This window comes from Streptococcus thalassemiae, from assembly GCF_903645285.1.
In the GTDB taxonomy this organism is placed as follows: Bacteria; Bacillota; Bacilli; order Lactobacillales; family Streptococcaceae; genus Streptococcus; species Streptococcus thalassemiae.
In genome coordinates this window covers 415,567-530,909 of sequence record NZ_CAHJXN010000002.1, presented here as the reverse complement: position 1 = coordinate 530,909, position 115,343 = coordinate 415,567, and the positions used below count along the sequence as shown (strand labels likewise).

Annotated in this window: 99 protein-coding genes, 6 tRNA genes, 3 rRNA genes, 1 other RNA gene, 7 pseudogenes and 1 riboswitch (2 of these 117 only partly in view); of the genes and pseudogenes, 57 read left to right on the top strand and 59 right to left on the bottom strand. The window is 38.8% G+C overall.

What is annotated here, in order from left to right; all coding sequences use genetic code 11:
• The 5 genes from HWX15_RS05055 to HWX15_RS05035 all read right to left on the bottom strand — a co-directional run.
• On the bottom strand, window positions 1-146 hold the 5' end (the start) of the coding sequence (locus tag HWX15_RS05055; protein WP_175880448.1) for an N-acetylmuramoyl-L-alanine amidase family protein. 1,024 nt of this gene lie to the left of the window's left edge; the window shows 146 of its 1,170 coding nt (coding positions 1-146); the start codon lies at window positions 144-146; the stop codon falls past the left edge of the window.
• 447 nt (window positions 147-593) lie between these two features.
• Window positions 594-827 (bottom strand): acyl carrier protein, encoded by a 234-nt coding sequence (locus HWX15_RS05050; RefSeq protein WP_049523700.1) that lies wholly within the window; start codon window positions 825-827, stop codon window positions 594-596.
• Between the two features lie 5 nt (window positions 828-832).
• Complete coding sequence (gene plsX, locus HWX15_RS05045; protein WP_175880447.1) at window positions 833-1,825, bottom strand: phosphate acyltransferase PlsX; 993 nt, start codon at window positions 1,823-1,825, stop codon at window positions 833-835.
• Window positions 1,822-2,592, bottom strand: a complete 771-nt coding sequence (gene recO, locus HWX15_RS05040) for a DNA repair protein RecO (protein ID WP_175880446.1) — start codon at window positions 2,590-2,592, stop codon at window positions 1,822-1,824. The genes plsX and recO overlap by 4 nt, the downstream gene beginning before the upstream one ends.
• Entirely contained in the window at window positions 2,589-3,758 is a 1,170-nt protein-coding gene (locus HWX15_RS05035) for a pyridoxal phosphate-dependent aminotransferase (RefSeq protein ID WP_175880445.1), read from the bottom strand. The genes recO and HWX15_RS05035 overlap by 4 nt, the downstream gene beginning before the upstream one ends.
• A gap of 148 nt (window positions 3,759-3,906) precedes the next feature.
• On the opposite strand from HWX15_RS05035, the gene HWX15_RS05030 reads away from it, so the two are divergent.
• A complete protein-coding gene (locus tag HWX15_RS05030) occupies window positions 3,907-4,917 on the top strand; it encodes a YeiH family protein (RefSeq protein WP_164226457.1) in 1,011 nt (336 codons plus the stop codon).
• A gap of 220 nt (window positions 4,918-5,137) precedes the next feature.
• Here HWX15_RS05030 and HWX15_RS05025 read toward each other — a convergent pair whose 3' ends face one another.
• Entirely contained in the window at window positions 5,138-5,575 is a 438-nt protein-coding gene (locus tag HWX15_RS05025; protein WP_175880444.1) for a CoA-binding protein, read from the bottom strand.
• Window positions 5,576-5,659: 84 nt separating this feature from the next.
• On the bottom strand, window positions 5,660-8,293 hold the full coding sequence (gene polA / locus HWX15_RS05020) for a DNA polymerase I (RefSeq protein WP_175880443.1): 2,634 nt from the start codon (window positions 8,291-8,293) through the stop codon (window positions 5,660-5,662).
• 147 nt (window positions 8,294-8,440) lie between these two features.
• Here polA and HWX15_RS05015 point away from each other — a divergent pair, with 147 nt between their 5' ends.
• Complete coding sequence (locus tag HWX15_RS05015) at window positions 8,441-9,376, top strand: Rpn family recombination-promoting nuclease/putative transposase (protein WP_175880442.1); 936 nt, start codon at window positions 8,441-8,443, stop codon at window positions 9,374-9,376.
• A 151-nt stretch (window positions 9,377-9,527) separates the two neighbouring features.
• Here HWX15_RS05015 and HWX15_RS05010 read toward each other — a convergent pair whose 3' ends face one another.
• The 20 genes and pseudogenes from HWX15_RS05010 to HWX15_RS04910 form a co-directional block, all read right to left on the bottom strand.
• Window positions 9,528-11,282, bottom strand: a complete 1,755-nt coding sequence (locus tag HWX15_RS05010) for an LPXTG cell wall anchor domain-containing protein (RefSeq protein ID WP_175880441.1) — start codon at window positions 11,280-11,282, stop codon at window positions 9,528-9,530.
• A 128-nt stretch (window positions 11,283-11,410) separates the two neighbouring features.
• The gene (locus tag HWX15_RS05005; RefSeq protein WP_175880440.1) at window positions 11,411-12,775 is read right to left on the bottom strand and encodes a nucleoside triphosphate hydrolase; all 1,365 of its coding nucleotides are present in this window, start codon (window positions 12,773-12,775) and stop codon (window positions 11,411-11,413) included.
• A 35-nt stretch (window positions 12,776-12,810) separates the two neighbouring features.
• Window positions 12,811-13,791, bottom strand: coding sequence for an N-acetylmuramoyl-L-alanine amidase family protein (locus HWX15_RS10165; RefSeq protein ID WP_175880439.1), 981 nt, complete (start codon window positions 13,789-13,791; stop codon window positions 12,811-12,813).
• A 100-nt stretch (window positions 13,792-13,891) separates the two neighbouring features.
• A pseudogene (locus HWX15_RS10245) lies at window positions 13,892-14,191 on the bottom strand (hypothetical protein); the annotation flags it as partial.
• Between the two features lie 1,072 nt (window positions 14,192-15,263).
• Window positions 15,264-16,235, bottom strand: coding sequence for an Rpn family recombination-promoting nuclease/putative transposase (locus tag HWX15_RS04990; RefSeq protein ID WP_175880437.1), 972 nt, complete (start codon window positions 16,233-16,235; stop codon window positions 15,264-15,266).
• 183 nt (window positions 16,236-16,418) lie between these two features.
• Window positions 16,419-16,595, bottom strand: a complete 177-nt coding sequence (locus tag HWX15_RS04985; RefSeq protein ID WP_175880436.1) for a hypothetical protein — start codon at window positions 16,593-16,595, stop codon at window positions 16,419-16,421.
• A 94-nt stretch (window positions 16,596-16,689) separates the two neighbouring features.
• A complete protein-coding gene (locus HWX15_RS04980; protein ID WP_175880435.1) occupies window positions 16,690-17,688 on the bottom strand; it encodes an Abi family protein in 999 nt (332 codons plus the stop codon).
• A gap of 122 nt (window positions 17,689-17,810) precedes the next feature.
• Window positions 17,811-18,212: pseudogene (locus HWX15_RS04975) on the bottom strand (flagellar assembly protein H domain protein); the annotation flags it as partial.
• Window positions 18,213-19,223 (bottom strand): Rpn family recombination-promoting nuclease/putative transposase, encoded by a 1,011-nt coding sequence (locus HWX15_RS04965; protein ID WP_175880432.1) that lies wholly within the window; start codon window positions 19,221-19,223, stop codon window positions 18,213-18,215.
• Between the two features lie 116 nt (window positions 19,224-19,339).
• Window positions 19,340-20,308 (bottom strand): ribose-phosphate diphosphokinase, encoded by a 969-nt coding sequence (locus HWX15_RS04960; RefSeq protein WP_000010159.1) that lies wholly within the window; start codon window positions 20,306-20,308, stop codon window positions 19,340-19,342.
• Between the two features lie 145 nt (window positions 20,309-20,453).
• Window positions 20,454-21,269, bottom strand: a complete 816-nt coding sequence (locus tag HWX15_RS04955) for a PrsW family intramembrane metalloprotease (protein WP_175880431.1) — start codon at window positions 21,267-21,269, stop codon at window positions 20,454-20,456.
• Window positions 21,270-21,293: 24 nt separating this feature from the next.
• A complete protein-coding gene (locus HWX15_RS04950; RefSeq protein WP_004237611.1) occupies window positions 21,294-21,791 on the bottom strand; it encodes a beta-class carbonic anhydrase in 498 nt (165 codons plus the stop codon).
• A 72-nt stretch (window positions 21,792-21,863) separates the two neighbouring features.
• The gene (gene radA / locus HWX15_RS04945) at window positions 21,864-23,225 is read right to left on the bottom strand and encodes a DNA repair protein RadA (protein WP_077804517.1); all 1,362 of its coding nucleotides are present in this window, start codon (window positions 23,223-23,225) and stop codon (window positions 21,864-21,866) included.
• 13 nt (window positions 23,226-23,238) lie between these two features.
• Window positions 23,239-23,805 (bottom strand): histidine phosphatase family protein, encoded by a 567-nt coding sequence (locus tag HWX15_RS04940; protein WP_175880430.1) that lies wholly within the window; start codon window positions 23,803-23,805, stop codon window positions 23,239-23,241.
• Window positions 23,756-24,199: a dUTP diphosphatase gene (locus tag HWX15_RS04935; RefSeq protein WP_049511693.1), complete on the bottom strand. Its 444-nt coding sequence runs from the start codon at window positions 24,197-24,199 to the stop codon at window positions 23,756-23,758. Before HWX15_RS04935 ends, HWX15_RS04940 begins: the two co-directional genes overlap by 50 nt.
• A 56-nt stretch (window positions 24,200-24,255) precedes the next feature.
• Window positions 24,256-24,353, bottom strand: an RNA gene (ffs, locus tag HWX15_RS04930) — signal recognition particle sRNA small type.
• Between the two features lie 32 nt (window positions 24,354-24,385).
• Window positions 24,386-24,853: a tRNA adenosine(34) deaminase TadA gene (gene tadA / locus HWX15_RS04925; protein WP_001110112.1), complete on the bottom strand. Its 468-nt coding sequence runs from the start codon at window positions 24,851-24,853 to the stop codon at window positions 24,386-24,388.
• Between the two features lie 199 nt (window positions 24,854-25,052).
• Entirely contained in the window at window positions 25,053-26,339 is a 1,287-nt protein-coding gene (locus HWX15_RS04920) for an adenylosuccinate synthase (protein WP_050208768.1), read from the bottom strand.
• A 230-nt stretch (window positions 26,340-26,569) separates the two neighbouring features.
• Window positions 26,570-26,806, bottom strand: a complete 237-nt coding sequence (gene comW, locus HWX15_RS04915) for a sigma(X)-activator ComW (protein ID WP_175880429.1) — start codon at window positions 26,804-26,806, stop codon at window positions 26,570-26,572.
• A gap of 537 nt (window positions 26,807-27,343) precedes the next feature.
• Window positions 27,344-28,496 (bottom strand): annotated as a pseudogene (locus HWX15_RS04910) (IS30 family transposase).
• 117 nt (window positions 28,497-28,613) lie between these two features.
• On the opposite strand from HWX15_RS04910, the pseudogene HWX15_RS04905 reads away from it, so the two are divergent.
• Window positions 28,614-28,800, top strand: a pseudogene (locus tag HWX15_RS04905) (transposase); the annotation flags it as partial.
• A gap of 127 nt (window positions 28,801-28,927) precedes the next feature.
• Window positions 28,928-29,137, top strand: a pseudogene (locus tag HWX15_RS04900) (transposase family protein); the annotation flags it as partial.
• Between the two features lie 86 nt (window positions 29,138-29,223).
• Here HWX15_RS04900 and HWX15_RS04895 read toward each other — a convergent pair.
• The 22 genes from HWX15_RS04895 to htrA form a co-directional block, all read right to left on the bottom strand.
• Window positions 29,224-29,297 (bottom strand) — tRNA-Asn (locus HWX15_RS04895).
• A gap of 5 nt (window positions 29,298-29,302) precedes the next feature.
• Window positions 29,303-29,418: ribosomal RNA gene (rrf, locus tag HWX15_RS04890) — 5S ribosomal RNA — on the bottom strand.
• A gap of 76 nt (window positions 29,419-29,494) precedes the next feature.
• Window positions 29,495-32,396, bottom strand: a 23S ribosomal RNA gene (locus HWX15_RS04885).
• A 125-nt stretch (window positions 32,397-32,521) separates the two neighbouring features.
• Window positions 32,522-32,594, bottom strand: a tRNA-Ala gene (locus HWX15_RS04880).
• A 51-nt stretch (window positions 32,595-32,645) separates the two neighbouring features.
• Window positions 32,646-34,191, bottom strand: a 16S ribosomal RNA gene (locus HWX15_RS04875).
• Together the 16S, 23S and 5S rRNA genes with 3 tRNA genes alongside form the textbook arrangement of a ribosomal RNA operon.
• A gap of 242 nt (window positions 34,192-34,433) precedes the next feature.
• Window positions 34,434-34,505 (bottom strand) — tRNA-Glu (locus HWX15_RS04870).
• Window positions 34,506-34,597: 92 nt separating this feature from the next.
• On the bottom strand, window positions 34,598-35,077 hold the full coding sequence (locus HWX15_RS04865) for a sigma-70 family RNA polymerase sigma factor (protein ID WP_175880428.1): 480 nt from the start codon (window positions 35,075-35,077) through the stop codon (window positions 34,598-34,600).
• 120 nt (window positions 35,078-35,197) lie between these two features.
• Window positions 35,198-37,156: an ATP-dependent zinc metalloprotease FtsH gene (gene ftsH, locus HWX15_RS04860; protein WP_175880427.1), complete on the bottom strand. Its 1,959-nt coding sequence runs from the start codon at window positions 37,154-37,156 to the stop codon at window positions 35,198-35,200.
• Between the two features lie 15 nt (window positions 37,157-37,171).
• A complete protein-coding gene (gene hpt, locus HWX15_RS04855) occupies window positions 37,172-37,714 on the bottom strand; it encodes a hypoxanthine phosphoribosyltransferase (RefSeq protein WP_000892171.1) in 543 nt (180 codons plus the stop codon).
• 4 nt (window positions 37,715-37,718) lie between these two features.
• Complete coding sequence (tilS, locus tag HWX15_RS04850; protein ID WP_175880426.1) at window positions 37,719-38,996, bottom strand: tRNA lysidine(34) synthetase TilS; 1,278 nt, start codon at window positions 38,994-38,996, stop codon at window positions 37,719-37,721.
• Window positions 38,993-40,261: a serine hydrolase gene (locus tag HWX15_RS04845; RefSeq protein ID WP_175880425.1), complete on the bottom strand. Its 1,269-nt coding sequence runs from the start codon at window positions 40,259-40,261 to the stop codon at window positions 38,993-38,995. Before HWX15_RS04845 ends, tilS begins: the two co-directional genes overlap by 4 nt.
• On the bottom strand, window positions 40,254-40,376 hold the full coding sequence (locus HWX15_RS09905; protein ID WP_000429334.1) for an SP_0009 family protein: 123 nt from the start codon (window positions 40,374-40,376) through the stop codon (window positions 40,254-40,256). Before HWX15_RS09905 ends, HWX15_RS04845 begins: the two co-directional genes overlap by 8 nt.
• Before the next feature lie 4 nt (window positions 40,377-40,380).
• Complete coding sequence (locus HWX15_RS04840) at window positions 40,381-40,749, bottom strand: septum formation initiator family protein (RefSeq protein ID WP_000041903.1); 369 nt, start codon at window positions 40,747-40,749, stop codon at window positions 40,381-40,383.
• Window positions 40,742-41,008: an RNA-binding S4 domain-containing protein gene (locus tag HWX15_RS04835; RefSeq protein ID WP_050242873.1), complete on the bottom strand. Its 267-nt coding sequence runs from the start codon at window positions 41,006-41,008 to the stop codon at window positions 40,742-40,744. The genes HWX15_RS04840 and HWX15_RS04835 overlap by 8 nt, the downstream gene beginning before the upstream one ends.
• Window positions 41,009-41,065: 57 nt before the next feature.
• A complete protein-coding gene (gene mfd, locus HWX15_RS04830) occupies window positions 41,066-44,569 on the bottom strand; it encodes a transcription-repair coupling factor (protein WP_175880424.1) in 3,504 nt (1,167 codons plus the stop codon).
• Entirely contained in the window at window positions 44,570-45,139 is a 570-nt protein-coding gene (gene pth, locus HWX15_RS04825; RefSeq protein WP_175880423.1) for an aminoacyl-tRNA hydrolase, read from the bottom strand.
• Window positions 45,140-45,210: 71 nt separating this feature from the next.
• Entirely contained in the window at window positions 45,211-46,326 is a 1,116-nt protein-coding gene (gene ychF, locus HWX15_RS04820; protein ID WP_175880422.1) for a redox-regulated ATPase YchF, read from the bottom strand.
• 83 nt (window positions 46,327-46,409) lie between these two features.
• Window positions 46,410-46,604, bottom strand: a complete 195-nt coding sequence (locus tag HWX15_RS04815; RefSeq protein WP_000285186.1) for a DUF951 domain-containing protein — start codon at window positions 46,602-46,604, stop codon at window positions 46,410-46,412.
• A gap of 64 nt (window positions 46,605-46,668) precedes the next feature.
• Window positions 46,669-47,805, bottom strand: coding sequence for a DNA polymerase III subunit beta (gene dnaN, locus HWX15_RS04810; RefSeq protein WP_175880421.1), 1,137 nt, complete (start codon window positions 47,803-47,805; stop codon window positions 46,669-46,671).
• A gap of 158 nt (window positions 47,806-47,963) precedes the next feature.
• Entirely contained in the window at window positions 47,964-49,325 is a 1,362-nt protein-coding gene (gene dnaA, locus HWX15_RS04805) for a chromosomal replication initiator protein DnaA (protein ID WP_175880420.1), read from the bottom strand.
• A gap of 212 nt (window positions 49,326-49,537) precedes the next feature.
• A complete protein-coding gene (locus HWX15_RS04800) occupies window positions 49,538-50,296 on the bottom strand; it encodes a ParB/RepB/Spo0J family partition protein (RefSeq protein ID WP_175880419.1) in 759 nt (252 codons plus the stop codon).
• Window positions 50,297-50,353: 57 nt separating this feature from the next.
• The gene (htrA, locus tag HWX15_RS04795) at window positions 50,354-51,535 is read right to left on the bottom strand and encodes a serine protease HtrA (protein WP_000681584.1); all 1,182 of its coding nucleotides are present in this window, start codon (window positions 51,533-51,535) and stop codon (window positions 50,354-50,356) included.
• A 184-nt stretch (window positions 51,536-51,719) separates the two neighbouring features.
• On the opposite strand from htrA, the gene rlmH reads away from it, so the two are divergent.
• The 7 genes from rlmH to HWX15_RS04760 all read left to right on the top strand — a co-directional run bounded on the left by rlmH (window position 51,720) and on the right by HWX15_RS04760 (window position 54,903).
• On the top strand, window positions 51,720-52,199 hold the full coding sequence (gene rlmH / locus HWX15_RS04790) for a 23S rRNA (pseudouridine(1915)-N(3))-methyltransferase RlmH (protein ID WP_175880418.1): 480 nt from the start codon (window positions 51,720-51,722) through the stop codon (window positions 52,197-52,199).
• Window positions 52,200-52,242: 43 nt separating this feature from the next.
• Window positions 52,243-52,316: transfer RNA gene (locus HWX15_RS04785), tRNA-Arg, on the top strand.
• A 164-nt stretch (window positions 52,317-52,480) separates the two neighbouring features.
• Window positions 52,481-52,606: a competence-stimulating peptide ComC gene (comC, locus tag HWX15_RS04780; RefSeq protein ID WP_175880417.1), complete on the top strand. Its 126-nt coding sequence runs from the start codon at window positions 52,481-52,483 to the stop codon at window positions 52,604-52,606.
• Between the two features lie 20 nt (window positions 52,607-52,626).
• Entirely contained in the window at window positions 52,627-53,952 is a 1,326-nt protein-coding gene (gene comD / locus HWX15_RS04775; RefSeq protein ID WP_175880416.1) for a competence system sensor histidine kinase ComD, read from the top strand.
• The gene (comE, locus tag HWX15_RS04770; protein WP_000866065.1) at window positions 53,949-54,701 is read left to right on the top strand and encodes a competence system response regulator transcription factor ComE; all 753 of its coding nucleotides are present in this window, start codon (window positions 53,949-53,951) and stop codon (window positions 54,699-54,701) included. The genes comD and comE overlap by 4 nt, the downstream gene beginning before the upstream one ends.
• Before the next feature lie 51 nt (window positions 54,702-54,752).
• Window positions 54,753-54,824 (top strand) — tRNA-Glu (locus HWX15_RS04765).
• 5 nt (window positions 54,825-54,829) lie between these two features.
• Window positions 54,830-54,903: transfer RNA gene (locus tag HWX15_RS04760), tRNA-Asn, on the top strand.
• Window positions 54,904-54,943: 40 nt separating this feature from the next.
• On the opposite strand, the gene HWX15_RS04755 is transcribed toward HWX15_RS04760, so the two are convergent.
• Entirely contained in the window at window positions 54,944-55,486 is a 543-nt protein-coding gene (locus HWX15_RS04755) for a TetR/AcrR family transcriptional regulator (protein ID WP_001158275.1), read from the bottom strand.
• Window positions 55,487-55,613: 127 nt separating this feature from the next.
• Here HWX15_RS04755 and HWX15_RS04750 point away from each other — a divergent pair, with 127 nt between their 5' ends.
• Complete coding sequence (locus HWX15_RS04750; protein WP_175880415.1) at window positions 55,614-58,256, top strand: YhgE/Pip domain-containing protein; 2,643 nt, start codon at window positions 55,614-55,616, stop codon at window positions 58,254-58,256.
• Between the two features lie 28 nt (window positions 58,257-58,284).
• Here the strand turns inward: HWX15_RS04750 and HWX15_RS04745 are convergent, their stop codons facing one another.
• Both HWX15_RS04745 and HWX15_RS04740 read right to left on the bottom strand, forming a co-directional pair.
• Window positions 58,285-60,828 (bottom strand): YfhO family protein, encoded by a 2,544-nt coding sequence (locus HWX15_RS04745; RefSeq protein ID WP_175880414.1) that lies wholly within the window; start codon window positions 60,826-60,828, stop codon window positions 58,285-58,287.
• 61 nt (window positions 60,829-60,889) lie between these two features.
• Window positions 60,890-62,512 carry an ATP-binding cassette domain-containing protein gene (locus HWX15_RS04740; RefSeq protein ID WP_000958774.1) on the bottom strand — a complete coding sequence of 541 codons (1,623 nt, stop codon included), beginning with the start codon at window positions 62,510-62,512 and terminating at the stop codon, window positions 60,890-60,892.
• Between the two features lie 205 nt (window positions 62,513-62,717).
• Here HWX15_RS04740 and trpS point away from each other — a divergent pair, with 205 nt between their 5' ends.
• Window positions 62,718-63,743: a tryptophan--tRNA ligase gene (trpS, locus tag HWX15_RS04735; protein ID WP_175880413.1), complete on the top strand. Its 1,026-nt coding sequence runs from the start codon at window positions 62,718-62,720 to the stop codon at window positions 63,741-63,743.
• Between the two features lie 103 nt (window positions 63,744-63,846).
• Complete coding sequence (gene guaB / locus HWX15_RS04730) at window positions 63,847-65,325, top strand: IMP dehydrogenase (protein WP_000073402.1); 1,479 nt, start codon at window positions 63,847-63,849, stop codon at window positions 65,323-65,325.
• Between the two features lie 57 nt (window positions 65,326-65,382).
• Here the strand turns inward: guaB and recF are convergent, their stop codons facing one another.
• Together recF and yaaA are read right to left on the bottom strand one after the other, a co-directional pair.
• On the bottom strand, window positions 65,383-66,474 hold the full coding sequence (gene recF, locus HWX15_RS04725; protein WP_175880412.1) for a DNA replication/repair protein RecF: 1,092 nt from the start codon (window positions 66,472-66,474) through the stop codon (window positions 65,383-65,385).
• 2 nt (window positions 66,475-66,476) lie between these two features.
• Complete coding sequence (gene yaaA / locus HWX15_RS04720) at window positions 66,477-66,845, bottom strand: S4 domain-containing protein YaaA (protein ID WP_175880411.1); 369 nt, start codon at window positions 66,843-66,845, stop codon at window positions 66,477-66,479.
• Between the two features lie 158 nt (window positions 66,846-67,003).
• On the opposite strand from yaaA, the gene yfmF reads away from it, so the two are divergent.
• The 13 genes from yfmF (at window position 67,004) to tsf (ending at window position 79,593) form a co-directional block, all read left to right on the top strand.
• Complete coding sequence (gene yfmF, locus HWX15_RS04715) at window positions 67,004-68,254, top strand: EF-P 5-aminopentanol modification-associated protein YfmF (protein ID WP_175880410.1); 1,251 nt, start codon at window positions 67,004-67,006, stop codon at window positions 68,252-68,254.
• On the top strand, window positions 68,251-69,534 hold the full coding sequence (gene yfmH, locus HWX15_RS04710; RefSeq protein WP_175880409.1) for an EF-P 5-aminopentanol modification-associated protein YfmH: 1,284 nt from the start codon (window positions 68,251-68,253) through the stop codon (window positions 69,532-69,534). Before yfmF ends, yfmH begins: the two co-directional genes overlap by 4 nt.
• Window positions 69,535-69,575: 41 nt before the next feature.
• Window positions 69,576-70,409 carry a cytoskeleton protein RodZ gene (rodZ, locus tag HWX15_RS04705; RefSeq protein WP_001227964.1) on the top strand — a complete coding sequence of 278 codons (834 nt, stop codon included), beginning with the start codon at window positions 69,576-69,578 and terminating at the stop codon, window positions 70,407-70,409.
• 10 nt (window positions 70,410-70,419) lie between these two features.
• Window positions 70,420-70,965 carry a CDP-diacylglycerol--glycerol-3-phosphate 3-phosphatidyltransferase gene (gene pgsA, locus HWX15_RS04700; protein ID WP_000712139.1) on the top strand — a complete coding sequence of 182 codons (546 nt, stop codon included), beginning with the start codon at window positions 70,420-70,422 and terminating at the stop codon, window positions 70,963-70,965.
• A complete protein-coding gene (locus HWX15_RS04695; protein WP_000835727.1) occupies window positions 70,962-71,789 on the top strand; it encodes an energy-coupling factor ABC transporter ATP-binding protein in 828 nt (275 codons plus the stop codon). The genes pgsA and HWX15_RS04695 overlap by 4 nt, the downstream gene beginning before the upstream one ends.
• Window positions 71,774-72,613 carry an energy-coupling factor transporter ATPase gene (locus tag HWX15_RS04690; RefSeq protein WP_175880408.1) on the top strand — a complete coding sequence of 280 codons (840 nt, stop codon included), beginning with the start codon at window positions 71,774-71,776 and terminating at the stop codon, window positions 72,611-72,613. The genes HWX15_RS04695 and HWX15_RS04690 overlap by 16 nt, the downstream gene beginning before the upstream one ends.
• Entirely contained in the window at window positions 72,606-73,400 is a 795-nt protein-coding gene (locus HWX15_RS04685; RefSeq protein WP_020902295.1) for an energy-coupling factor transporter transmembrane component T family protein, read from the top strand. Before HWX15_RS04690 ends, HWX15_RS04685 begins: the two co-directional genes overlap by 8 nt.
• Window positions 73,401-73,458: 58 nt before the next feature.
• Window positions 73,459-74,277, top strand: coding sequence for a rod shape-determining protein MreC (gene mreC / locus HWX15_RS04680; RefSeq protein WP_061654451.1), 819 nt, complete (start codon window positions 73,459-73,461; stop codon window positions 74,275-74,277).
• The gene (mreD, locus tag HWX15_RS04675) at window positions 74,277-74,771 is read left to right on the top strand and encodes a rod shape-determining protein MreD (RefSeq protein ID WP_061654453.1); all 495 of its coding nucleotides are present in this window, start codon (window positions 74,277-74,279) and stop codon (window positions 74,769-74,771) included. Before mreC ends, mreD begins: the two co-directional genes overlap by 1 nt.
• A gap of 94 nt (window positions 74,772-74,865) precedes the next feature.
• Window positions 74,866-76,044 carry a peptidoglycan hydrolase PcsB gene (pcsB, locus tag HWX15_RS04670; RefSeq protein WP_112445445.1) on the top strand — a complete coding sequence of 393 codons (1,179 nt, stop codon included), beginning with the start codon at window positions 74,866-74,868 and terminating at the stop codon, window positions 76,042-76,044.
• A gap of 159 nt (window positions 76,045-76,203) precedes the next feature.
• The gene (locus HWX15_RS04665) at window positions 76,204-77,460 is read left to right on the top strand and encodes an ISL3 family transposase (RefSeq protein ID WP_050213065.1); all 1,257 of its coding nucleotides are present in this window, start codon (window positions 76,204-76,206) and stop codon (window positions 77,458-77,460) included.
• Between the two features lie 233 nt (window positions 77,461-77,693).
• On the top strand, window positions 77,694-78,473 hold the full coding sequence (rpsB, locus tag HWX15_RS04660; RefSeq protein WP_000268470.1) for a 30S ribosomal protein S2: 780 nt from the start codon (window positions 77,694-77,696) through the stop codon (window positions 78,471-78,473).
• A gap of 79 nt (window positions 78,474-78,552) precedes the next feature.
• Complete coding sequence (gene tsf / locus HWX15_RS04655) at window positions 78,553-79,593, top strand: translation elongation factor Ts (RefSeq protein ID WP_000808091.1); 1,041 nt, start codon at window positions 78,553-78,555, stop codon at window positions 79,591-79,593.
• A 121-nt stretch (window positions 79,594-79,714) separates the two neighbouring features.
• On the opposite strand, the gene cysK is transcribed toward tsf, so the two are convergent.
• The 3 genes and pseudogenes from cysK to HWX15_RS04645 form a co-directional block, all read right to left on the bottom strand.
• Window positions 79,715-80,641 carry a cysteine synthase A gene (cysK, locus tag HWX15_RS04650; protein ID WP_175880407.1) on the bottom strand — a complete coding sequence of 309 codons (927 nt, stop codon included), beginning with the start codon at window positions 80,639-80,641 and terminating at the stop codon, window positions 79,715-79,717.
• 96 nt (window positions 80,642-80,737) lie between these two features.
• Window positions 80,738-80,833: pseudogene (locus HWX15_RS10310) on the bottom strand (PH domain-containing protein); the annotation flags it as partial.
• A gap of 93 nt (window positions 80,834-80,926) precedes the next feature.
• Window positions 80,927-81,562: a YigZ family protein gene (locus tag HWX15_RS04645; protein WP_112444668.1), complete on the bottom strand. Its 636-nt coding sequence runs from the start codon at window positions 81,560-81,562 to the stop codon at window positions 80,927-80,929.
• Between the two features lie 56 nt (window positions 81,563-81,618).
• Here HWX15_RS04645 and HWX15_RS04640 point away from each other — a divergent pair, with 56 nt between their 5' ends.
• From HWX15_RS04640 to HWX15_RS04505, 29 genes and pseudogenes are all read left to right on the top strand, one after another.
• On the top strand, window positions 81,619-82,917 hold the full coding sequence (locus tag HWX15_RS04640) for an ATP-dependent helicase ComFA (protein WP_175880406.1): 1,299 nt from the start codon (window positions 81,619-81,621) through the stop codon (window positions 82,915-82,917).
• Complete coding sequence (locus HWX15_RS04635) at window positions 82,914-83,576, top strand: ComF family protein (RefSeq protein WP_175880405.1); 663 nt, start codon at window positions 82,914-82,916, stop codon at window positions 83,574-83,576. The genes HWX15_RS04640 and HWX15_RS04635 overlap by 4 nt, the downstream gene beginning before the upstream one ends.
• A gap of 79 nt (window positions 83,577-83,655) precedes the next feature.
• Window positions 83,656-84,204, top strand: a complete 549-nt coding sequence (gene hpf / locus HWX15_RS04630; RefSeq protein WP_050073478.1) for a ribosome hibernation-promoting factor, HPF/YfiA family — start codon at window positions 83,656-83,658, stop codon at window positions 84,202-84,204.
• Between the two features lie 524 nt (window positions 84,205-84,728).
• Complete coding sequence (fadE, locus tag HWX15_RS04625) at window positions 84,729-85,937, top strand: acyl-CoA dehydrogenase FadE (protein ID WP_050242834.1); 1,209 nt, start codon at window positions 84,729-84,731, stop codon at window positions 85,935-85,937.
• A gap of 81 nt (window positions 85,938-86,018) precedes the next feature.
• Entirely contained in the window at window positions 86,019-86,864 is an 846-nt protein-coding gene (locus HWX15_RS04620) for a 3-hydroxybutyryl-CoA dehydrogenase (protein ID WP_050242833.1), read from the top strand.
• Window positions 86,865-86,881: 17 nt separating this feature from the next.
• The gene (locus HWX15_RS04615) at window positions 86,882-88,060 is read left to right on the top strand and encodes an acetyl-CoA C-acetyltransferase (RefSeq protein ID WP_050242832.1); all 1,179 of its coding nucleotides are present in this window, start codon (window positions 86,882-86,884) and stop codon (window positions 88,058-88,060) included.
• Window positions 88,061-88,669: 609 nt separating this feature from the next.
• The gene (locus tag HWX15_RS04610; protein WP_175880404.1) at window positions 88,670-89,449 is read left to right on the top strand and encodes an enoyl-CoA hydratase/isomerase family protein; all 780 of its coding nucleotides are present in this window, start codon (window positions 88,670-88,672) and stop codon (window positions 89,447-89,449) included.
• 16 nt (window positions 89,450-89,465) lie between these two features.
• Window positions 89,466-90,188, top strand: a complete 723-nt coding sequence (locus tag HWX15_RS04605; protein ID WP_050242830.1) for a CoA transferase subunit A — start codon at window positions 89,466-89,468, stop codon at window positions 90,186-90,188.
• A gap of 1 nt (window position 90,189) precedes the next feature.
• Window positions 90,190-90,843 carry a 3-oxoacid CoA-transferase subunit B gene (locus HWX15_RS04600; protein ID WP_050242829.1) on the top strand — a complete coding sequence of 218 codons (654 nt, stop codon included), beginning with the start codon at window positions 90,190-90,192 and terminating at the stop codon, window positions 90,841-90,843.
• A gap of 297 nt (window positions 90,844-91,140) precedes the next feature.
• On the top strand, window positions 91,141-92,049 hold the full coding sequence (locus tag HWX15_RS04595) for a LysR family transcriptional regulator (protein ID WP_173274900.1): 909 nt from the start codon (window positions 91,141-91,143) through the stop codon (window positions 92,047-92,049).
• Window positions 92,050-92,064: 15 nt separating this feature from the next.
• Window positions 92,065-93,177 (top strand): acyl-CoA dehydrogenase family protein, encoded by a 1,113-nt coding sequence (locus tag HWX15_RS04590; protein WP_175880403.1) that lies wholly within the window; start codon window positions 92,065-92,067, stop codon window positions 93,175-93,177.
• A 3-nt stretch (window positions 93,178-93,180) separates the two neighbouring features.
• Entirely contained in the window at window positions 93,181-94,098 is a 918-nt protein-coding gene (locus tag HWX15_RS04585) for an MBL fold metallo-hydrolase (protein WP_050242826.1), read from the top strand.
• Window positions 94,099-94,203: 105 nt separating this feature from the next.
• A complete protein-coding gene (locus tag HWX15_RS04580) occupies window positions 94,204-95,142 on the top strand; it encodes a DUF561 domain-containing protein (protein ID WP_050242825.1) in 939 nt (312 codons plus the stop codon).
• A 203-nt stretch (window positions 95,143-95,345) separates the two neighbouring features.
• Complete coding sequence (locus HWX15_RS04575; protein WP_175880402.1) at window positions 95,346-97,319, top strand: DHH family phosphoesterase; 1,974 nt, start codon at window positions 95,346-95,348, stop codon at window positions 97,317-97,319.
• Complete coding sequence (gene rplI / locus HWX15_RS04570) at window positions 97,316-97,768, top strand: 50S ribosomal protein L9 (protein WP_000864214.1); 453 nt, start codon at window positions 97,316-97,318, stop codon at window positions 97,766-97,768. The genes HWX15_RS04575 and rplI overlap by 4 nt, the downstream gene beginning before the upstream one ends.
• A gap of 43 nt (window positions 97,769-97,811) precedes the next feature.
• Entirely contained in the window at window positions 97,812-99,164 is a 1,353-nt protein-coding gene (gene dnaB, locus HWX15_RS04565) for a replicative DNA helicase (RefSeq protein WP_175880401.1), read from the top strand.
• A 1-nt stretch (window position 99,165) separates the two neighbouring features.
• Window positions 99,166-99,432 carry a Veg family protein gene (locus HWX15_RS04560; protein WP_000128619.1) on the top strand — a complete coding sequence of 89 codons (267 nt, stop codon included), beginning with the start codon at window positions 99,166-99,168 and terminating at the stop codon, window positions 99,430-99,432.
• 88 nt (window positions 99,433-99,520) lie between these two features.
• Complete coding sequence (gene cbpD / locus HWX15_RS04555) at window positions 99,521-100,867, top strand: choline binding-anchored murein hydrolase CbpD (protein ID WP_175880400.1); 1,347 nt, start codon at window positions 99,521-99,523, stop codon at window positions 100,865-100,867.
• Window positions 100,868-100,949: 82 nt separating this feature from the next.
• A riboswitch (TPP riboswitch) is annotated at window positions 100,950-101,052 on the top strand.
• Window positions 101,053-101,120: 68 nt separating this feature from the next.
• The gene (locus HWX15_RS04550; RefSeq protein ID WP_000647658.1) at window positions 101,121-101,411 is read left to right on the top strand and encodes a thiamine-binding protein; all 291 of its coding nucleotides are present in this window, start codon (window positions 101,121-101,123) and stop codon (window positions 101,409-101,411) included.
• On the top strand, window positions 101,374-102,132 hold the full coding sequence (locus HWX15_RS04545; protein WP_175880399.1) for an ABC transporter permease: 759 nt from the start codon (window positions 101,374-101,376) through the stop codon (window positions 102,130-102,132). The genes HWX15_RS04550 and HWX15_RS04545 overlap by 38 nt, the downstream gene beginning before the upstream one ends.
• 39 nt (window positions 102,133-102,171) lie before the next feature.
• Entirely contained in the window at window positions 102,172-103,179 is a 1,008-nt protein-coding gene (locus HWX15_RS04540; RefSeq protein WP_023941185.1) for an ABC transporter substrate-binding protein, read from the top strand.
• A complete protein-coding gene (locus HWX15_RS04535; protein ID WP_000136219.1) occupies window positions 103,179-103,907 on the top strand; it encodes an ABC transporter ATP-binding protein in 729 nt (242 codons plus the stop codon). The genes HWX15_RS04540 and HWX15_RS04535 overlap by 1 nt, the downstream gene beginning before the upstream one ends.
• A gap of 118 nt (window positions 103,908-104,025) precedes the next feature.
• Window positions 104,026-104,484, top strand: coding sequence for a CtsR family transcriptional regulator (locus HWX15_RS04530; RefSeq protein WP_049524434.1), 459 nt, complete (start codon window positions 104,026-104,028; stop codon window positions 104,482-104,484).
• A 1-nt stretch (window position 104,485) separates the two neighbouring features.
• Window positions 104,486-106,918, top strand: a complete 2,433-nt coding sequence (locus HWX15_RS04525; protein ID WP_175880398.1) for an ATP-dependent Clp protease ATP-binding subunit — start codon at window positions 104,486-104,488, stop codon at window positions 106,916-106,918.
• 527 nt (window positions 106,919-107,445) lie between these two features.
• On the top strand, window positions 107,446-108,099 hold the full coding sequence (gene rr06, locus HWX15_RS04520; protein ID WP_050112022.1) for a two-component system response regulator RR06: 654 nt from the start codon (window positions 107,446-107,448) through the stop codon (window positions 108,097-108,099).
• Window positions 108,096-109,439 (top strand): HAMP domain-containing sensor histidine kinase, encoded by a 1,344-nt coding sequence (locus HWX15_RS04515; RefSeq protein WP_175880397.1) that lies wholly within the window; start codon window positions 108,096-108,098, stop codon window positions 109,437-109,439. Before rr06 ends, HWX15_RS04515 begins: the two co-directional genes overlap by 4 nt.
• Before the next feature lie 167 nt (window positions 109,440-109,606).
• Window positions 109,607-110,134: an isoprenylcysteine carboxyl methyltransferase family protein gene (locus tag HWX15_RS04510; protein WP_050112024.1), complete on the top strand. Its 528-nt coding sequence runs from the start codon at window positions 109,607-109,609 to the stop codon at window positions 110,132-110,134.
• Between the two features lie 76 nt (window positions 110,135-110,210).
• Window positions 110,211-110,318: pseudogene (locus HWX15_RS10305) on the top strand (YSIRK-type signal peptide-containing protein); the annotation flags it as partial.
• A 30-nt stretch (window positions 110,319-110,348) separates the two neighbouring features.
• Window positions 110,349-112,757 (top strand): RICH domain-containing protein, encoded by a 2,409-nt coding sequence (locus HWX15_RS04505; protein WP_420012140.1) that lies wholly within the window; start codon window positions 110,349-110,351, stop codon window positions 112,755-112,757.
• A gap of 75 nt (window positions 112,758-112,832) precedes the next feature.
• Here the strand turns inward: HWX15_RS04505 and dusB are convergent, their stop codons facing one another.
• Together dusB and hslO are read right to left on the bottom strand one after the other, a co-directional pair.
• Entirely contained in the window at window positions 112,833-113,813 is a 981-nt protein-coding gene (gene dusB, locus HWX15_RS04500; protein ID WP_033678731.1) for a tRNA dihydrouridine synthase DusB, read from the bottom strand.
• Window positions 113,800-114,672: an Hsp33 family molecular chaperone HslO gene (hslO, locus tag HWX15_RS04495; protein WP_050087534.1), complete on the bottom strand. Its 873-nt coding sequence runs from the start codon at window positions 114,670-114,672 to the stop codon at window positions 113,800-113,802. The genes dusB and hslO overlap by 14 nt, the downstream gene beginning before the upstream one ends.
• A 164-nt stretch (window positions 114,673-114,836) precedes the next feature.
• Here hslO and HWX15_RS04490 point away from each other — a divergent pair, with 164 nt between their 5' ends.
• Window positions 114,837-115,343, top strand: the start of a protein-coding gene (locus HWX15_RS04490; RefSeq protein ID WP_175880396.1) for an AcpB/EbpR/MafR family transcriptional regulator. It continues 921 nt past the right edge of the window; the window shows 507 of its 1,428 coding nt (coding positions 1-507); the start codon lies at window positions 114,837-114,839; its stop codon lies beyond the right edge, outside the window.

Genomic DNA, 115,343 nt, shown 5'->3' with positions numbered 1-115,343 from the left:
TTATCCTTAGCTAGGCTGCCATCTTGAGAAAGATTCCAGTCAGCACCATTTTTAACCCAAGTATCTGCAGCCTGTGCTTGGTTGATAGACAAAAGCAGACCAGCACCTGCAAGCAAACCAAGAGTAAGTAATTTAGATTTTTTCATAGCCATTTCCTCCTTTATTGAATAGCTATAAGAAGGTTTCCCCTCTTTATTTAGCTATATTCTAATACTTTTCATTGTCAAAGTCAATAATATTGTGAAAAATTAGACAATATCACCAATATCTACGAATTGTATTTTGAGTAATACCGTATTGATATAACTCTATAAAAATCCTTTCTTTTTTCTCCTTTTTGGAGATTGATTTTTTCTGACTCTATTATATCCCTTATTTGTCCTCAGATTTCTACTGTCCCTAGAAAGACTAAATCTGTTCCTAAACGGTCACTTATACTCAATGAAAATCAAATAGCAAACTAGGAAGCTAGCCGCAGGTTGCTCAAAACACTGTTTTGAGGTGCAGATAGAGCTGACGTGGTTTGAAGAGATTTTCGAATAGTATTAAGCCAAATAAAAAATTCCAAAGCAAATGCCTTGGAATTCCGATTTCTATTTTGCTTGAATAATCTTAACCACATCTCCTACACTTTGGAGTTGGTCAATTTCCTCATCGCTGATTTCGATATTAAATTCATCTTCCAGTGTCAAGATAAACTCCATCAAGTCAACTGAGTCAGCATCCAAATCGTCTTTCAGACTCAAAGCTTCTGTCACGACAAAGTCTTCTCCCTGTCGTTCTTGGATAATAGTCACAATACGGTCAAAAATTTCTTTTTCTGTCATCTCTTTTATTCTCCTGAAAATTCACGCGCAGTCTGGGCAACTACGTCTGTTTTTAACATAGTACGAATCTGGCGAATCGTACTATAAACAGCCTTGGCATCGCTTGAGCCATGAGTCTTAACAACCGGTGCCTTAACACCAAACAAGACCGCTCCACCAACATCTGAGTAGTTGAGCTGTTTTTTCAAACCTCTGAGGCTGTCCTTGAGAAGGAGGGCACCTAGTTTCGCTCGAAGACCACCACCTGTAATAGCGGTCTTGAGCAAGCCCATAATTCCCATGGCTGTCCCTTCGATGGATTTAAGTACAGCGTTTCCCGTGAAACCATCTGCCACAACAACATCCGCAACGCCATCCATCAAATCACGCGCTTCCACGTTTCCGATAAAGTTCAAACTTTCATCAGCCGCCAGCAATTCATAGGTTTCCTTACGAAGCGGGTCGCCCTTACTACTCTCTGTTCCGTTGTTGAGCAAGCCAACACGTGGTTGCGCAATGCCACGGACATTTTTAGCATAGAAAGAACCTAGAACCGCATATTGATGGAGGTGCTGGGCTGTATTTTCCGCATTAGCACCAAGGTCAAGCATGTCAAAACCTTTCCCATCTACAGTCGGCAAGGTCGACATAAGCCCAGGACGGTCAATGTTCTTGATACGACCCACGATGAAAAATCCTGCTGCCAACAAAGCACCTGTATTCCCAGCTGAGAGGACAGCGTCTGCTTCACCCTCTTTGACAGCCTTGGCTGCCAATACCATACTGGCATTTTTCTTCTTCCGAATAGCTCTCGTAGGTTCATCGTCTGAATCAATCTTCTCATCCGTATGGATAATGCTAACACGCTCTGTCGCTGTCAGATATTGCTTGATTTTAGCTTCATCTCCGTAGAGTTGAACCTCGATATCTGAAAAGTCAGCTAGGGCTTGATTGACACCCTCAACGATGGCCTGAGGTGCGTAATCGCCCCCCATGGCATCTACTGCGATTTTTTTCATTTCTTTTCCTCTTTTAGTAATTGTCCCCAGTCTGCTAGGGAATCAATAAATTTCTTTGATTTTAGGTGAATCCCAACGTACTCTTCGTAGAGTTGATCCATAAATTGGCGTAGCTCTTGCTTGATTTCAGGCTTGAGCGAAATGGTCTCCAAAGTCTCAAAATCAATAGCTTGAAATTGATTGAGCAGATAAGGGATATTGGGATTGAGATGGCAACGTCTCTCATCTTCATGATAATGCTCTGGACAGAGGCAGGCTCCATATTTGAAAGAAAAGTCAAAAGCCTGACCGACCCGATGACAAAAGACACACTCATTAAAATTGAGGCTGATCCCAAATCTTGTCAAGATTTGAATTTCAAAAATATTGGTCAAAACCTGATAATCCAAACCCTCTTCCATCAACTCCAAAGTCTTTTGTAAAAAAGCAAACAAGGGAGCATCCTGCTGATTGTCCTGCAAACTAGCATCGGCAAGAGCTGCCACATAGGTCGCATAGCCCATGACAAAGAGGTCACTATTGATCTTGGGAAAAGTCATCACCTCATGATAGTCTTCAATGTAGCTAAGCCCGTCATCATTGATTCGCAAGAGAAATCGTGCCAGCACCAAGGGCTGAATAACAGGAGCCAGTTTGGACTGGCCAGCATGTTTGACGAAAAACATCCGCTTACCAGCCTGCTCAGTAAAAATCTTGACTAGCTTATCATCCTCACGAAAATTGCGATTGTAGAGCACCAAGCCTTGACTCGTGATAGACTGAATCATGCTTCTCTCATATACTCCTCAAGTCGTTTCATGGCTTCTTTGATAGTCTCCATGCTCGCTGCATAAGACAGACGCACATAGCCTTCTCCGTAACGCCCAAAGGCCGCACCAGGGATAAAGGCAACAGCCTTCTTCTGAGCAAAATCCTTCAGAAAAGCAAAAGAATCTTGATTGTAGTCCGCTGGAATCTTAGCAAAGATATAGAAGGCACCGTCTGGTTTGATAATCTCAAAACCAAGAGCAGCCATCTTTTCGATGATATAGTCCCGACGCTGGATGTATTCCTTTTTCATGGGCTCCGCATCGTTTTTACCAGCTGTCAAGGCTTCCACCGCAGCATGTTGAGCCATGGTATTTGCGGCAGTAACCAAGTACTGGTGACTCTTGATTAACTGAGCTGTGAAGACCGCAGGAGCGAAAATCAGACCCAAACGCCAACCGGTCATAGCATGTGATTTAGACAAACCATTGATAATAATAGCCTGATCTCTCAACATAGTCCCTAGAGACACATGAGCTTCCCCTGTATAGGTCAATTCTGAGTAAACCTCATCACAGACAACGAAAATCTCGTACTTGCGTAAAACAGCTGCCAAGGCTTCCAACTGCTCCCGACTATAGGTAATTCCTGTCGGATTTGCTGGATAGTTAAGAATCACCGCCTTGAGCTTGTCACCTTGCTCCAAAATAGCCTTCTCCAACATCTCAGGAGTCAATACAAAACCATTTTCAGTCGTGTCAATCTCGACAACCTCTGCCCCAACTAGATTGACAATTGGTTCATAACCCGGATAAGCAGGAGCTGGCAAGAGCACCTTGTCTCCCTCTTCCAAAATAGCTGTCAAAGTAGCAGATAAAGCCTCTGTCGCCCCAATTGTAACCAAGATTTCATTTTCAGGAGCATAGTCCAGTTGGTACTTTTCCTTAACAAAGTCACTGGCCGCCTGACGTAGAGTCAGCAGGCCACTCATCCCTGTATAGTAGGATTGGTTCTGATCAATCGCTCGCTTGGCCGCCTCCTTGACATGATTTGGCGTTGTAAAATCAGGTTCCCCCAAGGTCAAACGCAAGACCCCAGGAATCTCAGAAATAGCCTGGTCAAACTGACGAATCAACGAAACTTGAATCTTATCTAACTGTTTATTAAAGCGCTTAGTTAAGTCCATAGATACCTCCTACTTTCGAAACGTATCTCTATTATACTACAAAAGACCCCCGACCGCAAAAATACATGATAGAATAGCTTTCCACTTTCTATTTGACTTTTCCTGTTTTTATGTCCATAATGGTAATAGATTTTATTTGGAGGTTTTTATGTCATTTCTATCAAAAAATGGAGCAGGTATCTTGGCCTGCCTTCTCATTTCAATCGTATCTTGGTACTTAGGAGGGTTCTTCCCTGTTATTGGCGCGCCTGTCTTTGCAATTTTTATGGGCATGCTTCTCCATCCCTTTCTCTCGTCCTATAAACAACTGGATGCTGGGTTGACCTTTAGTTCTAAAAAATTGCTCCAATATGCCGTTGTCTTGCTTGGTTTTGGTCTCAATATCTCGCAGGTCTTCGCAGTTGGCCAATCTTCGCTCCCTGTCATCCTGTCCACTATCTCAATAGCTCTGATTATTGCCTATTTCTTCCAGCGCTTCTTTGCACTGGATACAAAACTGGCTACCTTGGTTGGAGTAGGTTCTTCAATCTGTGGTGGTTCTGCCATTGCAGCAACAGCGCCTGTTATTCACGCCAAGGAAAAGGAAGTAGCCCAAGCCATCTCCGTTATCTTTTTCTTCAATGTCTTGGCTGCGCTCATCTTTCCAACGCTAGGTACCTGGCTTCATCTATCAAATGACGGCTTCGCCCTCTTTGCAGGGACTGCGGTCAATGACACTTCCTCTGTAACCGCCACAGCTAGCGCCTGGGATAGTCTCTACCAGACCAATACCCTCGAATCCGCAACCATTGTCAAACTTACGCGGACTCTGGCTATCATCCCCATCACTCTCTTTCTCTCCTACTGGCAAAGTCGCGAGCAAAAAAATAAGCAAGGCTTACAACTGAAAAAAGTCTTCCCACTTTTTATCCTTTACTTTATCCTTGCCTCTCTCCTAACCACCCTACTGACCTCTCTCGGGGTATCCAGTAGTTTCTTTACCCCTCTCAAACAACTCTCCAAATTCCTCATTATCATGGCCATGAGTGCTATCGGTCTCAAAACTAATCTGGTCGCTATGGTCAAATCCAGCGGAAAATCCATTGTTCTCGGAGCCATCTGCTGGATTGCCATCATCCTCACTAGTCTTGGTATGCAGACCCTTATCGGCATTTTCTAATACTCTTCGAAAATCTCTTCAAACTACGTCAACGTCGCCTTGCTGTAGGTATGGTTACTGACTTCGTCAGTTCTATCCACAACCTCAAAACAGTGTTTTGAGCTGACTTCGTCAGTTCTATCCACAACCTCAAAACAGTGTTTTGAGCAGCCTGCGGCTAGTTTGCTCTTTGATTTTCATTGAGTATAACACAAAAGGTAGCCCACCAGCTACCTTTTTCTTATGCTTCCTTAATCAAGCGAGTATGTTCTCTCTTGATACAGCGATTCATCACAATGTCATCGCATCCACCAGCGCGCAAGATTTCTTCCGCCTCTAGACTTTCAAGTCCTAGCTGTGCCCAAAAAATCTTAGCATCAGCCTTGAGAAAATCACGCGCCACATCTGGCAAAAATTCACTGCGACGGTAAACATTAACAATATCTACAGGAAAAGGAATCTCTGCTAGGCTAGCATAAGCCTTTTCACCCAAGATTTCGCCACCTGCCACCTTGGGATTGACTGGGATGATTTTATAACCCCGAGCCTGCATTTCCTTGGTCACTCGATTGCTGGTTGTTTCCTCACGATCTGACAGGCCCACCACAGCAAGGGTTTTACTCGTTGCGAGATACTGACGAATCACACCATCACTTGGATTGATAAATTCTTGACTCATAGAAATCCTCCTTTTTCTTCAGTATAGCACAATTTGAAAAGGCTTGCAGAATTCTACTACAAAAAAGGAGGACTAGCCCCCTTTTTATTTGGCCTCGTACCAAGTTGCCCCTTCATTTTCATCTGCGATGAGGGGAACACTGAGTTGAATGGCTTCTTCCATAGTTTGTTTGACCAATTTTTTCATCTCTGCCAATTCAGATTTAGGAACTTCAAGGACGATTTCATCGTGCACTTGTAACAGCATCTTAGTCTGACAACCACCTGCAACCAAGGCTTTATCCAGCTGAATCATAGCAATCTTGAGAATATCTGCCGCCGACCCCTGAATAGGAGAGTTGATAGCTGTCCGCTCCGCAAAACCACGAATATTGAAGTTGCGAGAATTGATATCTGGCAACTCACGACGACGCTTGAAAAGTGTCTCTACATAGCCCTTATCACGCGCCTCACGCACCACTTCATCCATATAGTTTTTGATGCCTGGGAAGCGTTCAAAGTAGGTATCAATGTAGGCTTTGGCTTCCTTACGGCTAATGCCCAGGTTATTAGACAAACCAAAGTCTGAAATCCCGTAAACAACTCCAAAGTTGACCGCCTTGGCATTGCGACGGTCGTTTGCAGTCACATCCTCAGGACACTCAAGGCCAAAGACCCGCATGGCTGTCGAAGTATGGATATCTGCCCCCTCTTGGAAAGCCTTAATCAAGTGCTCGTCTTTAGAAATATGCGCCAAAACGCGCAATTCAATCTGTGAATAGTCCGAACTGAGAAGGACACTATTCTCCCACTCAGGCACAAAAGCCTTACGAATGAGACGGCCCTGCTCCAAACGCACAGGAATATTTTGCAAGTTTGGATCCACACTAGACAAACGCCCAGTCTGGGTCAAATCCTGCACATAACGGGTATGAATCTTACCATCAGCCAAAATCCAGTCTTGCAAGCCAATCACATAAGTCGATTGAATCTTAGCAATCTGACGGTAGTCAAGAATTTTCTTAACAATCGGAGCAATAGGAGCCAGGCGCTCCAAGACATCCACCGCTGTCGAATAACCTGTCTTGGTTTTCTTAGTGTATTCCAGAGGAAGTCCCAATTTTTCAAAGAGAAGCACGCCCAACTGCTTAGGCGAGTTGATATTAAACTCCTCACCAGCCAGTTCGTAAATCTCCTGAGTGAGTTTTTCAATGACAAGCTCATTTTCAGCCTGCATCTCAAGCAAGGTTTCTTTTTTAACCTTAATCCCAGCTATTTCCATCTTAGCAAGGACAAAAGCCAGAGGTTGCTCTATATCATAAAGAAGCTCTAATTGCCCATTTTCGCTGAGTTTTTCAAGTAAAACAGGCTCTGTTTCAACCAAAACAGCAAGCTTACGAGCCAAGTGTTCCAAGAATTTCTCGCGTTCAGGAATGGCCTTCTTGACTCCCTTACCATAGAAAGTCTCATCATCAACCAAATAAGTCTGACCATAAAGACTAGCGATGGTCGCAATTTCATTGTCCTCCACAGTCGAAAGGAGGTATTTAGCCAAACGGCTATCAAAAGCAGGCGCCTGCAAATCCAGACCAAAACGATGCAAGAGAACTTTAGCCTTCTTGAAGTCATAAACTCTCAGAGGTGTTTTTTCTAAAAAGTCCTTGAAAATAGGCTCTTGCAAAAGTTCAAGTTTATCTGTAGCATAGAGCTTATCGCCACAAGACCAGGCAAAACCAACCAAATCATCCGTATGGTAATTCTCACCAAAAAGCTCAAAATGGAAGATAGACTCTTCACTCAGCATATCTTGACTGACTTGCTCAACAATAGTAAAGTCCAAACTTTCAGCAACATCAGCTGACGACACATTTAAAGCCTGCTTGAGCTGTTTGAAGCCCATCTCATCGTAGAATTTCCCAAGATTTTCCACATCTGGACCACTATAGACCAAATCCTCCAAACCAATCTCAATCGGTGCCTTGGTATCAATGGTCGCCAGTGTTTTAGACAAAAAGGCCTGTTCCTTATCATTGATAAGATTTTCCTTCATCTTAGAAGCCTTCATCCCATCGATATTTTCATAAATCCCCTCAAGCGAATCATGCTCCAGCAAAAGCTTGATACCCGTCTTTTCACCGATTTTGGTCACCCCAGGAATATTATCCGACTTATCTCCCATAAGCGCCTTGAGATCGATAAACTGCGTCGGTGTGAGGCTCATTTTTTCCATGAGGTAATCTGGTGTAAAGGCCTCAAACTCAGCCACACCTTTCTTGGAAATCTCAACCACCGTATGCTCATCCGTCAGCTGAATCAAGTCCTTGTCCCCACTGACAATGGTAATATCAAAACCATCCTGCTCTGCTAGCTTATCCAGCGTCCCAATGATGTCATCCGCCTCATACTGAGCCAACTCATAGTGACGAATTCCCATATGATCCAGCAACTCACGAATGAAGGGAAATTGCTCACGAAACTCATCAGGAGTCTTAGCTCGACCACCCTTATAGTCCGCATACATCTCTGTACGGAAGGTTGTCTTTCCCGCATCAAAAGCCACCAAAATATGACTCGGCTCCACCCGCTCCAACAAATGGCTCAACATCAACTGGAAGCCATAAATGGCATTGGTATGTAAACCAGCCGCATTCTTAAAACGGTCCAACTGCTGATAAAGCGCAAAAAACGCCCGAAAAGCAACAGAAGACCCATCAATCAATAATAATTTTTTCTTATCCATACACCCATTATAAAGGAAAGCACCAAAAAATACCATTGGGAAGAGCTAGAACAAGTATTTTTCAAACTTTTTCCGAATAAATAGATAGAGCCAGAGAATCTAGTAAACCTAGATTTAAAAATGTGCTATAATGAAAGGAGAAAGAATATGACCTTACGTCATCCGGGCATTAGCCCAACCAATGACTTGGTTGCTAAGAAAATCTTTAGCAATCCAGAGATCACTTGTCAATTTATCCGCGATATGCTGGATTTACCAGCCAAAAATGTAACGATTTTAGAGGGAAGTAATATTCACATCTTGCCTTCCATGCCGTACTCAGCGCAGGATTTTTACACTAGTATAGATGTTTTAGCTGAACTAGATAATGGAACCCAAGTAATCATTGAAATTCAAGTTCATCATCAGAATTTTTTCATCAATCGCCTGTGGGCTTACCTGTGTAGTCAGGTCAATCAAAATCTTGAAAAAATCCGCCAGCGTGAAGGTGATACTCACCAAAGCTACAAGCATATCGCACCTGTTTACGCAATAGCTATTGTGGATAGTAATTATTTCCAAGATGATCTAGCTTTCCACAGTTTTAGCATGCGAGAAGATACGACGGGTGAAGTCTTAACTATCACAAACAATGGACAAGAAAACCATCTAGTCAAGATGGCATTCTTGGAATTAAAAAAATATAGAGAAACCAGCAAAGACGAGGTTCGCAAGCCGTGGTTGGAGTTTTTCGGCAACAAGCCCTTTACCCAAGAACCAGAGCGAGCCATCAGCCAAGCAGATCAACTGCTGGACTACAAGAGCTGGTCCGAGGAGGACAGGAAAATGTTTAGTCAACTACGTATGCGTGAAGAACAAGCCTTGTTAGCGCATGACTATGCCTTGGAACAAGCGGAGGAAAAAGGCTTAGAGCGTGGGCGTGCGGAGGGCATTGAACAGGGACTGGAGCGTGGGAAAGTTGAAGGAAGGGAAGAAGGGAAACTTTTTGCCTTCTTAGACATGGTTCGCCAACATGTTCTAACTTCCGAATTTGCGAGTGAGCAATTAGGCATGTCAGTCGCGGAGTTTGAGGCACTGTTATAAGATTATACAATCACTAATAACATAAAAGCGAACAAGAATGAAATATTGTCTTGTTCACTTTTTATTTTCTACTGTCCAACAAAACCTTCACGCAATTATATACCACAAAAAGAGAAGGCATCAAGTCCTTCTCTTTCATATTTTTAACTAATTAGTTTTTGCGTTTAACAAATGGAAGGGCACCAAGGAGTAATCCTAGGAATCCTAATGATGCAATTGCAACATTATCTTTTCCACCAGTATTTGGAAGTTCTTTCTTATCATCTGCTTTTGCAGCTGGGGCTTGATAAGTGTTATCTTGGCTAGTACCTGCTACTGCTGGAGCTGCCGTTGCTGGGGCTTCAGCTGCTGGTGTTGCAGGTGTCTCATTTGCTGGTGTAGACGGTGTTGTTGAACCTGGTGTAGGGCGATTGCCTTGTCTTGGTTCTCCATCACCTTGGTGACCTGGATTGCTATTATCAGCAGGAACACCATTGAAACCATAATTTGAGTTACCTGAATTAGAACCAGTTGCCTTATAGATATGTCTTAAAATACCATCTTTTGTATATGAAACTCCTGTATAAGTGTATCCAGGGATATTTCTAGGTGCATGTGTACCTAATTCACCTTCTGCAATTGGGTTTTCTCCCGTTTCGTCAAAGAAACCAGTTACTGGACCTTCGTATGGGTTAACTTCATTTACCGCTGGTTCTACACCATATAATAAAAGATTAAGTTCGTTTTCAGCTTTTTCTAATTCAGCTTTCTTAGCTTCTAGTTTTTCTTTAGCTGCAGTAACGTAGTCAACTGCATCTGGATTATTTTCATTGTCAGCTACTAATTTTTCTAATTCAGCTACTTCTTTTTCCAAGTCAGCTACTTTGCTTTGAAGTGCTTCGATTGCAGCATCTTCAACTTCTTCAGCTTCTTTTTCTTTAGCAGCTTCTACTTCTTTAAGAGCAGCATTATACTCGTCAACAAGTTTGTTAGCTTCTTCAATTCTAGCGTCAGCAGATTCTTTAGCAGCTGTAGCTTCTGCTTCTTGTTCTTGAGCTTTAGCTTCTAATGCTTTTTGAGCATCTTCTAAGTTTTTAATAACATCAGGTGATTCCTGATTTTCCTTAGCAGTTTTAACAGCTTCTTTAGTTTCTTTTAATACTGCGTTAGTTTTTTCTAATGCAGCAGCTTGTTCTGCAGCTGTTTTAGCATCAGCGTCAGCTTGTTTTTTAAGTTTATCTGCTTTTTCAGCTAAATCATCAGCTTTTTCTTGAGCTTTTTCTGATTCTGGACGAGCAACTTCAGCTTTTTTAGCTTCTTCAATTTTTTCATTCTCTTCAGGAGTGAATGGTTTGTCTGTATTTTCTTTTCCAGCATCTGCTGGGTTTTTACCAGCTTCTTCTAAGAATTTTTCAGCATCAGCTGCAGTAGCACCATTTTTGAATGCTTCTTCGATTTCAGCTTTGTTTGCAGCAGCTTCTTCTTTTAACTTAGCAATAACAGCCTCTTTTGCAGCAGCTTCTTCTGGACTAGCAGTTGTAGCTTTTTCTAATTCTGCAACAGTATCAGCTAATGCTTTATCATAGTTAGATAAGAATTCTTCTTTAGCAGCGGCTTCTTCTTTAGCAGCTTCTTCTTTAGCAGCTTCTTCTTTAGCAGCTTCTTCTTTAGCTTTTGCTAATGCTTCATCAGCAGCGAGTTTATCTGCTTTTGCTTTTTCAACTGCTGCGGCAGCAGCAGCAGCTTCTTGCTTCTCAGATTGAGCTTTAGCTTCAGCATCTTTTAAAGCTTGATCTTTAGCTTCAGCCTCTTTTTGTAATTCTTCAACAGTTGCAGCTTTCACAACTGATGGGTTTGAAGCAAGGAAACCTGCTCCTAAAACGGCAACGCTAGCCAAGCTAGCAGTGAAAAGTTTTTTCTTGTCCATAAAGTATTTACCACCTTTAATATCCTTTTTGCTGTCATTATAGCATTTTCTTTCGGAAAAATCAAGAAATAATCTCCTTATTGACAAAAAAATAAGAGGAATTTCCCCTTATTTCTTTATTATATTCCTTACACCCACTCACCATTGGCATTTACTGTGTAACCATCGATAGTTGTGTTCACCGCCAAAGCTCCTGATGGGTATGAATAGTACCATTTACCGCCAACTTGGTACCAACCTGTCTTCATTGCACCTGAGCCAGCAAGATAATACCATGTACCACCTTGCTTGAGCCAACCTGTTTGCATAGCACCTGAGCTGTTGAGGTAGTACCATGTGCCACCTTGGTTCAACCAACCTGTCTGCATAGCACCTGAACCATTGAGATAATACCATACCCCATCAATTTTTTGCCAACCTGTCTTCATTACACCAGAAGCATCCAAGTAGTACCATGAGCCATCTTTAACCCAACCTGTCTTCATGTTATCTTCCGCATCATAATAGTACCACTTACCATCAATTTTATTCCAACCTGGCTTGCTACTAGCACGATCCGCTAAACGATAAGTCACGCCGTCAATAGTGATAGAACCTGTTTTACGTTCACCTTCTGGAGTAAGGTAATGATAAGCACCATCACTATCTTTTACGAGACCAACTTTACGTTCGCCATCATTTGTAATATAGTACCATTTCTTATTTGCATCTTGAACGAGACCTGTTTTACGGCTACCGTCTGCCAATAAATAATACCACTTCTTCTCAATCTGTTGAAGACCTGTTTGTTGAATTCCCTCTTTAACGTAGTAAATCTTCTCACCTTTTGCAATGATAGTAGTTGGTTTAGATCCATCATCAGTAATATAGTAATCCTTACCACCTTCATTGACCCAACCAGTTTTCTTCACACCATCTTCATCAAGGTAGTAGCGTTTATCTTTTACTTCGAGGATTCCTATTTTCATAAAACCATCTTCATCTAAGTAATAAGTTTTACCTTCAACAGTTTGCCAACCCTTAGCTAAATTATTATTAATATAAAGCTGAAGTTTCCCATTAACAGTTAACCATTTGTACTCAGTTTTATTGGTTGATGAAGCATTATTAGAACTTGAAGTATTGTTACTGCTTGTGTTACTGTTTGTACTAGCTGAACTATTACCTTGAGAACCTGTGTCAGTACTTGTGTTTGTTGAAACTGAAGAGCTTGGGTTAAAATAGTGAACCCAATTATGACCATCCCTACCACTTCCTACATAGGTATAGCCAGATTTACTACCTGGAGTTGCAACATAGCCACTTTGATAGTTAAAATCTGTATATCCATATTTACCATTCAAATATTTCCAAGTTGTACCAAGAGTAAACTGGCCGTCTGGAGCTTGGTCTGCATACACCACACTATGATTACTAACTGAAGCTAATAAAGTACTAGCTCCAAGTAATGTTACCCCTGCAGCTCCCACTGCTAAAATGTATTTTACTTTCATATTTTACCTCTTTATCACTTATTCCGTTTATAATATTACACCCACTCACCATTTGCATTTAGAGTGTAGCCGTTAATCGTTGTATTTACTGCAAGAGCGCCTGAACTATAGGCATAATACCACTTGCCACCTGCTTGGAACCAGCCAGTCACCAGAGCACCAGAAGTATTCAGATAGTACCAGACACCATCTACTTTTCTCCAACCAGTAGCCATTGCACCATCAGAATGCAGATAGTACCACTTACCACCTTGGTTTAACCATCCCGTCTGCATAGAACCAGCACTATTGAGATAGTACCATTTACCAGAGATGAATTTCCAACCTGTTTGCATACTACCATCTGCCGCTAGATAATACCAGCTACCGTCACTGACCCAGCCAGTCTTCTTCACGCCATCTTGATCAAAGAAATACCACTTATCAGCGATATATTGCCAACCTGTACGTTTCTCTTCCACTTTTTCAGTTCCAGTAACACTATCGTCTTTTACAAACCAATGTTTACGAACACCCTCTTCTATTTTAGTTTCAACAAAGCGATATCCTTTAAATGTGCCATGCTCAACTTCCTCAGCTTTTTTAACAGAGATTGAAGAAACAAATTTCTTTAATTCTCGACTCGTTCCATCTGATTCCATGACCAACCAAGAAGTCCCTTTGACTGTATCTTTAAAGGGTTTTATAATATCAGGCTTCACAGAAAGCCCATCTACCTTATCTCCCTTAACTGTAACTGAAGGCTTAAAATAATGTTTTAATACAGTACCATCAATTACTGAACTTTCAAATTGATACCCTGAGAAATTACCTGGGGATGATGTTTCTGGTTTTGATGAATCATAAGTTTGGGGATTTCTTAAGATTTTTTCCTTCCCATCTTCCTGTTTTGTGACCCAAACAACTGTCTTATACACATTCGTTTCCGAAGCCTTTACCTCAGTTGTTTTTACGCTAACAAGAGCTGCACTTGCCAAAGTAGCACCTAATAAAATGTTAATTACTTTTGATTTCATTGGAAACCTCCTATTATTTTTAACTATTATAATACTTATACAAATTAAATGCAAGAAAAAACAGGAGAGCTATCTCCTGTTTTATATTCTAGTTATAGGATTATACCCACTCACCGTTTGCGTTTACGTTGTAACCGTCAACAGTTGTGTTTACTGAAAGGGCACCTGAACCATTTACATGGTACCATTTACCAGCAACTTCAAACCATTGGCTAGCTTTCATAGCACCTGTTGCTTCAAGGAAGTACCAAGTATCACCATCTTTCAACCAACCAGTTTGCATAGCACCTGATTTGTTTAGGTAGTACCAAGTTCCGTTAACGTTTACCCAACCAGTTTGCATTACGCCTTTATCGTTTAGGTAGTACCAGTTGCCATCAACTTGTTTCCAACCTGTAACAGCTGTAGCTTTTTCGAAGTATTTCCATCCGTCAGCTGTGTTAGCCCAACCTTCAACTGCAGTTGAAGTTGGATTTCCAATTTGTACACTACGGTCATCAGTGTGATATGGAAGTACAACTTTACCATTTGTATACATATCTCCACCAACTGTCAATGTAGCTTCTAAACCAGTTGCTGATTTGAATTCTGATGTTGGGTTAGTAACACGGAATTTAATCACTTCACCAGTTTTGAATTTTAATGCTTCTTTAACTTGTACTCCAGCTGAATTTTTAACTGGTTGTCCATCTTTATCATATGACAAAACTTCAACTTCTGAAAAATCTGCATCTCCTGAAGCATTTGTCTTCACAGTGAAGTTTTCATATTGTTTTTGTTCGCTTGCACGATCACCTGTAGGGATGATTTGGATGTCGATTTCAGTATTTGGAACTGGACGTCCACCACCGTCAACAACTGTTACACGAACGTGTTTTGTATACCCTGCTGCTGCAACACGGTTATATTTAATGTAACCGTATTTAACCATTGGGTTACGTGAATCACTAGTACCAACTGGATTTGTAGAAGGAGCAGTAGTATTTGTTGAACCTTGTCCACCATTGTTCCATCCTGTCCAGTTTCCGTATGCGTGTACTGGAGCTGCGTTAAGAGCTGCTGCTGCAGCTACAACTGCTGCACTTGTCAATAAAACTTTTTTCATCGTTTTATCTCCTTTGTTTTTCTTTAAAATATTTTTTCGTAAGACTATCTTACTACCATACAGTATATAAATATTTGCAGGATTTGTCAAGGGTTTTCATCAACTTTTTACCTATTTTTTTCAAAAAAGGTGAAAAAACGTCTTTGTGAGATGAAATACCCTTCAAATACCGTATCTTCCAAGTGAAAATCTCACAAATTTCTTAAGCCCTGAGTCAAACCTCACATATCTAATCCATATCGATAGTTGGATAGAACTCACTTCTATGGTATTATCCTATAACCCCTTCCAAATGTCAAGCAAAAATGACAAGTATTTTAGAAATAACTCGCCATTTCATTAACTTTCTACTATTTAAAATGTGACCTCATAGCAAGGACTCAAACTCAGTAACTGACATGCCCAACTGCTGGCTGGCAACCTCAGAAGTCAGAAGACCTTGGCGAACGAGATTTACTAGACCTACTTTTAATCCCTCTTCAATGCCTTCCGCTCGTCCTCGTTCGAGTCCTTGTTCAATCCCCTCAGCTCGACCACGCTCAAGACCTTGCTCTAAACCTTTTTCGATTCCTTGTTCAACCCCCTCCGCTCTAGCTGTTTCCAAGGCATAGTCCTGTGCCAACAAGGCTTGTTCTTCGCGCATACGTAGTTGACTAAACATCTTCCTGTCCTCCTCGGACCAGCTTTTGTAGTCTAGCAGTTGGTCTGCTTGGCTGATCGCTCGCTCGGGTTGTTGGGTAAAGGGCTTATTCCCGAAAAACTCCAACCAGGGCTTGCGAACCTCGTCTTTGCTGGTTTCTCTATATTTTTTTAGTTCCAAGAATGCCATCTTAACTAGATGGTTTTCTTGTCCATTATTGGTGATAGTTAAAACCTCACCTGTCGTGTCCTCGCGCATACTAAAACTATGGAAAGCCAAGTCATCTTGGAAGTAGTTACTATCTACAATTGCAATAGCATAAACTGGGGCAATGTGTTTGTAACTTTGGTGTGTGTCACCTTCTCGTTGACGAATTTTTTCAAGATTTTGATTGACCTGACTACACAGATACGCCCACAGGCGATTGATGAAAAAATTCTGATGATGAACTTGAATTTCAATAATAACTTGCGTGCCATTGTCCAACTCCGCCAAGACGTCTATACTGGTATAGAAATCCTGTGCCGAGTACGGTGTAGTGGGCAAGACGTGAATGTTACTTCCCTCCAAAATGGTCACATTTTTTGCTGGCAAGTCCAGCATATCGCGGATAAATTGACAAGTGATTTCTGGATTGCTAAAAATCTTCTTAGCAACCAAATCATTAGTTGGGCTAATGCCCGGATGACGCACAGTCATATTTCTTCTCCTTTCATTATAGCACATTTTTAAATCTAGGTTTACTAGATTCACTGCTACTATCTATTTATTCGGAAAAGAGACGAAAAAAATAAAAGTTATTAAAATTATTGTTTATCCTTAATTTTGTCTGTGTTAAAAGAGGTTTTGACACCTAATTTTTAAAATTAAAGCACACTGAATCTAGGAACGATTTGAATCATCTTGACCTGTTCTTGGTATTCTTGACTGAGTTTCCAAATCTTCTTTACAGACGGAAAGAGCATCATCGTGTTCCTTGATGATTCTGATTTTCTCACCTTGTTCAGCTGTTACATCGTCCGCTATAGCAATTCCCAAATCTCGCATCTTATCCTTCATTCATCTTGGTAATCAACTTCTTAATGTTTGGTTTCTCATCTGGATTGTCAAAGATTCTCTGAATAATAACTTGAGTAAAAAATCATTCCTTAGTTCAACCAATCCACAATATATCTTTCCAATTGCTTGGCAAACCAATCTTACTAGATAATATGATATTTGACTTTTCCATCAACTGTGCCTCTAAAGTCGTCAAAAAATCGTTCCAATCTTGAACAAAAGAATGTGAATGATGTTGTATAAGATTTTTCATAGCAAGAAGATAAGCAAATAAATCGTTATTATGCGTCTTTTTCTTTTTAGTCTCTGCATTCTTGTTTATTTGACGCAAATCAGCTGAAAAGAAACTTGGACTTGCTATTGTAAAATTTTGACCATATAATCTTAAATGATGTGCAGTTCTATTTCTCATATACCATGTAGCTGAAACCCAGCCAAATAATTTACTCTGGATTTCTTCTCCATGAATTTTAGAATTTACCACACCAGTTGATAAAAATGTAGTATCTATCCAATACTCCCGGTACTCTTTTTTCAGTGCACTTATAAAACGAGTTGTTTCCCCAAAAGTCATCTCTTGAAAAAGCACCCAAATTGGGAACTTAGAACCTTTATTTTTGATATGATGCTGTATTGACAGACTTTGATTCTCTGATAAATGTTTTTCTATAATTGAAATAAATTCGTTATATAATTCAGAGTTTTCATAAATAGTTTCATCCAAGTAACACTCACCTTTTTGATATTTTCCATTATATTGCTGACAAAGCGATTCAATAAAAGTTGATTTTATAAACTGCTCTAATCTACCAGAAAATATAAACAGAAACTGTGACAACCAGTCATTAAATTCATACAATGAAATCGCTGCTTGAAATTTTCCTTTATGAAGATTATCTGGAACCTGTTTAATAAAAGCAGAAAACGAATAGTAATTATGGCAACGTAAAAAATTTTTGGAATCTAGTTCCTCTTCAGGTGACATATCTAGCTTATCTGAAAGATAACTTACCAAATCTTCAAGAGGTAAAAATGCTTTCATTTCTCTCTTTAAATCTCTTGACAAAGAAATACTATTATCAGTTGTGTACATCATTAACCTTCTAAATTTATAAAAAAATGACTCCAGTTGCTATGAAACAGGGAGCAAAAGGAGTGCTTGTATCTAAATACTATACTATTCTATAAAAAAAGTCAAGTCAACTTGATATTTTTTCAATTTGTGTCTAATTGTTCACTCGCGAATTCGGAAGTTAAAACATGTTGGCGGACCATATCTAGGAAGGCAAAGAGTTTTCCACGTTCAAGACCTTGTTCAATCCCCTCTGCACGACCACGTTCAAGACCTCGCTCTAAACCTTTTTCGATTCCTTGTTCAAGACCTTCAGCCCTAGCAGTTTCCAAAGCATAGTCCTGAGCTAACAAGGCCTGTTCTTCGCGCCTGCGTTGTTCACTAAACATTTTCCTGTCCTCCTCGGACCAGCTCTTGTAGTCCAGCAGTTGGTCTGCCTGGCTGATGGCTCGCTCGGGTTCTTGGGTAAAGGGCTTGTTGCCGAAAAACTCCAACCATGGCTTGCGAACCTCGTCTTTGCTGGTTTCTCTGTATTTTTTTAGTTCTTAGTTATGATGGTCTTTCAATAGCTCCTCAAACTCAGCCACGGTCATGCCTAATTGCTCACTCGCAACTTCTGAAGTCAGAAGACCTTGACGGACCATATCTAAGAAGGCAAAAAGTTTTCCACGTTCTAACCCCTGTTCAAGACCCTGTTCGATACCTTCCGATCGTCCTTGTTCAATCCCCTCTGCTCGCCCTCGTTCTAGTCCCTGTTCAATGCCCTCTGCGCGACCACGTTCAAGACCTCTCTCTAAACCTTTTTCTTCGGCTTGTTCCAAGGCATAGTCCTGTGCTAACAAGGCCTGTTCTTCACGCCTGCGTTGTTCACTAAACATTTTCCTGTCCTCCTCGGACCAGCTCTTGTAGTCCAGCAGTTGGTCTGCCTGACTGATGGCTCGCTCGGGTTCTTGGGTAAAGGGCTTGTTGCCGAAAAACTCCAACCATGGCTTGCGAACCTTGTCTTTGCTGGTTTCTCTGTATTTTCTTAATTCCAAGAACGCCATCTTGACTAGATGATGTTCCTGTCCATTATTTGTGATGGTTAAGGCTTCACCTGTCGTGTCCTCTCGCATACTAAAGCTATGAAAAGCCAAGTCATCTGAGAAATAATTGCTATCCACAATTGCAATAGCGTATACTGGTGCGATGTGTTTATAGCTCTGATGAGTATCACCTTCTCGTTGACGAATTTTTTCTAGGTTTTGATTGACCTGACTGCAAAGGTAAGCCCACAGGCGATTGATGAAAAAATTCTGATGATGTACCTGAATTTCAATGATTACTTGGGTTCCATTGTCCAACTCTGCCAAGACGTCTATACTGGTATAGAAGTCTTGGGCCGAGTAAGGCATGGAGGGTAATACGTGAATATTGCTCCCCTCCAAAATGGTCACGTTTTTTGCTGGCAAGTCCAGCATATCGCGGATAAATTGACAAGTGATTTCTGGATTGCTGAAAATTTTCTTAGCAACCAAATCATTGGTCGGGCTAATGCCCGGATGTCTTAGAATCATTCTTTTCCTCCTTTTATTATACCACAGTTTTAAATCTAGGTTTACTAGATTCTCTGGCTCTATCTATTTATTCGGAAAAAAACGAAAAAACCTGAGAATCATCTCAGGCTTGGTCATTAAATTTTTTTCTCAATACCGAAAAGTGGAGAAAGTGGTCGTTTTTCATGAATACGTACGATAGCATCACCCAGTAGATGAGCAATCGAAATTTGCTCAATCTTATCAATCAAACGCTCTTCTGGCAGATAGATGGTATCCAAAACAACCAATTTCTTGATAGCTGAATTTTGGATATTGTCCATAGCAGGGCCAGAAAGAACTGGGTGCGTACAGCTTGCATAGACTTCAACAGCACCAGCTTCTGCAAGGGCATCTGCCGCATGACAAATCGTTCCAGCAGTATCAATCATATCATCAATCAAGATACAAGTCTTGCCTTCGACCTTACCGATGATGTTCATGACTTCACTGGTATTCATCTTATCAACACTGCGACGTTTGTCGATGATAGCGATAGATGTTTTCAAAAACTCAGCCAACTTACGGGCACGAGTCACCCCTCCATGGTCTGGGCTGACAACCACATAGTCAGAACCAACCATGCCACGACGCTCAAAATAATCCGCAATCAGAGGAGCACCCATCAAGTGATCCACAGGAATATCAAAGAATCCTTGAATCTGCGCAGCATGCAAGTCGATGGTCAATAAACGATCCACTCCAGCTACTTCAAGCATATTTGCGACAAGTTTTGAAGTGATTGGCTCACGCGCTCTCGCCTTTCTATCCTGACGTGCATACCCATAGTAAGGCATGACAACATTGACAGATTCTGCACTCGCACGCTTCAAAGCATCCACCATAATCAAAATTTCAAGCAGATTGTCATTTACAGGCGAACTAGTTGATTGTAGGATAAAGACGTGTTTCCCACGGATTGATTCTTCGATGTTGACCTGAATCTCTCCATCTGAAAATTGACGGACACTTGATTTCCCCAACTCTATCCCAATCTCCTGCGCCACACGTTCTGCCAATTCTTTATTAGAAGAAAGGGCAAACAGCTTTAAATCAGAAAAAGACATGATTTCCTCCGGTATATATGTATCGCTTGTGCTTTTCACAAGATTTTTCCATCTACCATTGTAGCGCTTTTTACACTATTTTTCAATCAAAAATAAAAGAAGGGCACCATATTTGTACCCTTGCATCATTCTTTTGAAAAATATTCTAGTTCATCAACTCATCGTGCTTCTCAACAAAACGATAAGCCTGATAAAAACCATAGAGAGTAATAGCCGTAACCACTGGAATCGCTAAAGGCAACTCTGTCTCCAATTCAACAAAAGGAGAGTTAAACAAGAAATGAGTTCCCAAGGCTAAACCTAGGAAAATAAGCCCCTCTTTCTTGCCAACCTTCTGTCCTTTATAGGCTCTGTAAAGCAAGTAAACACCTACTACAGCCAGGCCTGAAAAAGTCCAGTGAGAGGCAATTCCTGAGATGATACGCTCTAAAATCCTCGAAATAGTAAAGTCAAATCCCTCTGGCAAATCCGTACGAATGTAGCCAATATCCTCAATCATTTGGAATCCCAAACCAGAAGCAATTCCTAGTAAAAACAAAGATTTTAATTTTCGCACAGGAATCAAAGCTAAAACAAAGACAAGTGGCAATAATTTCAAGGGTTCTTCTACCAAAGGAGCCACAATAGCACTTTCAAAGGCATTTAAAAATGCACTATCTGGAAAAAGAACGCCAAGCAAATCATGGATATAGGTATTAGCAAAGCTAGACAACCAGCCTGAAAGGAACATCCCACCCAATAAAGACAAGATCAAGGAGTTCTTTGGCAATTCCCATTTTTTCCCAATACGGAAAAGGAAATAAAGAGCCGGAATCATGTAAAAGAGAGCTAGAAAGATAGAAACTCCCATTAGTCCATATTCCGCAGCTGACATCGAACCGTCCGTATAGTAGATGGTTTCATACTGCAAACCAATACATAGCAATAAAATAAAAATAAATAAAATACTGTTTTTCTTCATACACTTTCTTTCTAAGTAAAATATTTACAATTCTACGACTGTCATACTTCCTGTATCTACATCATAAATGGCACCAGAGATAATGACATCGTCTGGTATTAGGGGGGACTCGATAAGGAGTTGCATATCCTCTCGCACACTCTCTTCTATATCTTGGAAGGGCAAGAAGTCCTGGTCTGACACATCGACACCTAGTTCCTCTTTTAAATACTCCTGAAAAGGTCCATTTTCAAAGGTCTGAGCACCACAGTCTGTATGGTGCAACACCACAATCTCTCTTGTCCCCATTTGTTGTTGGGAAATAACTAGCGAACGAATCATGTCCTCAGTCACTCGACCACCTGCATTCCGCAAGATATGAGCATCCCCAAGTGCCAATCCCAAAGCTTGCGCAACGTGCAGACGTGAGTCCATACAGGTCACAATGGCTACTCTGGTTTTGGGTTTAAGTGGCAGATTTAACTGCCCATGTAGGGCAACATAAGCCTGATTGGCTTGCATAAACTGTTCAAAATACGACACGATTCCCTCCTTGAAAATTTGATAGTCAAATATTTCTCCTATCTTATCATTTTTAAGAGGATTTGTCACAGATTAAGCAAAAACCTTTTTCAAAACTTCCTGAATCGTTGTCACCCCAATGACCTGTATTTCCTTGGGTGGAGTGATTCCTGTCAAGGAATTCTTAGGTACATAAATCTTAGTAAATCCCAGTTTAGCAGCTTCGTTAATACGTTGTTCGATACGATTCACGCGCCGAATCTCTCCAGTCAAGCCCAGTTCGCCTACAAAACATTCCTGAGGATTAGTTGGCTTGTCTTTATAGCTCGAAGCAATAGCAACTGCAACGGCCAAGTCTATCGCAGGTTCATCCAATTTGACACCGCCAGCAGATTTGAGATAGGCATCCTGATTTTGCAAGAGAAGACCTGCACGCTTTTCCAAAACAGCCATAATCAAGCTAGCACGGTTAAAATCAAGTCCTGTCGTAGTACGCTTGGCATTTCCAAACATGGTCGGTGTCACCAAAGCCTGAACCTCCGCCAAAATTGGACGCGTCCCTTCCATGGTCACAACGATGGAGGAACCAGTCGCCCCGTCCAAACGCTCCTCTAAGAAAACTTGACTCGGATTGAGAACCTCAACCAAACCGCCCGACTGCATCTCAAAAATCCCAATTTCATTGGTAGAACCAAAACGGTTTTTGACCGCTCTCAAAATACGAAAGGTATGGTGGCGTTCCCCTTCAAAGTAAAGTACCGTATCTACCATGTGCTCCAACATACGAGGACCAGCCAAGGTTCCTTCCTTGGTCACATGACCTACGATAAAGATAGCAATGTTATTGGTCTTGGCCAGTTGCATGAGCTCAGCCGTCACCTCACGCACCTGAGAAACAGACCCCTGCACCCCTGAAATCTCAGGAGACATAATAGTCTGGATGGAGTCAATAATGAGAAAGTCTGGTTGGATACGCTCCACCTCAGCACGAACACTCTGCATATTGGTCTCTGCATAGAGATAAAACTCGCTATCAATATCTCCCAAGCGTTCCGCTCGCAACTTGATTTGCTGGGCAGACTCCTCCCCACTGACATAGAGAACTGTCCCCACTTGAGACAACTGGGTTGAGACTTGTAGGAGAAGAGTCGATTTCCCGATTCCAGGATCCCCACCGATTAGGACGAGACTTCCTGGTACCACTCCGCCTCCAAGTACACGGTTGAATTCCTCCATCTCCGTCTTGGTTCGATTGACATTGATTGAAGTCACCTCAGCCAGTTTCATGGGCTTGGTTTTCTCACCTGTCAAGGACACACGCGCATTCTTGACCTCGGCAACCTCAACCTCTTCTACAAAAGAAGACCAAGACCCACAGTTGGGACAACGTCCCAGATATTTAGGGGAATTATACCCACAATTTTGACATACAAATGTCGCTTTTTTCTTTGCGATGATAAACCTCTTTCTATATCTCTATCTCACATTCAATCACTTGGCAAAAATCAATCTTCTCATTTGGCACAAACTGGCGCATGAGCATGTTGTGAGTTACCACTATCACGGTCTGGTAATCTCGATACTTAGCCATGCATTCTAGAAAACGAGACTTCATCTCCGTAGCTGTCTCATATTGAATAGGACTATTAGGAAGTAACTCCCCCTTATTTTCTAGAAACATAGTACGAGCTTTTTCAAAATTATCTGTGCCACTTTCATAGACCTGCCATTCATGTAACAAAGGCTCTACTCTTAAAGGAAGTCCCGTAGCACAAACCACATAAAAAGCCGTTTCTAAAGCTCTTGTGACTGCAGAAGATATAATTATTTCAGCTGAAAGGAGTAAAGGATTGGTGCTCAGTTCCTGAGCCTGCTGCCGTCCCTTCTCAGATAAGGGCGCCAAATCTATCCCAAATCCCGTATAAGAATGCTCCTCTAACTCACAATAATCTGGCTCTCCATGACGTACAAAGATAATCTTCATTCTAGTGCCCTGTCGATCCAAATCCACCAGTCCGCACGCCGTCTGCCACATCTCCATCTACGATTAAGAAAGGCGCAAAGACAGCCTGGACCACACGTTCTCCAACTTCAAGAACAACCTCTTGATCTGTAATATTCTTCATCTGAGCAAAAATGTGACCTTCATTCCCAGGATTTCCATAATAATCCCCATCAATGACACCAACCGAGTTAATCAAGACCAAGCCCTTCTTACGAGGATTTGAAGAGCGATCATAAAGGTAGAGAACCTCAGTCGGCTGCATATAAGCCTTAACCCCTGTAGGAACCAAGACAATCTCTCCTGGAGCTATAACTGTACGCACAGCAACCTTTAAGTCGTAACCAGCCGCATGCGCTGTCTCACGCTTGGGCAATAAATTTTTATCTGTAAAAGTCGAAACCAATTCAAAACCACGAATTTTCATCATCTTCTCTTTTCTATTATCATTTATTCTAGATTATTCTATCTTATTTATTCGTAAAAAGCACGAAAAAAAGAGCACACAATTCAAATCGCTTAGGGCTGCTGGATTCCTCCCCTGACCCGCTTCACGCAGAACTGTTGCTCCACTATTTATTATATCACATTCCTATTCATTTTAAAAGCAAAATTATTTTTTCCGTCTATTTCTAAAAAAGTCCTGCATAATAGCTGCGCATTCATCTTCCAAAATTCCCGTTTCAACCTCCACACGATGATTGAGACGCTCATCTGTCAAAATATCGTACAAACTCCCAGCAGCGCCAAATTTCTGGTTTTTAGCCCCATAGACCACGTTTGGAATACGGGCAAGTCCAATCGCCCCACTACACATGACACACGGCTCAATGGTCACAAAAAGCGTGCAATCCAGCAAGCGCCAGCTCTCCTCACTCAGGTTCGCATTCTCTATGGCCATAATCTCCGCGTGCATAACCGCTCGCTGCAACTCCTCACGTGCATTATGCCCACGACCAATGATTTCTCCGTCCTTGACAATCACACAACCAATCGGAATTTCATCGTGTTCCAGGGCAATCTCAGCCTCTCTCAAAGCCTCCCTCATAAAAACTTCTTTTTCTTCAACTGTATAATTCATCAATTTCCCTTTTCCTACTTGTCAGTTTTATTATTATATCATGAATCCCTACACAAAAAAAGCCACCGAATGCGGTGACTTTATAGGGAGATTATTATGAAAAAGAAAAGTTTAGGATATTTGTTACAACAAGTTAGGAGGTCTTCTTGTAACTGTCTATAGTATACCCGACCTATCTTAAACAAATCTTAAAAATCTCTTAGGACCAAACACTTTCTAAAATATTTGTTTGCTCACGACCAGGACCTACTGAGAAAGTAGAAATACGAACGCCAACCAATTCACTCACACGACGAACGTAGTTACGCGCATTCTCAGGAAGATCTTCCAAATTACGAACTCCAGTAATATCTTCTGACCAACCTGGCAACTCTTCATAGATAGGCTTGCAACGTTTCAATTGCTCAAGACTAGCTGGATAGTAGTCAATACGTTGACCATCAAGATCATAGGCCACGCAGATTTTCACAGTATCTAAACCACTCAAAACATCGATAGAGTTCAATGAAAGATTAGTAATACCAGAAACACGACGACTATGACGCATCACAACTGAATCAAACCATCCCACACGACGTGGACGACCAGTTGTTGTACCATATTCATGACCGACTTCACGGATACGTTCTCCCACTTCATCAAACAACTCAGTTGGGAAAGGACCGTCTCCTACACGACTCGTATAGGCTTTACATACACCTACAACCTTGTCAATCTTACTTGGACCAACACCAGAACCAATTGTCACACCACCAGCCACAGGGTTTGAAGAAGTAACAAATGGATAGGTCCCTTGGTCAATATCTAGCATAACACCTTGTGCACCTTCAAAAAGCACACGTTTACCATTATCAAGCGCATCATTCAAAATGACGGACGTGTCTGTCACATATTTCTTGATTTGTTGACCATATTCGTAATATTCTTCAAAAATATCATCGAAGACGATAGCTTTACTATCATACAATTTTTCAAAAAGACGATTCTTTTCAGCAAGGTTACGTTCTAAACGCTCACGGAAAATGTCTTTATCCAAAAGATCGGCGATACGAATTCCCACACGAGCAGCCTTGTCCATATAAGCTGGACCAATTCCCTTGATTGTAGTCCCAATCTTATTGTCGCCCTTAGCTTCTTCTTGCAAACGATCTAACTCGATATGATAAGGCAAAATGACATGCGCGCGATCAGAAATACGCAAGTTATCAGTTGTCACACCTTCCTCATGAAGATAGCTCAACTCTTTTACAAGAGATTTAGGATTTACAACCATACCATTCCCAATAACAGAGATTTTTTCAGGGAAGAAAATCCCAGATGGAATCAAGTGCAATTTAAACTTCTTACCATCAATCACAATCGTGTGACCTGCATTATCACCACCTTGGTAACGTGCAATCACTTCTGCATTCGCTGAAAGGAAGTCTGTAATCTTCCCTTTACCTTCATCACCCCATTGGGTACCTACAACAACAACTGAAGTCATAATCTTGTCTGAGCCCTCAGGCTCTTCCTTTCTCACATACATGGCAGGACTCTCACCTGCAATTATATCTTACAATTTATTATAAGAAAAAATCGCCTTTTTATCAAGAAGAAACAATAGAAAGATTTGCTATTTCCAACTATTAAAAAATGATTTAGAAAAATAAGCAGCTATTTATTATTATCTTTCCATAAAAAAGTAAATTTGTTCGGAAATTTACTCAAAACATCTCAACAAGCAACAAAACCTTGTTTCATTATCATCTTTTCAAGATACAAACGATAAGCAACACGATAATGGTAAACAATAAAATCCCTACGACACCCAATGCCATATCTAACTAAATAATAAATCAAAAATTTAAAATGAAAATGTTCCCAGTCCCAACTATTACCAAAGAAAGTAGCATACTCTTCTTCGATACTGTCATAGAAATCCGCCATCTGCTCATAAATACTTTTTAGCATAAATATATACTCCTTTTCTTTTTTATAAACTTATTCTAACAAAAAATTTTACATATTCACTATCAATTCCTGAATTGTTAAAATACCAACCTCAACAAGAGAAAAAATAGGAAAAGTTGACAGAATAGAAACAAATTTACTACCTAAATTAAACTATTGTAAAGACCTTATTAACTGCGTTAAATACTAAAAGAGACTGAGGTAAAAATCTTAAAATAAGAAAAACGCATAGTATCAAATTTTTCAAACTATCTTTAAAACATTTCTCAAAGATAACGAGAAAATTGTCAATTCCCAAACTAACTTCCACTGCTAATCCAAACGGAAGTTAGTTTGATAAAAATCATAAAAACCAGTGGAATTCCGTGTCAGGATAACTTCCACTGGTTTTACTCATATTTGATTTTATAGCTTTTGTAACCAAAATGAATCGAAAAAAAGAGCGCACAAAATCGCCTTATCTGAAAGCGTTTCAGATTAAGTTCCGCTATGGTGGAAGTTAGTGTGAGACGTTTGAATGCGGTTAAAGATTAGTTTTTAGATCTTATGTTGAAGTAATTTAGACGACTGGCAGACGTCTTCTGCAGGTATTTTAGAAATGCCGAGAAGTTTAGGAATTTCTTCTCCATAGGTAAAGGCAAAGAGTTCATAGGCTGACTTTCCATTCAAAGCGGCACGTTTGACACTGTTGACATGCGAACAAACGAGATTGATGTCCTCTTGAGTTAAGTTGTCAAAAGAAGTTCCTTTAGGTAGAATGTCGCGAATCAGCGTGTGATTTTTCTCGATTCTCCCTTTCTGGTCAGAGCGATTAGGGTCACAAAAGAAGAGTTTACTCTCTCCTCGCACATCCATTTCGATATCATCAATCCTGGCAAACTCTCCACCATTATCGGTAAGAATGACAGGAAAGAGTTGGAAGAAATCTTTGTCAGCTTGGTGAAGAGTGATCTTGATTTTATAAAGGTGTTTGGTAACCTTAAGGGCAGTTTTATTATCCAGAAGTCTAGCGAAGATAAAGTTACAGAAAGATAGATTGAAGGTGAGTAGGACTTTACCTCCCATTCTGCCCAAAACTGTATCCATTTCCAGCCAAGAGTCTAGTTGATTCAGTACTAAATAGTTTTGGAAATCCTCATAGGAACGGTCTTTTTTCGCTTCTTTAGGGATGGAAGGTAGCTTACTTTTCCATCTTTCTTTGAATTTAACGGCTCTGGCTAGGTCAATAGGAGCGATAGATAGGTATCCTTTTCGGATGTGCCGATAGACAGTTGAGGAGCTGACATCAAGGTTATGGATAGATGTGTTGTCCCTTTTTAACCCCATCAGAAATGACTTTGTCCATGTCCCAGAAGGTCTTGGAATTGAGGGGAGTTCCTTCACGAGATTCAACAAGAGTTTGTTCGTACTGTTTTTGAGCTTGTTTAGCGAGGTAGAAGATCTTCTTATAGCCACAGTTTTGTCTTCTTTTAGGGCAGCCATTACAGACAAAGGGCGCTTTGTCGAGTAGAGGGCAAGGAAGGTTGTTAGAGGTAGAGTATCTAATTTGTTTGTTTCGTTTGACTTCTTTGGAAACAGTAGTTGGGTCTTTTAGAATGGATTGTCCGATAGCTTTGAAGGTTTCACTGCGCTCTAAGTCTAGTTGGATATCGTTACGGTCTGAAAGGGTAAGGTGTTTATGTTTTGTCATAGTGAGCCTCATTTCTAATTCAAACGTCTCACACTTAATTCCACCATAAAAATCCGTTTTAGACTAATTTCCACTTCGGCTAGGCAAGTGGAAGTTAGTTTGAGAAGTTAGCATAACAAGAAAATTGTCAATATCCTTAAACTAGCCTATTCTAACGCCAAACTAGAAGTCACTAATAATCCCATCAAACTTATCAAGCGCAACGACTTTGGTTTTCGGAACTTTGAAAACTTCAAAAAACGGATTTTCATCGCTCTAAACATCAAAAAAAGAAAGGACGAAATTTGTCCTTTCTCGAGATTAGCTTTTCTGGCTCTATAATATTTGTAGTGGGTAAATCCCCTATGGATATTATGGAGCCTATTTTAGGGTAGAAAAAAATTCCATTTATCACAAAATTACTAGAGCTTACAGACCCTAATTTCTAAATTATGGATATCATCAATAGGGATACACATAAGAAAATCATCGCTAAACTGGACTACGACGCCCCATCTTTCCCTGACTGCAGAAGTTAAATGAAGAAATATGACTTTCAAAAACCTTCTAAAATTCCTTACCTTGAAACTACTGGTATGCCTACTATAATTCTCCTTAGAAAACGTCGTTTAAAGTGCTATCATTGCTATAAAATGATGGTATAAGAAAAATATTCCGCTTCATTAGGTGCGAGATAGATTATTAATTATATAACAAAAAAGAGGTCAAAACCTCTTTTAATTAACTACTCCGCCAGTAGGACTCGAACCTACGACATCATGATTAACAGTCATGCGCTACTACCAACTGAGCTATGGCGGAATAAAGCTAAGCGACTTCCATATCTCACAGGGGGCAACCCCCAACTACTTCCGGCGTTCTAGGGCTTAACTTCTGTGTTCGGCATGGGTACAGGTGTATCTCCTAGGCTATCGTCACTTAACTCTGAGTAATACCTACTCAAAATTGAATATCTATTCAAACTAAGAAAACCGTTCGCTTTCGTATTCTCAGTTACTTTGGATAAGTCCTCGAGCTATTAGTATTAGTCCGCTACATGTGTCGCCACACTTCCACTTCTAACCTATCTACCTGATCATCTCTCAGGGCTCTTACTGATATAAAATCATGGGAAATCTCATCTTGAGGTGGGTTTCACACTTAGATGCTTTCAGCGTTTATCCCTTCCCTACATAGCTACCCAGCGATGCCTTTGGCAAGACAACTGGTACACCAGCGGTAAGTCCACTCTGGTCCTCTCGTACTAGGAGCAGATCCTCTCAAATTTCCTACGCCCGCGACGGATAGGGACCGAACTGTCTCACGACGTTCTGAACCCAGCTCGCGTGCCGCTTTAATGGGCGAACAGCCCAACCCTTGGGACCGACTACAGCCCCAGGATGCGACGAGCCGACATCGAGGTGCCAAACCTCCCCGTCGATGTGAACTCTTGGGGGAGATAAGCCTGTTATCCCCAGGGTAGCTTTTATCCGTTGAGCGATGGCCCTTCCATACGGAACCACCGGATCACTAAGCCCGACTTTCGTCCCTGCTCGAGTTGTAGCTCTCGCAGTCAAGCTCCCTTATACCTTTACACTCTGCGAATGATTTCCAACCATTCTGAGGGAACCTTTGGGCGCCTCCGTTACCTTTTAGGAGGCGACCGCCCCAGTCAAACTGCCCGTCAGACACTGTCTCCGATAGGGATCACCTATCTGGGTTAGAGTGGCCATAACACAAGGGTAGTATCCCAACAACGTCTCCTTCGAAACTGGCGTCCCGATCTCATAGACTCCTACCTATCCTGTACATGTGGTACAGACACTCAATATCAAACTGCAGTAAAGCTCCATGGGGTCTTTCCGTCCTGTCGCGGGTAACCTGCATCTTCACAGGTACTAAAATTTCACCGAGTCTCTCGTTGAGACAGTGCCCAAATCATTACGCCTTTCGTGCGGGTCGGAACTTACCCGACAAGGAATTTCGCTACCTTAGGACCGTTATAGTTACGGCCGCCGTTTACTGGGGCTTCAATTCATACCTTCGCTTACGCTAAGCACTCCTCTTAACCTTCCAGCACCGGGCAGGCGTCACCCCCTATACATCATCTTACGATTTAGCAGAGAGCTGTGTTTTTGATAAACAGTTGCTTGGGCCTATTCACTGCGGCTGACTTAAAGTCAGCACCCCTTCTCCCGAAGTTACGGGGTCATTTTGCCGAGTTCCTTAACGAGAGTTCTCTCGCTCACCTGAGGCTACTCGCCTCGACTACCTGTGTCGGTTTGCGGTACGGGTAGAGTATGTTTAAACGCTAGAAGCTTTTCTTGGCAGTGTGACGTCACTAACTTCGCTACTAAACTTCGCTCCCCATCACAGCTCAATGTTATAGAACTAAGCATTTAACTCAATTCACACCTCACTGCTTAGACAGACTCTTCCAATCGTCTGCTTTAGTTAGCCTACTGCGTCCCTCCATCACTACATACTCTAGTACAGGAATATCAACCTGTTGTCCATCGGATACACCTTTCGGTCTCTCCTTAGGTCCCGACTAACCCAGGGCGGACGAGCCTTCCCCTTGAAACCTTAGTCTTACGGTGGACAGGATTCTCACCTGTCTTTCGCTACTCATACCGGCATTCTCACTTCTATGCGTTCCAGCACTCCTCACGGTATACCTTCTTCACACATAGAACGCTCTCCTACCATACCTATAAAGGTATCCACAGCTTCGGTAAATTGTTTTAGCCCCGGTACATTTTCGGCGCAGGGTCACTCGACTAGTGAGCTATTACGCACTCTTTGAATGAATAGCTGCTTCTAAGCTAACATCCTAGTTGTCTGTGCAACCCCACATCCTTTTCCACTTAACAATTATTTTGGGACCTTAGCTGGTGGTCTGGGCTGTTTCCCTTTCGACTACGGATCTTAGCACTCGCAGTCTGACTGCCGACCATAATTCATTGGCATTCGGAGTTTATCTGAGATTGGTAATCCGGGATGGACCCCTCACCCAAACAGTGCTCTACCTCCAAGAATCTCTAATATCGACGCTAGCCCTAAAGCTATTTCGGAGAGAACCAGCTATCTCCAAGTTCGTTTGGAATTTCTCCGCTACCCACAAGTCATCCAAGCACTTTTCAACGTGCCCTGGTTCGGTCCTCCAGTGCGTCTTACCGCACCTTCAACCTGCTCATGGGTAGGTCACATGGTTTCGGGTCTACGTCATGATACTAATTCGCCCTGTTCAGACTCGGTTTCCCTACGGCTCCGTCTCTTCAACTTAACCTCGCATCATAACGTAACTCGCCGGTTCATTCTACAAAAGGCACGCTCTCACCCATTAACGGGCTCGAACTTGTTGTAGGCACACGGTTTCAGGTTCTATTTCACTCCCCTCCCGGGGTGCTTTTCACCTTTCCCTCACGGTACTGGTTCACTATCGGTCACTAGGGAGTATTTAGGGTTGGGAGATGGTCCTCCCAGATTCCGACGGGATTTCTCGTGTCCCGCCGTACTCAGGATACTGCTAGGTACAAAGACTATTTTAAATACGAGGCTATTACTCTCTTTGGCTGATCTTCCCAAATCATTCTTCTATAATCTTTGAGTCCACATTGCAGTCCTACAACCCCGAAGAGTAAACTCTTCGGTTTGCCCTTCTGCCGTTTCGCTCGCCGCTACTAAGGCAATCGCTTTTGCTTTCTCTTCCTGCAGCTACTTAGATGTTTCAGTTCACTGCGTCTTCCTCCTCACATCCTTAACAGATGCGGGTAACAGGTAGTACCTGTTGGGTTCCCCCATTCGGAAATCCCTGGATCATCGCTTACTTACAGCTACCCAAGGCATATCGTCGTTTGTCACGTCCTTCTTCGGCTCCTAGTGCCAAGGCATCCACCGTGCGCCCTTATTAACTTAACCTTATTTTTCTGACCTTTCAGTCATAAACTCTTATTAATACTACAGCGTTTTCGGTTTATTTTCTTGTTACTATTTGATATAGATATTCAATTTTCAATGTGCATTACTTGGTGATCTCTCACCAATGGAGCCTAGCGGGATCGAACCGCTGACCTCCTGCGTGCAAAGCAGGCGCTCTCCCAGCTGAGCTAAGGCCCCACAAGACCTCTCAAGACTAAACAAGACCAATGCGCAGTTCCTTATCCTTAGAAAGGAGGTGATCCAGCCGCACCTTCCGATACGGCTACCTTGTTACGACTTCACCCCAATCATCTATCCCACCTTAGGCGGCTGGCTCCTTACGGTTACCTCACCGACTTCGGGTGTTACAAACTCTCGTGGTGTGACGGGCGGTGTGTACAAGGCCCGGGAACGTATTCACCGCGGCGTGCTGATCCGCGATTACTAGCGATTCCGACTTCATGTAGGCGAGTTGCAGCCTACAATCCGAACTGAGACTGGCTTTAAGAGATTAGCTTGCCGTCACCGGCTTGCGACTCGTTGTACCAGCCATTGTAGCACGTGTGTAGCCCAGGTCATAAGGGGCATGATGATTTGACGTCATCCCCACCTTCCTCCGGTTTATTACCGGCAGTCTCGCTAGAGTGCCCAACTGAATGATGGCAACTAACAATAGGGGTTGCGCTCGTTGCGGGACTTAACCCAACATCTCACGACACGAGCTGACGACAACCATGCACCACCTGTCACCTCTGTCCCGAAGGAAAACTCTATCTCTAGAGCGGTCAGAGGGATGTCAAGACCTGGTAAGGTTCTTCGCGTTGCTTCGAATTAAACCACATGCTCCACCGCTTGTGCGGGCCCCCGTCAATTCCTTTGAGTTTCAACCTTGCGGTCGTACTCCCCAGGCGGAGTGCTTAATGCGTTAGCTACGGCACTAAACCCCGGAAAGGGTCTAACACCTAGCACTCATCGTTTACGGCGTGGACTACCAGGGTATCTAATCCTGTTTGCTCCCCACGCTTTCGAGCCTCAGCGTCAGTTACAAGCCAGAGAGCCGCTTTCGCCACCGGTGTTCCTCCATATATCTACGCATTTCACCGCTACACATGGAATTCCACTCTCCCCTCTTGCACTCAAGTTAAACAGTTTCCAAAGCGTACTATGGTTAAGCCACAGCCTTTAACTTCAGACTTATCTAACCGCCTGCGCTCGCTTTACGCCCAATAAATCCGGACAACGCTCGGGACCTACGTATTACCGCGGCTGCTGGCACGTAGTTAGCCGTCCCTTTCTGGTAAGATACCGTCACAGTGTGAACTTTCCACTCTCACACTCGTTCTTCTCTTACAACAGAGCTTTACGATCCGAAAACCTTCTTCACTCACGCGGCGTTGCTCGGTCAGACTTCCGTCCATTGCCGAAGATTCCCTACTGCTGCCTCCCGTAGGAGTCTGGGCCGTGTCTCAGTCCCAGTGTGGCCGATCACCCTCTCAGGTCGGCTATGTATCGTCGCCTTGGTGAGCCGTTACCCCACCAACTAGCTAATACAACGCAGGTCCATCTGGTAGTGATGCAATTGCACCTTTTAAGCAAATGTCATGCAACATCTACTCTTATGCGGTATTAGCTATCGTTTCCAATAGTTATCCCCCGCTACCAGGCAGGTTACCTACGCGTTACTCACCCGTTCGCAACTCATCCAGAGAAGCAAGCTCCTCCTTCAGCGTTCTACTTGCATGTATTAGGCACGCCGCCAGCGTTCGTCCTGAGCCAGGATCAAACTCTCATTAAAAGTTTGAGTTCTCACTCATTTCTGTCACTGACAGATTTATTGTTTTTTCATTGTTCAGTACTACAACAGTTGTTGTAGTGCCCTGCACATTGGTTCGTCTTGTTCAGTTTTCAAAGGTCTTTGTCACTCGCTTCTCTCAAGCGACAACTATATTAGTATATCACAGCCGCTTTCGCTTGTCAACACTTTTTTGAAACTTTTTTAAAACTTTTTTCATCAAGTGTTCCTACCGCAACATACCATAGTCCGTACGGGATTCGAACCCGTGTTACCGCCGTGAAAAGGCGGTGTCTTAACCCCTTGACCAACGGACCAGAGTTGTTATTTTCAACTCTTACTATTATACCCACTTTTCAAACTTTGTCAACACCTTTTTTAAACTTTTTTTACTTTTTTGCATGAATTCCTAATGAGTACGGATATCAAACTCTTTAAACACAATACGTAAGTCCTTTAGCACTCTTTGACGCCCTCGGAAACGTTCATTTCTTAAAACGCGTTCTAACTCTTCTCGTTGCTCTTTACTTTGTTTGTTTCTATAATCTCTTAGTGTTTCATGAAAGAGATAATAGTCATCTAGCCATAGACCGCCCTCACTTATACGATGACTTATCTCACTCACTTCTTCATATGTTTCTTTATCATATCTTCGTTTGTGGCTTTCTTGCTTACGGAGATAATCTAAAATCCGATTCCGGAACTTGGTTTTGAAATATTTACGTAAACGTGGTATATCTTCTACCAGTCCTTCTTCTCTACTGATCAATTCATGTAAGCAAATCATGCCTTCTTGGTCCCAATCCGACAATTCCCATAAATGAAGGTAATATTCATTTCTACACTTATACACAGTTCCCTGGACTTCTTCATACAATTCTTTAAGCATTCTTTTCCCCTTTCTGTGTACAGTCTAACAAATAAAGAAGCTAGTTGGGTTCATTTCCTCCATTCTGTTCCCTTTAGCTCCTCAACTGCACAAAAAAGAGAGGACAGGCCTCTCTTAAGGTTATTTTTCGTCATTCATTTTTGACTTTACTTCATCATAGGATAGTGCATGAGATTCCTCTTCTACTGTTTCAGGCATCTTTCCTGTTTCATAGAGAGATTTAATTTGTGTACTATCCAATGTTTCGTATTTCAATAATGCTTCTGCAATCAACTTGTGAGTTTCACTATTTGACTGAATAATTTCAGCAGCTTTATTTCGTGCTTCATTCAATAATGAACGAACCTCTTCGTCAATTTCATAAGCTGTTTGTTCTGAAATTGATTTTTGAGGGCTTTGTGCACCAAACATAGCATGATTGCCCTCATATTGAACTGGACCTAGTTTTTCACTCATACCGTACTCTGTAACCATTGCACGCGCCATTTGTGTCGCTTGTTCAAAGTCGTTTGAAGCTCCTGTCGTTTGGACATTAAAAATAATTTCTTCAGCTACACGTCCACCCATTAAGCCAGCCAATTGCTCTTTCATATCTTCTTTAGATAGAAGCATTTGATCTTCCTTAGGAAGTGCAATCATGTAACCACCTGCACGGCCGCGTGGTACAATTGTAACCTTATGGACAACGCGAGCATTCGACAAGACTAGACCAACAATGGTATGTCCTGCCTCATGGAAAGCAACCAATTCTCGTTCTTTTTGTGAAACTGTCTTATCTTTCTTAGAAGGTCCAGCAATCACTCTATCTTCTGCTTCATCAATATCTGAGGCATCAATTATCGACTTATTGCGACGAGCGGCAACCAAGGCTGCTTCATTCAAGACATTCTCTAAGTCAGCACCAACAAAGCCTGGAGTTTGTTGAGCCACTAATTTCAAATCAACATCTTCTGCTAAAGGCTTGTTCTTAGCATGAACTTTCAAGATTGCTTCGCGCCCCTTAACATCAGGACGGCCAACCAATACTTTTCTATCAAAACGTCCTGGACGCAGAAGGGCAGGGTCAAGTACATCTGAACGGTTTGTCGCAGCGATGACAATAATCCCTTCATTTCCCTCAAAACCATCCATCTCAATCAAGAGTTGGTTCAAGGTTTGTTCACGTTCATCATTACCTCCACCAAGACCGACTCCACGTTGACGTCCAACAGCATCAATTTCATCGATAAAGATGATAGCTGGTGCTGCTTTTTTTGCATCTTCAAAAAGAGAACGAACACGACTAGCTCCAACTCCGACAAACATTTCTACAAAGTCAGAACCTGAGATACTAAAGAATGGAACGCCTGCTTCTCCGGCGACTGCCTTAGCAAGCAATGTCTTACCTGTTCCCGGAGGTCCCTCCAAAAGAACACCTGCTGGAATCCGGGCTCCAAGTTTTGTAAATCGTTTTGGATCTTTTAAGAATTCAACAACTTCAACTAGTTCTTGTTTTTCTTCCTCAGCTCCAGCAACATCTGAAAATCTTACTTTAATATCTTCTTTATTTGCAGCTTTAGCCTTACTACGTCCAAAACTCATTGGGTTACGACCATTGCCTCCCCCCATATTTCCCATCATAGAGAATAGGAAGAAGAAAAGAATCCCAAATGGCACAATGGATACGAGTAGATTAATCCACATACCACTTGAACTTTCATGCTTAACAGTTACTTCCGCTTTATGATCAGAAGCAAGCTTTTGCAATTCTGATACTGTGGTATCAGAGGGAAGAATAATACTTGAAAATTTCTCTACTGTTGTAACAGATGGAGAAAAGAACTGAATGCCTGTTTCTTCTTTACTTGTTTTAGGATTTTTATAGACACCAGAAACTTCGATAACACTACCATTTGGTTGATAAGTTAATTCTTTTACATTGTCATCGGTAATTTCTTTTACCAATTCTGTATAATTAATTTGCTCACTTTTCCCTGCAACACTACCTGTACTAAAATACTGGTAAGCTGTAACTAGGAAAAAAATAAGTAATAACCATAGAAAAGGATTTTTAATTAAACCATTATTTTGTTTTTTCATTAAAAATTGTTCTTTCTAATTTGAATACACTTCTTCTTTCAATACTCCAACATAAGGAAGATTACGATAATTTTCTTTGTAGTCTAAACCATAACCTACTACAAACTCATTTGGGATAGTAAAGCAGGTATAGTCTGCCTCAATTTCTACAACACGTCCCTCTGGTTTATCCAATAAGGTTGCAATCTTAACAGAAGCTGCATCTCTTGCAATAAACATATCTCGCAAATTCTTCAAAGTTTGACCTGTATCAATGATATCTTCTACAAATAGAACATGTCTTCCTTTGATATCTTGAGTCACATCTTGTTTAATATTGATGACACCACTACTTGCTGTTCCACCATGGTAGCTAGAAACCATCATGAAGTCCATTTCAATATGTGTATCAATATGTTTGACCAATTCAGCCATAAAAGGAATAGATCCTTTTAAAATCCCAACCAAGATTGGATTTTTTCCTGCATAGTCCTTAGTTAATTGAGCACCTAATTTTTTAGCAGCTTCTGTAATTTCATCGTGTGAAACGAGGATTTTTTTAATATCGTTTTCTAACATTTTTTTACCTATCTATTTTTTCTATATAAAGTACAGTGTTCATTATATCATTTTTCGTGTTTTTACTCAAATTACTGGTCGCAATTCCTAAAATTGAGACAATTTCACCAAATTGCTCAATAATCAGAGCAGATTTTCGCTTTTCCATAGGGATTTTCAAATCAATAAATAGACGTCTGAGTTTTTTTCTATGCCCATTTTGAATCAAAACATCTCCTGGTTTTCGATGACGAATGTGTATGGATGTTTCGCGTGAAACAGGTATTTGTTGAATTGATTCACCTTCTAAAGGAATTCCAAAGGAAAATAAATATCCTTGATAAGATACCTGATTTTGATAGTGTAACACAAGTTCATCTTCCTTTTCATCAGCCTGCGGACTGATTTTACAAATCTGAAACTGTTGATACTCTTTTATCAATTCATAACCATTTTTAATCGGATGACTATACTGGCTTTTAGTTTTTAAAATTTGTCTAACTTCTTCAAACTGAGCTTTTGTAAGCTTCAAATCTGGAAAACGATTCAGATAAGTTTGAAGTAAAACTCTTTGTGTCGACTCAGAGTAAGACAATAGCTGATCTAAATTTTCTACATCAATATTGTTAGATAATTCAGCTATAGCTAAGTCATAATCTAAAATTTCATTTCCGATACTTAAGATTGCATCTCTAAATCGAGGATTTTCTTTTTCTAATTCTGGTAAATAAGCGTTTCGAATACGATTGCGAAAATAATGATTTTCCTGATTTGATGTATCTTCAAAGTGAAAAATTGGTGGAAAGTCTTTTTTCTGAAAATGCAAGAAGGGCCGAATGATTTCTATCTCTCCGACTACTTGCTTCTCCTTAATTCCTGATAGATAGCGCAAACGAGTGCCTCGAATCAAACGCATTAAAATCGTTTCCACCTGATCATCCGCATGGTGGGCAGTGACTAAAGCTGTCGCACCTGTCTTTTTCATGATCTCTTGAAAAAAATCATAACGAAAATTTCGTGCACGCGCTTCTGAAAATTCTCCTGAAAAATTGCTGATATAAATAGGAAGCTCTGCTTCAGTAGCCAACTTCCTTAATTCCTTTTCTTCCCAATCTGATTCAATTCTCTGCTTATGATTCACATGAGCTAAGATCAATTCAATTTCTAACTCTTTTTGATAAGTAGATAATACCTTAAATAGAAACATAGAATCTAACCCACCAGAAAGAGCTAACACCACCTTAGCATGCTTTTTGAAATATCCCTTCTTGAGAAAATGATTTAAAAAATCTTGTTCCCTCATTTTAGAACCTCATAAACATCCTTGGATATCTGAGAAATTGTATCATAATCAGAATTCTTAGTGAAAATAGAAAGAATAAATGGAGAATCTGCATAGACAACACCCGTATCATGCTTAAATTCGTCCGCATCCCCAATTTTATGAGCGACCTTCACAGAAACAGCTTTGGCAATTCGCTGATTATCAAAATCTGTTTTGGTCAAGGACTCTAGCACAAATCCATTTTGATTATAAATAGCTTCCATGACCTTCCCGGCCATCTTGGAAGAAATCAATTTTTCTTTTGGATCCCAATCATCTCCCATAATGGCAGACATCTTGGATTTGAATGTTGCATCAGATTGGTTTGAAATGTAATATCCCAATATATTATGAGCTACATTATCCGATTCTTTAGATACTTTCGTAATTAAATCCTTGAGAGAATATTCTTTATTATCCTCTTTTTTAGGAAGACTACCACTTCCCTCTGTTTTATAAGAACCTGGAAAATCATTGACTTCAGATACGTATTTTACAGTCGTATCTAACTGATAAAGACCCTCATTTATTTTTTCTTGCGCATAATAGAGATAAGGGAGTTTCAAAACACTAGCTGCATACATCTTTTCATCTTGATTGATACCAGCTTCTTTTCCAGTAGTCAGTTGCTTAACATAAATAGAGAATGAATCCTTCTGATATTTTTCCGATAACATTTCTTGGACTTTACTCATCCGATTATCTTCTTCAGAAGTTGATTCCTTATCTACCCATCCAACCTGATCAATATGTAGAAATTCTCTTCCTTCTACAAATATGGTCTTGTCGATTGATACTTGTGAATAAGCTGATAAGGATGATTTCACTTCTTTTAAATCATAAGGACTATTGTACAGTTTAAAATCAGATTCTAACCATACTTTTTTTATTATTGGAGTTACCTCTGACTGATCATATAAAAATCGTTTGTCCGCAGCTATGAATTGATGATTTGATAGCTTAAATACCGGAATCCCTTGTTTATTTAAGCGCCACTCAGTTATTTGAAAACTTGTTTTGGGAGTCAATTTTCCAGATTCCACTACTAAATCTTCATTTGCATAAACAGGAACTTCTCCATAAACCATAGGAGAATTTAGCTTTTCTCTAAAATAAATACCAAAGTCAGATTGTGAAAGGTAATAAATTTCTTTCGAAGTATAGACGACTTCTTTTTCTGTACTAACAACTTTTGAAATGGTAAAAAAACTTGGTAGCAACAAAATAATTAAGAATTTACGCATTCTTCCTTTCCTTTTCTTCTTGTAAACGCAATAATTGATTTTTATCAGCCAATTCTTCCAGCTTTTCATCTGACAAACTCAAAAATTGCTCTATTACGTCTAGTAAGTTTTCCATTTTATCACCTTTGAAGCAAGTCAGGAATCGTATAAACTATTTCCCTCGACTTAGAATAATAGTACTTCGCTCGTGTATATTTGGCAGCATAATCCTCATCTTTCAACTTGGTAGCAAATGCTGTTTCCTTATCCTTTTCATCACTCAAAGTTTGATACTGAGTTTGCAAGTCTGCTAATTGCTGACGTCTTTGGAGTAATTGCTGATAGCTCTGCGCTAAATTAAAAGTTGGCAAGATAAATAATAGCATAATCAAAATCAATACCCATCCCATAAAACGATTCCGTTTTTGCCGTTCTTTCATCAGGTAGCGACGGCGTTGGTGTTCATTTTGAATAAAAGAATTATTCAATTGTACGATATTTTTAGACATTTTCTTCTACCCGTGTTTCACTGATAATTTCATACATGCCTGCTGCATCTTCTTTTTTTGTACTATCTTTCATCTCCAGTACTTTTACAAGTAGCAACTTATTGCCAAAGTGAATTTCAACTTGATCATTAACTTTCAAATCCGTTGAACTTTTGGCCAAGATTCCATTCACCTTGATTCTGCCTTTATCTGCTACTTCTTTTGCGACTGTACGACGCTTGATAATTCGCGATACTTTTAAATATTTGTCTAATCTCATCCTTATTACCTCAACTTATTATTGTACCATTTTTATCTATTTTATAGAAGAAAAATATCAAATGGAATTTTCTTTCTTAGACTCTTTTATATCTAATAAACTTTCTCCAAAAATCAGCAGACCTTCTAAAATTTCATAATCTTTCTTATTTCGGACATCAAATACAAGCTCCATTGATCCCTTATTCTCAGTGATGCCTGCTTTTAAGTTCGTTGCGGATAAAGCTTTAAAATAATCTTGAGCTAAAAACAGTCGTTGAGTGACTTTTTCAAATTGAACTGTAATTTTATTATCTTTTCTTTCCACACGTTGAACAAAGACCTTGTCAAGATAAGACTTAACCAAACCAATCTCTAAAAGATAGGCTACCACGTCTGGGTACTCTCCAAAACGGTCTATCAGCTCTTCTTGTAAGTCTTCGTAATTGACACGGTTGTCAATTTGACGAATTTTCTTGTAAATTTCGATTTTATGTCTTTGGTCAGAAATATAAGTATCAGGAATATAGGCATCAATTTGTAAAATCAATTCGGCATTCCCTTTGGTTCTTGTGTTTCCATTACCATTTCGTTTAGCAATAGCTTCCTCTAGTAACTGCGAATACAATTCAAAACCAATAGAATCAATGAAACCAGACTGGGATTTTCCTAGGAGATTTCCTGCTCCACGAATAGAAAGATCTCGCATAGCAATCTTAAATCCTGAGCCCAATTCTGTAAATCCTTTTATCGCTTCTAATCTCTTTTCAGAGACTTCACTGATTGATTTTTCTGGACGATACATGAGATAGGCATAAGCAATACGATTACTACGACCAACTCTTCCTCTTAACTGATACAAGGTTGACAAGCCCATATGGTCCGCATTTTCTATAAATAAAGTATTGGCATTGGGAATATCCACTCCTGTCTCAATAATGGTAGTCGTTACTAAAATATCGTATTGTCCTTCAATGAAGTCTAATAGAGTATTTTCCAACTGGATTTCACTCATGCGACCATGAACATAACCAATCGAAGCCTCTGGAATTAACTCCTGTAATTCTGAAACCTTCTGGTCAATCGTGTCAACTTTGTTGTAAAGGTAGTAAACTTGACCTCCACGCTCCATTTCACGCAAAACAGCATCACGAATGACACTCTCATTCTTTTCCAAAACATAGGTTTGCACTGGATAACGATTAGTCGGCGGAGTTTCAATAACAGACAAATCTCTGATTCCCAGCATAGACATGTGAAGGGTACGAGGAATTGGCGTTGCTGTCAAGGTCAGGACATCTACTTGTTTTTTCAGTTCTTTCAAGGTTTCCTTATGCTTGACACCAAATCGCTGTTCCTCATCAATAATCATCAAGCCCAAATCAGCAAACACAACATCTTTTGACAAAACACGATGGGTTCCAATCAAAATATCAACTTGACCGTTTTTTAATTTTTCAAGTGTTTCAGTCTGCTCTTTTTTACTTCTAAAGCGACTCAACACATCAATATTAACTGCAAAATTTTGGAATCGCTCCTTAAAATTTGTATAGTGCTGTTGCGCTAAAACCGTCGTCGGAACTAAGACGACAACCTGTTTATGATCATTGACTGCCTTAAAGGCTGCACGCATAGCAACTTCAGTCTTTCCAAAACCAACATCCCCAACTAAAAGTCGATCCATTGGCTGAGAAGCCTGCATATCTCTCTTGATTTCCTCAACACTACGAAGTTGATCATCCGTTTCAACATAAGGAAAGGCATCATCAAAAGCATGTTGATCTTCATCATCAGCTGAAAAAGCAAAACCCTTCAACTGGCTGCGTTCAGAATAAAGTTTAATTAAATCGTCAGCTATATCCTCTACCTGGTTCTTAACTTTTTGCTTGGTCTTTTTGAAATGACCATCATTTAATTTATTGAGTTTTGGCGCTTTACCGTCACTTGAAATATATTTGGACAGTAGATGAATCTGCTCTACTGGGATGGAGATTTGATCCCCATTTTGATACTGAACACTAACATAATCACGGTGAATCCCTTTGATTTCAATGGTTTCAATTCCTAGATATTGACCAATCCCATGGATATGATGGACAACGTAATCTCCTTTTTCAAGTTCATTATAATCTTTTAAGCGCTCTGCATTTGAAACATGTTGTCTGCGAAAACGACGTTTTAATTTCTTTTGAAAAATCTCATGTTCAGTAATCACCAGAATTTTTTCATCTACAAAATGAAAACCATGTCTTAGGTTACCCTCAATTAAGTTTACAGATTGTTGACAGATTCTTGACTTATCTCTGAAATCCAATTTAATCTGATATTCCTCTAACATATCCTCCAATGCCTTACTTCCCATTGAATTGCTAGATTGCAGGATAATAGTGTAATCCATTTTTTTGTATCGTTCAATTTCTTCTTTTAGAAAAGAAAACTGATTGAAAAACTCCTGCACAGGATATTGATTAAATTGATAAATTTGGTCAAACTTGAGATTTCCTAGTCCCTTTTGAAGATTAGAGAAAAAGGTCACCGGACTTTGTTTTTTATAGATTTGTTCAATATCAGCAAAATACTGCATATCAGAAAATGCTTTACTATTCTGTAATTCTTCTGTAAAGTACTGCGCTAATTCTCTTTCAAAGACTTCATACTGATTCATCAATTTTTGATAATCATCAAAGAATATTGGTATGTTTTTTTCAATATAATCAAATACAGTCCATGTCTTATCATAGCACAAAGATAAAAACTTCCGAGAATCTGCATGGCTTTGTTTTTGGTGAAAACTTGAAAGAATTTCTTCTAGGTAGGATTTCAAAATAGGTGATAAAGTCTTTGAAATTTGTTTTTCTAAAGCTGACTGACCTCTTTGATAATCCTTTTCTCTCAAAAGCATATCGCTAGCTGGAAAGATGGTGAGTTCTGTCTTATTTTCTTTCGATAATTGTGTTTCTACTTCAAATGACCTGATACCATCAATTTCATCACCAAAAAACTCAATTCGGCAAGGTTCTAACTGGGATATTTCAAAAATATCTAAAATATCTCCTCGCAGACTAAATTCGCCCTGAGTTTGTACTTGTGTAACTTTTCGATAGCCAATTTCCTTTAACTGATGGATAAGCGCGTGTTGATCATATTCTTCACCAACTGAGATTTTTACAATACTATCTTTGAATACATTGGGAGACGGTAAAATCAATCGACTTGCTGCGATATTACAAACTAAAATCCCTTTCTTAGATGAATCAGTCAAAAAACGCAGGGCTTCAACCCGTGAAATGATTTTTTCTTGTGAAGACATCAAAAACTCGACCATAGGGGAGTCATCTACCAAAAACGGATAAACAAGTTCCTCACCCAAGATAGAGATAAGATCACTAACCAGTCCTTCTGCCTCTCCATAAGTGGACGTCAGTAACACAATCTTATCTTCTTTTTCTAGACTACTTGCAATTGCAAGAGCCTTAGTAGACGTTGATAAACCAAGTATTAGTTGTCTTTTCTTATCTGTCAAATTTTGATGCCATTTTTTAATCTGATCATTTTCTGAGAATAAATCTAATAAGGTCACCATTTATCCGTTATACCTCTGCATCGTTTTTTCAAAGTTTTTCTCTTTTAAATAGTAGTTTACAGAATCGTCAACCTTGTCAATAGACTGTAAAATATCAATATAATCATCCTTGTCAAACTTACTCAAAACATGGTGAACAACTGACATACCATTTTTAGGTCTTCCGATTCCAATCTTAACACGGTTAAAGACCTGAGTTCCAATATGTTGAATAATAGACTTAATACCATTGTGACCACCTGCTGAGCCCTTTGCTCTTAAACGAATTTTCCCAACTTCCATGTCAAGGTCGTCGTAAATGACGAGTAAATCTTCAATATCCAAACTATAGTAAGTCAATAAAGCATGAACTGCTTTTCCACTTTCATTCATAAAGGTCATTGGTTTGACAAGATAAATTTTTTCTCCATTTAGGAAAAAGGATGCTAGGTCAGCTTGAAATATCTTATCGTGTGTAAAAGTGACATTCTGTTTTCTCGCTAGTTGATCAATCAACATAAAACCAACATTGTGTTTTGTTTCAAAATATTTATCCCCTGGATTTCCCAAGCCTACAAGTAATTTGGTCATTTATTTTTCCTTTCAAAAGCCAAAAGGGTTGGAATTTTTTTCCAACCTAATTGACACCATTTATTAATTTTTTAGACATTAAAGCGGAATTCCATGATATCGCCATCTTGAACGATATATTCTTTTCCCTCTTCACGCAAGCGTCCAGCTTCTTTTACCGCCTTTTCAGATCCATATTTCACCAAATCATCGTATGACATGGTTACTGCACGGATAAAGCCTTTTTCAAAGTCTGAGTGGATAATCCCAGCTGCTTGAGGAGCCTTCATACCACGTTTGAAGGTCCAAGCGCGAACTTCTTTTTCACCAGCTGTGAAGTAAGTTCCCAATCCAAGCAAGTGGTAAGCTGCACGCGTCAACTTATCTACACCTGATTCTGTCAAACCAATGGCTTCAAGAAACTCTTTTTTATCTTCATCGTCCAATTCAGAAATTTCTTCCTCAGCACGCGCAGAAATAACGACTACTTCAGCATTTTCTGTCGCTGCAAATTTACGAATTTGTTTGACATAGTCGATAGAGTCAGGTTCTGAAACCACATCCTCGTCCACATTAGCAACATAGAGCACTGGTTTAGTCGTCAACAGGAAGAGACCTTTGACAACCTTTTGTTCCTCATCTGTAAATTCGATTGTACGAGCTGATTTCCCATCTTCAAGGACTGGTTTAATCTTTTGAAGAACATTGAATTCTGCTACTGATTCTTTATCTTTTTGCGTACGTGCCATCTTTTCTACACGCGCATAACGCTTATTGACTGATTCTAAGTCAGCGAGAATCAATTCTAGGTTAATGGTGTCAATATCTGCAAGTGGATCCACAAAGGCGTCTTCACGTCCTTGCTCGCGCATGACATTTTCATCATCAAAAGCACGAACTACGTGAACAATTGCATCTACTTCACGGATATTGGCCAAGAATTTATTCCCCAGCCCTTCTCCTTTTGAAGCTCCTTTTACAATCCCTGCAATATCTGTAAATTCAAATGTTGTTGGAACTGTCTTTTTAGGTGTGATCATTTCCGTTAGTTTTTGTAGTCGTTCATCTGGAACTTCCACCATTCCAACGTTTGGATCAATCGTTGCAAATGGGTAGTTCGCTGCCTCTGCTCCTGCTTTTGTAATTGCATTAAAGAGTGTTGATTTACCAACATTTGGCAAACCAACGATACCTGCTGTTAAAGCCATATTTCTCATTCTCCGTTTTCATTTCAATCCCTAATATTATAACACAAAAAGGGAAAACTTGCTAACCCTCTAACTAAGGGTTCTCAGTCAATAATTTTATTCATTTTTCGATCAAAATCATAGCGTCCCATCATGACAACATGGTCACAATTACTGCATTTTATTTTGATATCTGCTCCTACACGTGTAATTTCCCAACGATTTGCTTTTTTACCAGTTGACTTGATAGTACAAGCATGTGGTTTTTTCATCTCAACAAAATTTCCAACTTGATACATACTACTCTCCTTTTCTTTTTCGATTATATCATAAAAGAGGCGAGCTGGGCTCAACCTCTTTCACTTAGTTTGTACGAACTGGTGTAATGAGCTGCATGAAATCCTCGTCAGTATCTGCTGGCACAAGAGTAAATGGACGAACAGCTGAGATAAAGCTAATGGTCACCTTTTCGCTATTTAAAGCCTTGAGGGAATCAATCAAGTAAGTTGGGTTGAAACTAATGGTCAAATCTTCACCAGTAACCTGATTAGTATCGATTTCTTCGTTTACTTTACCAACTTCTGGAGAGTGAACATGGGCGCTAACAATACCACCTTTAATTTCAAGTTTCACAGTACCATTTTGAGTAGCACTTGATAAAAGACGAGCACGTTCCATTGACTGGCGTAAGTTTACAACATCAAAAGTAATAGTAGTATTAAAGTCCGTTGGAATCAAACGATCTGTGTCAGGATAGTTTCCTTCTAACAAACGTGTGTAGAAGCTAATATTTTCACTTCTAAAGAGGATTTGGTTATTGGCAAAGAAAATCTCTACAGTTTCGATATCATCTGTAAATACCGCTGAAAATTCGCGTAGAGAACGGCTAGGAATCACGACATCAAAATCATCACTATTTTTTTCAAGAGTCAATTTTTTCTGGCTTAGACGATGAGAGTCTGTTGCAACTGTTTTTAGCTCCTTATGCTGACTCAATACAAAATGAACACCTGTTAAAATTGGACGACTCTCTTGGGTACTTGCAGCAAATGCTGTTTCATTGATTATTTTCTTGAGTAATTTTGTTTCAAGAACCAAAGGAGTGCTTGCTGAAATTTCTTGGATTCGTGGGTACTGTTCGCTATCTTTTCCTTTTAGGGTAATTTCTGATTTTCCACTGGTTAAAACAATTTGATTTTGTTCAATTTCTTTAAAATCAAGAGTCACATCAGGTAGACTAGATACCACATTGATGAAGAAAGAAGCTTCAAGAAGGATAGAACCTAAAGAAGTAATTAACAAACCAGCATCTTCATTTTTTTGAGAAATAAAATTTTCAATTGAAATCTGACCATTTGAACCAATTAAAGTAACACCTTCGTTAGTCACGTCAATTTTTACTGTTGATAAAATAGGAATAGCATTTTTAGAACTAATAGCTCTCTTAGTTGTATTCAATGCTTGTAGAAATAAATTTTTATTAATTGAAAAATGAATCATGGATTCTCCTTTATTTATTTTTAGTATTAGAAGGATAATAGTAATAATAGGGTCTGTGAATTCTGTGGAAAACAGTCTTTAAACAAGTTATATCAAGTTTTTTAGCTTGTTTAAAAAATGTGGATAAAAAAGATAATAAAGTAAAAGTTATCCACAAGTTATTTAATTTTCTTTTTGATTGATTCAATTTCTAAACGTAAATTATCGTCTTCATCAATCAAAGATTTAATTTTTGCATGGGCATGAATGACTGTTGTATGATCTTTTCCTCCAAATTCCTTCCCAATTTTTGGAAGACTATTATCTGTCAGTTCTCTAGATAAATACATGGCTACTTGACGGGCTAACACAATATTTTGAAGGCGTCTGCTTCCCTTCATTTCTTTGATACTAACACCATAAAAGTTACCAACTTCATTTTGGATTTTATCAATTGGGATGACGAGAATTTGGCTAACATCTTGTTTTCGAGCTCTAATAGCTTCTGCAGCAATATCAATAGTGATATCCTTGATGTTTTTTACTCTGGCAATTAAAGTGATGTCGTTGATAGCTCCCTCAAGATCTCGAACATTTGAGTCAAATTGCCCAGCTAGGTATTCTAGAGTATCACTTTGAAAATTGTAGCCTAAATGTTCCGTTTTACTTTGTAAAATGGCAATACGTGTTTCAAAGTCAGGGGGGGTGATAGTTTGGGTCAACCCCCAACTAAAGCGCGTTACAAGCCTTTCCTCGAGTCCTTCTAAATGTTTTGGACTACGATCACTGGTTAGGACAATCTGTTTTTGCTTGTCATGAAGGGCATTAAAAGTATTGAAAAATTCTTCTTGAGTTGCAACTTTTTTTCCGCTGAGTGACTGAATATCATCAATTAACAAAAGATCAAGACTGCGGTAGGTTTTTTTAAACTTTTCCATTTCCCCAAGTCTCAGGTGATCAAGAAAGTCATTGATAAAGCTTTCGGCAGGAATATATTTAACACGCGCATTTGGAATATTTTTTAGAATTTCATTTCCAATAGCGTTTAACAGGTGAGTCTTACCAAGCCCAGGTCCTCCATAGATAAAAAGAGGGTTATAGGTCAGAGCCAAATCTTCAGAGACAGCCAAAGCGGCTGATACTGCCCAAACATTTCCATCCCCTTGAATAAAATTATCAAAGGTATACTTTTCTTTTAATCCCGTATCCGAATAAGGAATAGATGCTAACTTTGGACTATAATCATAAAGAGTTGAATTTGTAGCTTCTTCAACTTGTGAGATAGCCGTATCTTGAGGTTTAGTGAAAATATAGTGAGGAGTAATCTCAGCATCATAAATTTCAAATCCAGCAACGACAATAATATCTTTTAGTTGTTTTTCCCAGACCATTTCCATTTCAGATCGTGGTAAAAATATAGTGGCAACATTTTCCTCTACCTTGATGAGTTCAGCTTGAATAGCATAGAAATCATACATGGATCGAGTCAGTCTTTCTTGAGCAAATTCTAATATACGATTCCAAAATTGTTTTTCTTTCAATCCTTTCTCCTCCTTTACTATTTAAAAGTTTAATACTAGAGATATTTTACCATAGATAGCAAGAATTTTCCACAAGCTGTGAAAAATAATCCACAATGTTACCAAGTTTTATCCACAGATTGGGGATAAAGTCAGAAACTATTGATTTAGTAAGTTTTTTATCGAAAAATATAGTGGATAACCTTGTGAGATAAAAAAATAAAAGAACAGCCTTATTTCAGGCTGTTGATAATTCTACTATATTCTTCTTGATTTGAAAAAGAAATAATGATTTTTCCACTATCTTTTTTAGACAGTTTAATCTCTACATCTAATCCGAGTAGTTTTCTTAACTGTTTTTCTTCATTTTGTATGAAATGATCATTTTTTTGCTGTTTCTTTTGTTTTTTCTCTGTCAGAAGAGCTTCTAACTTCCTTACAGAAATATCTTCTTCTATAATCCGTTGAAAGAAATAGTCTTGTTGTTCCTTATTCAACCCAACTAGCGAACGAGCATGTGCTTGTGATAGTTTGCCATTTTCTACTTCTGAGAGAATCTGTTCTGGCAAGGAAAGCAAACGAATGGAGTTGCTGATATAAGGACGAGACTTGCCCATTTTATCTGCAATTTCAGCATGGGTGAATCCTTTCTCTACGAGAGATTCATAGGCGCGTGCTTCTTCTATTGGGTTTAAATTTTCTCTCTGCAAATTTTCAATAATGGACTGGACCATCATCTCTTGGTCTGAAAGCTGTTTAATAACAGCTGGGATAGACCTTAGGCCAGCTAAAAGTGAAGCCCGATAGCGTCTTTCTCCTGCAAGGATTTCATAACCAATAACAGGAGATTGACGAACAATAATCGGTTGAATGAGTCCATTTTCTTTGATAGACTGTGCTAGTTCATCTAGTTTTTCTCTATCAAATTCTTTTCGGGGTTGATAGGGATTTTTTTGTATATCCGTGATAGAAATCATTTCAAATTTTTCCATGATTCTACACTAACACATCTTTTCTCTTATGTAAAGTTTTCTTTACATAGATGTCAATTAAGATTCTAAATCACCTGAACTCTTGTCAAGCTTGATGGATGTAGTTTCTTCTTTACCGTTACGATAGTAAGTGATCTTAATGGTGTCTCCGATAGAATGATTGTAAAGAGCACTTTGTAAGTCTGTTGATGAAGCAATCTCTTTGTCATCTACTTTTGTAATCACATCGTATTTTTCGAGGTGCCCATTGGCAGGCATATTACTTTGTACAGAACGAACAACTACGCCAGATGTAACATTACTTGGAATATTGAGTCTTCTGATGTCGCTTGTACTTATATTAGATAAATTAACCATCTGGATACCCAAAGCTGGACGCGTCACTTTTCCGTTTTTTTCTAACTGTTCAATAATATTGATAGCATCATTTGCAGGAATTGCGAAACCAAGGCCCTCTACAGATGTTCCTCCATTTGTGGCAATTTTACTTGAGGTAATTCCGATAACCTGTCCTTGAATATTGATCAGTGGGCCACCAGAGTTACCTGGGTTAATAGCAGTATCAGTTTGGATGGCTTTTGTAGAAATGGCTTGTCCATCTTCAGATTTTAAGGATACATTTCGATTGAGACTAGATACGATACCTTGAGTAACAGTATTTGCATATTCAGAACCTAACGGGCTACCAATAGCAATAGCAGTTTCTCCTACGGTTAACTTGCTAGAATCACCAAACTCAGCTACTGTTGTAACTTTTTCTGAAGAGATTTTGACGACAGCAATATCAGAGAAAGTGTCAGCTCCGACAATTTCTCCAGGTACTTTAGTTCCATCTGACAAACGAATATCTACTTTGCTGGCGCCATTTATAACGTGATTGTTGGTGACGATGTAAGCTTCTTTATCATTCTTTTTATAAATAACTCCAGATCCTTCACTAGAGATTTGCTGAGAATCTGTATCAGTCTCATCATTGCCAAATACGCTATTTTGTCTGTTTGCTGAATAAGTAATAACAGAAACAACAGCATCTTTTACTTTATTAACAGCCTGTGTTGTTGAATTTTCGTTCTTATAGGCAGTTTGTGTAATAGTACTATTGTTGTTAGAGTTGCTTACACTACTTTTTTGAGTTAGTTGAGCTATTGAAAAACTACCCAAGGCTCCACTAAAAAAGCTAATGACGATAACGACTAATAATTGAAACCCTTTTTTGTAAAATGTTTTTAAATGTTTCATATTTGCCCTCCATATTTTTGAATTACTGAAAGTATAAACTGACTAGCTTAATTATAACTTAAACACAAAAAGTTTTACACAAACTGTGGATAACTCTTTTAAAACTGTGATTTTCTCAATTGAAATCTATTTTTTATTTTGTGAATAAGATGTGAAAAAATAGAGAATATGTTAGAATAGAGTCATGAAAATTAAAGTTGTAACAGTTGGGAAACTGAAAGAAAAGTATTTAAAAGATGGTATTGCAGAGTATTCAAAACGAATTTCTCGATTTGCTAAGCTTGAAATGATTGAGCTAGCAGATGAAAAAACACCAGATAAGGCCAGTGAGTCAGAAAATCAAAAGATTTTAGAAATAGAAGGTCAGAGAATTTTATCAAAAGTTGGTGACCGTGATTTTGTTATTGCGTTAGCTATTGAAGGGAAAACTTTCTCCTCAGAAGAATTTAGTAAGCAGTTAGAAGAAGCTTCTATAAAAGGATTTTCTACTCTTACCTTTATTATTGGAGGGAGTCTGGGGTTAGCACAGGATGTAAAAAATAGAGCCAATCTTTCTGTCAGTTTTGGTCGTTTAACCTTGCCCCATCAGTTAATGAGACTAGTTCTTGTTGAACAAATCTATCGCGCTTTTACGATTCAGCAGGGATCACCCTATCATAAATAGAAAATTGACTTTTAATTGAATTTTTGGTAGAATAATTGTGTTAGGTCTCATAGCTCAGCTGGATAGAGCATTCGCCTTCTAAGCGAACGGTCGCAGGTTCGAATCCTGCTGGGATCAATATAGTAGCAAAGCTGGGAATTTTCCCGGCTTTTTTCTTAAAAAAGTACACTTGGGGAGAAAAAAATGACAGTTGAGAGAATTTTATCTAAAATGAAATTCCATTTTGTATAATGGTTTTTGTAAGTTAGTTTACAAGAAAAAATATTTTAGGAGATTTTATTATGAAAAACACAGTTAAATTGGAACAGTTTGTAGCCTTGAAGGAAAAAGACTTGCAGGAGATTCAAGGTGGAGAAAGTAGGATTTCAGACATCCTCCTTAATTTTCTTTTCCAACGAAAAAAGTAATGAAATAAGGAGAAAGAGTAATGAATTTACTTGGATTTGGGACAGTTATTGGTCATTTTTTAATTATTAGTTACAGTTACCATTTAATTTGTAAAGGTCAAATAAATAGAAAAGAGCTATACGTTTTTGGTGCTTATACATTACTAGTAGAAGTAGTACTTGAACTTTCCTTTTATCTTCTAAATTTGGATGGGTTAGGGACTGCAACATTTTTACTTCCTTTGGGCTTATATTCCTATTTTCGATGGATGAAACAGTATGAGAGGGATAGAGGATTATTCCTAAGTTTACTACTAGCTCTTTTATATGAGAGTACTCATAACTTTCTGTCCGTAACTTTCTCCTCTCTAACAGGAGACAATTTTGTTTTACAATATTATTACCCATTCTTTTTCGTTGTAACGGTATTGACCTATGTCGTTATCGTAACAATCATTCATTATTTCCATCTAGAACTAAACTATTTTGATAAGGACTACCTTTATCCCTTCTTGAAAAAAGTATTTTTTGCTTTACTACTGCTCCATACTGCATCTTTCGTTTCAGATATGGTAAGTACGATTAAACATTTGAATAGTTTTGGAAGTATTTTGTCATCTATTGTCTTTATTTCTCTCCTTTTGACCTTCTTTGCAATGAATTCGCATAAAGAACAAATAGAAAAAGAGATTGCGTTGAAGCAGAAGAAATTTGAACAGAAACATTTACAGAATTATACAGATGAAATTGTCGGACTGTATAATGAAATCCGTGGTTTTCGACATGACTATGCTGGAATGCTTGTCAGCATGCAGATGGCAATTGACAGTGGTGATTTACAGGAAATTGACAGAGTTTACAATGAAGTTTTGGTCAAAGCAAATCATAAATTGCGTTCAGATAAGTATACTTACTTTGACTTGAACAACATAGAAGATTCAGCTTTACGAAGTTTGGTTGCTCAGTCCATTGTCTATGCTCGAAATAATGGTGTAGAGTTTACACTGGAAGTAAAAGATACGATTATCAAGCTTCCAATTGAACTATTGGATTTGGTTCGTATCATGAGCGTTTTATTGAACAATGCTGTCGAAGGATCAGCCGATAGTTATAAAAAGCAGATGGAAGTAGCAGTTATTAAGATGGAAACTGAAACAGTTATTGTGATTCAGAATTCATGTAAAATGACGATGACTCCTTCAGGAGATCTATTTGCTTTAGGATTCTCCACTAAGGGAAGAAATCGCGGGGTAGGATTAAATAATGTGAAAGAACTACTAGATAAGTACAACAATATCATTTTAGAAACAGAGATGGAAGGCAGTACATTTAGACAAATTATTAGATTTAAGAGGGAATTTGAATGAAAGTTTTAATTTTAGAGGATGTTATTGAACATCAAGTGAGACTAGAGAGAATATTGGATGAAATTTCGAAAGAATCGAATATTCCAATATCATACAAGACAACAGGAAAAGTCCGTGAATTTGAAGAATACATTGAAAATGATGAAGTAAATCAGCTTTATTTCCTAGATATCGATATTCATGGAATTGAGAAAAAGGGATTTGAAGTGGCTCAACTCATTCGTCATTACAATCCTTACGCTATTATCGTCTTTATCACCAGTCGATCAGAGTTTGCGACTCTAACCTATAAATACCAGGTATCAGCCTTAGATTTTGTTGATAAGGATATCAACGATGAGATGTTTAAGAAGCGAATTGAGCAAAATATCTTCTACACGAAGAGTATGTTACTTGAAAATGAAGATGTTGTAGATTATTTCGACTACAATTACAAGGGAAATGATTTAAAAATTCCTTACCATGATATTTTGTATATTGAAACAACAGGAGTCTCTCATAAATTGCGCATTATTGGTAAGAATTTTGCAAAAGAGTTCTATGGTACCATGACAGATATTCAGGAAAAGGACAAACATACTCAGCGATTTTATTCTCCTCATAAGTCATTTTTGGTAAATATAGGCAATATCAGAGAGATTGATCGAAAAAACTTAGAAATTGTTTTCTATGAAGACCATCGTTGTCCTATTTCAAGATTAAAAATTAGAAAATTAAAAGATATTTTAGAGAAAAAATCTCAAAAGTGATTGACAATTAGCAAGAAATTGATATAATGGTTATATCTGCTACAGATAGAAGGTCCGTTGGTCAAGGGGTTAAGACACCGCCTTTTCACGGCGGTAACACGGGTTCGAATCCCGTACGGACTATTTTATCCGCCATAGCTCAGTTGGTAGTAGCGCATGACTGTTAATCATGATGTCGTAGGTTCGAGTCCTACTGGCGGAGTATAGATAAAAGGGAACACAGCTGTGTTCCTCTTTTTGTATCAATTTGTATCACCAAGCATCTTCATAAGGAAGTCTGTTATTTCTTGAGGACTTTCTTTTTTTCCGTGTGCAATCCAAGTTTGGCAGACACCAAAAAGTGCATGAGTTAGATAGATGCTACTATATTCTAATTCAGTGGTATTAAGATTCAGTTGCATAAATCGCTTTTGTAAATCTGTACTGAGCATGATATGAAGTTTATTTCGTAAGAAATTTTGGATTTCTTTAGTCCCATTTTCAGAAAGAAGGGCAGCCAGAAGTGGTTCTGACTCTAGATATTCAAAGACTTCTAAAATAGCGTCTCTTTTGTGATGAGCATGTTTTTGAAAAATATATTCAAATGTATGGAATAGCTTGCTTTGATAATGCTCAATCATATCATACTTATCCTTATAGTGCGTATAGAAGCTGGAACGACTAATTCCGGCTTTTTCTGCTAGCTTGACAGTAGAAATTTGATCAAATGGTTGTTCCATTAGTAGCTGTACCATAGCATTTTCAATAGTTCGCTTTGTTTTTAAGCGTTTGTTACTTTCTTGCATATTTCCTCCTTGTAAACAAATTAGACCATATGTCTAAAAATGGATTTTTTATCTTGTAATTTAGATTTTTTAATGTATAATCTATTATATCAAAATTTTAGACAATATGTGTAAAAAAGGAGAAACTATGTTTAAAGAATGGAAAGCAATTTTTAAAAAACCAACCTTTATTATTGTCATGATAGGGATTTCTCTTATTCCAGCTCTGTACAATATCATATTTTTGTCATCAATGTGGGATCCATATGGTCAATTGTCTGACTTACCTGTGGCAGTTGTCAATAATGATAAAGATGCTTCCTATAACGGTAATACCATGACAATAGGAAAAGACATGGTGTCCAATTTAAAAGAAAATAAAACCTTGGATTTTCATTTCGTGGATGAAGAGGAAGGAAAGAAGGGATTGGAAGATGGCGATTACTATATGGTAGTAACTTTACCAAGTGATTTATCTGAAAAAGCAGCTTCTATTTTAACGGATCATCCAGAGCAAATGCAAATTGATTATCAGACTTCAAGTGGTCATAGTTTTATTGCAAGCAAAATGAGTGATTCTGCTATGATACAATTAAAGCAGAATGTTTCTACCAATGTAACTGAGACCTATACTAAAGCCTTATTTAACAAAATGGTCGATTTAAAGGATGGTATGAGTCAAGCAGCTTCAGGTAGTGAAAAATTAACTGATGGAGCGAATCAGTTAGTGGCAGGAAGTCAAACATTAACTACTAACCTACACTCTTTATCAGCTTCAAGTTTAACATTTTCAAATGGAACGGAGCAGTTTACTAAAGGATTATCTGCTTATGTCTCTGGTGTTGAACAACTTCATCTTGGCTTAGGGAATTTTAATAGTGGTTTAGTTACATATACTGGTGTAGTGAGTCAATTAGATAGCGGATTAGGTCAATTATCTTCTAAAAGTCCTGAATTAGTAAGAGGAATCAATCAACTATATACTGGTGTAGAGTCCTATACTGGCGGTGTTTCTCATCTCAATGCTGGTCTTAATCAATTTTCATCTGGTGTCAGTGCCTATACAAACGGAGTGGGAAATCTTGTAACAGGAGCTAATCAGTTATCTAGTCAATCAGCTACACTTCGAATAGGGGTAGAGCAATTAAGTGAAGGAATTCAACAACTTTCTAGCAAGTTAGATGCTTCATCTGAGCAAAAAGATCAAATTGCTCAATTATCTTCTGGTCTAAATCAGTTAAATCAAGCCATTCAAAGTATTGATGTTGGAGATACAAAACAATTAGATTCTGTTTTATCAAGTATAGCATCTCTTTCTAATCAAATGTTAGTAAGTGCTCAGTCTGAAAAAGCAACTACATTAGCCAATATTCAATCGACAGCAGCTTATCAATCATTGACAAGTGAGCAACAAGCTGAGATAAGTGCTTCTGTATCTCAAAATTCGACTGATAGTATTCAATCGGCTCAGTCAATTGTAGCTTTAGTACAAGGTTTACAGGGAAGTTTGGAAAACTTACAAAATCAATCTTCTAATCTTTCAACACTAAAAAATCAAGCTAATCAAGTATTACCGCTTGCTTCTACTTCTTTGACAGGATTGTCAAGTGGATTAACAGAGATACAAGGAGCTGTTTCTAGTAAATTAGTTCCTGCCAGTCAGTCTATTACATCGGGTGTAAAGGAATATACTGCAGGTGTTGATAAAGTTTCTCAAGGCGCAAGTCAACTAAGTGAAAAGAATTCCACCTTGACAGGTAGTTTGGATCAACTAGTTTCAGGCTCAACTACCTTGACACAAAAATCTTCTAGCTTGACAGCAGGAGTTGGTCAATTAGTTGAAAAAACTCCAGAATTAGTGTCTGGTATTGAAAAATTATCAACTGGCTCCAGTCAATTGAATCAAAAGAGTCAAGAATTGATAGCAGGAGTTGATAAATTGCAGTCAGGATCTAGCCAACTAGCTGACAAATCCAGTCAGTTAATTTCAGGTGCTTCTCAATTAGAAAGTGGAGCTAATAAATTGGCAGATGGAGCTGGGAAACTAGCAGAAGGTGGAACAAAGTTAACTTCTGGATTGGAAGGTTTACAGACAGGAGCTGCTTCTTTAGGACAAGGACTAAGTAATGCTAGTGATCAACTCAAATCAGCATCTACGGAATCTCAAAATGCAGAGATTTTGTCAAATCCACTCAATCTTTCCAAAACAGACAATGACCAAGTTCATGTAAATGGAATCGCAATGGCTCCTTATATGATATCAGTTGCTCTCTTTGTTGCAGCAATATCAACGAATATGATCTTTGCGAAGCTACCTTCAGGACGTCATCCAGAGAGCCGTTGGGCTTGGTTGAAATCTCGAGCTGAAATAAATGGTATTATAGCTGTTTTAGCAGGGATTTTGGTATATGGAGGAGTTCATCTTATTGGTCTAACTGCTAATCATGAAATGAAAACATTTATTCTCATCATCTTAACAAGTTTAGTATTCATGTCTATGGTGACAGCTTTAACAACATGGAATAGCCGTATAGGAGCTTTCTTTTCTCTTATTTTGCTTTTATTACAGTTAGCATCAAGTGCAGGTACTTACCCACTTGCTTTGACAAATGATTTCTTTAGAGCCATCAATCCTTGGTTACCAATGAGTTATTCAGTTTCTGGACTACGACAAACAATCTCTATGACAGGAAATATTCATCATCAAGTCATTTTCCTTGCCGTTATATTAGTACTATTTATTGGTTTAGGTATGCTAGCCTATCAACCTAAGAAAATGGAAGAAGATTAAAAAATCGACCGATTAACTGGTCGATTTTTTATGTCTTAGATGACTTTCGTTTGTGATTATAGATTCCAAATAGTAAAAGAGAAGTAAAGGAACAGATTGCTCCAATAATAAAACCATTGGGAATAAAGGAAAGTGTAATAGTTCCTTTTCCCTTAGGAACATCAACTTTCATAAAACCAGTTTGAGCTTGTTTAATTTCTATTTTCTTACCATCTTGGTAGGCAGACCAACCTTTATCATAAGGAATGGTGAAGAAAATGGACGTGTCTTGTTTAACATCATATCTAGCAAAAACCTTGTTTTTAGAAGTTGATACTGTTACAGGCTGTTCTTTAATTTTTTGAATTGCCTCAGTTAAAGTTTGGGTATCTAAACGGTAGAAGGTAGGAGATTCAAATGATACTTGTGAATTTCCAGGGAAACTAACATGAATATTGAAAGTTTTTTTCTCTTTAGTATATCCTAGATTAAAGAAGGAGAAGACATTATCAGTTGTAAAAGTCTTTTTTTCACCATTTACAAGGATGTCAACCTTCTTTTGTTTGTCATTAGAAAAGTGAAGGTTTGTGAAAGAAAGATAAACTTGGCTGTTTTCTGGTACTTCAATTTGATACTGGATTGCTGCATCCTCATTTGAAGAACTTGTAACACTAATCAAATCATTAGTATTTTCTGTTTTGTCATAAGGGATTGGAGAAAAATAATCAAAATCGACGTTAGCAAGTTGATTTAAAAACGAGGCTTGATTATCCAAAGTGTGTTCATTGAACTTGACATCATTGTAAACAGATTGACTAGCAAATGCAATCGGAAGAGAGAATTGATTTTCATATAGGGTAAGATTATCTTTTTGATATATATCTTGGAAACCATACTTATCAATAGGATTTTCTGAGATATTGTACTGGATACCAAATAAACTATCAGCCAAAATACTATTATTGGCATAACGGAGATTGAGATTAGTCCCAGATGATTTAAACCCAAGTTTATCCAAAGTAGAGCTTGCTGAACGATTTCGAACAGATGAAAATTGAGAGATTCCATTGTAGTTGAATTTCATACTGTCATTTCCTGTTTGAGTTTCTAGTTTCTCAGTACGAGTAAATGAATTTCCAATATATGTTGAGAAAGATTCCATAGCTGGGATATCTCGATTATATGAACTTCGAGAAGCAAAACCCCATTCTTTAGCAATTCCGTCTATTTGAGATGAAGCATTTAAACTCATTTCAACCATTATAAATAAAGAGATTAGAATGGCAAATAGATTTACAGAGATAAACTTTTTGATAACTGCAAGGAGTAAAAGAGAATAGACAACCAAAAATTCAAGAGTAAGCAGAATATTCAAATCTGTTAAAAAAGAATAATGCGATTTTAGATAGATGGTAGCTAAAAATCCTGTTACTAGAAGAAAAAGCGAAACTAAAAAATTCCAGACTTTAAGTTCTTTCAGACGCTTTAAGACTTCTGCTGCTGTGTAAATTAACAAGGTAGAAAAAATCCAAGAATAGCGATGTAAAAACATATTTGGAGTATGCATACCTTGCCAAAATAAATCAAGAGCTTCTATATAAAAGCTGGCAATTAGAAATGCAAAGAAAATTGCATAGATAAGTTTCACGTGAAACGTAATGGATTTCAGCGTAAAAAATAAAATGGTCAAAATAAAGGGAAGTAGTCCAACAAAAATCATTGGGATGGCCCCATACTTTGTTGTATCAAAGGAACCGATGAATTGCTTAGCAAAGAGATCAAGATACCAGCTACTTTCAGTTTGAAACTTTGTAACTTCAGTTAATTTTTCCCCATGTGTCTGTAAATCAAACAGAGTGGGAAGAGTCATAATCAAACTAGCCATACCAGCTAAAATGGAGGTGATTATGAAATCAAGAAAAGATGATTTTCGAGTTTTAAAGTTCCAAGAAATTTGACAGAGATACCAGAAAATAAGAAACAATGCTGCCATGTAGCCAAAATAATAGTTTTGGATAAATAAGATTGACAGACTTGTAAAGTATAATAAGAATTTCTTTTCAGTTATAAGTAGGTGTAAACCAGTGATAATTAAAGGAATCAAGATAAAAACATCTAGCCAGGTTTTTATCTCTAATTGACTGACAGAGAAACTCATCAGAGCATATGAAGTAGATAAAGCTAGTTTTAAAGGCTTAGGAATCGATTGAAATAATTTGTTTAAACTAAAATAAGTTGACAGACCAATCAATCCAAATTTTAAGAGAGTTGTCAGATAGACAGCATCTGGCATATTCGTTAGATCAAAAAAGTAAACTAGTGGTGAAAGGAAACTACCCAAGTAATAACTAGATAGGGCATAGAAATTCAATCCGAGGCCACTTGTAAAGGTGTAAAACAAACTACCATTTCCATATAGGATATTTCGTAAAGCTACATCAAAAATAACGTATTGATGAAAGCCATCTCCTAATAGAGGAGAGTTGTCGCTATTCCAGTAGATACCTTGAGATAGATATACTCCTATCATAATAATTATGGGAATGATGAAAGAAACAAAATAGGTCCAATATGTTTTAAAAAATGATTTCATGTTACCTCATAAAATGTTAGAAAACTCAGCTGGTTAACCCAACTGAGTTTTGAAGTTTTATTTAGTCTTTCCAAAGTTCTTTAACTTTTGCTTGTACTTCTGCATTTTCTAGGAATTCATCATAGGTTTCATCAATACGATCGATGACGCCATTTTTAGACAAGACAATGATATGGTTAGCCAAAGTTTGAATAAACTCGTGGTCATGACTGGCAAAGATGATTGATTCTTTAAAGTTTTTCAATCCGTCGTTTAAACTTGAGATAGATTCCAAGTCCAAGTGATTGGTTGGATCATCGAGGACAAGCACATTTGATTTCAAGAGCATGAGTTTTGAAAGCATGACACGAACTTTTTCTCCTCCTGATAAGACGTTTACAGGTTTGTTAACTTCATCTCCAGAGAAGAGCATACGGCCGAGGAAACCGCGTAGGAAAGTATTGTCATCTTCCTCTTTACTTGCAAATTGACGCAACCAGTCAAGGATTGACTCTCCTCCTGCAAAATCTGCCGAGTTATCTTTTGGCAAGTAAGAACGGCTAGTAGTTACTCCCCACTTGACAGTTCCTTCATAGTCAATGTCCCCCATGATTGCACGAATCAATGCAGTCGTTTGGATGTCATTTTGTCCGATAAGTGCTGTTTTATCACCTGGACGCAAGATAAAGCTGATATTATCTAAAATAGTTTCACCATCAATCTTTACAGTTAGATTTTCTACTGTCAAGAGATCATTACCGATCTCACGTTCTGCTTTAAAGTTAATAAATGGATATTTACGACTAGATGGCACAATCTCTTCTAGCTCAATCTTGTCAAGCATTTTCTTACGTGAGGTTGCTTGTCTTGATTTAGAAGCATTGGCAGAGAAACGAGCAACGAATTCTTGCAATTGCTTAATTTTTTCTTCTGCTTTAGCATTACGGTCTGCTAGCAATTTAGCAGCAAGCTCAGAAGATTCCTTCCAGAAGTCGTAGTTTCCGACATAGAGTTTGATTTTTCCAAAGTCAAGGTCGGCCATGTGAGTACATACTTTGTTTAAGAAGTGGCGATCATGGGATACTACGATAACGGTGTTATCAAAGTCAATCAAGAAGTCTTCTAGCCAAGTAATAGATTGGATATCCAAACCGTTAGTAGGCTCGTCCAAAAGAAGAACATCTGGTTTACCAAAAAGTGCTTTGGCGAGGAGAACCTTTACTTTCTCACCATTGGCCAATTCGCTCATATTTTGGTAGTGCAATTCTTCTGGAATGTTTAGGTTTTGAAGTAGTTGAGAGGCTTCACTTTCTGCTTCCCAGCCTCCAAGCTCGGCAAACTCTCCTTCAAGTTCGGCAGCACGCACTCCATCTTCGTCTGAGAAATCTTCCTTCATGTAGATGGCATCCTTCTCTTTCATGATGCTATAAAGTTTTTCATTTCCCATGATAACGACATCAATGGCACGTTCATCTTCATAGTCAAAGTGATTTTGACGAAGAACAGAGAGACGTTCATCTGGACCAAGAGAGATGTGACCAGTAGTAGGTTCGATATCTCCAGCTAAAATTTTTAAAAAGGTTGATTTTCCGGCACCATTAGCACCGATTAATCCATAAGTATTTCCTTCTGTAAATTTGATATTGACATCATCAAAAAGTTTACGATCACTAAAACGTAGTGAAACATCAGATACTGTAAGCAATGTTTTTCTCCTATATGTGTAATATATTTATTCTACTAGAAAATACGGAAATATTCAAATTTTTATCTGTCAATTTTGTGTAAATTATGTTTACAACTCTCTTTACAAAAAGCAGTAAATAGCAAGGTTGATTTATTTTAATAAATTGCGGTTATTTCATTAAAAAAATGCTATAATTGAAGTGACTATGTCGAAGGAGAACAAAATGACTAAACCCATTATTTTAACAGGAGACCGTCCAACAGGCAAATTGCATATTGGACATTATGTTGGAAGTCTCAAAAATCGAGTATTATTACAGGAAGAGGATAAGTATGACATGTTTGTGTTCTTGGCTGACCAACAAGCCTTGACAGATCACGCCAAAGATCCTCAAACCATTGTAGAGTCTATTGGAAATGTGGCTTTGGATTATCTTGCAGTTGGATTGGATCCGAATAAATCAACTATCTTTATTCAAAGTCAAATTCCAGAATTAGCTGAGTTGTCTATGTATTATATGAATTTGGTGTCACTAGCTCGTTTGGAACGAAATCCGACAGTAAAAACAGAGATTGCTCAAAAGGGATTTGGAGAAAGTATTCCAACGGGATTTTTGGTTTATCCAATCGCTCAAGCAGCTGACATTACTGCTTTCAAAGCTAATTATGTTCCTGTTGGGACAGATCAGAAACCAATGATTGAGCAAACTCGCGAGATTGTTCGTTCTTTTAATAATGCGTATAACTGTGATGTCTTGGTGGAACCAGAAGGTATTTATCCAGAAAATGAGAGAGCAGGGCGTTTGCCTGGTTTGGATGGAAATGCTAAAATGTCTAAATCACTTAATAACGGTATTTATTTAGCTGATGATGCGGATACTTTGCGTAAAAAAGTGATGAGTATGTATACAGATCCAGATCATATTCGAGTGGAAGATCCAGGTAAAATTGAAGGAAATATGGTTTTCCATTATCTAGATGTTTTTGGTCGCCCAGAAGATGCTCAAGAAATTGCTGAAATGAAAGAACATTATCAACGAGGTGGTCTTGGTGATGTGAAGACCAAGCGTTATCTACTTGAAATATTAGAACGTGAACTGGGTCCTATTCGTGAGCGCCGTATCGAATTTGCTAAGGATATGGGAGAAGTTTATAATATGCTTCAAAAAGGTAGTGAAAGAGCGCGTGAAGTTGCGGGTCAAACCCTATCTGAAGTTAAAGGAGCAATGGGACTTCATTACTTTAACTAAGTTTATTTACCCCTGTAACATTTGACAAATTTTTATAGAATGGTATGATAGATACAATATAAAAAGAGTCAAGCTCAAAAAGAAAGAAAAGAGGAAACTTCGAATGTCTAATTGGGACACTAAATTTTTGAAAAAAGGTTTTACCTTTGATGATGTATTGCTTATTCCAGCTGAAAGTCATGTGTTGCCTAACGATGCAGATTTAACAACTAAATTGGCAGATAATCTGACTTTAAATATCCCAATTATTACCGCTGCCATGGACACAGTTACAGAGAGTCAAATGGCCATTGCTATTGCTCGTGCAGGCGGTCTCGGAGTTATCCATAAAAACATGTCAATTGCTCAACAAGCAGACGAGGTTCGTAAGGTAAAACGTTCTGAAAATGGAGTTATTATTGATCCGTTCTTCTTGACGCCTGAACATACAATTGCTGAAGCAGATGAGCTTATGGGACGTTACCGCATCAGTGGTGTTCCAGTTGTTGAAACACTTGAAAATCGTAAATTGGTTGGTATTTTGACAAACCGAGATCTTCGTTTTATTTCAGATTATAACCAACCAATTTCAAACCATATGACTAGTGAAAATCTTGTGACTGCTCCTGTGGGTACAGATCTTGCAATAGCTGAGAGCATTCTTCAAGAACACCGTATTGAAAAGCTTCCGTTGGTAGATGAAGAAGGTCGTCTTTCTGGTTTGATTACTATCAAAGATATTGAAAAAGTTATTGAGTTTCCAAATGCTGCTAAAGATGAGTTTGGTCGTCTACTAGTTGCAGGTGCAGTAGGTGTTACTTCAGATACATTTGAACGTGCAGAGGCTCTTTTTGAAGCAGGAGCGGATGCGATTGTTATTGATACTGCACATGGTCATTCTGCAGGTGTCTTGCGTAAAATTGCTGAGATTCGTGCTCACTTCCCAGATCGTACTTTGATTGCTGGAAATATTGCTACTGCTGAAGGTGCACGTGCCCTTTATGAAGCAGGTGTAGACGTTGTTAAGGTTGGTATTGGACCAGGTTCTATCTGTACTACTCGTGTAATTGCTGGTGTTGGTGTTCCACAAGTAACAGCTATCTATGATGCTGCAGCTGTTGCGCGTGAATATGGAAAAACGATCATTGCTGATGGTGGAATCAAGTATTCTGGAGATATTGTAAAAGCTCTTGCTGCTGGTGGAAACGCTGTTATGCTTGGATCTATGTTTGCTGGAACTGATGAAGCTCCAGGCGAAACTGAAATCTTCCAAGGACGTAAATTCAAGACTTACCGTGGTATGGGATCAATTGCTGCTATGAAGAAAGGTTCAAGCGATCGTTACTTCCAAGGTTCTGTCAATGAAGCAAACAAACTTGTTCCAGAAGGAATTGAAGGTCGTGTTGCTTATAAAGGAGCGGCAGCTGATATTGTTTTCCAAATGATTGGTGGTATTCGCTCTGGTATGGGTTACTGTGGTGCAGCTAACCTTAAAGAACTACACGATAATGCTCAATTTATTGAAATGTCTGGTGCTGGTTTGAAAGAAAGCCATCCTCATGATGTACAAATTACTAATGAGGCACCAAATTATTCTATGTAAAAAAACAATGAAAAGAACTCCCGTGGAAACAGGAGTTCTTTTACAATGTTGTCAATTTTAATTTACAAAAACTTTACCATCCTGAATAGTGAAGATACTTAGATTTTTTGGCAGATTTTGAAGATGATCTAAGCTGGTTGTTGTGATAAAGGTTTGGATTGAATGAGAAATCGTTTCTAATAATTTTAGTTGTCTAGTGTTGTCAAGTTCGCTCATAACATCGTCAAGCAGTAATATTGGAGATTCTGTAGTAATGCTTTCCATTAATTCGATTTCTGCTAATTTTATCGAGAGGACGAGACTACGATGTTGACCTTGACTTCCGAAACTAGCATCCATCCCATTTATATAAAAAGAAATGTCATCTCGATGAGGACCGACACCAGTATTCTTTTTAAATAAATCTCTGGATCTACTTTTTTCTAAAGCAATTTTGAAAGATTCTGATAAGTCTTCTTTGTCAGTTATCTTTACAGAAGATTGATAGGATATTGACAATTCTTCAATCTGATTAGAAAGTTCAAAATGTTTCTTACGACCAAAATGCTCTAGTTTTTTTATGAAATCTAAGCGGTGATTCATCACACGACATCCATAATCAACTAGCTGATCATCTAGTACTGAAAGGAAGGTTTCATCTATTGTTTGAGCTGATTTTAGATAAGTGTTTCTTTGCTTAAGAATATGGTTATAATTGGTTAAATCTGATAAATAGATGGGCTTGATTTGTCCAAGCTCCATATCAATGAATTTTCGTCGAACTGAAGGCGCTCCTTTAATTAGTTGTAAATCTTCAGGAGCAAATAAGACAACATTCATGTGTCCTACGTAATCTGAAAGTCGTGCCTGTTTTAAATGATTAACTTTTGTCACCCGGCCTTTTTGTGTTAGTTCTATTTCTAGGGGAATGAATCCAGTTTTTTTCTGAACGAGACCTGAAAGATGAAGTTGTTCCTCATCAAAATGAATGAGATTTTTATCTGTTCGAGTTCGATGACTACGCGTTAAGGCTAAAAAATAGATAGCCTCTAACATGTTTGTTTTTCCTTGTGCATTCCGTCCCAAAAAGACATTCAATTTAGGATTAAAGTCTATTTTCGTCTCTTTGTAATTACGAAAAGTCTTGAGATATAGGTTTTGTAGCCACATGATTATCTACCAGGGAATCGCGGAGCTTGTCTGCTTTTGGGTGATGAATCAGGTTTCGAGTTGTCTTTTTTTACTCCCTTATTCATCTCTTTAACGAGTTTAGCGATTCGTTCTTTTTCAACTTTATCAGCTTGGTATTCATCCTGTTCTTCAGAAGTAGGTTGTGTCAACAAGATGTCAATGTTCATGTCAGGGATGTCAACCTTATCGCCAATACGAAGTTTTTTACCACGACGACTCTCTAATTCCCCATTAAAGTAAACAGAATGTTCAGAGAGAAAGGATTTAATAGCTCCTCCGCTATGTGTAATTCCAAGTTCTTTGAGTAGTGCTTGGAGGGTAATAAATTCTTCAAATAATTTGTATTCCATAATTCACCTCAATCTTTGGTATTATACCATATTTTCCTAAAAATAGTGAGAGAAACAGGGAGTAATGTAAGCGATTTTTATTTCAAAAGTGTTACAGAGAACAAGAAAATTTCAGGTTTTCGTGATATAATAGAAGTCTGTATATAAGGAGGTAAATCATGGAGTTAGTGCATGGAATTTCAACACATTTTATCCAATCAAAAAAGTTTAAAACGAACAAAATCACCGTGCGTTTTACCGCTCCATTATCCCTTGATACGATTGCAGGTCGCATGTTGAGTGCGAGTATGCTAGAGACTGCTAATCAGATGTATCCCACTTCTCAAAATTTGAGAAGACATTTGGCCAGTCTATACGGTACAGATATGTCAACCAATTGTTTCAGAAGAGGGCAAAGTCACATTGTAGAATTGACATTTACCTATGTTCGTGATGAGTTTTTAAGTAGGAAAAATGTTCTAACTTCTCAGGTTTTGGAATTTGTAAAAGAAACTCTTTTTTCACCCGTAGTAGTTGATAATGGCTTTGATTCGGTCTTATTTGAAATTGAGAAAAAACAATTGCTAGCAAGTTTAGCAGCTGATATGGATGATTCTTTTTATTTCGCACATAAAGAATTGGATAAATTATTTTTTTATGATGAACGTCTTCAATTGGAATATAGTGATTTACGAAATCGTATTTTAGCTGAAACTCCACAAAGTTCTTATTCTTGTTTCCAAGAATTTTTGACCAATGATCGAATAGATTTCTTTTTCCTGGGTGATTTTAATGAGGTTGAAATTCAAAATGTATTAGAATCATTTGCCTTTAAAGGTCGAAAAGGAGATGTGAAGGTTCAGTATTGTCAACCTTATTCCAATATACTACAAGAAGGTATGGTTCGGAAAAATGTGGGACAATCCATTTTGGAATTAGGTTATCATTGCTCTTCTGAATATGGTGATGAGCAACATTTACCCATGATTGTAATGAATGGTTTACTTGGTGAATTTGCTCATTCTAAACTCTTTACAAATGTCCGTGAAAATGCTGGATTGGCTTATACTATTTCAAGTCAGCTCGATTTGTTTAGTGGATTCTTGAGGATGTATGCTGGTATCAATCGAGAGAATCGTAACCAGGTTCGTAAAATGATGAATAATCAACTGATTGATTTAAAAAAAGGATATTTTACAGAGCTTGAGTTAGAGCAGACCAAAGAAATGATTCGTCGGTCTTTGTTACTTTCTCAAGATAATCAAAGTTCATTGATTGAACGTGCTTATCAAAATGCTTTACTTGGAAAATCTTCAGCAGACTTTAAAGGTTGGATTGCAAAACTCGAGCAAGTTGACAAAGATGCTATTTGTAGAGCAGCTAATAATGTGAAACTACAGGCGATTTACTTTATGGAAGGAATAGAATGACAAAGGTTGTTTTTGAAGAAAAATACTATCCAGCTGTAAAAGAAATGGTTTATCGAACTCGTTTGGCCAACGGATTGACAGTTGCTCTTATGCCTAAAAAGGAATTTAAAGAGGTTTACGGGAGTGTCACTGTTCAGTTTGGTTCGGTAGATACGCTTGTCACAGAAGTTGACGGAGATGTAAAACAATATCCTGGAGGAATTGCTCATTTTCTTGAACATAAATTATTTGAGAGAGAAGATTCTAGCGATTTGATGTCAGCTTTTACGAGTCTAGGTGCAGATAGCAATGCCTTTACAAGCTTTACAAAAACAAACTATCTTTTTTCATCGACGGATTATCTCTTAGAGAATTTAGATTTACTTGATGAATTGGTAACATCAGCACACTTTACTGAAGCTTCCATTTTGAGAGAGCAGGATATTATCCAGCAAGAACGAGAAATGTATCAAGATGATCCAGATTCGTGTTTATTCTTTTCAACCTTAGCGAATTTGTATCCTGGTACTCCTTTAGCAACTGATATAGTTGGAAGTGAGGAGTCCATTTCCCAAATCTATCTAACGAATTTGCAAGAAAATTTTACAAAGTTTTACAAACCTGTAAACATGTCTCTGTTTTTAGTTGGCAATTTTGATGTGGATCAAGTACAGGACTATTTTGAAAGAAAAGAACGGAAAGATTTAGATGTTCAGGAAGTAGTAAGAGAAAAATTTGTTTTACAGGCTGTAAAGCAAACAGACAGTATGAGAATGGAAGTATCTTCTCCCAAACTAGCGATTGGAGTTAGAGGTAAGCGAGAAGTTGCTGAGGCGGATTGCTATCGACATCATATTTTATTAAAATTATTGTTTGCAATGATGTTTGGTTGGACTTCGGATCGTTTTCAAAAATTATATGAATCAGGTAAAATTGACACATCCTTATCTCTTGAAGTTGAAGTTACAAGTCGCTTTCATTTTGTTATGTTGACAATGGATGCGAAAGAGCCAGTTGCTTTATCTCATCAATTTAGGAAGGCCATTCGTAATTTTACAAAGGATTTAGATATTACAGAGGATCATTTAGATATTATCAAAAGAGAGATGTTTGGAGAATTTTTCAGTAGCATGAACTCTCTTGAATTTATTGCAACGCAATATGATGCTTTTGAACATGGTGAGACAATTTTTGATTTACCGAAAATTTTACAGGAAATTACTTTAGAGGATGTCCTTGAAGCAGGACATCACTTAATAGATGATGGTGACATAGTTGATTTTACAATATTCCCATCGTAGTAACCTATCATAATAGACACTAGAAAGAAGGGATGACAAGTATGAGGAAAAAAACAATTGGTGAGGTTTTACGATTAGCTAGAATCAATCAGGGATTGAGTTTAGATGAATTGCAGAAAAAGACAGAAATCCAGTTAGATATGTTGGAAGCAATGGAAGCAGACGATTTCGATCAACTTCCAAGTCCTTTTTACACGCGTTCTTTCTTGAGAAAATATGCATGGGCTGTTGAGTTAGATGATCAAATTGTTTTGGATGCTTATGATTCTGGGAGTATGATTACTTATGAGGAAGTAGATGTTGATGAAGACGAGTTGACAGGTCGTAGGCGTTCAAGTAAGAAAAAGAAGAAAAAAACATCATTTTTACCTTTATTTTATTTTATCCTTTTTGCCTTATCGATTTTAATTTTTGTGACCTATTATGTTTGGAACTATATTCAAACTCAACCAGAGGGACCTTCTCTTTCTAATTACAGTGTGGTTCAATCAACAAGTTCAACTAGCTCTGTTCCCCACTCCTCAAGTAGTAGTTCATCTAGCAGTTCTTCTAGTGTAGAATCAGCTATAAGTGTATCAGGCGAAGGAAATCATGTAGACATAGCTTATAAGACAAGTAAGGAAACAGTTAAATTGCAATTGGCAGTTTCAGATGTTACAAGTTGGGTCAGCATTTCAGAAAGCGAACTTGAGGGCGGTGTAACCTTATCGCCAGAGAAGAAAAGTGCAGAAGCAACAGTTGCAACAAAAAATCCTGTAACCATTACGTTAGGTGTTGTAAAAGGTGTTGCTTTGACAGTAGATAATCAGACTGTTGATTTATCGAAATTAACAGCTCAGACTGGACAAATCACTGTAACCTTTACTAAAAATTAAGGAAAAACGAATGAAAAAAGAACAAATTCCCAATCTCTTAACAATAGGTCGAATTCTCTTTATACCTATTTTTATCTTTGTTTTAACGATAGGAAATTCGACAGAGAGTCATATAGTGGCAGCTATTATCTTTGCTGTTGCCAGTATTACCGACTATTTAGATGGATATTTAGCTCGTAAATGGAATGTAGTCAGTAATTTCGGTAAATTTGCAGATCCTATGGCGGATAAACTACTAGTTATGTCGGCTTTTATTATGCTGATTGAGTTAGGTATGGCTCCTGCTTGGATTGTTGCAGTAATCATCTGTCGTGAGTTGGCTGTGACAGGTTTAAGGCTTTTACTGGTTGAAACTGGCGGAACGGTTTTAGCAGCGGCAATGCCTGGAAAAATTAAAACTTTCAGTCAGATGTTTGCCATTATTTTCTTGCTATTACATTGGACTTTGCTTGGTCAAGTTCTACTTTATGTAGCCTTGTTTTTCACTATCTACTCTGGCTATGATTATTTCAAGGGTAGTGCTTATGTATTTAAAGGGACATTTGGTTCGAAATGAAATCAATAATTGATGTAAAAAATCTTTCTTTTCGCTATAAGGAAAGTCAGGAATACTATGATGTGAAAGATATTACGTTTCACGTGAAACGTGGAGAATGGCTTTCGATTGTAGGGCATAATGGTAGTGGTAAATCAACGACGGTTCGCTTAATTGATGGCTTACTGGAAGCAGAATCCGGAGAGATTGTAATTGATGGCCAACGGCTGACTGAGGAAAATGTTTGGAATATACGTCGTCAAATCGGTATGGTTTTTCAAAATCCAGACAATCAATTTGTTGGAGCGACTGTTGAAGATGATGTTGCTTTTGGTTTGGAAAATCAGGGCCTTTCTCGTCAAGAAATGAAAAAGAGAGTGGAAGAAGCTCTGGCTTTAGTTGGCATGTTAGACTTTAAAAAGAGAGAGCCGGCGCGTCTATCAGGTGGCCAAAAGCAACGTGTGGCCATTGCAGGCGTTGTAGCCCTAAGACCAGCTATTTTAATCTTAGATGAAGCAACGAGTATGTTGGACCCTGAGGGGCGTAGAGAACTGATTGAGACAGTACAGGGAATTCGGAAAGACTATGATATGACGGTCATTTCTATTACCCATGATTTGGAAGAAGTTGCCATGAGTGACCGCGTATTGGTCATGAAAAAAGGGGAAATTGAATCAACTAGTAGCCCAAGAGAACTTTTCTCTCGAAATGATTTAGATCAAATTGGATTAGACGATCCTTTTGCCAATCAATTAAAACATTCTTTGAGCCAGAATGGCTATGATTTACCTGAAAATTATTTGACAGAAAGTGAGCTAGAGGATAAGCTATGGGAATTGCTCTAGAAAATGTGAATTTTATATATCAAGAAGGGACTCCCTTAGCTTCAGCAGCTTTGTCGAATGTTTCTTTGACGATTGAAGATGGTTCTTATACGGCTTTAATTGGCCATACAGGTAGTGGCAAATCAACTATTTTACAACTATTAAATGGTTTATTAGTTCCAAGTCAAGGGAGTGTGCGAGTTTTTGATACCTTAATCACCTCGACTTCTAAAAATAAAGATATTCGTCAAATTAGAAAACAGGTTGGCTTGGTATTTCAGTTTGCTGAAAATCAGATTTTTGAAGAAACGGTTTTGAAAGACGTTGCTTTTGGACCGCAAAATTTTGGAGTTTCTGAAGAAGATGCGGAGAAGATTGCGCGTGAGAAACTGGCTCTGGTTGGAATTGATGAATCACTTTTTAATCGCAGTCCGTTTGAGTTGTCAGGGGGACAAATGAGACGTGTTGCCATTGCAGGCATACTTGCCATGGAGCCAGCTATATTAGTCTTAGATGAGCCAACAGCTGGCCTAGATCCTCTGGGTAGAAAAGAGTTGATGAATTTGTTCAAAAAACTCCACCAGTCAGGGATGACCATCGTCTTGGTAACGCATTTGATGGATGATGTTGCTGAATATGCGAATCAAGTCTATGTAATGGAAAAGGGACGTTTGGTTAAGGGTGGTAAACCGAGTGATGTCTTTCAAGATGTTGTTTTTATGGAAGAAGTGCAGTTGGGAGTACCTAAGATTACGGCTTTCTGTAAACGATTGGCTGATAGAGGCGTGTCATTTAAACGATTACCGATTAAGATAGAGGAGTTCAAGGAGTCGCTAAATGGATAGTATGATTTTGGGGCGTTATATCCCAGGGGATTCGATTGTTCACCGATTGGATCCACGTAGCAAATTGCTTGCTATGATGTTACTAATTTTGATCGTTTTTTGGGCTAATAATCCCTTGACGAATCTAATTCTTTTTATAGCGACAGGGATATTTATTGCCTTGTCAGGAGTATCTCTTTCATTTTTTATTCAGGGCTTGAAGTCTATGTTTTTCTTGATTGCCTTCACAACTATTTTTCAACTATTTTTCATTTCTAATGGGAATGTGTTATTTGAGTTTTCGTTTGTGAGAATCACAGATTATGCTTTGCAACAAGCTGGGATTATTTTTTGTCGTTTTGTATTGATTATTTTCTTTTCAACTTTGTTAACCTTAACGACCATGCCCTTAAGTTTGGCATCAGCTGTCGAAGCTTTATTAGCACCTTTAAAGCGTGTGAAAGTTCCAGTTCATGAAATTGGTTTGATGCTGTCCATGAGTCTACGTTTTGTTCCGACCTTAATGGATGATACGACGCGGATTATGAATGCACAGAAAGCGCGTGGAGTGGATTTTGGTGAAGGAAGCATCGTTCAAAAAGTAAAGGCGATGATTCCTATTTTGATTCCTCTTTTTGCAACAAGTTTAAAACGTGCAGATTCCTTGGCTATCGCCATGGAAGCGCGTGGTTATCAGGGTGGAAAAGGTAGAAGTCAATACCGACAACTGAAATGGACTCGAAAGGATACGCTGACTATTCTTGTTATTATCGTACTTGGTTGTTGCTTATTTTTCTTAAAATCTTAGTAGCTTTCAGGAATTGATAAAAAGTTACTGTAACAGTTTTTGATATAAAGGTAGGGATATGAACCGTTTTAAAAAATCAAAATATGTCATTATTGTTTTTGTCACTGTTCTGCTTGTCTCAGCTCTCTTAGCGACGACTTATTCAAGTACAATTGTGACAAAATTAGGAGATGGGATCTCATTGGTTGATAGAGTTGTGCAAAAACCTTTTCGGTGGTTTGATTCTGTCAAATCAGATTTGGCTCATTTGACACGAACATATAATGAAAATGAAAGTTTGAAGAAACAGATTTACCAGTTAGAAGTCAAATCAAATGAGGCGGAAAGTTTAAAGACGGAAAATGAACAACTGCGCCAATTGCTTGATATGAAGTCTAAATTGCAAGCCACAAAGACTTTAGCAGCAGATGTTATTATGCGTTCTCCGGTATCTTGGAAGCAGGAGTTGACCTTAGATGCAGGTAGATCAAAAGGTGCTTCTGAGAACATGTTAGCTATTGCAAATGGTGGCTTGATTGGGAGTGTTTCAAAAGTGGAGGACAACTCTACTATGGTCAACCTTCTGACAAATACGGAAAATGCTGATAAGATTTCTGTTAAAATTCAACACGGCACTACTACAATTTATGGAATTATTGTTGGCTACGACAAGGAAAATGAAGTTCTTAAAATTAGTCAATTAAATAGTAATAGCGATATTAGTACAGGCGATAAGGTAACAACAGGTGGATTAGGAAACTTTAACGTTGCTGATATTCCTGTAGGTGAAGTGGTTGCCACAACGCATAGTACAGACTATTTGACACGAGAAGTAACTGTTAAATTGAGTGCAGATACTCATAATGTGGATGTGATAGAATTAGTGGGGAATTCATAATGAGACAGTTGAAGCGGGTTGGAGTGTTTTTATTGCTCCCTTTCTTTGTTCTAATTGACGCCCATATTAGCCAGCTTCTGGGCTCATTTTTCCCCCATGTACATTTAGCTAGTCATTTTCTTTTTCTATTTCTCTTATTTGAGACGATAGAAGTATCAGAATATCTCTACCTAGTCTATTGTTTTGTGATAGGCTTGGTTTACGATGTTTACTTTTTCCATCTAATAGGGATTGCAACTCTCTTATTTATCTTATTGGGAGCCTTTCTTCATAAATTGAATAGTGTTATTTTATTGAATCGTTGGACACGAATGCTCTCTATGATTGTACTGACATTCCTGTTTGAAATGGGTAGTTATCTTTTGGCTTTTATGGTAGGGTTGACAGTGGATAACATGTCGATTTTTATAGTCTATAGCTTGGTACCGACGATGATTTTAAATTTTTTATGGATTACTGTTTTTCAATTTATTTTTGAAAAATATTATCTATAAGAACGACATATAAATGTAACAAAGGCGTAATATTTATTGGAGTTTTTTTTTGGTATACTAGTATTGTCTTAAACAGAAGGAGTATTTATTAACCATGAAGAAAAAAATCTTAGCCTCGCTTTTATTAAGTACAGTAATGGTTTCCCAGGCAGCAGTATTGACGACTGCCCATGCAGAAACGACTGATGACAAAATTGCTGCTCAAGATAATAAAATTAGTAACTTAACAGCACAACAAGAAGAAGCACAAAAACAAGTTGATCAAATTCAGGAGCAAGTATCTGCTATTCAAGCAGAGCAATCTAACTTGCAATCTGAAAATGATAGATTACAAGCAGAATCTAAGAAACTCGAGGGTGAGATTACAGAACTTTCTAAAAACATTGTTTCTCGTAACCAATCTTTGGAAAAACAAGCTCGTAGTGCTCAAACAAATGGAGCCGCAACTAGCTATATCAATACCATTGTAAACTCAAAATCAATTACAGAAGCTATTTCACGTGTTGCTGCAATGAGTGAAATCGTATCTGCGAATAACAAAATGTTAGAACAACAAAAGGCAGATAAAAAAGCTATTTCTGAAAAGCAAGTAGCAAACAATGATGCTATCAATACTGTAATTGCTAATCAACAAAAATTGGCAGATGATGCTCAAGCATTGACTACTAAACAGGCAGAACTAAAAGCTGCTGAATTGAGTCTTGCTGCTGAGAAAGCGACAGCTGAAGGGGAAAAGGCAAGTCTATTAGAACAAAAAGCAGCAGCTGAGGCAGAGGCTCGTGCAGCTGCGGCAGCAGAAGCAGCTTATAAAGAAAAACAAGCTAGCCAACAACAATCAGTACTTGCTTCAGGGAATACAAACCTAACAGCACAGGTACAAGCAGTATCTGAATCTGCAGTAGCACCTGTTCAGGCTAAAGTACGTCCAACATATAACACGGATGCCTCAACTTATCCAATTGGAGAATGTACCTGGGGAGTTAAAACATTAGCACCTTGGGCTGGAGACTATTGGGGTAATGGAGCACAGTGGGCTACAAGTGCAGCTGCAGCAGGATTCCGTACAGGATCGACACCTCAAGTTGGAGCAATTGCATGTTGGAACGATGGTGGATATGGACACGTAGCGGTTGTTACAGCTGTTGAATCAACAACACGTATCCAAGTATCAGAATCAAACTATGCAGGTAATCGCACACTTGGAAACCACCGTGGATGGTTTAATCCAACAACGACTTCTGAAGGTTTTGTGACATATATTTATGCAGACTAATTAGAGAGAGGGACTCGAATAGAGCCCTCTTTTTTGGCTCTATAATATTTGTAGTGGGTAAATCCTCTATAGATATTATGGAGCCTATTTTTGTATAGAAAAAAAGTCCCATAAGATCTATAATGAAAAGCGACCAAACAACTCATTAGAAAGATTCATATGGAACAATTACATTTTATCACAAAACTGCTCGATATCAAAGACCCTAATATCCAATTTATGGATATCATCAATAGGGATACACACAAGGAAATTATCGCTAAACTGGATTATGAGGCCCCCTCTTGTCCTGATTGCGAAAGTCAAATGAAGAAATATGACTTTCAAAAACCGTCTAAAATTCCTTACCTCGAAACGACTGGTATGCCTACTAGAATACTTCTTAAAAAGCGTCGATTTAAGTGCTATCATTGCTCTAAAATAATGGTCTCAGAGACCCCTCTCGTCAAGAAGAATCACCAAATCCCTCGTATTATCAACCAAAAAATTGCGCAAAAGTTGATTGAAAAGACTTCTATGACCGATATCGCTCATCAACTGGCTATTTCAACTTCAACTGTCATTCGCAAGCTTAATGACTTCCGTTTTAAGCCTGATTTTTCTAGTCTTCCTAAGATTATGTCCTGGGACGAGTATGCCTTCACTAAGGGAAAGATGAGTTTCATTGCACAAGATTTTGATAATCTCAACATCATCACTGTTCTTGAAGGCAGAACACAGGCTATCATACGAAATCACTTTCTGCGCTACGATAGAGTCGTTCGTTGTCAGGTGAAAATCATTACGATGGATATGTTTAGTCCTTATTATGACTTGGCTAAACAGCTTTTTCCATGTGCTAAAATTGTTCTAGATCGTTTTCATATTGTGCAACACTTAAGCCGTGCTATAAGTCGTGTCCGTGTTCAAATCATGAATCAATTTGAGCGAAAATCCCATGAATATAAGGCTATTAAACGCTACTGGAAACTCATTCAACAGGATAGTCGTAAATTGAGTGATAAACGATTTTATCGCCCTACTTTTCGTATGCACTTGACGAATAAAGAAATTCTAGATAAGCTTTTGAGCTATTCAGAAGACTTGAAACACCACTACAATGTCTATCAACTCTTACTCTTTCACTTTCAGAACAAGGAGCCAGACAAATTTTTCGGACTCATTGAGGACAATCTTAAACAGATTCATCCTCTTTTTCAGACTGTCTTTAAAACCTTCCTCAAGGATAAAGAAAAGATTGTCAATGCCCTTCAACTACCTTATTCTAATGCCAAATTAGAAGCAACTAATAATCTCATCAAACTTATCAAACGAAATGCCTTTGGATTTCGGAACTTTGAAAACTTCAAAAAAAGGATTTTTATCGCTCTCAACATCAAAAAAGAAAGGACGAATTTCGTCCTTTCTAGATCTTAGCTTTTCTTCAACCCACTACAGTTGACAAAGAGCCTCTTTTTTAGGTTTTACCAGAGACAATAACGATTAAAAATCCCATCAAAATAGCTTGAAAATATCGAAAAAGTATGGTAGAATAAAAATTGTCGTGTGAACGATAATACTCATTCTTGATGAATTGTGAAGCAGTTGCCCTTGGGTCGTTTTGCGAGTTGAAGTCAAGAAGAGGAAAAAAACAAAAAGGAGAAATACTCATGGCAGTAATTTCAATGAAACAACTTCTTGAGGCTGGTGTACACTTTGGTCACCAAACTCGTCGCTGGAACCCTAAGATGGCTAAATACATCTTTACAGAACGTAACGGAATCCACGTTATCGACTTGCAACAAACTGTAAAATACGCTGACCAAGCATACGACTTCATGCGTGATGCGGCAGCTAACGATGCAGTTGTATTGTTCGTTGGTACTAAGAAACAAGCAGCTGATGCAGTTGCTGAAGAAGCAGTACGTTCAGGTCAATACTTCATCAACCACCGTTGGTTGGGTGGAACTCTTACAAACTGGGGAACAATCCAAAAACGTATCGCTCGTTTGAAAGAAATCAAACGTATGGAAGAAGATGGAACTTTCGAAGTTCTTCCTAAGAAAGAAGTTGCACTTCTTAACAAACAACGTGCACGTCTTGAAAAATTCTTGGGTGGTATCGAAGATATGCCTCGTATTCCAGATGTGATGTACGTAGTTGACCCACATAAAGAGCAAATCGCTGTTAAAGAAGCTAAGAAATTGGGAATCCCAGTTGTAGCGATGGTTGACACAAACACTGATCCAGATGATATCGATGTAATCATCCCAGCTAACGATGATGCTATCCGCGCTGTTAAATTGATCACAGCTAAATTGGCTGACGCTATCATCGAAGGACGTCAAGGTGAAGATGCAGTAGCAGTTGAAGCAGAATTTGTAGCTTCAGAAACTCAAGCAGATTCAATTGAAGAAATCGTTGAAGTTGTAGAAGGCGACAACGCTTAATTCATATAAATAGTAATTACCTAGGAGGGCGGGGCTTAGCCCGGCTCTCCTATTTTCAAAAAAATATAGGAGAATTAAAATGGCAGAAATTACAGCTAAACTTGTAAAAGAGTTGCGTGAAAAATCTGGTGCCGGTGTTATGGACGCTAAAAAAGCATTGGTTGAAGTGGAAGGCGATATCGAAAAAGCGATTGAATTGCTTCGCGAAAAAGGTATGGCAAAAGCAGCTAAGAAAGCTGACCGTGTTGCTGCAGAAGGTTTGACTGGTGTTTATGTTGATGGTAACATTGCAGCAGTTGTTGAAGTAAATGCTGAAACTGACTTCGTTGCGAAAAACGCTCAATTTGTTGAGTTGGTAAACGCAACAGCTAAAGCAATCGTTGAAGGAAAACCAGCTAACAACGAAGAAGCTCTTGCTTTGACTATGCCTTCAGGTGAAACTCTTGAAGCTGCATACGTATCTGCAACAGCGACTATCGGAGAAAAAATCTCATTCCGTCGCTTTGCTTTGATTGAAAAAACAGATGCACAACACTTCGGAGCATACCAACACAACGGTGGACGTATCGGTGTTATCTCTGTAATCGAAGGTGGAGACGAAGCACTTGCTAAACAAATTTCAATGCACATCGCTGCTATGAAACCAACAGTTCTTTCATACAAAGAATTGGATGAGCAATTTGTTAAAGATGAGTTGGCACAATTGAACCACGTTATCGACCAAGATAACGAAAGCCGTGCAATGGTTAACAAACCAGCTCTTCCACACTTGAAATATGGATCAAAAGCTCAATTGACTGATGATGTTATTGCTCAAGCTGAAGCTGACATCAAAGCTGAATTGGCTGCAGAAGGCAAACCAGAAAAAATCTGGGACAAAATCATCCCAGGTAAAATGGATCGCTTCATGCTTGACAATACTAAAGTTGACCAAGCTTACACACTTCTTGCACAAGTTTACATCATGGATGACAGCAAGACAGTTGAAGCATATCTTGAATCAGTTAACGCTTCAGTAGTTGAGTTCGCTCGCTTTGAAGTTGGTGAAGGTATTGAGAAAGCTGCAAACGACTTTGAAGCTGAAGTTGCAGCTACAATGGCAGCAGCCTTGAATAACTAATTATAGAAAGGAAGTAAATTTGCTTCCTTTTTTCTATGCAGTCGATCCCTATAGGGAGAGCTTCCTATTTTCAAGGTAAAAATAAAAAGCCCTATAATAAGGGCTAAGTGCATTTAGGAGACTAAACTTCAAATTCATAGAGTGCTGTAGAGAGATAACGTTCACCGTTATCTGGTGCTAGAGCAAGGACTTTTTTACCTGTACCTAATTTTTTGGCAATCTCGATGGCTCCGTAGATAGCTGCGGCTGAAGAAATCCCTACAAGGAAGCCTTCTTTTCCACCAATTTCACGTCCGAGTGCAAGAGCATCATCTGATGTTACACGAACGATACCATCATAGGATTTAGTATCAAGTGTATCAGGAATAAATCCAGCTGATATACCTTGAATTTTGTGAGGACCAGGTTTTTCACCAGATAGAATAGCAGATTCATCAGCTTCCACTGCATAAACTTGAATGTTTGAATTTGCTGATTTGAGTGCATGAGAAACACCAGAAATCGTTCCACCGGTACCCACTCCAGCAACAAAGGCATCTAGTCCATCTTTACCGAAAGCAGCTAGTATTTCAGCTCCTGTTGTTCTTTCGTGTACTTCTGGATTAGCTGGATTGTCAAATTGAAGAGGAAGGAAACCATCACGTTCAGCAGCGATTTCTTGAGCCTTAGCAATAGCACCTTTCATTCCTTCGCTACCAGGCGTAAGGACGAGTTCAGCACCATAGGCTTGGATAATCTTACGTCGTTCCACACTCATAGTTTCAGGCATAACGATAACAACTTTATACCCTTTAGCAGCCCCTACCCATGAAAGTCCAATACCAGTGTTTCCACTTGTTGCTTCAACAATAGTAGAACCAGGTTTCAGAATACCGTCTTGTTCAGCTTTTTCAATCATGCTAAGAGCAATACGGTCTTTTACAGAAGAACCAGGGTTAAATGCTTCAAGTTTTACATAGACATCTGCAGCACCTTCTGGCACAATGTTGTTGAGTTTAACAATCGGAGTTTGACCGATTAGTTCAGTAATGTTGTTATAAATAGACATATGAATACCTCTTTGTATAAGATATTTCTAGTATAACGCTAACTATACCATTTGTAAAATATAGAAATCCTATCGGAGCGATAGGATTTTTTTATATCACAGGTCTAAGCCATTAATTTTTAAGCGATTGTGATAAGTTAATTTTAGTAAATAGGTGTAAAGAAGAAAGTTATCAGTTTTCTTTTTGAATTGCTTAATTTTCTAGTAAGTCTTGGCAAGAACCTTTTTATGTTGCTAATTAAAGTAGCGGTAAAAATATCAGTGAAACACTGTATTATCTATTGTTTACACTAGGTTTACAGGAACCTCAACTTCGCGTAAACCTTGATCAGTTAAAGTGACTTTTCCATTAAAAAACTCCACCAGTGCAGCTTTAATAGTTTCTTTTTCTTCTTTATCAACATAAATCATCGTATCGACTTGATCTGTAAAATTTGTATCTAGCTCCATGAGATTATGTTCTTTAAGGAAGTTACTGTACTCTTGGTACTGAGCGTAAGATATTTGAATAGCAATGCCAGCTTGTTCCTTTATTTCAATGATGCCAATTTCTTTGACGGCTAAGGCAACACTGCCGGCGTAAGCACGAATTAGTCCTCCAGCGCCTAGTTTAATACCACCAAAGTAGCGTGTTACGACCACACAGACATTGGTGAGATTGTGATTTTCTAGTACCCCAAGCATGGGAACACCAGCAGTACCACTAGGCTCACCATCATCACTTGTACGTTTAATTTCACTACGTTCTCCAATAATAAAGGCAGAGCAGTTATGTGTCGCTTTGTAGTGTTCTTTTTTGATGGCAGTAATGAAGTCACGAGCCTCTTCTTCGCTATAAACACGCTTGGCATGGCAGATAAAGCGGGATTTTTTGATTTCTTCTTGGACTTGTCCGTCCTCTTTAATTGTTCTAAATTCCATGATTTAATTGTACTAAAAAATCATCTAAAGCGCTAGGTTTTTACGAATAAAGAAGTATGAAAGTAAATTTAGATTATCTCGGTCGTTTATTTACTGAGAATGAATTAACAGAAGAGGAGCGTCAGTTGGCGGAGAAACTTCCAGCAATGAGAAAGGAGAAGGGTAAATTGTTCTGTCAACGTTGTAATAGTCCTATTTTAGAAGAATGGTATTTGCCCATCGGTGCTTACTATTGTCGAGAGTGCTTGCTGATGAAGCGAGTCAGAAGTGATCAAACTTTATATTATTTTCCGCAGGAGGATTTTCCGAAGCAAGATGTTCTCAAATGGCGCGGTCAATTAACTCCTTTTCAAGAGAAGGTGTCAGAGGGACTGCTTCAAGCAGAAGACAAGCACGAGCCAACCTTAGTACATGCGGTAACAGGGGCTGGAAAGACAGAAATGATTTATCAAGTAGTGGCTAAAGTGATCAATGGAGGTGGTGCAGTATGTTTGGCTAGTCCTCGCATAGATGTTTGTTTAGAGCTGTATAAGCGCCTGCAAAATGATTTTTCTTGCGAGATAGCCCTCCTACATGGAGAATCAGAGCCGTATTTTCGAACACCATTAGTTGTTGCAACGACCCATCAGTTATTGAAATTTTATCAAGCTTTTGATTTGCTGATAGTGGATGAAGTAGATGCTTTTCCTTATGTTGACAATCCCACGCTTTACCACGCTGTCAAGAATAGTGTAAAGGAGAATGGATTGAGAATCTTTTTAACAGCGACTTCGACCGATGAGTTAGATAAAAAGGTCCGTTTAGGAGAATTGAAACGATTGAGTTTGCCTAGACGATTTCATGGAAATCCGTTGATTATTCCTAAGCCAGTTTGGTTATCGGATTTTAATCGCTATTTGGATAAGAATCGTTTGTCACCAAATTTAAAGTCCTATATTGAGAAGCAGAGAAAGACTGCTTATCCGTTGCTTATTTTTGCTTCAGAAATTAAGAAAGGGGAGCAGTTAAAAGAAATATTACAGGAGCAATTTCCAAATGAGAAAATTGGATTTGTATCTTCTATCACAGAAAATCGATTAGAGCAGGTACAAGCTTTTCGAGATGGAGAACTGACAATACTTATCAGTACGACAATCTTGGAGCGTGGAGTTACCTTCCCTTGTGTGGATGTTTTCGTAGTAGAGGCTAATCATCGTCTGTTTACCAAGTCAAGCTTGATTCAGATTGGTGGACGAGTTGGACGAAGCATGGATAGACCGACAGGAGATTTGCTTTTCTTCCATGATGGGTTAAATGATTCAATCAAGAAGGCGATTAAGGAAATTCAGATGATGAATAAGGAGGCTGGTCTATGAAATGCTTGTTATGTGGGCAGACTATGAAGACTGTTTTAACTTTTAGTAGTCTCTTACTTCTGAAGAATGATGCCTCCTGTCTTTGTTTAGATTGTGATTCTACTTTTGAAAGAATTGGGGAAGAGAACTGTCCAAATTGTATGAAAACAGGTTTGTCAATAAAATGTCAAGATTGTCAATTTTGGTGTAAAGAAGGAGTTGAGGTCAGTCATAGAGCGATTTTCACTTACAATCAAGCTATGAAGGATTTTTTTAGTAGGTATAAGTTTGATGGAGACTTTCTTTTAAGAAAAGTGTTCGCTTCATTTTTAAGTGCGGAGTTAAAAAAGTACAAAGAGTATCAATTTGTTGTCATTCCCCTAAGTCCTGATAGATATGCTGATAGAGGATTTAATCAGGTTGAAGGTTTAGTTGAAGCAGCAGGGTTCTCTTTTCAAGACTTACTAGAGAAGAGAGAAGAGCGGACCAGTTCTTCTAAAAGTCGCTCAGAGCGCTTGGCGACAGAACTTCCTTTCTTTATTAAAAGTGGAGTCCGCATTCCTAAAAAAATCCTACTTATAGATGATATCTATACTACAGGAGCAACTATAAATCGTGTGAAGAAACTGTTGGAAGAAGCTGGTGCTAAGGATGTAAAAACATTTTCCCTTGTAAGATGAGGAAAAAATTTGCAAAAATAGAATGAAAGCGTTATAATAAAATTATAAAAACAAAAATGTTTAGAAAGAAGGTACTCATATGATTAAATATAGTATCCGTGGTGAAAACCTAGAAGTAACAGAAGCAATTCGTGATTATGTAGTTTCTAAACTCGAAAAGATCGAAAAGTACTTCCAGCCAGAACAAGAGTTGGATGCCCGAATTAACTTAAAAGTTTATCGTGAAAAAACAGCTAAAGTGGAAGTAACGATTCCGCTTGGATCTATTACTCTCCGTGCAGAAGATGTGTCTCAAGATATGTATGGTTCAATTGACCTTGTAACTGATAAAATTGAACGTCAGATTCGTAAAAACAAAACAAAAATCGAGCGTAAAAATAAAAATAAGGTAGCAACTAGTCAATTATTTACAGATGCTTTGGTGGAAGATTCAAATGTTGTCCAGTCTAAAGTTGTTCGTTCAAAACAAATTGATTTAAAACCAATGGATTTGGAAGAAGCTATTCTACAGATGGATTTGTTGGGACATGATTTCTTTATCTATGTGGATGTTGAAGATCAAACAACTAATGTGATTTATCGTCGTGAAGATGGCGAAATTGGTTTGTTAGAGGTTAAAGAATCTTAAGAAAAATGAAATATAAAAAGTGGTTTACTTTCGGGTAAATCACTTTTTATATTTCAAGAAAGAGGGAGTTTGTGTAGCTAATTGAAATTAGAGTTGAACGTATTAGGTGCTAAAATATTGCTAGTAATTGGATTGAATTTCCTAGTCAATTTGTTTAGATTTTATTTCACTATATAAAGCGACTATGTCTAGTTTCAGTATTTTTTATCTATTTTGTCTTTTGTAATACAAGTAGCTATGAGGAATAATAGATATCTAAATAATTACTGAGATTTTAGAGGGTGTGTAGATTGTAGAATGGAAGTTTGGAAGAAAACAGTTATTGATTATATAAGAGAGATGGCTTGTGTCTATGGATAAATTTTCAAAAAGTAAGTGGAAGAACTATCTATAAATTCAACTTATAGCTCTATTCATTTTTATTAAGTAGACAAAATACTGGTTGAAGCGATAGAATGGACTTGTCAACAAATAGCGAGCAATAAAATGTAAGCGTTCTTAAAATAAAAGAAGGAGTCATAACTATGGCAACAAAACAAGAAATTTTACGTGAACTATATCCTGAGGATCTCTTTCATTACGCTGATGGTTTAACATTAGGGGAAGCTGAAGTACTACAAGAAACTCGTCGTTTGATTGAAAAACATCTACGTCCAGTTATCAACGAATACTGGGAAAAACCTGATTTCCCATTTGAGGAATTTTACGCTGTCGCTAAGGGTGCTCAAATCATGAACAATCCAAAATTGTTTGAAGGGCGTGAAGGAAGCTATAAACCATCTGAATTGTACATCACATTTTTATATTTGGAACTAGCTCGCTTCGATGCTTCAATCGCAACGTTCTATACAGTTCATGGAGGACTTTGCTATAACACTATTTTATTGGGTGGGGATGAAAGACAACAGAAAGAATTTCTTCCTAAGTTAGCTTCATTTGACTGGCAAGGATGTTTTGCCTTAACAGAACCGCTTTCTGGATCTGATATTGCTGGTGGTCTATCAACAACTGCTGAGCGTGTTGGAGATAAGTGGATTTTGAACGGAGAAAAGCGTTGGGTTGGTGGTTCAGATACAGCAGATGTTGTTCCTGTATTTGCTCGTGATGTGGCAGACGGTAAGGTGAAATGTTTTATTGTCCGTAAAGGTGCCCCTGGCTACCATGCAGAGCCTATTCCACATAAGATTGCACTGCGTTGTATCCGCAATGGTCATATTACAATGAAGAATGTAGAAGTTCCAGACTCAGATCGTTTGGTTAACATCAATGGATTTGGAGATGTAGCACGTATTCTAACATTTACTCGTGCCGATGTAGCGCATATTGCTATGGGAGTAACATGTGGTTCATATGTGGCAGCTCTTAAATATGCAAAAGATCGTCAACAGTTTAAGCGTCCGATTGCCAAATTCCAAATTGTTCAAGAAAAATTAGCTAGAATGCAAGCTAATGCTGTAGCAGCTCTTGCTTACTCAACTCGTATTGCTGAAATGCAGGAAGAGGGTAATGAGTTGATGCTCAATTCTGCTCTAGCGAAAATGCATAACTCCTTAGTAATGCGTGAAACAGTAGCTCTTGCGCGTGAAACATGTGGTGGTAATGGTATTACTTTGGAAACAGATGTGGCACGATTCTTTGCAGATGCGGAATCAATCTATACTTATGAAGGTTCGCACGAAGTCAATGCTTTGATTGTAGGTCGTGAAATTACTGGATTGGGTGCATTTGTTTAATAGAACTAGGACGATTGAAGGGTTTGTTTTCAATCGTCCTTGCTTCATAATGTGATTTACTTAGAATAAAAAGGAGAAAAAATGATCTCAAATGTAATGATAATTGGCTCTGGTCAGATGGGAAGTGGTATTGCTCAAGTATTTGCTCAAGCTGGATTTACGGTTTATTTGAATGATATCAAAGAAGAATTTGTTCAACGAGGATTGAATAACATAACAAAACAGTTGGAACGTTCGGTTGAAAAAGGACGTCTATCTGCAGATGAGAAAGACAAAGTGGTTGCCAATTTAATTCCTTCTACTTCATATGAAGATGCGAAAAATGTACAATTGGTTATCGAGGCTGCGACTGAAAATCGTGATATTAAACTCAGTATATTTAAACAATTGGACGAAATCACAGATTCTAAAACAATTCTAGCATCAAATACTTCCTCTCTATCTATCACAGATATTGCAGCCGCAACTAAGAACCAAGAACGTGTGATTGGAATGCACTTTTTTAATCCTGCTCCAGTGATGAAATTAGTTGAAGTGATTAAAGCTTTGCAGACTTCGGATGAAGTAGTGGCAGAAATCCGTGAACTTACAAAGAAAATTGGAAAAACTCCTGTTGATGTTAAAGATTCTTATGGATTTGTAGTAAACCGTGTATTGATTCCTATGATCAATGAAGCTATTTATATCTTAGGAGAAGGAGTTGCTAGTGCTGAAGAAATAGATGAGGCAATGAAACTAGGTGCGAATCATCCTATTGGTCCCTTAGCTTTGGCCGATTTGATTGGATTGGATGTTTGCCTTGCAATTATGGGTGTTTTGAACCAAGGATTTGGTGATCAAAAATACCGTCCTGCTCCTCTTTTGAAGAAAATGGTAGAGGCTGGAAAATTGGGACGTAAGTCAAAAGAAGGGTTCTTTACTTACTAGAAAAAATGGAGGTAGTCATGAAAGATGTAGTTATTGTATCGGCGGTACGTACTCCTTTAGGTTCCTTTGGAGGAAGCTTGAAGAATATTTCAGCTGTCGAATTGGGCTCTTTGGTAATTAAGAGTGTTTTGGAAAAAGCGAATATTAAATCAGAGCAGGTAGATGAAGTGATCATGGGGAATGTCCTAGGCGCAGGTTTAGGTCAAAACGTGGCTCGCCAAATGAGTATTCATGCAGGACTCCCTGAATTTACACCAGCTTTTACTATCAATAAGGTTTGTGGTTCAGGTTTGAAGGCAGTACAATTGGCTGCTCAAGCTATTCAGTGTGGGGATGCTGATATTATCGTAGCTGGTGGGGCAGAAAATATGAGTCAAGCTCCATACGTATTGCCAAACTTCCGCTGGGGAGGACGCATGGGAGACTCTAACGTTGTTGATACCATGATTAAAGATGGGTTGTCTGATGCCTTCAACGAATATCATATGGGGATTACAGCTGAGAATGTGGCTGAAGAATATGGTATTAGCAGAGATGATCAAGATGCTCTTGCTTTAGAATCACAAAAAAGAGCAGTGGCAGCTATAGAATCTGGACGCTTTAAAGAAGAAATTGTTCCAGTGGTCATTCCGCAACGTAAAGGAGATCCGGTTGTCTTTGATACAGACGAATTTCCTAGAAAAGATGCCAGCTTGGAAAGCTTGTCTAAGTTACGTCCTGTTTTCAAAAAAGACGGTTCTGTTACGGCGGGGAATGCTTCTGGTATCAATGATGGAGCAGCAGCTGTCTTGGTCATGAGTGCTGACAAAGCTGAAGAATTAGGACTTCCAGTGATTGCTCGCATTCGTTCTTATGCAAGCGCAGGTTTGGATCCTAAGATTATGGGATGTGGACCGATTTATGCGACACGCAAGGCTCTTGAAAAAGGCAATTTGACAGTTGATGATCTTGACTTGATTGAGTCAAATGAAGCTTTTGCCGCCCAGGCTTGTGCGGTTGGTAAAACGCTTGGTTTCAATACAGATATTGTCAATGTTAACGGTGGTGCTATTGCTCTTGGTCATCCAATCGGAGCCTCAGGTTGTCGTATCCTAGTGACTCTTGTACATGAGATGATGAAGCGCGATGCCAAAACTGGATTAGCGACTCTATGTATTGGAGGCGGTATGGGCACAGCTCTTATCGTTGAACGCTAATGAACTATTTATGTCGTGTGTCTTTCTTTTAATATACCATTATTAAATAGAGTTTTATTTGGAAACTGATAATTCTTATACCTTATCACGCATGCTCTTCATGATGCTGCGTGATAAGGTATTTTTGATAGTGTAAGTTAGTAGCAGCCATGGAACATAGATTAAATTAAGATCTAAGTCTGCTGGATAAGAATTGTAGTAGAGCTGTTAGGAAAAGGCGTTTAAGAAGTAACTTATATATTAAAGTGAAACAAGAATTTAACAATTTAATTTTTGAATTCAAATCAATTTATAATAGTTTAGAAACGATATTGCACTAGTCCAGATTCACTTCGCTATATATTTTCCTAGACTTAAGGTAGTTGATATTGTTGAAATGAACTATTTTTTAATGCTCATATATGTATTTATGTGATTGCTATCGTTCATTTGATGGGGATTATTTGAAGCAAAATCAAACTATAAGCTGTACTTATAGGATTATAAACTAAGATTAAGTAGACGGATTGATTTAAATGAGTTATCATAAAAATGTAAGCTCTTACATTTGGTATCGGTATTTGTTGACACTGTACTCTGTACTCAAAAAAATTAAGTAGGAGCAGAATAATGAGTAAAACAGTTTTATTAGAGCAGAAGAATGGGATTGGTTACCTTACAATAAATCGTCCAGCAGCTTTGAATGCTTTAAGTTCAGAAGTTTTGACTGACTTAAATCATGTTTTAGACAAAATTGAAGCAAGTGATGATATTCGTGTTGTGATTGTGACTGGACAAGGTGAAAAAGCATTTGTTGCAGGAGCGGATATCAAAGAGATGGATCAAATGTCTCCTATCCAAGCACATGATTATATGACCTATGCTAATGATACGTTTACCCGTCTATCTGAACTAACGCAACCAACTATTGCAGTTCTAAACGGTTATGCTTTAGGAGGTGGTTTGGAATTAGCTCTATCAACAGATATTCGTATTGGTTACGAAAAGACCACTGTAGGATTTCCAGAGGTAGGCCTAGGTATTATTCCAGGATTTGCTGGAACACAAAGAATGTCTCGCTTAATTGGTACCAGCAAGACAAAAGAACTAATTTTTACTGCTAGAATGGTTAAAGGTCAAGAAGCCTATGAATTAGGCATCTTGAATAAATTGGTGGCAGCCGAGGAATTGTTGACAGCAGCTGAGGAATTGGCAGTCTCTATTATGAAAAACGCTCCTTTGGCAGTTGAAAAAGCCAAGCATATTATTCAAGTTGGATCAGAACTCCCACTGAAAAATGCGATTCGATTAGAAACAGAAGCTGAAGCTCTCCTCTTCTCAACAGAAGATAAGGTAGAAGGAATGCGCGCTTTTGTTGAGAAACGCAAAGCTGAGTTTCAGCGTAAATAGAAAGAGGAGATAGAAGATGCAAGTTGTAACATTATCGGATGCAATTTCCTTGATTCACTCAGGAGATAAAGTAGGAATTTCAGGTTTTCTTGGAGTAGGGGAACCACTTGAATTGATTGAAGAATTGGTTTCTCAAAACCAGCAAGATTTGACATTGGTATCAGTCGTAACATCTCAACCTGGTAAGGAAGTCGGTGTGGGGCGTCTTTGTGAAAATCACCAAGTTAAAAAATACATTGCAGCTCACGTAGGAACGTCTGCAGCAGCTCAACACGAGTATTTCAGTGGAAATATGGAAGTTGAATTTACTCCAATGGGAACTGTTGTTGAACGATTACATGCAGCTGGAGCTGGTCTAGGAGCAGTATTGACACCAACAGGTGTAGGTACTATTTTGGAAAAAGATCAGGAGAAGGTTACTCGCAATGGAAAAGAATATTTAATTTATGATCCATTGAAGATTGATGTAGCTTTGATTAAGGCTACGAAGGCAGACAAGTATGGGAACTTATACTTGGACGGTACGACAAAAAATATTTCACTTCAGCTAGCTTTGGCAGCTAATACAGTCATTGTAGAAACTAATGAGTTGTTAGAAGTGGGAGAAATTGATCCTAATGATATTTACATCCCAGGTATCCTTGTCGATTATGTTGTTCAGGGATTGTCTCCAGAAGAGCATCATAAAATGATGGGTGATTTGTGGACAGAGACTAAGAAACTTGCGGGGGTAAACTAAAATGAAGGCAAAAGAAATTATTGCAAGACGTGTGGCGCTTGAGTTTAAAGATGGGGATGTTGTGAATCTGGGCTTTGGTATTCCAAACGCATCTGCCGATTATATCCCTGAGGGAGTTAATGTCATTCTTCAAGCAGAAAATGGAGCTCTTCGTTTTGGGGAAACCCCTACCAAAGATGGATACAATGCAAACTTGGCAAATTCGGGAGGTGCCCCAATCACCTTGTTGCCAGGAGCCGCCTTGTTTGATTTGCAAACATCTTTTGCGATTATTCGTGGAGGTCATGTGGATGCTACAGTATTAGGTGCACTTGAAGTGAGCCAAGACGGTAGTATCGCAAACTGGATTATTCCAGGTAAGTTTGCCCCAGGTATGGGTGGTGCTATGGACTTACTTGTTGGAGCAAAACGTGTTATTGGTGCGATTCAACATACGACAGGGGATGGTCAATCAAAATTGTTGAAAGAGTGTACCCTTCCTTTGTCAGCTAAAGGAGTATTGGATTTGATTATTACTGATTTAGCTGTTTTTGGAATCCAAGATGGTAAATTCTTATTGAAGGAATTAGCTCCTGGTGTGACTTTAGAGGAAGTCCTTGAAAAGACAGACGGAGATGTTATTGTTTCAGATGATTTGAAAATCATGCCTATTTGATAATGAGCAATCGGTAGGAAGATATTTTTTTCATAGTGTGGTATGATATATATTGATAACTTTTGTAAGCGATTTATAAATGAGAGTGCAATAGTTATCTAACAGACTATATCTAATGAAAAGAGGTTGAAAGATTTCTGAATTATATGATTTGCTATAAGATTTAATTATTGGGTAGCTTGTATAAATAACGGAGATAGAACTGAGCTTGTGTTAGTTTAGAGTTTCCTGTTTGCGTATAAGTTTGGTGAAAAAGATAGTATCTATAGTAGCGAAGGAAAGAGAGGTGATTGGCCAGTGGATATTATTCAAATGAATTATTTTATCAATATTATAGAATGTGGATGTAATCTTTCCATTGCTGCGAAAAAAATCCACATCAGTCAGTCTGCCTTAAGTCAGTTTGTAACAAATTTTGAAGCGACTGAAGGGGTTCAGTTATTTCATAGAAAAAATGGGAGATTAGAAAGTCTCACTGGAGCTGGAAGAAAGATTTATCGGTTTGCTACTGAGATTGTGAATCGTCATGAAGAAATGCTTTCCATGATTCATAGTGAAGCGCAAAAACAAAAAGGGACAATAAACCTTGGAATTCCATCCTTGATTTTACGTGTGTATTTTGCTAGTTTGCTTCCACAATTTTTAAAAAATAACCCTCATATCCATATACAAGTGACAGAAGGAGGGGGAAAAGAAATTCGTCAAAAAATGACGGAAGGAGATTTGAGCCTAGCATTTTTGATTGAGCCTACTTTGTTGGATACAAAGAAGTTTGATCAGCATGTTATCCAACTGGATGAGTATGTTGCTTATATGGATAAAAATCATCCACTTTCAGATAAAGGATTGCTGGAATGGTCAGATATATCTGACTATGAGATAGCAACCTTTAATAAGTCCTTTACTACTTATGATTTGGTTACTGAAAAATTCGCTTCACAGGGAATTTCTCCTAAATTTGCTTATCTTTCCTCTACATGGGACTTTTTGGTTGAGTCAACTTACCAAACGGACTTAATCGCGATTTTACCTAAACCGATTAGCCATCTAGTAGATAGTAGTCGCTTTAAAGCAGTGACTTTTAAAGATCCGATTCCATTTAATATTTGGTTTTGTAGACCATATAAATCTTCCTATAGTGAGGTTGAATCATATGTTTACGAAGAGCTATTGAGGGATTATTACCAACCTGTTGCTGATAATTAAATTGAGGTGAAGATGATGATTGATAATAATGCCTTGGAGCATGAACTGGATGCAGAGTTACGGAATTTACTTTTACCCTATTTGAGGAACAGGGAGGATGAAAATCAATTTCCGAGAGAGTTACTCTCTAAATTTATTGATAAATATAATATTTTTTCCTCTTGTGTAGATAGTCAGCTTGATGGGGCGACTGTACCTTTTCTAACTCTTATTCGTCTGATTGCAAAGTATTTTCCAGCATTTTCTACAATTTTATTGACTCAAGCTTACTATGGAATCTACCCTTTTATGCGCTTTGGAACCATAGACCAGCAGTCTCATTATCTTGAATCATTAGTAAAAGGTGAGAGATTAGTAGGCTTGGGATTCTCTGAAGGAAAATCCATGGAAAGTTTGTCAGTAATTGAAACTACTGCTGCGAAAACAGCTACTGGTTGGCGTTTATCAGGTGAAAAATCAATTGTGTCTAATTGTCGATTTGCTGATATTTTATTGATACTTGCGAAGATAGAAGCAGATGGGGGAAAAGATTCTTTTGGTTTTTTCATAGTCGATACAAGAGACCCAGGTGTTGTTATTGGTGATGACATTAGCAAACCAGGTCTAAAGGGGTTACCCATCAGTTCTGTTGCCTTTGACAATGTGCTTCTGACGCAAGACAGATTATTGGGTTTGAGCTTATCAGGTGCTGAACAATTGAATGATATTCTTCAAAAATTACAGCTTGGTCTTAGTGCAGTCTCCCTCGGAGTTGCTGAAGGTGCATTTGAAAAAGGATTGTCTTTTGTGAAAGTTAAACGTGGGTTTGGCAAGCGTTTACTAGATGCAACTGTTTATCAGTATCAGTTTGCAGACTTGTATACAAAATTGTGTTCAGCAAAAGCGTATTTTAATTCGTATCAAGATAACATGGGAGATGCACTTTTGTTTGTATGTCAGATTAAACTTTATACAACAAAAGTTGCCTTGGAGATTTCTGAGGATATTATTCGGTTGATGAGCCCCCTGCATACTGTGGAAGATATTCCCATTGACCGGTATTTAAAAGATGCTAAAACGCTTGAAATGTATGGTAAATCAGGAGATTCGATTCGCAAGCGAATTGCCTGTCAGTGGCTAAAGGAGTAAAGAATGACAAATCTCACACTACAGGAATACCAGTTCCATGATATGAAGTTGACTTGGCTACGTGGTGCAGATAAATTAACTGATGCAGGAACACTTTTTGGCCCTGTTCCTAAAGTTGTATGGTCGCGCTATTATCCAACCAATGAGGATAATATGATGGCTGAGCTAACAGATCCAATTTTGATTCAATATAAGGAGAAAAATTACCTTATTGATACTAGTTTTGATACAGCTAAATTATCAGAAAAACAAAGACGAAATTTAGGTATTTTATCAGAGAGCAGGGTTGAGGAGAGTTTGGAACTCTTAGGATTGACTACTAGTCAGATTGATGTTGTTCTCATGACTCATATGCATCATGATCATTCAGGTGGTTTGACCTATAGGGATGTCTCTGGAGACTTGGTATCCAAGTATCCCAAAGCAAAAATCATTGTAAACGATGTCGAATGGTATGAAATGCGAAATCCTAATAATCGGACAAAAGGCACTTATCTTAGAGAAAACTGGGAACCAATTGAAAAGCAAGTAACAACTTTTTCAGAATACATTAATGTGATTCCAGAAATTCAAATGATTCGTACGAGTGGTCATAGTAATGGTCATAGTATTATTCTATTGAAACAAGGAAAGGATACGATGATTCATATGGGAGATTTGATGTTGACACATGTTCATCGGAATTCTCTGTGGGTTCCTGCAGTGGATGATTACCCTATGAAATCAATCTTGGCAAAAGAGAAGTGGCTCCGTCAAGCTTTTGAAAATGACTATAAATTTTTCTTTTATCATGATCAATTTTTAGCAGTCGCCCAGTTTGATAAAGAAGGTAAAGAATTTGTAGATTATGTGCCACGCTCTCGACCTCCAATAATTCCTTTTACAGATAGGCAAGATCGCAAACCAATTTTTTTAGGATAGTCGTATATAAGGAGACAAATGATTTCATTTTCTTGTTGACTTGGATCAGGTGGGATGACTACCCATACGCCAACAAGAAGCAACAGAAAATAAAGGAGTATTCACATGTCTATTACAAAACTTTTACAAATTAAATATCCAATTTTTCAAGGAGCTATGGCTCAAATTTCTCATTATCAATTAGCTGCAGCTGTATCAGAAGCTGGGGGATTGGGAATTATTGCCTCTGGTGGGATGACTGGAGAACAGTTACGTGAAGAAATTCGTGAGTTAAGAAAGTTGACAGATAAGCCTTTTGGTGTCAATATTATGTTGATGATGAAGAATATCAAAGATATTGTTACAGTTATTATCGAAGAAAAAGTGCCTGTTGTTACAACTGGGGCGGGAACACCAAAACATGTCATGCCTTATTTGAAGGAAGCTGGAATTAAGGTTATTCCAGTTATTGCTAGTGTGAAACATGCTCAAAAAATGCAAGAACTCGGAGTTGATGCTGTTATTGCAGAAGGTTCAGAAGCAGGTGGTCACATCGGAGAAAGTAACACTATGGCTCTTATCCCGCAAATTGTAGATGCTGTTACGATTCCTGTTATCGCAGCAGGAGGAATTGCGGATGGTAGAGGACTAGCTGCAGCCATTGCTTTAGGAGCAGCAGGTGTGCAGATGGGAACTGTTTTTCTAGCTTCAGATGAGTGTCCGATTGCTACAGAGTACAAAGAAGCAGTTTTGGAGGCAAATGACACGGCAACTGCTGTTACTGGACGGATTGCTGGGGCACCAGTTCGTTGCATCCGAAATGCCATGACTGATCATTATATTGAATTAGAGCAAAAAGGAACTAACCGTGAGGAATTAGAGGAAATTACTATCGGATCTCTTTCTAAAGCGGTTTATGAAGGAGATACAGAAAATGGTTCAATGATGAGTGGTCAGATTGCGGGGTTAGTCAAAGAAATCAAACCTTGTAAGTTTATTATAGAGTCTATTGTAAGCCAAGCCCAAGAAAGATTGAAAGGTCTTCAGATAGAAGTTGGAGAATAGTCTCTTTTAGTTAAAGAAACTATCGTTAATGAAGAAAATAGAGGATGACTACTTCTTCCTCTATTTTTTATGTTCAAATCAAGAAGAAATAGAGACTGAATGTATAAACTCACAGCTAAACTGTTAATGCTAATAGCCATAAACTTCTTTAAAAGTCGCTTTTTGAGGGTTATTATGGTATAATGGGTGCCAAGAGGTTTGGAATGAAAAAATTTTATGTAAGTCCAATTTTTCCTATTCTAGTAGGATTGATTGCGTTTGGAGTCTTATCCACTTTCATTATTTTTGTTAATAATAATCTGCTGACGCTTTTAATTTTGTTTCTTTTTGTAGGAGGCTATGTTTTTTTATTTAAGAAACTGAGAGTGCATTATACAAGGAGTGATGTAGAACAGATACAGTATGTAAACCACCAAGCGGAAGAAAGTTTGACAGCTCTATTGGAACAGATGCCTGTAGGTGTTATGAAATTGAATTTATCTTCTGGAGAGGTTGAGTGGTTTAATCCCTATGCTGAATTGATTTTGACCAAGGAAGATGGTGATTTTGATTTGGAAGCTGTTCAAACGATTATCAAGGCTTCAGTAGGAAATCCGTCTACTTATGCTAAGCTGGGTGAGAAGCGTTATGCTGTTCATATGGATGCTTCTTCCGGTGTTTTGTATTTTGTAGATGTATCCAGGGAGCAAGCCATAACAGATGAATTAGTAACAAGTCGACCAGTGATTGGAATTGTATCTGTGGATAATTATGATGATTTGGAGGATGCAACTTCTGAGTCAGATATTAGTCAAATCAATAGTTTTGTAGCTAATTTTATATCAGAGTTTTCAGAAAAATACATGATGTTTTCTCGTCGGGTAAGTATGGATCGATTTTATCTATTTACTGACTACACGGTGCTTGAGGGCTTGATGAATGATAAATTTTCTGTTATTGATGCTTTCAGAGAAGAGTCGAAACAGAGACAGTTGCCCTTGACCTTAAGTATGGGATTTTCTTATGGCGATGGAAATCATGATGAGATAGGGAAAGTTGCTTTGCTCAACTTGAACTTGGCTGAAGTACGTGGTGGCGACCAGGTGGTTGTCAAGGAGAATGATGAAACGAAAAATCCAGTCTACTTTGGCGGTGGGTCGGCTGCGTCCATCAAGCGCACTCGTACCCGTACTCGATCAATGATGACAGCCATATCTGATAAGATTCGTAGTGTGGATCAAGTGTTTGTAGTTGGGCATAGAAATTTAGATATGGATGCCTTGGGCTCTGCTGTAGGTATGCAGTTGTTCGCCAGCAATGTGATTGAAAATAGCTATGCTCTTTATGATGAAGAACAAATGTCTCCAGATATTGAACGTGCTGTTTCATTCTTAGAAAAAGAAGGAGTTACGAAGTTGTTGTCTGTTAAGGATGCAATGGGGATGGTGACCAATCGTTCTTTGTTGATTCTTGTAGACCATTCAAAGACAGCCTTAACATTATCAAAAGAATTTTATGATTTGTTTACACAGACCATCGTTATTGACCACCATAGAAGGGATCAGGATTTCCCAGACAATGCGGTTATCACTTATATCGAAAGTGGTGCAAGCAGTGCCAGTGAGTTGGTAACGGAATTGATTCAGTTCCAAAATTCTAAGAAAAATCGTCTGAGTCGTATGCAGGCCAGTGTTTTGATGGCTGGTATGATGCTGGATACTAAAAATTTCACCTCACGAGTGACTAGTCGGACATTTGATGTTGCTAGCTATCTCAGAACGAGAGGAAGTGATAGTATTGCTATCCAAGAAATCGCTGCGACAGATTTTGAAGAATATCGTGAGGTCAATGAACTGATTTTACAGGGGCGTAAATTAGGTTCAGATGTACTGATAGCAGAGGCTAAGGACACGAAATGCTACGATACAGTTGTTATTAGTAAGGCAGCAGATGCCATGTTAGCTATGTCAGGTATTGAAGCGAGTTTTGTTCTTGCGAAGAATACACAAGGATTTATCTCCATCTCAGCTCGAAGTCGTAGTAAACTGAATGTGCAACGGATTATGGAAGAGTTAGGCGGTGGAGGCCACTTTAATTTAGCTGCAGCTCAAATTAAGGATTTAACCTTGTCGGAAGCAGGTGAAAAACTGACAGAAATTGTATTAAATGAAATAAAGGAAAAGGAGAAAGAAGAATGAAAGTAATCTTTTTAGCAGATGTTAAAGGAAAAGGTAAAAAAGGCGAAATTAAGGAAGTACCAACAGGGTATGCGCAAAACTTTCTTATCAAAAAGAACCTAGCAAAAGAAGCGACTGCTCAAGCTGTAGGTGAACTTCGTGGTAAACAAAAATCGGAAGAAAAAGCTCATGCTGAGATGATTGCAGAAGCAAAAGCAATTAAAGCCCAACTTGAAGCAGAAGAAACTGTTGTAGAATTTGTTGAAAAAGTTGGTCCAGATGGACGTACTTTTGGTTCTATTACCAATAAGAAAATTGCAGAAGAATTGCAAAAGCAATTTGGAATTAAGATTGATAAACGTCATATTCAAGTACAAGCTCCGATTCGAGCGGTTGGTTTGATTGATGTGCCAGTGAAAATCTATCAAGATATCACAAGTGTAATCAATCTTCGTGTGAAAGAAGGATAAGTTTACACCTTCTTGACAAGATTGTAAAAGGAAGGGAAGTCTGATGGCAGAAGTAGAAGAGTTACGAGTACAACCTCAAGATATCTTAGCTGAGCAATCCGTTTTAGGGGCTATCTTTATTGATGAGAGTAAGCTTGTTTTTGTGCGAGAATACATTGAGTCTCGGGACTTTTTTAAGTATGCCCATCGTTTGATTTTCCAAGCTATGGTCGATTTATCCGATCGTGGCGATGCTATAGATGCAACAACGGTTCGTACTATCCTTGATAATCAAGGTAATTTACAGAATATTGGTGGCTTGTCTTACTTGGTTGAGATTGTCAATTCTGTGCCAACTTCTGCTAATGCGGAGTACTATGCTAAGATTGTTGCAGAAAAAGCAATGCTACGTCGTTTAATTGCCAAGTTGACAGAGTCTGTCAACCAAGCTTACGAGGCTTCACAACCAGCTGACGAAATCATTGCTCAGGCAGAAAAAGGGCTGATTGATGTCAGCGAAAATGCTAATCGAAGTGGATTTAAGAACATTCGAGATGTGTTGAATATCAACTTTGGAAATCTGGAAGCTCGCTCGCAACAAACGACCGATATTACTGGTATTGCGACAGGCTATCGTGACTTAGATCATATGACGACTGGACTTCATGAGGAGGAGTTGATTATCCTAGCAGCCCGTCCAGCGGTTGGTAAGACAGCCTTTGCCTTGAATATCGCTCAGAACATTGGGACTAAGTTGGACAAAACGGTTGCTATCTTTTCGCTCGAAATGGGTGCGGAAAGTTTAGTGGATCGTATGTTGGCGGCAGAAGGTTTGGTGGAATCCTATTCTATCCGTACGGGGCAATTGACCGATGAGGAATGGCAAAAGTATACCATTGCTCAAGGGAATCTAGCCAACGCAAGTATCTATATCGATGATACGCCAGGGATTCGGATTACAGAGATTCGTTCTCGTTCTCGTAAATTGGCTCAAGAAACGGGCAATCTTGGTTTGATTTTGATAGATTACTTGCAATTGATTACAGGTACAGGCCGAGAAAATCGTCAACAAGAAGTTTCAGAAATTTCACGTCAGTTGAAAATCCTAGCCAAGGAACTGAAGGTTCCAGTAATCGCTCTAAGTCAGCTTTCTCGTGGTGTAGAACAACGTCAGGACAAGAGGCCAGTCTTGTCTGATATTCGTGAATCTGGGTCTATTGAGCAGGATGCTGATATCGTAGCCTTTCTCTATCGTGACGATTACTATGAGCGTGGTGGTGAAGAAGAGGACGGTATCCCAAATAATAAGGTAGAAGTTATCATTGAGAAAAACCGTAGTGGAGCTCGTGGAACAGTGGAATTGATTTTCCAAAAAGAATACAATAAATTTTCAAGTATCTCAAAAAGGGAGGCATAAAATGACAGATGCATTTACAGATGTAGCTAAGATGAAAAAAATCAAAGAGGAAATTAAGGCGCATGAGGGTCATGTAATTGAAATGACTTTGGAAAATGGACGTAAGCGCCAAAAAAATAGATTGGGTAAGTTAATTGAAGTTTATCCATCCCTATTTATTGTGGAATTTGGGAATGTGGAAGGAGATAAACAAGCTAATGTTTACGTTGAATCCTTTACTTACTCAGATATCCTTACAGAAAAGAATTTGATTCATTATCTGGACTAAAGTGAGAAATTTTCTCACTTTTTCTTTTTTCTCCGAATAGTTTAAGTGAAGGCAATCTTCGATTTATATTATTTTTCAAGGAGGAAGAATGAAAATTTTACCGTTTATAGCAAGAGGGACAAGTTATTGTTTGAAGATGTCAGTTAAAAAGGTTGTTCCCTTTTTAGTAGTAGTATTGATGTTAGCAGCGGGTAATAGTGTATATGCCTATTCTGGAGGAAATGGATCGATTGCGCGTGGAGATGATTATCCTGCTTACTATAAAAATGGGAGTCAGGAAATTGATCAGTGGCGCATGTACTCTCGTCAGTGTACTTCTTTTGCAGCCTTTCGTTTGAGTAGTGTCAATGGTTTTGAGATTCCAAGGGCTTATGGAAATGCGAATGAATGGGGGCATCGTGCTCGTCGTGAAGGCTATCGTGTAGATAATACACCGACGATTGGCTCCATTGCTTGGTCTACTGCAGGAACTTATGGGCATGTTGCCTGGGTGTCAAATGTAATGGGAGATCAGATTGAGATCGAGGAATATAACTATGGTTATACAGAAGCCTATAATAAACGAAGTATAAAAGCAAATACGATGACAGGATTTATTCATTTTAAAGATTTGGATGTTGGCAGTGTTGGGAATAGTCAATCCTCAGCTTCAACAGGAGGAATACATTATTTTAAGACCAAGTCTGCTATCAAAACTGAACCCCTAGCTAGTGCAACTGTGATTGATTACTATTATCCTGGAGAGAAGGTTCATTATAATCAGATACTTGAAAAAGACGGCTACAAGTGGTTGAGTTATACGGCCTATAACGGAAGCTATCGTTACGTTCAATTGGAGGCTGTGAATAAAAATCCTATAGGTTATTCTGGTATTTCTTCAACAGGAGGAACACATTATTTCAAGTCTAAGTCTGCTATCAAAAATCAGCCACTAGCTAGCGCAACTGTGATTGATTACTATTATCCTGGGGAGAATGTTCATTATGATCAAATTCTCGAAAAAGATGGCTACAAGTGGTTGAGTTATACAGCTTATAACGGAAGTCGTCGCTATATCCAGCTAGAGGGAGTGACTTCTTCACAGAATTATCAGAACCAATCAGGGAATAGCTCTAATTATAGCTCAAATAATGGATCGACTGTTGGTTGGAAAAAAATAAATGGTAGTTGGTATCATTTCAAATCAAATGGTTCTAAATCAACGGGATGGTTGAAGGATGGTACCAGCTGGTATTATTTGAAATCATCTGGTGAAATGCAGACAGGCTGGTTAAAGGAAAATGGCTCGTGGTATTATCTGGATAGTTCAGGGGCAATGAAAACAGGCTGGTATCAAGTTTCTGGTAAGTGGTATTATTCTTACTCTTCAGGTGTCTTAGCTGTTAATACGACGGTGGATGGCTACAGAGTAAACAGTGATGGAGAACGAGTATAGAAAATTGGAGTAGGAAATTTTTCCTGCTCTTTTCTGTAAGCAGTTTCCTTGACATTTTTCTTATTTTGCGCTATCATATGTCTATATAATATATGGGAGTCTGTGTACAGTCTGAGAGGAAGTGTTAAACTTCGACCGCACCTGATCTGGGTAATGCCAGCGTAGGGAACGATACTTAGTCTATTCTTGACCTTTTCCATATATGGTAAAGGTTTTTCTTTTTGTCAAAGGAAAACGAGAAGAGGAGGTTTTTATGAAAGCAAGCATTGCCTTGCAAGTTTTACCCTTGGCACAGGGGATTGATCGGATTGCTGTTATCGATCAAGTCATTGCTTACCTGCAAGCTCAAGAAGTGACGATGGTGGTGACACCATTTGAAACGGTCTTGGAAGGGGAGTTTGATGAGCTTATGCGCATTCTCAAAGAAGCGCTGGAGGTGGCAGGGCAGGAGGCAGATAATGTCTTTGCCAATGTCAAAATAAATGTAGGAGAGATTTTAAGTATTGATGAGAAACTTGAAAAGTATGCTGAGACGACACATTAGTCTATTGGGCTTTCTGGGAGTCTTGTCAATCTGGCAGTTAGCAGGTTTGCTTAAACTTCTCCCCAAGTTTATCCTGCCGACACCTCTTGAAATTCTCCAGTCCTTTGTTCGTGACAGAGAATTTCTCTGGCACCATAGCTGGGCCACCTTGAGAGTGGCTTTACTGGGGTTGGTTCTAGGAGTTTTGATTGCCTGTCTCATGGCTGTACTTATGGATAGTTTGACTTGGCTCAATGACCTGATTTACCCTATGATGGTGGTCGTGCAGACTATCCCGACCATTGCCATAGCTCCTATCTTGGTCTTGTGGCTAGGTTATGGGATTCTGCCCAAGATTGTCTTGATTATTTTGACGACAACCTTTCCTATCATCGTCAGTATTTTGGACGGTTTTAGGCATTGTGACAAGGATATGCTGACCTTGTTTAGTCTGATGCGGGCCAAACCTTGGCAAATCCTGTGGCATTTTAAAATCCCAGTCAGTCTGCCTTACTTTTATGCAGGTCTGAGGGTCAGTGTCTCCTACGCCTTTATCACAACAGTGGTATCTGAGTGGTTGGGAGGCTTTGAAGGACTAGGTGTCTACATGATTCAGTCCAAGAAACTGTTTCAGTATGATACCATGTTTGCTATTATTATTCTGGTATCGATTATCAGTCTTCTCGGTATGAAGCTGGTTGATGTCAGTGAAAAATATGTTATTAAATGGAAACGTTCATAAGAATAAGAATGTTTCTGAAAAAGAAAAGAGGAAATCAAAATGAAGAAAACATGGAAAGTGTTTTTAACGCTTGTGACAGCTCTTGTAGCTGTTGTGCTTGTGGCCTGTGGCCAAGGAACTGCTTCTAAGGACAACAAAGAAGCAGAACTCAAGAAGATCGACTTTATCCTAGACTGGACACCAAATACTAACCACACAGGACTTTATGTTGCCAAGGAAAAAGGTTATTTCAAAGAAGCTGGAGTGGATGTTGATTTGAAATTGCCACCAGAAGAAAGCTCATCTGACTTGGTTATCAATGGTAAGGCACCATTTGCAGTGTATTTCCAAGACTACATGGCTAAAAAATTGGAAAAAGGAGCAGGAATCACTGCCGTTGCAGCTATTGTTGAACACAATACATCAGGAATCATCTCACGTAAATCTGACAATGTAAGCAGTCCAAAAGACTTAGTTGGTAAGAAATACGGGACTTGGAATGACCCAACTGAACTTGCTATGTTGAAAACCTTGGTAGAATCACAAGGTGGGGACTTTGAGAAGGTAGAAAAAGTACCAAATAACGACTCAAACTCTATCACACCTATTGCCAATGGTGTCTTTGACACTGCTTGGATCTACTATGGATGGGATGGTATCCTTGCTAAATCTCAAGGTGTAGATGCTAACTTCATGTATTTGAAAGACTATGTCAAGGAGTTTGACTACTATTCACCAGTTATCATCGCAAACAACGACTATCTGAAAGATAACAAAGAAGAAGCTCGTAAAGTCATCCAAGCCATCAAAAAAGGTTACCAATATGCTATGGAGCATCCAGAAGAAGCGGCTGATATCCTCATCAAGAATGCACCTGAACTTCAGGAAAAACGTGACTTTGTCATCGAATCTCAAAAATACTTGTCAAAAGAATACGCAAGCGACAAGGAAAAATGGGGTCAATTTGATGCAACTCGCTGGAATGCCTTCTACAAATGGGATAAAGAAAATGGTATCCTTAAAGAAGACTTGACAGACAAAGGCTTCACCAACGAATTTGTGAAATAATGACAGAAATTAGACTAGAACACGTCAGTTATGCCTATGGTCAAGAGAGGATTTTAGAGGACATCAACCTGCAGGTGACTTCAGGAGAAGTGGTTTCCATCCTAGGCCCAAGTGGTGTTGGTAAGACTACGCTTTTCAACTTAATCGCTGGGATTTTAGAAGTTCAGTCAGGGAGAATTGTCCTTGATGGGGAGGAGAATCCCAAGGGGCGCGTGAGTTATATGTTGCAAAAGGATCTGCTCTTGGAGCACAAGACGGTGCTTGGTAATATCATTCTTCCTCTCTTGATTCAAAAAGTGGATAAGGCGGAAGCCATTGCCCGCGCGGATGAAATTCTTGCGACCTTCCAGTTGACAGCTGTAAGAGATAAATACCCTCATGAACTCAGTGGTGGGATGCGTCAGCGTGTAGCCTTGCTTCGAACTTACCTTTTTGGGCACAAGCTCTTTCTCTTGGATGAGGCCTTTAGCGCTTTGGATGAGATGACCAAGATGGAACTCCATGCTTGGTATCTTGAAATTCACAAGCAGTTGCAGCTAACAACCTTGATTATTACTCACAGTATCGAGGAGGCCCTTAATCTCAGCGACCGCATCTATATCTTAAAAAATCGCCCTGGGCAGATTGTTTCAGAAATTAAACTAGATTGGTCTGAAGACGAGGACAAGGAAGTCCAAAAGATTGCCTACAAACGTCAAATCTTGGCAGAATTAGGCTTAGATAAGTAGAAAAATAGGGAGTTGGTGAAGATTATCCTTTACCAGCGCCCTTTTTCTTTTAAAAATGAGAAAATTTCGGTATAATAGTCAAAGATAGTCAAGGTTTAAAGAGAGAGGTGGGTTTGTAATGAGATTTAAAAATACATCGGATCATATTGAGGCCTACATCAAGGCGATTTTAGATCAATCTGGTATTGTGGAGTTGCAACGGAGTCAGTTGGCAGATACCTTCCAGGTTGTTCCTAGTCAAATTAACTATGTGATCAAGACACGCTTTACGGAAAGTAGAGGCTACTTGGTTGAAAGTAAGCGTGGTGGCGGAGGCTATATTCGTATAGGACGGATTGAGTTTTCTAGTCATCATGAAATGCTCAGGGAGCTGCTTTACTCGATTGGTGAGCGAGTCAGTCAAGAAATTTATGAAGATATTCTCCAGCTTTTGGTTGAGCAGGAATTGGTGACCAAGCAGGAGATGAATTTGCTGGTAGCAGTAGCTTTGGATCGCGTTCTAGGAGAAGAAGCTCCAGTTGTTCGTGCTAATATGCTACGACAGGTCATACAAGAGGTAGATAGAAAAGGGAAGTAAGATGAACTATTCAAAAGCATTGAATGAATGTATCGAAAGTGCCTACATGGTGGCTGGCCATTTTGGAGCTCATTATCTAGAGTCTTGGCACTTGTTGATTGCCATGTCCAATCACAGTTATAGTGTGGCAGGGGCAACTTTAAATGATTATCCATATGAGATGGACCGTTTAGAAGAAGTCGCTTTGGAACTGACTGAAACGGACTATAGCCAGGATGAAATCTTTACGGAATTGCCGTTTTCTCATCGTTTGCAGGTCCTTCTTGATGAAGCAGAGTATGTAGCGTCAGTGGTCCATGCTAAGGTGCTAGGGACGGAGCACGTCCTTTATGCGATTTTGCATGATGGAAATGCCTTGGCGACTCGTATCTTGGAGAGGGCTGGTTTTTCTTATGAAGACAAGAAAGATCAGGTTAAGATTGCTGCCCTACGTCGAAATCTAGAAGAACGTGCAGGCTGGACTCGTGAAGACCTCAAGGCTCTACGCCAACGCCATCGTACAGTAGCTGACAAGCAAAATTCTATGGCTAATATGATGGGCATGCCCCAGACTCCAAGCGGTGGTCTCGAGGACTATACTCATGATTTGACAGAGCAAGCTCGTTCTGGCAAGTTAGAGCCAGTCATTGGTCGGGACAAGGAAATCTCGCGTATGATTCAAATTTTGAGCCGGAAGACTAAGAATAATCCTGTCTTGGTTGGGGATGCTGGTGTCGGGAAAACTGCTCTGGCGCTTGGTATTGCCCAGCGTATTGCTAGTGGTGATGTACCTGCGGAAATGGCTAAGATGCGCGTGTTAGAGCTTGATTTGATGAATGTCGTTGCAGGGACACGTTTCCGTGGTGACTTTGAAGAGCGCATGAACAATATCATCAAGGATATTGAAGAAGATGGTCAAGTAATTCTATTTATCGACGAACTCCACACCATCATGGGTTCTGGGAGCGGGATTGATTCGACTCTGGATGCGGCCAATATCTTGAAGCCAGCCTTGGCGCGTGGAACTTTGAGAACGGTTGGTGCCACCACTCAGGAAGAATATCAAAAACATATCGAAAAAGATGCTGCCCTTTCTCGTCGTTTTGCTAAAGTAACGATTGAAGAGCCAAGTGTTGCAGACAGCATGACCATTTTGCAAGGTTTGAAGGCGACTTATGAGAAACATCACCGTGTGCAAATCACAGATGAAGCGGTTGAAACAGCGGTCAAGATGGCTCATCGTTACTTGACCAGTCGCCATTTGCCAGACTCTGCTATCGATCTCTTGGATGAGGCAGCAGCAACAGTGCAAAATAAATCAAAGCATGTAAAAGCAGACGATTCTGACTTGAGTCCAGCTGACAAGGCCTTGATGGATGGTAAGTGGAAACAGGCAGCCCAGCTAATCGCAAAAGAAGAGGAAGTGCCTGTCTATAAAGACTTGGTGACAGAGGCTGATATTTTGACTACCTTGAGTCGTTTGTCAGGTATCCCTGTTCAAAAATTGACGCAAACAGATGCTAAGAAATACTTGAACTTGGAAGCCGAACTCCACAAACGTGTCATTGGGCAAGATCAAGCTGTTTCAAGCATTAGCCGTGCGATTCGCCGTAATCAGTCAGGAATTCGCAGTCACAAGCGTCCGATTGGTTCTTTTATGTTCTTAGGACCTACAGGTGTCGGTAAGACCGAATTGGCTAAGACTTTGGCAGAAGTTCTTTTTGACGATGAATCAGCCCTTATCCGCTTTGATATGAGTGAGTATATGGAGAAATTCGCAGCCAGCCGTCTCAATGGAGCTCCTCCGGGTTATGTGGGTTATGAAGAAGGTGGGGAGTTGACCGAGAAGGTTCGCAACAAACCCTATTCCGTTCTCCTCTTTGACGAGGTAGAAAAGGCCCACCCAGACATCTTTAATGTTCTCTTGCAGGTTTTGGATGACGGTGTCTTGACAGATAGCAAGGGACGCAAGGTTGACTTTTCAAATACTATTATCATCATGACGTCAAATCTTGGTGCGACAGCCCTTCGTGATGACAAGACTGTCGGATTTGGGGCTAAGGATATTCGTTTTAATCAGGAAAATATGGAAAAACGCATGTTTGAAGAGCTGAAAAAAGCTTATAGACCGGAGTTTATCAACCGTATTGATGAAAAGGTGGTCTTCCATAGCCTGTCTAGTGACCATATGCAGGAAGTAGTGAAGATTATGGTCAAGCCTTTAGTGGCAAGTTTAGCTGAAAAAGGCATTGACTTGAAATTACAAGCTTCCGCACTGAAATTGTTGGCAAATCAAGGATATGACCCAGAGATGGGAGCTCGTCCACTTCGCAGAACCCTACAAACAGAAGTGGAAGATAAGTTAGCAGAACTTCTTCTCAAGGGAGAATTAGAGGCAGGCAGCACACTTAAGATTGGTGTTAAAGCAGGCCAGTTAAAATTTGATATTGCATAAAAGAATAAAAGTATCAGCATCTGACCATAAGTCACAGTGGAGTGATACTCAATGAAAATCAAAGAGCAAACTAGGAAGCTAGCCACAGGTTGCTAAAAACACTGTTTTGAGGTTGCAGATAGAGCTGACGTGGTTTGAAGAGATTTTCGAAGAGTATGAAACTAAAACCTATAGCTTCTAAAGGATCCGTGGTTTTCACTATTCAACCCAAAATTCATATGTTTATTACCCTCCATCGTATTTGTCTTAGAGCGTGTGTAGTAGAAAAAGAGCAGTCTTATCTGAAATTTTTATCCTTTCAAAAGAGACCTGTTTCTTTTTTGCCTGTCAAATCCGTTCTAGCTGGTATTTGAAAAATCAAACTAAGCTGCAAGATGAATGATTTTCTTGTATTGACGTTGTTGTTGACAACAAGTAGCGGATAAATGAAATCCATTCCATTATCATAGATGATAGGCTGGTAGGAAATTTTCAAATAACATACAGGGAATAGATGTGTGAAGTTCCGGTAGTAGAAAGGGAGAAAGATGAACATTTTAGTTGCAGATGACGAGGAAATGATTAGAGAAGGAATTGCAGCATTTCTGACAGAAGAGGGTTATCACGTCATTATGGCTAAGGATGGACAAGAGGCCTTGGAAAAATTTCAGGATCTCCCTATCCATCTCATGGTACTGGATTTAATGATGCCTAGGAAGAGTGGTTTTGAAGTGTTAAAAGAAATCAATCAAGAGCACGATATTCCTGTCATCGTCTTGAGTGCTCTAGGAGATGAAACTACTCAGTCACAGGTATTTGATCTCTATGCTGATGATCATGTGACAAAGCCTTTTTCTTTGGTACTGCTTGCCAAGCGTATTAAAGCGCTTATCAGACGTTACTACGTCATAGAGGATCTTTGGCAATATCAGGATGCAACAGTGGATTTTACCTCTTACAAAGCACATTATAAAAATGAAGAAATTGATCTCAAACCAAAGGAATTATTGGTACTAAAGTGTTTGATTCAACATAAAAATCAAGTTTTAAGTAGAGAGCAGATATTGGAAGAAATTTCAAAAGATGTAGCTGATTTACCTTGTGATAGGGTCGTTGATGTCTATATTCGTACTCTTCGCAAAAAATTAGCTTTAGATTGCATTGTGACTGTGAAAAATGTTGGGTATAAGATTAGCTTATGATAAAAAATCCTAAATTATTAACCAAGTCTTTTTTAAGAAGTTTTGCAATTCTAGGTGGTGTTGGTCTAGTCATTCATATAGCTATTTATTTGACCTTTCCTTTTTATTATATTCAATTGGAGGGGGAAAAGTTTAATGAGAGTGCAAGAGTGTTTACGGAGTATTTAAAGACTAAGACAGCTGATGAAATTCCAAGCTTACTCCAGTCTTATTCAAAGTCCTTGACCATATCTGCTCACCTTAAAAGAGATATCTTAGATAAGCGGCTCCCTCTTGTGCATGACTTAGATATTAAAGATGGAGAGCTATCAAATTATATCGTGATGTTAGATATGCCCGTTAGTACAGCAGATGGTAAACAGGTAACGGTGCAGTTTGTGCAGGGAGTGGATATCTACAAAGAAGCAAAGAATATTTTGCTTTTGTATCTCCCATATACATTTTTGGTTACAATTGCTTTTTCCTTTGTTTTTTCTTATTTTTATACGAAACGCTTGCTCAATCCTCTTTTTTACATTTCAGAAGTGACTAGTAAGATGCAAGATTTGGATGACAATATTCGTTTTGATGAAAGCAGAAAAGATGAAGTTGGTGAAGTTGGAAAACAGATTAATGGTGTGTATGAGCACTTGTTGAAGGTTATTCATGAGTTGGAAAATCGTAATGAGCAAATTGTAAAATTGCAAAATCAAAAGGTCTCCTTTGTCCGTGGAGCATCACATGAATTAAAGACACCTCTAGCTACTCTCAGGATTATCTTAGAAAATATGCAATATAATGTGGGGGATTATAAGGATCATCCTAAGTATCTTGAAAAGAGTATTGATAAAATCGATCAGATGAGTTTCTTGCTAGAGGAAGTGTTGGAATCTTCTAAATTTCAAGAATGGACAGAGTGCAGTGAGATTTTAATAGTAAATACCGTTTTGACAGATGTTTTGTCTCGATATCAGGAATTGGCATTTTCTAAAAATCTTGTGATTGATAATCAGTTGACTACTGATACAAAAGTAAGGATGAGCTTGAAGGCTTTGGATAAAGTCTTGACAAATCTTATCAGTAATGCTATCAAGTACTCAGATCAATCTGGCATTGTGACTATTTCTGAGCAAGATGGTTATCTTTCTATTAGGAATACATGTGCTCCGTTGAATCAGGAAGAGTTAGAACATTTATTTGATATTTTTTACCATTCACAAATTGTAACAGACAGAGAAACAGGATCAGGATTGGGTCTTTATATTGTTAAGAATATCTTAGAGAGTCATCGTATGTCCTATAGTTTCTTGCCTTATGAACAAGGGATGGAATTTAAAATCTGCTTGTTACCAGATAGTTAGCTTTAGTAAGACTCTTTTCTTACTTGAGGATAATTTAAGGAAGCATAGTTTGAATGGTAGTGATAGAGTAAATCAAAGAACGGAATCAGTTTTCGTTCTTTTTCTTTTCCAATTCATATTGGGTTAACATAGAGATGTTACAGTAGTGGTAAAGAAAGGGGATTGTGATGATAGCAATAATCATTATCTGTGTATTTTTAATTCGCTTGTTGTTCCTAAAGAAATCAATTGCAAATGAAAAACGGCTTCGTAGGGATGGTGGGCGAGAATTTGGCATTAAAAATACCAAACGTCTTACCTTGGTTCATATTGTTTTTTATCTGGCTTGTTTTATGGAAGCCCTAGTCTATCGACCGTCTTTCAATATGATGAGTGTTGTGGGTTTGGTGCTCCTGATATTTTCTATGTTGATGTTGCTACTTGTTATTCATCTGCTTGGGGATATTTGGACAGTCAAGTTGATGTTAGCACCGAATCATAAGTTTGTGGATCATGTCTTATTTAGGACAGTAAAACATCCCAATTACTTTTTAAATATCCTTCCTGAGTTGATTGGCTTGACCTTGCTGAGTCATGCCTATATGACTTTTGTTTTAGTTTTTCCAGTTTATGCAGTTATTTTGTATCGACGAATAGCTGAAGAGGAAAAGTTATTACATGAAGTTATAATCCCAAATGGAAGCATAAAGAGATAAATACAAGATTCAATTCATATACAGTTCATATTGAAATGATATAGTAGTGTTAAGAAAAATATTGGAGGAAATAATTATGTTTGCATCAAAAAGTGAGAGAAAAGTACGTTATTCAATTCGTAAATTTAGTATTGGAGTAGCTAGTGTAGTAGTTGCTAGTCTGTTCTTAGGAGGAGTAGTCCATGCAGAAGTGGTTGGTGGTGGAAATAACCCCATGGTTACATCTAGTGGGCAAGATAAGCTGAAGGAATATAGACAGCAGTTGATAAAAGAGTTGGAAGATACGGATTTATCTAGTGATAGAAAAGCTGACTATAGAAAACAAATTGAAACAGAGACAAATACTCAAAAGTTGGTGGAAATAGAGAATAATTTTCATAATGAAAGTCGGATAGATCATGATCAAGCTGTTGACCAAGCTAGCACTAGTTTGTCTATGTATATGACTAGCCTTCTAAATGAATTAGATACTTCTGCTCCCGGATTTGGAGATATTCTCCAGCAAGCTCAGGGAATTGTACGAGAGTACCAGGAGAAAATTGGTGGAGCTTCTGATAGAGAAAAAATAGAGAAACTGCAGCAAGAGGGGCAAACGAAGCTAGATAAATTGGTAGAGGACTTTAAGAATAGTTTATCAAATCAACAAAGTGAACCATCAGGAAATTCTAATTCTTCTAATGGTAGAGGTGATACGACTAAGCCTGCGAATCAAGGATTAGATTCTGATTCACCTTCTGGAAAAGAACATAATAATCCAACTCCACCAAAAGTAGAAAATCAAGGAGGAAATATAGTTTCTACTGAAAAAACTACGGAGACAAATCTTAAAGAAGCTAAAGAAACAGCTAAAACAACTTTGGATAATTATATGCTTACTCGTTTAAAACGGGAAAATGGAGGAGCTTTTTGGTTTGGAGAACTTTTAAAAGAATCCAAAGAATCTGTAGAGAAGTATAAAAAGATGTTTGATGAGGCTTCGAGTAAAGAAAGAGTGGAGACCTTGGTGAAAGAAGCTGAACAGGAGATAGAAGCTCTAGTCGTTAAACATAAGGGACGAGAAATCGGCTTAGAGCGAAATAAGGCAAAGGAAGCTGTCACTAAACATCTAACAGGTTTATTGGATGACATCAAGAAAAATTTAGAAAAAGAGCAACATATCAATACTGTAGAGCTAATTAAAAATCTAAAAGATATTGAAAAAACGTATTTGCATAAATTAGATGAATCAACCCAAAAAGCCCAACTAAAGAAACTGGTGGCAGAGAGTCAATCAAAACTAGATGAAGCTTTGTCTAACTTTAAAAAAGGCTTATCTTCTTCGTCAAATTCAGGATCTTCCACTAAACCAGAAACTCCAGAAAAACCAGAGCAACCTACTCCAAGCAAACCTGCGGAAAAAGAGCAGAACCCATCGGGATCCACTGCAGGAAGTCACTCCGGTTCCACCAGCTCTTCAGGAAGTTCTAGTGCTTCCACTAAACCAGAAACTCCAGAAAAACCAGAGCGACCTGCTCCAAGCAAACCTGCGGAAAAAGAGCAGAACCCATCAGGATCCACTGCAGGAAGTCACTCCGGTTCCACTAGCTCTTCAGGAAGTTCTAGTGCTTCCACTAAACCAAAATCTCCAGAAAAACCAGGGGAACCTGCTCCAAGCAAACCTGCGGAAAAGGAGCAGAATCCATCAGATTCAACCACAGGAAGTCACTCCGGTTCCACCAGCTCTTCAGGAAGTTCTAGTGCTTCCACTAAACCAAAATCTCCAGAAAAACCAGAGCGACCTGCTCCAAGCAAACCTGCGGAAAAAGAGCAGAACCCATCAGGTTCAACCACAGGAAGTCACTCCGGTTCCACCAGCTCTTCAGGAAGTTCTAGTGCTTCCACTAAACCAAAATCTCCAGAAAAACCAGAGGAACCTACTCCAAGTAAACCATCAGGAAACGAGATAAATTCTTCATCTCCTACAGGATCTAACAGTCTTTCTCCTACTCTCTCATCTCAACCGACATCTACTGTTCAAAAGGTATTTACAACTCAAAATGGAAATACCAAGATTACTGTTATGTTTGAAACTGCTACAGAAGCAGACTCTGTCAATCTTAAAGAGGTAACAACAAAAGAAATGCTTGATAATGTTATCCGTCAAACAGGGCAAGGAACAGTGCGCATATTTGATATTTCCCTTTCAAAAGATGGAAAAGAAACCCATGTCAATGGAGAGAGAGTAGTTCGTCTTGCAATTGGTAATATTGATTCTGAGATTCAAGTTTACCATGTGAAAGAAAATGGAGAATTGGAGTTACTCCCATCAACAGTTGAAAATGGGCAAGTCGTTTTCAAAACGAGTCATTTCAGCTTGTTTGCGATTAAAATGCTTCCTAAAAAACAAATGGTTGCCGAGCCAGAGGCAAATAGGGAAGGAAAAACTCAATCTGATGATAAGGAAATGGTTCTTCTTGCTGATAAAGCAAATCAAATGAGTGAAAATCATTCAAATTCAGATAAAAAAGATAAGCAAGCGCTCCCATCAACTGGAACAATGTCAACGTTGCTTATGGAATTCTTAGGTCTTATATCTCTAGTAGGTGTTTATCTATTAAAAGGAAAAAAGACGGAGAATGACTAATTTCATATAGACATTACTTGCCTGTATAAATCAAAGAAACCCGTAAACTTTAAGATAGTTACGGGTTTTTGTCTATTAAGCCTTATCCAACTGCAAGAGTGCTTCAATCTCTGCTAGGGTGCTAGCTTGTGAAATAGCTCCACGGAGTTTGGCTGCGCCAGATGTTCCACGGAGGTAGTGAGGAGCGAGGCCACGGAATTCACGAACTGCGACGTTTTCCCCTTTGAGGTTAATCAAGCGTTTCAAATGTTCATAGGCGATTTTCATCTTATCTTCAAAGGTCAAATCAGGTAGGATTTCTCCTGTTTCAAAGTAATGGTTGATTTGGTTGAAGAGGTAAGGATTTCCCATGGCTGCGCGGCCAATCATAACTGCGTCAGCACCGACTTCTTCGATGCGTTGCTTGGCTTCTTGGACCGTACGGATGTCACCGTTTGCGATGAAAGGAATCTTGGTCAGAGCTTGAGCTACGTCGTGTAAGGTCTCAAGGTCTGCATGACCTGTATACATTTGTTCGCGGGTACGGCCATGCATGGCGAGGGCAGAAACACCTGCTGCTTCAGCAGCGAGGGCATTTTCTACTGCAAGAGATGGGTCGGCCCAGCCGGTACGCATTTTAACAGTAAGTGGAATATCAAGGACAGATTGGACCTTGTTGATAATAGAGTAGATCTTGTCTGGATCCTTGAGCCACATAGCCCCAGCTTCGTTCTTCACGATTTTATTAACTGGGCAGCCCATGTTGATATCCACGATATCGGTTTTGGTGTTTTCTTGGATGAATTCTGCTGCGCGTGCTAGGCTGTCTTCATCACTACCAAATAGTTGGATAGAGACAGGATTTTCTCCTTCGTCGATATGAAGCATGTGCAGAGTTTTTTCGTTGTTGTATTGGATTCCTTTGTCAGAGACCATTTCCATGACAACGAGTCCAGCTCCGAGCTCTTTTGCGATAGTACGAAAGGCTGAGTTGGTGACACCTGCCATGGGTGCTAAAACGGTACGATTGGGAATCTCAACATTGCCAATCATAAAAGGTGTATTAAGATTTGTCACGAATGAGTTCCTCCAGGTCGTTTTCATCAAAGTTGTAAGTCGTTTGGCAGAATTGACAAGTGATTTCTGCCCCGTGGTCTTCCTCTTTCATTTCCTGTAAGTCTGAGCTTGGAAGACTAGCAAGAGCGTTCATAAAGCGCTCATGGCTACAGTCACATTGGAAACGGATTTCTTCTTCAGAAAGACGCTTGTAGGCCTCGTCACCGTAGATTGCCTTGAGGAGGGCTTCGATATGGTCTTCACTTTCGAGAAGGGTCGAGATAGCTGGCATTTCTTGGATGCGTTTTTCAAAGCGAGCAATCTCTTCTTCCTTGGCTCCTGGTAACACTTGAACTAGGAAACCACCTGCAACCTTGACCTTGTCTTCTTCGTCCAAAAGGACATTGAGGCCGACTGCAGAAGGGGTTTGTTGGCTTTCAGTCAGGTAAAAGGCCAGGTCTTCACCAATCTCTCCAGAGATGAGTGGGGTCAAGGAAGTATAAGGATTTCCAATGCCGTAGTCTGTGATAACGAGAAATTGACCATTTCCAACAAAAGGTCCGACTAGAACTTCACCAGTTGCGGTCTTTTTAATGTCAACACCAGGATTTTGAACGTAACCTTTGACATTCCCCTTGGTATCAGCGACGGTGATGATAGCACCTAGAGAGCTAGATCCCAGCACCTTAACTGTTAGTTTGGTATTTCCTTTTTCATTGGCTGCGAGAATCTGGCTAGCGATAAGAGTTCGACCAAGCGCTACAGTTGAGCTGGCTTGGGTTTGATGTTTTTCTTGAGCAGTGCGGACGGTTTCTGTGCTATCAAGGACAAAAGCACGAAAGGCTCCGCTTTCTGATATAGTTTTAATAATTTTATCCATAGCTACTATTTTAGCATAAAAATGCCCAAAGGGGGAGCCGTGTGTTTGCTGATTTTTAGGATAATGGACCAGGAAATCAGCATGAAAATAAAAAGAGAAACAGATTATTTCAGCATTTGTAAGATTTATGCTATGCTTAAGGTAGAAAATGAAAGGGGTAACAAATGTATTTAGGAGACTTGATGGAAAAGGCTGAATCTGGCCAATTTTCAATCCTTTCCTTTCTCTTACAAGAGTCTCAGACGACCGTCAAGGCTGTAATGGAGGAAACAGGATTTTCAAAAGCAACCCTAACCAAATATGTCACCCTACTCAATGATAAGGCTTTGGACAGTGGCTTAGAGCTGACTATTCATTTAGAAGATGAAAATCTGCGTCTATCAATCGGTGCAGCTACCAAGGGGAGAGATATTCGGAGCTTGTTTTTGGAGAATGCTGTTAAATACCAGATTTTGGTTTATCTTCTCTACCACCAACAGTTTTTAGCCCATCAGCTGGTTCAAGAATTGATGATTAGTGAGGCAACGCTTGGTCGTCACTTGGCTAGTCTAAATCAGATTTTGTCAGAATTTGACTTATCTATCCAAAATGGACGGTGGCGAGGTCCAGAGCATCAGATTCGTTATTTCTATTTCTGTCTTTTCCGCAAGGTCTGGTCCAGTCAGGAATGG

Bases quoted from the DNA above. Each gene is read 5' to 3' on its own strand.
- HWX15_RS05050 (WP_049523700.1), bottom strand. From the start codon at position 827: ATGACAGAAAAAGAAATTTTTGACCGTATTGTGACTATTATCCAAGAA.
- plsX (WP_175880447.1), bottom strand. From the start codon at position 1,825: ATGAAAAAAATCGCAGTAGATGCCATGGGGGGCGATTACGCACCTCAG.
- recO (WP_175880446.1), bottom strand. From the start codon at position 2,592: ATGATTCAGTCTATCACGAGTCAAGGCTTGGTGCTCTACAATCGCAAT.
- HWX15_RS05035 (WP_175880445.1), bottom strand. From the start codon at position 3,758: ATGGACTTAACTAAGCGCTTTAATAAACAGTTAGATAAGATTCAAGTT.
- HWX15_RS05030 (WP_164226457.1), top strand. From the start codon at position 3,907: ATGTCATTTCTATCAAAAAATGGAGCAGGTATCTTGGCCTGCCTTCTC.
- HWX15_RS05025 (WP_175880444.1), bottom strand. From the start codon at position 5,575: ATGAGTCAAGAATTTATCAATCCAAGTGATGGTGTGATTCGTCAGTAT.
- polA (WP_175880443.1), bottom strand. From the start codon at position 8,293: ATGGATAAGAAAAAATTATTATTGATTGATGGGTCTTCTGTTGCTTTT.
- HWX15_RS05015 (WP_175880442.1), top strand. From the start codon at position 8,441: ATGACCTTACGTCATCCGGGCATTAGCCCAACCAATGACTTGGTTGCT.
- HWX15_RS05010 (WP_175880441.1), bottom strand. From the start codon at position 11,282: ATGGACAAGAAAAAACTTTTCACTGCTAGCTTGGCTAGCGTTGCCGTT.
- HWX15_RS05005 (WP_175880440.1), bottom strand. From the start codon at position 12,775: ATGAAAGTAAAATACATTTTAGCAGTGGGAGCTGCAGGGGTAACATTA.
- HWX15_RS10165 (WP_175880439.1), bottom strand. From the start codon at position 13,791: ATGAAATCAAAAGTAATTAACATTTTATTAGGTGCTACTTTGGCAAGT.
- HWX15_RS04990 (WP_175880437.1), bottom strand. From the start codon at position 16,235: ATGACTGTGCGTCATCCGGGCATTAGCCCAACTAATGATTTGGTTGCT.
- HWX15_RS04985 (WP_175880436.1), bottom strand. From the start codon at position 16,595: ATGAAGGATAAGATGCGAGATTTGGGAATTGCTATAGCGGACGATGTA.
- HWX15_RS04980 (WP_175880435.1), bottom strand. From the start codon at position 17,688: ATGTACACAACTGATAATAGTATTTCTTTGTCAAGAGATTTAAAGAGA.
- HWX15_RS04965 (WP_175880432.1), bottom strand. From the start codon at position 19,223: ATGATTCTAAGACATCCGGGCATTAGCCCGACCAATGATTTGGTTGCT.
- HWX15_RS04960 (WP_000010159.1), bottom strand. From the start codon at position 20,308: ATGTCTTTTTCTGATTTAAAGCTGTTTGCCCTTTCTTCTAATAAAGAA.
- HWX15_RS04955 (WP_175880431.1), bottom strand. From the start codon at position 21,269: ATGAAGAAAAACAGTATTTTATTTATTTTTATTTTATTGCTATGTATT.
- HWX15_RS04940 (WP_175880430.1), bottom strand. From the start codon at position 23,805: ATGTGGCAGACGGCGTGCGGACTGGTGGATTTGGATCGACAGGGCACT.
- HWX15_RS04935 (WP_049511693.1), bottom strand. From the start codon at position 24,199: ATGAAAATTCGTGGTTTTGAATTGGTTTCGACTTTTACAGATAAAAAT.
- tadA (WP_001110112.1), bottom strand. From the start codon at position 24,853: ATGAATTATACAGTTGAAGAAAAAGAAGTTTTTATGAGGGAGGCTTTG.
- HWX15_RS04920 (WP_050208768.1), bottom strand. From the start codon at position 26,339: ATGACTTCAGTTGTTGTTGTAGGTACCCAATGGGGTGATGAAGGTAAA.
- comW (WP_175880429.1), bottom strand. From the start codon at position 26,806: ATGCTAAAAAGTATTTATGAGCAGATGGCGGATTTCTATGACAGTATC.
- HWX15_RS04865 (WP_175880428.1), bottom strand. From the start codon at position 35,077: ATGCTTAAAGAATTGTATGAAGAAGTCCAGGGAACTGTGTATAAGTGT.
- ftsH (WP_175880427.1), bottom strand. From the start codon at position 37,156: ATGAAAAAACAAAATAATGGTTTAATTAAAAATCCTTTTCTATGGTTA.
- hpt (WP_000892171.1), bottom strand. From the start codon at position 37,714: ATGTTAGAAAACGATATTAAAAAAATCCTCGTTTCACACGATGAAATT.
- tilS (WP_175880426.1), bottom strand. From the start codon at position 38,996: ATGAGGGAACAAGATTTTTTAAATCATTTTCTCAAGAAGGGATATTTC.
- HWX15_RS04845 (WP_175880425.1), bottom strand. From the start codon at position 40,261: ATGCGTAAATTCTTAATTATTTTGTTGCTACCAAGTTTTTTTACCATT.
- HWX15_RS09905 (WP_000429334.1), bottom strand. From the start codon at position 40,376: ATGGAAAACTTACTAGACGTAATAGAGCAATTTTTGAGTTTGTCAGAT.
- HWX15_RS04840 (WP_000041903.1), bottom strand. From the start codon at position 40,749: ATGTCTAAAAATATCGTACAATTGAATAATTCTTTTATTCAAAATGAA.
- HWX15_RS04835 (WP_050242873.1), bottom strand. From the start codon at position 41,008: ATGAGATTAGACAAATATTTAAAAGTATCGCGAATTATCAAGCGTCGT.
- mfd (WP_175880424.1), bottom strand. From the start codon at position 44,569: ATGGTGACCTTATTAGATTTATTCTCAGAAAATGATCAGATTAAAAAA.
- pth (WP_175880423.1), bottom strand. From the start codon at position 45,139: ATGACCAAATTACTTGTAGGCTTGGGAAATCCAGGGGATAAATATTTT.
- ychF (WP_175880422.1), bottom strand. From the start codon at position 46,326: ATGGCTTTAACAGCAGGTATCGTTGGTTTGCCAAATGTTGGTAAATCA.
- HWX15_RS04815 (WP_000285186.1), bottom strand. From the start codon at position 46,604: ATGTATCAAGTTGGAAATTTTGTTGAGATGAAAAAACCACATGCTTGT.
- dnaN (WP_175880421.1), bottom strand. From the start codon at position 47,805: ATGATTCATTTTTCAATTAATAAAAATTTATTTCTACAAGCATTGAAT.
- HWX15_RS04800 (WP_175880419.1), bottom strand. From the start codon at position 50,296: ATGGAAAAATTTGAAATGATTTCTATCACGGATATACAAAAAAATCCC.
- htrA (WP_000681584.1), bottom strand. From the start codon at position 51,535: ATGAAACATTTAAAAACATTTTACAAAAAAGGGTTTCAATTATTAGTC.
- rlmH (WP_175880418.1), top strand. From the start codon at position 51,720: ATGAAAATTAAAGTTGTAACAGTTGGGAAACTGAAAGAAAAGTATTTA.
- comC (WP_175880417.1), top strand. From the start codon at position 52,481: ATGAAAAACACAGTTAAATTGGAACAGTTTGTAGCCTTGAAGGAAAAA.
- comD (WP_175880416.1), top strand. From the start codon at position 52,627: ATGAATTTACTTGGATTTGGGACAGTTATTGGTCATTTTTTAATTATT.
- comE (WP_000866065.1), top strand. From the start codon at position 53,949: ATGAAAGTTTTAATTTTAGAGGATGTTATTGAACATCAAGTGAGACTA.
- HWX15_RS04755 (WP_001158275.1), bottom strand. From the start codon at position 55,486: ATGCAAGAAAGTAACAAACGCTTAAAAACAAAGCGAACTATTGAAAAT.
- HWX15_RS04750 (WP_175880415.1), top strand. From the start codon at position 55,614: ATGTTTAAAGAATGGAAAGCAATTTTTAAAAAACCAACCTTTATTATT.
- HWX15_RS04745 (WP_175880414.1), bottom strand. From the start codon at position 60,828: ATGAAATCATTTTTTAAAACATATTGGACCTATTTTGTTTCTTTCATC.
- trpS (WP_175880413.1), top strand. From the start codon at position 62,718: ATGACTAAACCCATTATTTTAACAGGAGACCGTCCAACAGGCAAATTG.
- guaB (WP_000073402.1), top strand. From the start codon at position 63,847: ATGTCTAATTGGGACACTAAATTTTTGAAAAAAGGTTTTACCTTTGAT.
- recF (WP_175880412.1), bottom strand. From the start codon at position 66,474: ATGTGGCTACAAAACCTATATCTCAAGACTTTTCGTAATTACAAAGAG.
- yaaA (WP_175880411.1), bottom strand. From the start codon at position 66,845: ATGGAATACAAATTATTTGAAGAATTTATTACCCTCCAAGCACTACTC.
- yfmF (WP_175880410.1), top strand. From the start codon at position 67,004: ATGGAGTTAGTGCATGGAATTTCAACACATTTTATCCAATCAAAAAAG.
- yfmH (WP_175880409.1), top strand. From the start codon at position 68,251: ATGACAAAGGTTGTTTTTGAAGAAAAATACTATCCAGCTGTAAAAGAA.
- rodZ (WP_001227964.1), top strand. From the start codon at position 69,576: ATGAGGAAAAAAACAATTGGTGAGGTTTTACGATTAGCTAGAATCAAT.
- pgsA (WP_000712139.1), top strand. From the start codon at position 70,420: ATGAAAAAAGAACAAATTCCCAATCTCTTAACAATAGGTCGAATTCTC.
- HWX15_RS04695 (WP_000835727.1), top strand. From the start codon at position 70,962: ATGAAATCAATAATTGATGTAAAAAATCTTTCTTTTCGCTATAAGGAA.
- HWX15_RS04690 (WP_175880408.1), top strand. From the start codon at position 71,774: ATGGGAATTGCTCTAGAAAATGTGAATTTTATATATCAAGAAGGGACT.
- HWX15_RS04685 (WP_020902295.1), top strand. From the start codon at position 72,606: ATGGATAGTATGATTTTGGGGCGTTATATCCCAGGGGATTCGATTGTT.
- mreC (WP_061654451.1), top strand. From the start codon at position 73,459: ATGAACCGTTTTAAAAAATCAAAATATGTCATTATTGTTTTTGTCACT.
- mreD (WP_061654453.1), top strand. From the start codon at position 74,277: ATGAGACAGTTGAAGCGGGTTGGAGTGTTTTTATTGCTCCCTTTCTTT.
- pcsB (WP_112445445.1), top strand. From the start codon at position 74,866: ATGAAGAAAAAAATCTTAGCCTCGCTTTTATTAAGTACAGTAATGGTT.
- HWX15_RS04665 (WP_050213065.1), top strand. From the start codon at position 76,204: ATGGAACAATTACATTTTATCACAAAACTGCTCGATATCAAAGACCCT.
- rpsB (WP_000268470.1), top strand. From the start codon at position 77,694: ATGGCAGTAATTTCAATGAAACAACTTCTTGAGGCTGGTGTACACTTT.
- tsf (WP_000808091.1), top strand. From the start codon at position 78,553: ATGGCAGAAATTACAGCTAAACTTGTAAAAGAGTTGCGTGAAAAATCT.
- cysK (WP_175880407.1), bottom strand. From the start codon at position 80,641: ATGTCTATTTATAACAACATTACTGAACTAATCGGTCAAACTCCGATT.
- HWX15_RS04645 (WP_112444668.1), bottom strand. From the start codon at position 81,562: ATGGAATTTAGAACAATTAAAGAGGACGGACAAGTCCAAGAAGAAATC.
- HWX15_RS04640 (WP_175880406.1), top strand. From the start codon at position 81,619: ATGAAAGTAAATTTAGATTATCTCGGTCGTTTATTTACTGAGAATGAA.
- HWX15_RS04635 (WP_175880405.1), top strand. From the start codon at position 82,914: ATGAAATGCTTGTTATGTGGGCAGACTATGAAGACTGTTTTAACTTTT.
- hpf (WP_050073478.1), top strand. From the start codon at position 83,656: ATGATTAAATATAGTATCCGTGGTGAAAACCTAGAAGTAACAGAAGCA.
- fadE (WP_050242834.1), top strand. From the start codon at position 84,729: ATGGCAACAAAACAAGAAATTTTACGTGAACTATATCCTGAGGATCTC.
- HWX15_RS04620 (WP_050242833.1), top strand. From the start codon at position 86,019: ATGATCTCAAATGTAATGATAATTGGCTCTGGTCAGATGGGAAGTGGT.
- HWX15_RS04615 (WP_050242832.1), top strand. From the start codon at position 86,882: ATGAAAGATGTAGTTATTGTATCGGCGGTACGTACTCCTTTAGGTTCC.
- HWX15_RS04610 (WP_175880404.1), top strand. From the start codon at position 88,670: ATGAGTAAAACAGTTTTATTAGAGCAGAAGAATGGGATTGGTTACCTT.
- HWX15_RS04605 (WP_050242830.1), top strand. From the start codon at position 89,466: ATGCAAGTTGTAACATTATCGGATGCAATTTCCTTGATTCACTCAGGA.
- HWX15_RS04600 (WP_050242829.1), top strand. From the start codon at position 90,190: ATGAAGGCAAAAGAAATTATTGCAAGACGTGTGGCGCTTGAGTTTAAA.
- HWX15_RS04590 (WP_175880403.1), top strand. From the start codon at position 92,065: ATGATTGATAATAATGCCTTGGAGCATGAACTGGATGCAGAGTTACGG.
- HWX15_RS04585 (WP_050242826.1), top strand. From the start codon at position 93,181: ATGACAAATCTCACACTACAGGAATACCAGTTCCATGATATGAAGTTG.
- HWX15_RS04580 (WP_050242825.1), top strand. From the start codon at position 94,204: ATGTCTATTACAAAACTTTTACAAATTAAATATCCAATTTTTCAAGGA.
- HWX15_RS04575 (WP_175880402.1), top strand. From the start codon at position 95,346: ATGAAAAAATTTTATGTAAGTCCAATTTTTCCTATTCTAGTAGGATTG.
- rplI (WP_000864214.1), top strand. From the start codon at position 97,316: ATGAAAGTAATCTTTTTAGCAGATGTTAAAGGAAAAGGTAAAAAAGGC.
- dnaB (WP_175880401.1), top strand. From the start codon at position 97,812: ATGGCAGAAGTAGAAGAGTTACGAGTACAACCTCAAGATATCTTAGCT.
- HWX15_RS04560 (WP_000128619.1), top strand. From the start codon at position 99,166: ATGACAGATGCATTTACAGATGTAGCTAAGATGAAAAAAATCAAAGAG.
- cbpD (WP_175880400.1), top strand. From the start codon at position 99,521: ATGAAAATTTTACCGTTTATAGCAAGAGGGACAAGTTATTGTTTGAAG.
- HWX15_RS04550 (WP_000647658.1), top strand. From the start codon at position 101,121: ATGAAAGCAAGCATTGCCTTGCAAGTTTTACCCTTGGCACAGGGGATT.
- HWX15_RS04545 (WP_175880399.1), top strand. From the start codon at position 101,374: ATGAGAAACTTGAAAAGTATGCTGAGACGACACATTAGTCTATTGGGC.
- HWX15_RS04540 (WP_023941185.1), top strand. From the start codon at position 102,172: ATGAAGAAAACATGGAAAGTGTTTTTAACGCTTGTGACAGCTCTTGTA.
- HWX15_RS04535 (WP_000136219.1), top strand. From the start codon at position 103,179: ATGACAGAAATTAGACTAGAACACGTCAGTTATGCCTATGGTCAAGAG.
- HWX15_RS04530 (WP_049524434.1), top strand. From the start codon at position 104,026: ATGAGATTTAAAAATACATCGGATCATATTGAGGCCTACATCAAGGCG.
- HWX15_RS04525 (WP_175880398.1), top strand. From the start codon at position 104,486: ATGAACTATTCAAAAGCATTGAATGAATGTATCGAAAGTGCCTACATG.
- rr06 (WP_050112022.1), top strand. From the start codon at position 107,446: ATGAACATTTTAGTTGCAGATGACGAGGAAATGATTAGAGAAGGAATT.
- HWX15_RS04515 (WP_175880397.1), top strand. From the start codon at position 108,096: ATGATAAAAAATCCTAAATTATTAACCAAGTCTTTTTTAAGAAGTTTT.
- HWX15_RS04510 (WP_050112024.1), top strand. From the start codon at position 109,607: ATGATAGCAATAATCATTATCTGTGTATTTTTAATTCGCTTGTTGTTC.
- HWX15_RS04505 (WP_420012140.1), top strand. From the start codon at position 110,349: ATGGTTACATCTAGTGGGCAAGATAAGCTGAAGGAATATAGACAGCAG.
- hslO (WP_050087534.1), bottom strand. From the start codon at position 114,672: ATGGATAAAATTATTAAAACTATATCAGAAAGCGGAGCCTTTCGTGCT.